General features: G+C 41.7%; 99 protein-coding genes, 3 tRNA genes and 4 pseudogenes (2 of these 106 only partly in view). 56 read left to right on the top strand and 50 right to left on the bottom strand.

The features are described from left to right. The 12 genes and pseudogenes from ACQY3F_RS06550 to ACQY3F_RS06495 form a co-directional block, all read left to right on the top strand. Window positions 1-309, top strand: partial view of an NUDIX domain-containing protein gene (locus ACQY3F_RS06550; protein ID WP_428357628.1) — the 3' portion only. 120 nt of this gene lie to the left of the window's left edge; the window shows 309 of its 429 coding nt (coding positions 121-429); the start codon falls outside the window, past its left edge; it ends in the stop codon at window positions 307-309. Next, a complete protein-coding gene (locus ACQY3F_RS06545) occupies window positions 306-1,946 on the top strand; it encodes a phosphotransferase (protein WP_428354096.1) in 1,641 nt (546 codons plus the stop codon). Before ACQY3F_RS06550 ends, ACQY3F_RS06545 begins: the two co-directional genes overlap by 4 nt. Next, window positions 1,939-2,865: a GAK system ATP-grasp enzyme gene (locus ACQY3F_RS06540; protein ID WP_428354095.1), complete on the top strand. Its 927-nt coding sequence runs from the start codon at window positions 1,939-1,941 to the stop codon at window positions 2,863-2,865. Before ACQY3F_RS06545 ends, ACQY3F_RS06540 begins: the two co-directional genes overlap by 8 nt. Window positions 2,866-2,878: 13 nt before the next feature. Further along, window positions 2,879-3,985 (top strand): HprK-related kinase B, encoded by a 1,107-nt coding sequence (locus tag ACQY3F_RS06535; protein WP_428354094.1) that lies wholly within the window; start codon window positions 2,879-2,881, stop codon window positions 3,983-3,985. Beyond that, window positions 3,982-4,956, top strand: coding sequence for a histidine phosphatase family protein (locus ACQY3F_RS06530; RefSeq protein WP_428354093.1), 975 nt, complete (start codon window positions 3,982-3,984; stop codon window positions 4,954-4,956). Before ACQY3F_RS06535 ends, ACQY3F_RS06530 begins: the two co-directional genes overlap by 4 nt. Continuing rightward, window positions 4,956-5,651, top strand: a complete 696-nt coding sequence (locus tag ACQY3F_RS06525; RefSeq protein ID WP_428354092.1) for a histidine phosphatase family protein — start codon at window positions 4,956-4,958, stop codon at window positions 5,649-5,651. The genes ACQY3F_RS06530 and ACQY3F_RS06525 overlap by 1 nt, the downstream gene beginning before the upstream one ends. 2 nt (window positions 5,652-5,653) lie before the next feature. Then, window positions 5,654-6,985, top strand: coding sequence for a metallophosphoesterase (locus ACQY3F_RS06520; RefSeq protein WP_428354091.1), 1,332 nt, complete (start codon window positions 5,654-5,656; stop codon window positions 6,983-6,985). Between the two features lie 4 nt (window positions 6,986-6,989). Next, window positions 6,990-7,259, top strand: coding sequence for an amphi-Trp domain-containing protein (locus ACQY3F_RS06515; RefSeq protein WP_428354090.1), 270 nt, complete (start codon window positions 6,990-6,992; stop codon window positions 7,257-7,259). 97 nt (window positions 7,260-7,356) lie between these two features. Continuing rightward, window positions 7,357-7,668 (top strand): heat shock protein HspQ, encoded by a 312-nt coding sequence (hspQ, locus tag ACQY3F_RS06510; protein WP_428354089.1) that lies wholly within the window; start codon window positions 7,357-7,359, stop codon window positions 7,666-7,668. 153 nt (window positions 7,669-7,821) lie between these two features. Continuing rightward, the gene (locus ACQY3F_RS06505) at window positions 7,822-9,072 is read left to right on the top strand and encodes an IS4/Tn5 family transposase DNA-binding protein (protein WP_428354088.1); all 1,251 of its coding nucleotides are present in this window, start codon (window positions 7,822-7,824) and stop codon (window positions 9,070-9,072) included. Window positions 9,073-9,154: 82 nt separating this feature from the next. Then, window positions 9,155-10,365 (top strand): annotated as a pseudogene (locus tag ACQY3F_RS06500) (ISAzo13 family transposase). Window positions 10,366-10,368: 3 nt separating this feature from the next. Beyond that, window positions 10,369-11,349: an IS4 family transposase gene (locus ACQY3F_RS06495; protein WP_428354087.1), complete on the top strand. Its 981-nt coding sequence runs from the start codon at window positions 10,369-10,371 to the stop codon at window positions 11,347-11,349. A gap of 309 nt (window positions 11,350-11,658) precedes the next feature. On the opposite strand, the pseudogene ACQY3F_RS06490 reads toward ACQY3F_RS06495, so the two are convergent. Beyond that, a pseudogene (locus tag ACQY3F_RS06490) lies at window positions 11,659-12,623 on the bottom strand (IS1595 family transposase). A 359-nt stretch (window positions 12,624-12,982) separates the two neighbouring features. On the opposite strand from ACQY3F_RS06490, the gene ACQY3F_RS06485 reads away from it, so the two are divergent. Beyond that, window positions 12,983-13,702, top strand: a complete 720-nt coding sequence (locus ACQY3F_RS06485) for a DUF2231 domain-containing protein (RefSeq protein WP_428354086.1) — start codon at window positions 12,983-12,985, stop codon at window positions 13,700-13,702. Here ACQY3F_RS06485 and ACQY3F_RS06480 read toward each other — a convergent pair whose 3' ends face one another. Next, the gene (locus ACQY3F_RS06480; RefSeq protein ID WP_428352931.1) at window positions 13,703-14,899 is read right to left on the bottom strand and encodes an ISAzo13 family transposase; all 1,197 of its coding nucleotides are present in this window, start codon (window positions 14,897-14,899) and stop codon (window positions 13,703-13,705) included. It lies immediately after the preceding gene. Between the two features lie 532 nt (window positions 14,900-15,431). Here ACQY3F_RS06480 and ACQY3F_RS06475 point away from each other — a divergent pair. The 8 genes from ACQY3F_RS06475 (at window position 15,432) to purF (ending at window position 22,888) form a co-directional block, all read left to right on the top strand. Further along, window positions 15,432-16,064: a phosphoribosylanthranilate isomerase gene (locus ACQY3F_RS06475; RefSeq protein ID WP_428354085.1), complete on the top strand. Its 633-nt coding sequence runs from the start codon at window positions 15,432-15,434 to the stop codon at window positions 16,062-16,064. A gap of 10 nt (window positions 16,065-16,074) precedes the next feature. Beyond that, window positions 16,075-17,259, top strand: a complete 1,185-nt coding sequence (gene trpB / locus ACQY3F_RS06470) for a tryptophan synthase subunit beta (RefSeq protein ID WP_428357626.1) — start codon at window positions 16,075-16,077, stop codon at window positions 17,257-17,259. Beyond that, window positions 17,256-18,065 (top strand): tryptophan synthase subunit alpha, encoded by an 810-nt coding sequence (trpA, locus tag ACQY3F_RS06465; protein ID WP_428354084.1) that lies wholly within the window; start codon window positions 17,256-17,258, stop codon window positions 18,063-18,065. Before trpB ends, trpA begins: the two co-directional genes overlap by 4 nt. A 14-nt stretch (window positions 18,066-18,079) precedes the next feature. Further along, the gene (accD, locus tag ACQY3F_RS06460) at window positions 18,080-18,946 is read left to right on the top strand and encodes an acetyl-CoA carboxylase, carboxyltransferase subunit beta (protein WP_428354083.1); all 867 of its coding nucleotides are present in this window, start codon (window positions 18,080-18,082) and stop codon (window positions 18,944-18,946) included. A gap of 107 nt (window positions 18,947-19,053) precedes the next feature. Next, on the top strand, window positions 19,054-20,355 hold the full coding sequence (gene folC / locus ACQY3F_RS06455; RefSeq protein ID WP_428354082.1) for a bifunctional tetrahydrofolate synthase/dihydrofolate synthase: 1,302 nt from the start codon (window positions 19,054-19,056) through the stop codon (window positions 20,353-20,355). A 1-nt stretch (window position 20,356) separates the two neighbouring features. Beyond that, window positions 20,357-20,857, top strand: coding sequence for an SPOR domain-containing protein (locus tag ACQY3F_RS06450; RefSeq protein WP_428354081.1), 501 nt, complete (start codon window positions 20,357-20,359; stop codon window positions 20,855-20,857). An 8-nt stretch (window positions 20,858-20,865) separates the two neighbouring features. Continuing rightward, entirely contained in the window at window positions 20,866-21,357 is a 492-nt protein-coding gene (locus ACQY3F_RS06445) for a CvpA family protein (protein WP_428354080.1), read from the top strand. 22 nt (window positions 21,358-21,379) lie between these two features. Beyond that, window positions 21,380-22,888: an amidophosphoribosyltransferase gene (gene purF / locus ACQY3F_RS06440; RefSeq protein ID WP_428354079.1), complete on the top strand. Its 1,509-nt coding sequence runs from the start codon at window positions 21,380-21,382 to the stop codon at window positions 22,886-22,888. Window positions 22,889-23,099: 211 nt separating this feature from the next. Here the strand turns inward: purF and tusD are convergent, their stop codons facing one another. Then, complete coding sequence (gene tusD / locus ACQY3F_RS06435; RefSeq protein ID WP_428354078.1) at window positions 23,100-23,489, bottom strand: sulfurtransferase complex subunit TusD; 390 nt, start codon at window positions 23,487-23,489, stop codon at window positions 23,100-23,102. A gap of 215 nt (window positions 23,490-23,704) precedes the next feature. Between tusD and ACQY3F_RS06430 the strand changes: the two genes are divergently transcribed. Further along, window positions 23,705-25,069 carry a M48 family metalloprotease gene (locus tag ACQY3F_RS06430; RefSeq protein WP_428354077.1) on the top strand — a complete coding sequence of 455 codons (1,365 nt, stop codon included), beginning with the start codon at window positions 23,705-23,707 and terminating at the stop codon, window positions 25,067-25,069. A gap of 299 nt (window positions 25,070-25,368) precedes the next feature. On the opposite strand, the gene ACQY3F_RS06425 is transcribed toward ACQY3F_RS06430, so the two are convergent. Next, window positions 25,369-26,091 (bottom strand): DUF445 family protein, encoded by a 723-nt coding sequence (locus ACQY3F_RS06425; protein WP_428354076.1) that lies wholly within the window; start codon window positions 26,089-26,091, stop codon window positions 25,369-25,371. Window positions 26,092-26,348: 257 nt separating this feature from the next. Here ACQY3F_RS06425 and ACQY3F_RS06420 point away from each other — a divergent pair, with 257 nt between their 5' ends. Continuing rightward, entirely contained in the window at window positions 26,349-26,585 is a 237-nt protein-coding gene (locus tag ACQY3F_RS06420; protein ID WP_428354075.1) for a carbonic anhydrase, read from the top strand. Between the two features lie 357 nt (window positions 26,586-26,942). Here the strand turns inward: ACQY3F_RS06420 and fusA are convergent. The 10 genes and pseudogenes from fusA to ACQY3F_RS06370 form a co-directional block, all read right to left on the bottom strand. After that, a pseudogene (gene fusA / locus ACQY3F_RS06415) lies at window positions 26,943-29,029 on the bottom strand (elongation factor G). Between the two features lie 180 nt (window positions 29,030-29,209). Then, window positions 29,210-30,193, bottom strand: coding sequence for a methenyltetrahydromethanopterin cyclohydrolase (gene mch / locus ACQY3F_RS06410; protein ID WP_428354074.1), 984 nt, complete (start codon window positions 30,191-30,193; stop codon window positions 29,210-29,212). 12 nt (window positions 30,194-30,205) lie between these two features. Then, window positions 30,206-31,300: an ATP-grasp domain-containing protein gene (locus ACQY3F_RS06405; protein WP_428354073.1), complete on the bottom strand. Its 1,095-nt coding sequence runs from the start codon at window positions 31,298-31,300 to the stop codon at window positions 30,206-30,208. A gap of 21 nt (window positions 31,301-31,321) precedes the next feature. After that, window positions 31,322-32,302, bottom strand: a complete 981-nt coding sequence (locus tag ACQY3F_RS06400) for a beta-ribofuranosylaminobenzene 5'-phosphate synthase family protein (protein WP_428354072.1) — start codon at window positions 32,300-32,302, stop codon at window positions 31,322-31,324. Window positions 32,303-32,363: 61 nt separating this feature from the next. Beyond that, a complete protein-coding gene (locus ACQY3F_RS06395) occupies window positions 32,364-33,032 on the bottom strand; it encodes an HAD family hydrolase (protein ID WP_428354071.1) in 669 nt (222 codons plus the stop codon). Then, window positions 33,029-33,958: a nucleotidyltransferase domain-containing protein gene (locus ACQY3F_RS06390; protein WP_428354070.1), complete on the bottom strand. Its 930-nt coding sequence runs from the start codon at window positions 33,956-33,958 to the stop codon at window positions 33,029-33,031. Before ACQY3F_RS06390 ends, ACQY3F_RS06395 begins: the two co-directional genes overlap by 4 nt. Before the next feature lie 102 nt (window positions 33,959-34,060). Next, entirely contained in the window at window positions 34,061-34,918 is an 858-nt protein-coding gene (gene ttcA, locus ACQY3F_RS06385) for a tRNA 2-thiocytidine(32) synthetase TtcA (protein WP_428354069.1), read from the bottom strand. Between the two features lie 167 nt (window positions 34,919-35,085). Further along, complete coding sequence (gene fabB, locus ACQY3F_RS06380; protein ID WP_428354068.1) at window positions 35,086-36,306, bottom strand: beta-ketoacyl-ACP synthase I; 1,221 nt, start codon at window positions 36,304-36,306, stop codon at window positions 35,086-35,088. Between the two features lie 10 nt (window positions 36,307-36,316). Next, a complete protein-coding gene (gene fabA / locus ACQY3F_RS06375; protein ID WP_428354067.1) occupies window positions 36,317-36,832 on the bottom strand; it encodes a 3-hydroxyacyl-[acyl-carrier-protein] dehydratase FabA in 516 nt (171 codons plus the stop codon). Window positions 36,833-36,979: 147 nt separating this feature from the next. Next, window positions 36,980-38,911 carry a transglycosylase SLT domain-containing protein gene (locus ACQY3F_RS06370; RefSeq protein WP_428354066.1) on the bottom strand — a complete coding sequence of 644 codons (1,932 nt, stop codon included), beginning with the start codon at window positions 38,909-38,911 and terminating at the stop codon, window positions 36,980-36,982. Window positions 38,912-39,174: 263 nt separating this feature from the next. On the opposite strand from ACQY3F_RS06370, the gene ACQY3F_RS06365 reads away from it, so the two are divergent. The 3 genes from ACQY3F_RS06365 (at window position 39,175) to ACQY3F_RS06355 (ending at window position 41,902) form a co-directional block, all read left to right on the top strand. Next, window positions 39,175-40,863: an ABC transporter ATP-binding protein gene (locus ACQY3F_RS06365; protein ID WP_428357625.1), complete on the top strand. Its 1,689-nt coding sequence runs from the start codon at window positions 39,175-39,177 to the stop codon at window positions 40,861-40,863. Next, window positions 40,860-41,699 carry a PHP domain-containing protein gene (locus ACQY3F_RS06360; RefSeq protein WP_428354065.1) on the top strand — a complete coding sequence of 280 codons (840 nt, stop codon included), beginning with the start codon at window positions 40,860-40,862 and terminating at the stop codon, window positions 41,697-41,699. Before ACQY3F_RS06365 ends, ACQY3F_RS06360 begins: the two co-directional genes overlap by 4 nt. 117 nt (window positions 41,700-41,816) lie before the next feature. Continuing rightward, window positions 41,817-41,902, top strand: a tRNA-Leu gene (locus ACQY3F_RS06355). A gap of 117 nt (window positions 41,903-42,019) precedes the next feature. Here the strand turns inward: ACQY3F_RS06355 and tnpA are convergent. The 5 genes and pseudogenes from tnpA to ACQY3F_RS06330 form a co-directional block, all read right to left on the bottom strand. Beyond that, window positions 42,020-42,421, bottom strand: a pseudogene (tnpA, locus tag ACQY3F_RS06350) (IS200/IS605 family transposase). A gap of 572 nt (window positions 42,422-42,993) precedes the next feature. Next, window positions 42,994-43,497 carry a Druantia anti-phage system protein DruA gene (locus ACQY3F_RS06345; protein WP_428354064.1) on the bottom strand — a complete coding sequence of 168 codons (504 nt, stop codon included), beginning with the start codon at window positions 43,495-43,497 and terminating at the stop codon, window positions 42,994-42,996. Continuing rightward, window positions 43,388-43,852, bottom strand: coding sequence for a hypothetical protein (locus tag ACQY3F_RS06340; RefSeq protein WP_428354063.1), 465 nt, complete (start codon window positions 43,850-43,852; stop codon window positions 43,388-43,390). The genes ACQY3F_RS06345 and ACQY3F_RS06340 overlap by 110 nt, the downstream gene beginning before the upstream one ends. After that, window positions 43,849-45,570, bottom strand: coding sequence for an IS66 family transposase (tnpC, locus tag ACQY3F_RS06335; protein ID WP_428354062.1), 1,722 nt, complete (start codon window positions 45,568-45,570; stop codon window positions 43,849-43,851). Before tnpC ends, ACQY3F_RS06340 begins: the two co-directional genes overlap by 4 nt. A gap of 261 nt (window positions 45,571-45,831) precedes the next feature. Next, the gene (locus ACQY3F_RS06330; RefSeq protein ID WP_428354061.1) at window positions 45,832-46,221 is read right to left on the bottom strand and encodes a DUF4156 domain-containing protein; all 390 of its coding nucleotides are present in this window, start codon (window positions 46,219-46,221) and stop codon (window positions 45,832-45,834) included. 831 nt (window positions 46,222-47,052) lie between these two features. Here ACQY3F_RS06330 and phoB point away from each other — a divergent pair. The 12 genes from phoB to ACQY3F_RS06270 all read left to right on the top strand — a co-directional run bounded on the left by phoB (window position 47,053) and on the right by ACQY3F_RS06270 (window position 62,617). Continuing rightward, a complete protein-coding gene (gene phoB / locus ACQY3F_RS06325; protein ID WP_428354060.1) occupies window positions 47,053-47,748 on the top strand; it encodes a phosphate regulon transcriptional regulator PhoB in 696 nt (231 codons plus the stop codon). Continuing rightward, window positions 47,748-49,022 carry a phosphate regulon sensor histidine kinase PhoR gene (gene phoR / locus ACQY3F_RS06320; RefSeq protein WP_428354059.1) on the top strand — a complete coding sequence of 425 codons (1,275 nt, stop codon included), beginning with the start codon at window positions 47,748-47,750 and terminating at the stop codon, window positions 49,020-49,022. The genes phoB and phoR overlap by 1 nt, the downstream gene beginning before the upstream one ends. A 606-nt stretch (window positions 49,023-49,628) precedes the next feature. Then, window positions 49,629-51,284, top strand: a complete 1,656-nt coding sequence (locus tag ACQY3F_RS06315) for a multicopper oxidase domain-containing protein (RefSeq protein WP_428354058.1) — start codon at window positions 49,629-49,631, stop codon at window positions 51,282-51,284. Continuing rightward, entirely contained in the window at window positions 51,281-51,946 is a 666-nt protein-coding gene (locus tag ACQY3F_RS06310; protein ID WP_428354057.1) for a multicopper oxidase domain-containing protein, read from the top strand. Before ACQY3F_RS06315 ends, ACQY3F_RS06310 begins: the two co-directional genes overlap by 4 nt. Window positions 51,947-52,253: 307 nt before the next feature. After that, entirely contained in the window at window positions 52,254-54,056 is a 1,803-nt protein-coding gene (locus ACQY3F_RS06305; RefSeq protein ID WP_428354056.1) for an IS1634 family transposase, read from the top strand. 211 nt (window positions 54,057-54,267) lie between these two features. Continuing rightward, window positions 54,268-55,977 (top strand): type IV-A pilus assembly ATPase PilB, encoded by a 1,710-nt coding sequence (pilB, locus tag ACQY3F_RS06300; protein WP_428354055.1) that lies wholly within the window; start codon window positions 54,268-54,270, stop codon window positions 55,975-55,977. A gap of 2 nt (window positions 55,978-55,979) precedes the next feature. Next, window positions 55,980-57,200, top strand: coding sequence for a type II secretion system F family protein (locus tag ACQY3F_RS06295; protein WP_428354054.1), 1,221 nt, complete (start codon window positions 55,980-55,982; stop codon window positions 57,198-57,200). A 308-nt stretch (window positions 57,201-57,508) separates the two neighbouring features. Next, window positions 57,509-58,381, top strand: coding sequence for a prepilin peptidase (locus ACQY3F_RS06290; RefSeq protein WP_428354053.1), 873 nt, complete (start codon window positions 57,509-57,511; stop codon window positions 58,379-58,381). Window positions 58,382-58,387: 6 nt separating this feature from the next. Then, window positions 58,388-58,981: a dephospho-CoA kinase gene (gene coaE, locus ACQY3F_RS06285; protein WP_428354052.1), complete on the top strand. Its 594-nt coding sequence runs from the start codon at window positions 58,388-58,390 to the stop codon at window positions 58,979-58,981. Then, the gene (zapD, locus tag ACQY3F_RS06280; protein ID WP_428354051.1) at window positions 58,978-59,751 is read left to right on the top strand and encodes a cell division protein ZapD; all 774 of its coding nucleotides are present in this window, start codon (window positions 58,978-58,980) and stop codon (window positions 59,749-59,751) included. The genes coaE and zapD overlap by 4 nt, the downstream gene beginning before the upstream one ends. Window positions 59,752-60,082: 331 nt before the next feature. Next, window positions 60,083-60,991, top strand: a complete 909-nt coding sequence (locus tag ACQY3F_RS06275; RefSeq protein WP_428354050.1) for a TIGR01777 family oxidoreductase — start codon at window positions 60,083-60,085, stop codon at window positions 60,989-60,991. A gap of 417 nt (window positions 60,992-61,408) precedes the next feature. Then, the gene (locus ACQY3F_RS06270; protein WP_428354049.1) at window positions 61,409-62,617 is read left to right on the top strand and encodes an HD-GYP domain-containing protein; all 1,209 of its coding nucleotides are present in this window, start codon (window positions 61,409-61,411) and stop codon (window positions 62,615-62,617) included. Here ACQY3F_RS06270 and ACQY3F_RS06265 read toward each other — a convergent pair. Then, complete coding sequence (locus ACQY3F_RS06265) at window positions 62,548-63,744, bottom strand: ISAzo13 family transposase (protein ID WP_428352931.1); 1,197 nt, start codon at window positions 63,742-63,744, stop codon at window positions 62,548-62,550. The genes ACQY3F_RS06270 and ACQY3F_RS06265 overlap by 70 nt on opposite strands. Before the next feature lie 125 nt (window positions 63,745-63,869). On the opposite strand from ACQY3F_RS06265, the gene ACQY3F_RS06260 reads away from it, so the two are divergent. Beyond that, window positions 63,870-64,055 carry a hypothetical protein gene (locus tag ACQY3F_RS06260; RefSeq protein WP_428354048.1) on the top strand — a complete coding sequence of 62 codons (186 nt, stop codon included), beginning with the start codon at window positions 63,870-63,872 and terminating at the stop codon, window positions 64,053-64,055. A 130-nt stretch (window positions 64,056-64,185) separates the two neighbouring features. Here ACQY3F_RS06260 and ACQY3F_RS06255 read toward each other — a convergent pair whose 3' ends face one another. From ACQY3F_RS06255 to ACQY3F_RS06245, 3 genes are all read right to left on the bottom strand, one after another. Continuing rightward, entirely contained in the window at window positions 64,186-64,863 is a 678-nt protein-coding gene (locus ACQY3F_RS06255) for a hypothetical protein (protein ID WP_428354047.1), read from the bottom strand. Between the two features lie 5 nt (window positions 64,864-64,868). Beyond that, window positions 64,869-65,915: a methyltransferase domain-containing protein gene (locus ACQY3F_RS06250; RefSeq protein WP_428354046.1), complete on the bottom strand. Its 1,047-nt coding sequence runs from the start codon at window positions 65,913-65,915 to the stop codon at window positions 64,869-64,871. A gap of 477 nt (window positions 65,916-66,392) precedes the next feature. Beyond that, window positions 66,393-68,624 carry an IS4 family transposase gene (locus ACQY3F_RS06245; protein WP_428354045.1) on the bottom strand — a complete coding sequence of 744 codons (2,232 nt, stop codon included), beginning with the start codon at window positions 68,622-68,624 and terminating at the stop codon, window positions 66,393-66,395. A gap of 1,123 nt (window positions 68,625-69,747) precedes the next feature. On the opposite strand from ACQY3F_RS06245, the gene ACQY3F_RS06240 reads away from it, so the two are divergent. From ACQY3F_RS06240 to ACQY3F_RS06215, 6 genes are all read left to right on the top strand, one after another. Continuing rightward, window positions 69,748-71,268 carry a cytochrome-c peroxidase gene (locus ACQY3F_RS06240; RefSeq protein WP_428354044.1) on the top strand — a complete coding sequence of 507 codons (1,521 nt, stop codon included), beginning with the start codon at window positions 69,748-69,750 and terminating at the stop codon, window positions 71,266-71,268. A 292-nt stretch (window positions 71,269-71,560) separates the two neighbouring features. Continuing rightward, window positions 71,561-72,244, top strand: coding sequence for a hypothetical protein (locus ACQY3F_RS06235; protein ID WP_428354043.1), 684 nt, complete (start codon window positions 71,561-71,563; stop codon window positions 72,242-72,244). Window positions 72,245-72,435: 191 nt separating this feature from the next. Beyond that, window positions 72,436-74,031 carry a peptide chain release factor 3 gene (locus ACQY3F_RS06230; RefSeq protein WP_428354042.1) on the top strand — a complete coding sequence of 532 codons (1,596 nt, stop codon included), beginning with the start codon at window positions 72,436-72,438 and terminating at the stop codon, window positions 74,029-74,031. 306 nt (window positions 74,032-74,337) lie between these two features. Further along, window positions 74,338-74,913 carry a hypothetical protein gene (locus ACQY3F_RS06225; RefSeq protein ID WP_428354041.1) on the top strand — a complete coding sequence of 192 codons (576 nt, stop codon included), beginning with the start codon at window positions 74,338-74,340 and terminating at the stop codon, window positions 74,911-74,913. Between the two features lie 84 nt (window positions 74,914-74,997). Then, entirely contained in the window at window positions 74,998-75,297 is a 300-nt protein-coding gene (locus ACQY3F_RS06220; RefSeq protein WP_428354040.1) for a SemiSWEET transporter, read from the top strand. Between the two features lie 141 nt (window positions 75,298-75,438). Then, a tRNA-Ser gene (locus ACQY3F_RS06215) sits at window positions 75,439-75,528 on the top strand. Window positions 75,529-75,819: 291 nt separating this feature from the next. On the opposite strand, the gene ACQY3F_RS06210 is transcribed toward ACQY3F_RS06215, so the two are convergent. From ACQY3F_RS06210 to ACQY3F_RS06150, 13 genes are all read right to left on the bottom strand, one after another. Next, window positions 75,820-76,083 (bottom strand): type II toxin-antitoxin system RelE family toxin, encoded by a 264-nt coding sequence (locus tag ACQY3F_RS06210; RefSeq protein ID WP_428354039.1) that lies wholly within the window; start codon window positions 76,081-76,083, stop codon window positions 75,820-75,822. Then, window positions 76,070-76,252 carry a hypothetical protein gene (locus tag ACQY3F_RS06205; RefSeq protein ID WP_428354038.1) on the bottom strand — a complete coding sequence of 61 codons (183 nt, stop codon included), beginning with the start codon at window positions 76,250-76,252 and terminating at the stop codon, window positions 76,070-76,072. The genes ACQY3F_RS06210 and ACQY3F_RS06205 overlap by 14 nt, the downstream gene beginning before the upstream one ends. A gap of 51 nt (window positions 76,253-76,303) precedes the next feature. After that, window positions 76,304-77,512 (bottom strand): tyrosine-type recombinase/integrase, encoded by a 1,209-nt coding sequence (locus tag ACQY3F_RS06200; RefSeq protein WP_428354037.1) that lies wholly within the window; start codon window positions 77,510-77,512, stop codon window positions 76,304-76,306. Window positions 77,513-77,833: 321 nt separating this feature from the next. After that, on the bottom strand, window positions 77,834-81,079 hold the full coding sequence (locus ACQY3F_RS06195) for a type I restriction endonuclease subunit R (RefSeq protein ID WP_428354036.1): 3,246 nt from the start codon (window positions 81,077-81,079) through the stop codon (window positions 77,834-77,836). Between the two features lie 120 nt (window positions 81,080-81,199). Then, window positions 81,200-81,718 (bottom strand): REP-associated tyrosine transposase, encoded by a 519-nt coding sequence (locus ACQY3F_RS06190; protein ID WP_428354035.1) that lies wholly within the window; start codon window positions 81,716-81,718, stop codon window positions 81,200-81,202. 104 nt (window positions 81,719-81,822) lie between these two features. Beyond that, window positions 81,823-82,245 carry a type VII toxin-antitoxin system HepT family RNase toxin gene (gene hepT / locus ACQY3F_RS06185; RefSeq protein ID WP_428354034.1) on the bottom strand — a complete coding sequence of 141 codons (423 nt, stop codon included), beginning with the start codon at window positions 82,243-82,245 and terminating at the stop codon, window positions 81,823-81,825. Further along, a complete protein-coding gene (gene mntA / locus ACQY3F_RS06180; protein ID WP_428354033.1) occupies window positions 82,226-82,609 on the bottom strand; it encodes a type VII toxin-antitoxin system MntA family adenylyltransferase antitoxin in 384 nt (127 codons plus the stop codon). Before mntA ends, hepT begins: the two co-directional genes overlap by 20 nt. A gap of 119 nt (window positions 82,610-82,728) precedes the next feature. Further along, window positions 82,729-84,114, bottom strand: coding sequence for a restriction endonuclease subunit S (locus tag ACQY3F_RS06175; protein WP_428354032.1), 1,386 nt, complete (start codon window positions 84,112-84,114; stop codon window positions 82,729-82,731). Continuing rightward, window positions 84,111-85,148 (bottom strand): PDDEXK nuclease domain-containing protein, encoded by a 1,038-nt coding sequence (locus ACQY3F_RS06170; RefSeq protein ID WP_428354031.1) that lies wholly within the window; start codon window positions 85,146-85,148, stop codon window positions 84,111-84,113. The genes ACQY3F_RS06175 and ACQY3F_RS06170 overlap by 4 nt, the downstream gene beginning before the upstream one ends. 118 nt (window positions 85,149-85,266) lie before the next feature. Beyond that, window positions 85,267-85,557: a GIY-YIG nuclease family protein gene (locus ACQY3F_RS06165; protein WP_428354030.1), complete on the bottom strand. Its 291-nt coding sequence runs from the start codon at window positions 85,555-85,557 to the stop codon at window positions 85,267-85,269. Window positions 85,558-85,710: 153 nt separating this feature from the next. Further along, window positions 85,711-88,020 carry a type I restriction-modification system subunit M gene (locus tag ACQY3F_RS06160; RefSeq protein WP_428354029.1) on the bottom strand — a complete coding sequence of 770 codons (2,310 nt, stop codon included), beginning with the start codon at window positions 88,018-88,020 and terminating at the stop codon, window positions 85,711-85,713. 426 nt (window positions 88,021-88,446) lie between these two features. Further along, window positions 88,447-89,643, bottom strand: a complete 1,197-nt coding sequence (locus tag ACQY3F_RS06155; protein WP_428352931.1) for an ISAzo13 family transposase — start codon at window positions 89,641-89,643, stop codon at window positions 88,447-88,449. A gap of 103 nt (window positions 89,644-89,746) precedes the next feature. Continuing rightward, complete coding sequence (locus ACQY3F_RS06150) at window positions 89,747-90,817, bottom strand: ISAzo13-like element transposase-related protein (protein WP_428354028.1); 1,071 nt, start codon at window positions 90,815-90,817, stop codon at window positions 89,747-89,749. 110 nt (window positions 90,818-90,927) lie between these two features. On the opposite strand from ACQY3F_RS06150, the gene ACQY3F_RS06145 reads away from it, so the two are divergent. The 5 genes from ACQY3F_RS06145 to ACQY3F_RS06125 all read left to right on the top strand — a co-directional run bounded on the left by ACQY3F_RS06145 (window position 90,928) and on the right by ACQY3F_RS06125 (window position 95,631). After that, entirely contained in the window at window positions 90,928-91,281 is a 354-nt protein-coding gene (locus tag ACQY3F_RS06145) for a hypothetical protein (RefSeq protein ID WP_428354027.1), read from the top strand. An 838-nt stretch (window positions 91,282-92,119) separates the two neighbouring features. Then, window positions 92,120-92,434: a hypothetical protein gene (locus ACQY3F_RS06140; protein WP_428354026.1), complete on the top strand. Its 315-nt coding sequence runs from the start codon at window positions 92,120-92,122 to the stop codon at window positions 92,432-92,434. Window positions 92,435-92,512: 78 nt separating this feature from the next. Continuing rightward, window positions 92,513-93,814 (top strand): nucleoside recognition domain-containing protein, encoded by a 1,302-nt coding sequence (locus ACQY3F_RS06135; RefSeq protein WP_428354025.1) that lies wholly within the window; start codon window positions 92,513-92,515, stop codon window positions 93,812-93,814. Window positions 93,815-93,870: 56 nt separating this feature from the next. Further along, window positions 93,871-94,782, top strand: coding sequence for a polysaccharide deacetylase family protein (locus ACQY3F_RS06130; protein WP_428354024.1), 912 nt, complete (start codon window positions 93,871-93,873; stop codon window positions 94,780-94,782). A 3-nt stretch (window positions 94,783-94,785) separates the two neighbouring features. Beyond that, window positions 94,786-95,631: a GNAT family N-acetyltransferase gene (locus ACQY3F_RS06125; RefSeq protein WP_428354023.1), complete on the top strand. Its 846-nt coding sequence runs from the start codon at window positions 94,786-94,788 to the stop codon at window positions 95,629-95,631. Between the two features lie 325 nt (window positions 95,632-95,956). Here the strand turns inward: ACQY3F_RS06125 and ruvB are convergent, their stop codons facing one another. The 5 genes from ruvB to glgC all read right to left on the bottom strand — a co-directional run bounded on the left by ruvB (window position 95,957) and on the right by glgC (window position 102,538). Beyond that, entirely contained in the window at window positions 95,957-96,994 is a 1,038-nt protein-coding gene (gene ruvB, locus ACQY3F_RS06120; RefSeq protein WP_428357623.1) for a Holliday junction branch migration DNA helicase RuvB, read from the bottom strand. 7 nt (window positions 96,995-97,001) lie between these two features. Continuing rightward, a complete protein-coding gene (cysM, locus tag ACQY3F_RS06115; protein ID WP_428354022.1) occupies window positions 97,002-97,892 on the bottom strand; it encodes a cysteine synthase CysM in 891 nt (296 codons plus the stop codon). A gap of 199 nt (window positions 97,893-98,091) precedes the next feature. Beyond that, a complete protein-coding gene (malQ, locus tag ACQY3F_RS06110) occupies window positions 98,092-99,576 on the bottom strand; it encodes a 4-alpha-glucanotransferase (protein WP_428354021.1) in 1,485 nt (494 codons plus the stop codon). 3 nt (window positions 99,577-99,579) lie between these two features. Continuing rightward, window positions 99,580-101,268, bottom strand: coding sequence for a glycoside hydrolase (locus ACQY3F_RS06105; RefSeq protein WP_428354020.1), 1,689 nt, complete (start codon window positions 101,266-101,268; stop codon window positions 99,580-99,582). Continuing rightward, window positions 101,258-102,538, bottom strand: coding sequence for a glucose-1-phosphate adenylyltransferase (glgC, locus tag ACQY3F_RS06100; protein WP_428354019.1), 1,281 nt, complete (start codon window positions 102,536-102,538; stop codon window positions 101,258-101,260). The genes ACQY3F_RS06105 and glgC overlap by 11 nt, the downstream gene beginning before the upstream one ends. A 95-nt stretch (window positions 102,539-102,633) precedes the next feature. Between glgC and glgB the strand changes: the two genes are divergently transcribed. Next, the gene (glgB, locus tag ACQY3F_RS06095) at window positions 102,634-104,811 is read left to right on the top strand and encodes a 1,4-alpha-glucan branching protein GlgB (RefSeq protein WP_428354018.1); all 2,178 of its coding nucleotides are present in this window, start codon (window positions 102,634-102,636) and stop codon (window positions 104,809-104,811) included. Between the two features lies 1 nt (window position 104,812). Next, window positions 104,813-106,246, top strand: a complete 1,434-nt coding sequence (gene glgA, locus ACQY3F_RS06090) for a glycogen synthase GlgA (RefSeq protein ID WP_428354017.1) — start codon at window positions 104,813-104,815, stop codon at window positions 106,244-106,246. Between the two features lie 224 nt (window positions 106,247-106,470). On the opposite strand, the gene ACQY3F_RS06085 is transcribed toward glgA, so the two are convergent. Then, window positions 106,471-106,698, bottom strand: coding sequence for a hypothetical protein (locus ACQY3F_RS06085; protein WP_428354016.1), 228 nt, complete (start codon window positions 106,696-106,698; stop codon window positions 106,471-106,473). 188 nt (window positions 106,699-106,886) lie between these two features. Between ACQY3F_RS06085 and thiD the strand changes: the two genes are divergently transcribed. Genes thiD through soxX form a run of 3 tightly spaced genes read left to right on the top strand, consistent with a single transcriptional unit; the run spans window position 106,887 to window position 108,678 of the window. After that, a complete protein-coding gene (gene thiD / locus ACQY3F_RS06080; RefSeq protein ID WP_428354015.1) occupies window positions 106,887-107,681 on the top strand; it encodes a bifunctional hydroxymethylpyrimidine kinase/phosphomethylpyrimidine kinase in 795 nt (264 codons plus the stop codon). 23 nt (window positions 107,682-107,704) lie between these two features. Continuing rightward, window positions 107,705-108,319: a thiamine phosphate synthase gene (gene thiE / locus ACQY3F_RS06075; protein ID WP_428354014.1), complete on the top strand. Its 615-nt coding sequence runs from the start codon at window positions 107,705-107,707 to the stop codon at window positions 108,317-108,319. Beyond that, window positions 108,316-108,678, top strand: coding sequence for a sulfur oxidation c-type cytochrome SoxX (gene soxX / locus ACQY3F_RS06070; RefSeq protein WP_428354013.1), 363 nt, complete (start codon window positions 108,316-108,318; stop codon window positions 108,676-108,678). Before thiE ends, soxX begins: the two co-directional genes overlap by 4 nt. Window positions 108,679-108,697: 19 nt before the next feature. On the opposite strand, the gene ACQY3F_RS06065 is transcribed toward soxX, so the two are convergent. The 7 genes from ACQY3F_RS06065 to ACQY3F_RS06035 form a co-directional block, all read right to left on the bottom strand. After that, a complete protein-coding gene (locus ACQY3F_RS06065; protein WP_428354012.1) occupies window positions 108,698-110,236 on the bottom strand; it encodes an SLC13 family permease in 1,539 nt (512 codons plus the stop codon). Between the two features lie 333 nt (window positions 110,237-110,569). Then, window positions 110,570-110,646 (bottom strand) — tRNA-Met (locus ACQY3F_RS06060). A 49-nt stretch (window positions 110,647-110,695) separates the two neighbouring features. Further along, window positions 110,696-111,190 (bottom strand): phosphatidylglycerophosphatase A family protein, encoded by a 495-nt coding sequence (locus tag ACQY3F_RS06055; protein ID WP_428354011.1) that lies wholly within the window; start codon window positions 111,188-111,190, stop codon window positions 110,696-110,698. 3 nt (window positions 111,191-111,193) lie between these two features. Beyond that, the gene (gene thiL, locus ACQY3F_RS06050; protein ID WP_428354010.1) at window positions 111,194-112,135 is read right to left on the bottom strand and encodes a thiamine-phosphate kinase; all 942 of its coding nucleotides are present in this window, start codon (window positions 112,133-112,135) and stop codon (window positions 111,194-111,196) included. Window positions 112,136-112,143: 8 nt separating this feature from the next. Next, window positions 112,144-112,596 carry a hypothetical protein gene (locus tag ACQY3F_RS06045; protein ID WP_428354009.1) on the bottom strand — a complete coding sequence of 151 codons (453 nt, stop codon included), beginning with the start codon at window positions 112,594-112,596 and terminating at the stop codon, window positions 112,144-112,146. A gap of 329 nt (window positions 112,597-112,925) precedes the next feature. Beyond that, window positions 112,926-113,462, bottom strand: a complete 537-nt coding sequence (locus ACQY3F_RS06040; RefSeq protein ID WP_428354008.1) for a transposase — start codon at window positions 113,460-113,462, stop codon at window positions 112,926-112,928. A gap of 27 nt (window positions 113,463-113,489) precedes the next feature. Beyond that, window positions 113,490-114,062, bottom strand: coding sequence for a transposase (locus tag ACQY3F_RS06035; RefSeq protein WP_428354007.1), 573 nt, complete (start codon window positions 114,060-114,062; stop codon window positions 113,490-113,492). A gap of 422 nt (window positions 114,063-114,484) precedes the next feature. Between ACQY3F_RS06035 and ACQY3F_RS06030 the strand changes: the two genes are divergently transcribed. Beyond that, the gene (locus tag ACQY3F_RS06030; protein ID WP_428354006.1) at window positions 114,485-114,670 is read left to right on the top strand and encodes a hypothetical protein; all 186 of its coding nucleotides are present in this window, start codon (window positions 114,485-114,487) and stop codon (window positions 114,668-114,670) included. Between the two features lie 306 nt (window positions 114,671-114,976). Here ACQY3F_RS06030 and ACQY3F_RS06025 read toward each other — a convergent pair whose 3' ends face one another. Further along, on the bottom strand, window positions 114,977-115,343 hold the 3' portion of the coding sequence (locus ACQY3F_RS06025; protein WP_428353111.1) for an IS630 family transposase. It continues 638 nt past the right edge of the window; 367 of the gene's 1,005 nt are visible here — the last part of the coding sequence; the start codon falls outside the window, past its right edge; its stop codon occupies window positions 114,977-114,979.

Below are 115,343 nucleotides of genomic sequence, written 5' to 3'. Positions count from 1 at the left end.
TGCCAGGAAGAGCTAGGTACAGAAGTCATTGCTGGAGAGATTATACGCTTAGCTAATTTTTATAAACCCAAATCACAACCTGCCCTCTATCAACAGCAGCACCAACTAGACGTTCTATTCCGTTGCCAGCTAGCTGAAGAAGCATATACCCCGGTAAACGGTCCACACTGGGATAAACACCCGGTTGCAATTGAATGGATTGCGATAGATAGGCTCAGCGAAATTCAGCTCTCCCTTAGCTTTTTACAACCAATGCTATTTAATATCCACGCACCTTATCAGCCCATTTACCTAGGGAAACATAATTGAGCACCCAGTTACCCGAAAATCAACTTAATAACCTCCGCTTTCTTATAGTTGAAGTCGGCACGCAGATATCCAATCTACAGGATTATATAGCCAGAGAAGGCAAAAGCTTTGCCACTGGAAGCTTTGATCGTAGCGGGTATATTCATAATCTGAAACTGCGCATCCATAACGATGGTTATCTGAAAATGCATGAAGCAGGCAATAATGAAAGCGATATTATTGCATTTCGCTCTATCGACAATATCGCCAACAACCTAGAACGCATTGCCGAATTATGCCTGGATTGCACACATCATATTGCCGATTTAAACAACAAAGACTACCTGTTTGGGGATGAATATGAGCAACTCTTGGACCGGGTTGTTCTAGGTATCAGCCTGATAGAACGCGCAAACCAGGACAGTAATTCACAGCAGGCACTTAAGATAGCCGAACTACAACAAAAACTATGCAAAAACTGCCAGAAACTGACCGATACTTATAGTAAGGAATTAAAGTCGCGAAAAAACACCGGTGATTTGATCGCTGCCCTGTTTGTGATAAAAAGCATTAAATCTATGGGCGATGCCCTGCTGAAGATATGTGATGCAACTTTGTCCAGAAACCTGGGACAGACGATTAATGTCGACCGCTATAACACTTTAACCCGTTGTGTTGATCATTTACAAAAAACAGCCGGCAGTAAAAAGCTGGTTTTAGATAGCATCGCAGAAACGCGTTCAGGTAGTGCCATTTCTGGGATCAGTGTAACCAATAAAGATGCTATTATCGCTATTTTTAAAGATGGAAAAAAACACAAGCTTAAAGAAGAACTCGAATGTGTTGAACGCTGGCATGAAATCTACCCAGGTATTGCGCCACAAATATTATCCTTTCAAAAGCAAGGCCAATCCGCTGCATTACTAATTGAGCATATAGAAGGCTCGACCTTTGAAAATATCTTGCTACAGGGCTCTGATAAACTCCAAAAGCGATCCTTAAAGCATCTGACTGCAACGCTGGATGATATATGGCATAAGACTTTACGTAAAAAATCTATCAATGCACAATATATGCAGCAGCTGCTCAAGCGCTTACCTGATGTATATAGCATACACCCGGAATTTGAACAGCAAAATGCACATATCGCCGGAATTAGCTTTCCTGCCTATACAAAATTGCTAAAGAAGGCTTACAATCTCGAACAATCCTTAGCTGCGCCTTTTTCCGTGTATATACATGGTGATTTTAATACCGATAATATCATGTATTCTTCGGCGCGAAAGAAAATCAATTTTATCGATCTGCACCGTTCCGGTTTTATGGACTATGTACAGGATATATCAGTATTTATGGTCTCTAATTACCGTTTACAGGCCATAGATCAACCCTTTAGACAAAGAGTATTACGCGTTAATATGACGATGTATGATTTTTCTGCTGAATTTGCCAGGCAACATAAAGACCCTACTTTTGAGCTACGCCTGGCGCTTAGTCTGGCACGCTCACTAGCGACATCTACTCGCTTTACCCTGGATAAAACGCTGGCCAAAGCCATGTTTTACCGTTCCCGTTTATTATTAGAACAAGTACTCGCCCTGAATACAAAACAGAGTGCAGATTATCGAGTGCCCGTTCAGGAGATTTTTGTTGCTTAACTTAAAAATTGCGGTAGTAGGCTTGCCTGGAAAATGGTCTACCGAAACATTAGCGGATGCTATAGAAAATAAAACCGGCTTTCGTATGATTGTTGATATGGATAAAGTCAACCTGAACCTCGAAAGTCGCACTCTGATGCACCAGGGAGACAATCTATGTGAGTTGGATGCCATTATCATTAAAAAGATAGGCAGCCAATATTCACCCAATAGCCTGGATCGACTAGAATTGCTTCGTGTTGCTGAAAGTTCAGGGGTTAAAATATTTAGCCGACCGGAAAATATCTTACGCTTAATTGATCGGCTAAGTTGTACCGTCACCTTGCGCAATGCCGACATACCTATGCCTGCAACTATTATCACCGAGGTAATAGACGAAGCCATTGCCGCTGTAGATAAGTTTGATGCAGCGATATTTAAACCTCATTATTCGACTAAAGCACGTGGCATGTGTGTGATTAGTAAAAAAGATGGCAGAAATAAAGTCCGCAAGGAAATTGAAGCCTTCAAGACTGAAAATCCGATGATGTATATTCAGCAAAAAGTGTCTTTAGGAGGTCGGGATATGGGGCTTATGTTTCTTGGAGGACATTATTTAGGCGCTTATGCCAGAGTGACTAAAAACAATGCCTGGAACACCACGATAAATAGTGGTGGAGCATACGCACCCGCCGCCCCTTCAGCTGACATTATAGCTATGGCAAACAAAGCTCAGGAGCTGTTTAAAATGTCCTATACCACGGTCGATGTCGCGGAAACAGATACCGGTGCCACTGTTTTTGAAGTCTCGGCCTTTGGTGGTTTTCGTGGCGGAAAAGAAGGCTTGAACCTGGATGTTGCCGAGCTATATGTTGATTATGTACTCAATCAACTTGCACAAAACAGCATTTCAAATAACCTAATTCAGCGCGTAATTTAACCTTACACAGACAATGACATCTAACACCCAAGTACACGATTTAAGCGCAGAATTAATGCAAGGCATCCCCTTACTAAAACAATGCTTGTTTTTACAATGTGGGAATTGTGTTATTAGTCTGCAAAGTAATTCTTCTCCTTTACTAGAGGAATTACAGCACTACTTTAAACACCTGGTGATAACACAAACCACCGCTGATATAAGCATTATAGCGATTGAATCTGCTCCGCTAAAGCTCTCTTATTCCTTTAAGGACTGGCCAAGAGAAGCTAGTAAAAACGGACGTAAAGATACTTATTATTCATTAGAGGGTGGCAGGCTTATTTATAAAGTGCGCACCGGCATGATATTTTTACAAAGTAAAAACAGTAGAATTGCTGCCGGGCCTTGTGAACAAAATCCCAATCAAGTCATTAATTTTATCAATAGTCAGCATATGAGTTGGCTACAGCAACGAGAATGGTTAATTTGCCATGCTGCTGCTGTAGCCTATAAAAACCGGGCCTATGCAATAGCCGGATTTTCTGGTGGAGGTAAATCCACCTTTATGCTGCATTTAATGGACAATGAGAAAATTGACTTTATCAGCAATGACCGCTTATTTATTCGCGCTAGCGATAAGCAAGTCAATGCCACGGGTATAGCCAAATTACCGCGAATAAACCCAGGTACAATTGTTAATAATCCGCGCTTACATGCATTAATCCCAGAACAACAAAGGTTGCAGTTACTCTCCTTACCTAAACAGCAATTATGGGATATAGAAGAAAAATACGATGTGGATATAGAAGTGCTATACGGTCAGGGGCGCATTATTGATGCTAACCCCTTGCAGGCCTTTATTGTCCTGAACTGGAAGCATGAAAGTGAGCAGGATTTTCAGGTTAACAAAGTCGATCTTACACAACGACGTGATTTATTAGCAGCGATCATGAAATCTCCGGGCCCCTTTTATCAGGATACACAGGGAAAGTTTTTAGATGAACATGCTGAGTTTAATGAACCCGCTTATTTAGCCATTCTAGATCAGCTTATTATTTATGAAGTCAGTGGTAAAATCGACTTCTCTGCGTTACAAGCCTATTTTATGCAAAACATTATTAACGAGACAGATTCATGAGTAGACAACTGCTGATATTGCGCCACGGAAAATCAGACTGGGGCATCGAAGTCAGTGACTTTGAGCGCCCCTTAAAAAAGCGTGGCAAAAGATCGGCTCAGCGTATGGGGGCATGGTTACAACAACAAAAGAAAATTCCCGATTATATTATTAGTTCTCCGGCTGAAAGAGCCAGAAACACCGCAGAAAAGTTAGCCAAAGCCATGGGTTTAAGAGCGCACCAGGTGCATTATGATTCTCGCCTCTATGCAGCAAGTTTAAGTCACCTACAAAGTGCGCTTGCAGACTGCCCGCGAGATGCCGAGCGTGTTTTGTTAATCGGGCATAACCCTGAGCTAGAATCCCTGATAGAGTTTCTCAGTAAGGAAACCGTGTCCATCCCTGAAGACGGTAAATTACTTCCCACGGCGACACTGGCAACTTTCGATATGCCTGATAACTGGATCGAGTTGAGCAAAGGCTGTGCTAAATTGCTCAGCATTACCCGTCCGACTGATCTTCCAGATAGTTTTCCCTTTAATGGCTTAACAGGTGTAGAACAGCGTGACCGCCCAGCTTATTACTATTCCCAATCAGCAGCGATTCCGTATCGTATAAAAAATGCTGAAATTCAGATATTATTGATTTCTTCCAGTGGTAACAATCATTGGGGTATACCTAAGGGTATTATCGAGCCCGGACTATCTGCATCTAAATCAGCGGCTACTGAAGCCTGGGAAGAAGCAGGTATTGAAGGCATCATCAGTGATCAAATGCTGGATTATTACCTACATGAAAAATGGGGAAGCACTTGTACTGTTCTGGTTTTTCCTATGCATGTCACTAAAATATTAAGTGATGATGAATGGCAGGAAAGCCATCGCCGCAGACAATGGCTACCGCTGAGAAAGGCCAGTTTGCTGATCAAGCATACTGCTTTACAAGCTATTTTTGCAAACTTAGCGACTAGCCTGGCAAATAAAGTAGGCTAATGGCCAGAGTCATTGCCGCTTTAATTCGGCACGGAGATTACCAGCAACTTAGCGATACGCCCAGCGCGCACCAGCCTTTTGCTCTAAACGCTAAAGGTCTAACCCAAGGAACAGAGCTAGCGGCAATCTTGAACTCATTCTGTAATGCGCAGCAATGTCAGATACAGCCTATGATTGCTACGTCAAAATTACTACGCGCATGGCAAACTGCACAGCAATTGCTTATCGATTTGAATCAGCCTCGCATGCAGATTCAGCAATATGCTGATCTGGCAGAACGTTGCGTAGGTAGTGTCGCCAACCTCACCGTGGCGCAAATACGTGAACTGATCAAACTTGATCCGCGACTGGATGATTTACCGAGTGACTGGAAATCCGATAGTCACTACTGCCTACCTTTTCAAGGAGCTGAATCTCTGCTTGATGCAGGACAACGTGTGGCTAAGCTTTTAACAGCTGAAATACAGATTCTGCAGCAACAAAGTAGCAGTGATCAATTAAAAATATTTGTCGGCCATGGTGCTGCCTTTCGTCATGCTGCCTATCATTTAGGTATCATTGACTATGAACAAATTGCATTACTGAGCATGTTCCACTGCCAGCCAGTCTATATAGAATGCCTACAAGATGGTAGCTGGCAACATATCGGCGGAGCATGGAAGATAAGAAGCGAACACAGCCAATATACGGATTAGTTATGTTATTTAATACCCTGAAATTACCCTCTTATAAAGGCCTGAAATGGCTAACCACCGACTTACCCAGCAAGCCCCAGAACTGGCCTCTAGGAAAAGTTCATTCTTCTGCAAAAGACCACAGCAGTCCTGCGGGCCTAGTTGAGCAATTGCAACAGACTTTACAGGAACATCCCTGGATATGGCCTAAAGTACCGATATTGTTTTTCTCCGATCTACATGCCGATGCCGATGCCGATGCCTTTATGGCCTCGCTGGTCGCATCGGGTGGCATCAAAAAAACCGGGCCGTTTGATCAACAATTTAAATTAACTCATACCGGGCGCAAAGCACGCTTTGTTATCGGCGGTGATTGTTTTGACAAAGGCCCGAGTAACCTACGGCTACTACGTTGCATTCGTCTGTTAATGGATAGTGGAGCCAAAGTACATATACTGGCGGGTAACCATGATATCCGCGTTAAGCTAGGCATACGCTCGGTCAATCTGGATAAATCACCTAAAAGTGAACATTTTTTTATTCGCATGGGTGCTAAAGCCATTCCCTTTCTCAAAGAAATAGAGCAGCACTATTTACAAGGCAAACATGCCCTCAAACATATCCCGGATGCAAAGGAATGTCGTAAGCGTTTGTATCCTTCGGAAAGCTGGTTTAAAACCTTTCCTGAAGCTGCTAAAGGTATCTTAAGCGAAAAAATCATTAACAAAGAATGCAAACACTTGCAGGAAAAAATCAATGACTTTGAAAATGACTTGCAAAAAGCTGGCATGGATATACGCATCGCCTACGCCGCTGCAATTAAATGGCAAGAACTGTTCTTAGAAAAAGACGGCGAGTTTTACTGGTACTTTAAAAAAATGCGTCTGGTTTTACATAAAGGCTCGTTTCTCTATGTACATGCCGGGGTAGATGACCGTATCGCACACATGATTAATGACAAAGGCGTTAACTATTTAAACCAGCAATTCAAACAGCATCTACAGGACGAAATGTTCGACTTTTATTATGGTCCGCTAGCCAATACTATCCGTACAAAATACCGCGATATAGATATGCCTATGACCAAAAAAGGCAATAGCCTGCTGCGTAAAAAAGGTATCTACGCCATCGTTCACGGGCATAAAAACCTGCGCTACGGTCAGCGCATCATGCTGCGTAAAGGCATGGTAAATTTTGAATGCGATGCCTCGGTAGACCGGCACACCCGTAAAAAAGAAAACATCGGCAACAAGCCAGGTTATGGTGCAGCCGTCACTATTTTTCAACCACAAGGTCGAGTATTAGGCATCAGTACTGATTATCCCTATATTAAACTTTTTCAAACTCCCGCCTAGACTTATGAAGCTAAATAAACAAAGTTTTAAACACGAATCCCTGCAAGATGCCAAAAGCATAGAAAAAATCCTTAAGTCTATCAGTGAAAATATTGGCAAGGGCAAACTTAAATTCAGCGATGAAGAAGACGAAATAGAGTTTCAACCAGAAGGCCTGATGAAATTAAAAATACGTGCCTCACAGGAAGCTAATCAACAAGGCTTTAATATCAAAGTCAGCTGGCAGCGTGAAAACGATGATTTAAAACATAAGACCTTAAAAATAAACCGCTAAAGCTTTAGCTTTACAATCCCCACAAGCGCAAAACATTCCCCGCTTCTCGGCTACTATGGTTATAATCCATAGTAACATTCAACTTTAGGAGTGAATCATGAGTGTCGCTAAATTTTCTATAGGGAAAATTATCCACCACAGCTTATTTAATTATCGGGGCGTAATTATAGATGTCGATTACAAATTTCTGGGTAGTGAACAGTGGTACCAAGAAGTCGCGCGTAGCCGCCCTCCTAAAGACCAACCCTGGTACCATGTACTAGTCGGAAACTCGGTTCATCAAACCTATGTAGCCGAACGTAACCTTGAAATCGGTGAAGATATTAGCGAGCTTAATCACCCTATGCTAGATGAATTCTTTTGCGGCATGGATAACGGCCACTATCAGCTTAAAGTGCGCAAAAACTAGTACAGCATTCCAGAAATCTAATAATGACGAAAGTTGTTAGTTTTAATTAATGGATGTTTTACTAACGAAGTCCAAAAGACAACACTCTAGCACTGCCTATTACCCATAAATTACAGCTGGACAATCAAGAATAATTATTGCATGCTATAAGGCATGAATAAACAAAACCAAATCAAACGAACACTCTCCTTATCAAGCAATATAGAATACATCAAACAATTACTGGAAGGCAAGGGAGTTGAACATAGAAGCGATTTAGCCAAACAAGTCTGTACACACTTTGAATTTCACGATGCACGCGGGAAAATGCAAACCAGTGGCTGCCTGAAAGCACTCCGTGCTCTAGAATCATCGGGGCATTTTGAGCTACCCAGGGTGCAACACAAAACGGGCACAAAATCACCCCGCCGTTTAACGGACTCCGTACCACATCCTGTTGATGTACCCGATGAAGTCAGGCACATTGCAGCGCTTGAATTGGTACTAGTACAAGAGGCAGATCAGATGCGAACCTGGAATGAACTGATGCTTACAGAACACTACCTGAAAGCAGCAATATTGGTGGGCAGGCAAATGCGCTACCTGATTCGTTCCGAGCATGGCTGGTTAGGAGGGATTGGGTATGCCGCGCCGGCTTTGCAATTATCCGCCCGCGATCAATGGATAGGCTGGAATCAAGAAGAGCATCAAGCACAGCTCCATATGATCGTCGGGATGAGTCGTTTTTTGATCCGTCCCAGTGTCAACTGCAAAAACCTGGCATCGAAAGTACTAGGCATGAGCATGGCAACGATAGCAAAAGATTTTAACCGGCAGTATGGATACTCACCCTTGCTCATTGAAAGCTTTGTTGATACCGAGCACTATTCGGGCACCTGCTATAAGGCTTCAAACTGGTTGGCCATCGGAAAAACCAAAGGGCGGGGACGCCAGGACCGGCATAATGACTCGACATTAAGTCAAAAAACGATTTATATGTACCCACTCGATACCTCTTTCAGGAAACAGCTGGGATTATCAGCCAATGCAGGTCTGGGCGCACTGACTATCAGTGAAGGACTGGATGCTGAGCAATGGGCCGAACATGAATTTGGCGGTGCGCCACTGGGCGATAAACGATTAAGTAAAAGGCTCGTCAACGTCGCTGATGCTAAAGCCCAGAATCCTGGCAGTGCCTTCTCAGGGACAGTTGAAGGTGACTGGCCCGCCACCAAGGCCTACTATCGCATGATTGACCAGCCAGAAGGCTCAGCCGTTAATCTGGAAAATATCTTGCAACCTCACCGCGAACGGACAGCGCGACGGATGATGGGGCAAAAAACGGTGCTATGCCTGCAAGATGGCAGTGAACTCAACTACACAAACCTGGATAAATGCAGTGGCTTAGGAACGCGCATGAAATAACTTGAGCAAGTTCATGCATAAATTTAATTATAAAATCATTGTAACGTTGGTTAAAAAAATAAGTTTTGTTTAAAATTAACGAATGATTATAGCTTATGCAAAAGAGATAGAAGAGCGGATGCAAGAATTTTACAGTCGTCTGCCAGAGAAAAATAGACGCTTATATGCAGGCATTGAAGCTTTAAAGCTTGCTTTTGGTGGGGTTACTTATATTGCTAAACTTTTTAATTGTTCACGCAATACTGTTCAATTTGGAATTGAAGCACTTCAGGTGGAAGAAACGATTGACCAAAATCGCAGTAGACGTAAGGGAGGCGGTCGAAAGGCAACCCTTGAAAAACAGCCTGATATTAATGAGGTTTTTCTACTTTTGCTGACAGAGCATACGGCAGGTAACCCAATGGATGAAACGCAAAAATGGACAAATTTAACGCGAGCTAATATTAGCGATTTATTAGCTAAAAAAGGTTTTAAAGCCAGTCGTAATATTGTTAGACAATTATTGAAAAAGAATGGGTATGTAAAACGGAAGCCTTTAAATATAAGGCTGGAGGAGGACATGTGGATCGTAATGCCCAATTTGAACGTATTACCGAATTAAAAGAAAAATATAGTGTTGCTGGGAATCCAGTGATTAGCGTAGACACTAAGAAAAAGGAACAAATAGGGAATTTATCTCGTGAAGGTAAGATTTATACCACTGAGACTGTTGAAGTTTTTGATCATGATTTCCCGTCATTGGCGGAGGGGGTTGCCGTACCGCATACCGTTTATGATCAAACACGCAATGAGGCATACGTCACTATAGGGACAAGTCGAGACACCAGTGAATTTGCTTGTGATTCGCTTCGCCATTGGTGGTACAACTATGGAATACATTACTACTCGCAGGCCACTTCTATTTTAATGTTGATGGATGGAGGTGGCAGTAATTCATCTCGACACTATATTTTTAAACAGGATTTACAAGTTTTGGCAGATGAAATTGGGATTAATATACGCGTTGCTCATTATCCTCCCTACACATCCAAATGGAATCCTGTTGAGCACAAAGCCTTTCCTCATATTACTCGGGCAATGCAAGGTGTTGTTTTAACAAGTCACCAGTTAACAAAAGAATTGATAGAAACGGCAACAACAAAGTCTGGTTTAAAAGTTTTTGCCTCAATTTTAAATAGAGTTTATGAAACGGGCAGAAAGGTTATGGCCGGGTTTAAAGATTCCATGAGAATTGTTTTTGATGAACATCTTAGGCTATGGAATTATGTTGCTGTTCCTGAAAAGCAATTTTAGAAGTTGCTCAAGTTATTTCGTGCACGTTCCTTAGGAGAGTTGAAAGCCAACCAGACCGGTGCAAAAACCAAAGGACTGAATTTACACTCAAGCTTCGCCATTGCGCCCAATGGCTTGCCATTGGGCGTCCTAAAAGCACAGTGTATTGCTCCGCACCCCCGATTGCCCGATGACAAACGTAAGCCATCAAAAATACCGATTGAAGAAAAAAAGACCTTTGTCTGGATAGAGCACCACCGTGACCTGGTTGAATTAGCGGCAACCATGCCGCAAACACAACTGATTAATGTCTGTGACCGGGAAGCTGATTTTTTTGAATTGTTTGATGAACAAAGAAAAAATCCCTGTGTTGAACTGCTTATTCGTGCTCAGCACGACCGTAATATTAATGAATCCCCCTTCAAGCTGTTCGCAGCCATTCGTGAAACCAGAGTACAAAGTCGAGTTAGCGTCAATGTTCCCCAGCAAAGTGCCCGGCCTAAAAAAAGCAAGCAAAAAGCCAAAGCAGCAAGACCAGGAAGGCGGGCAGAACTGGCATTGCGTCACTTAGCCATACAACTCCCTGCTCCCAGCTATTATCATGACAAAGAGCCGGTTGAAATACAGCTTATCCATGCGCTAGAAGAAAACCCGCCTCAAGGCACAAAGGCCGTCGAGTGGTTTTTACTGACAACGATTAAAATTGAATCCGCGAAGGACATTGAAAAGTGTTTGCGTTGGTATACGTTGCGCTGGCGAATTGAAGACTGGCATCGTGTGCTAAAATCAGGCTGTAAAATTGACGATCTTGCTCATGAAACGGCTGAGCGGTTGCGTCGGGCGATTGGTATCAATCTGGTTATCGCCTGGCGGATCATGCTCATGACGCTTCTGGGTAGAGAAACGCCTGAGCTTCCTGCTGAAATATTATTTTCTGATGTTGAATTGCGTACCCTGCACGCCTACGCAAAAAAAAAGATTAAAACCCCCTTTGTTACTAGGTGAAGCTGTACAATTGGTAGCAAGAATTGGAGGACATCTGGGGCGGAAAAAAGATCCCCCGCCCGGTCATCAAATCATGTGGCGAAGGTACGCAGCTTTGCAGCTTTTGTGTGCCGGGTTCTTGCTACTGGAAGGCGGGTGATATTGTGTGTCATGATTTATGGGTAATAGGCAGCTCTAGCCTGCTTATTCGTAATCTTGTTACGCAATTTAATATCTCTGTTCTCGCATTGATTAAATAAAGTAAACCTTTGCCAAGTAAAAGATAAATTTAATCACTGAATCTTGTTGTATTCAGTTGATCATTATTGGCTATGTCTGCATTAGCTGTTGGTAAACACCATTGGCACCGGTAACCTCAATCAGAAATTGCCGTGGATTCATTACTTTTGTATGAGAATCTAACCATCGTTGCCAACCAAGATAATGATCCAAATATTTAGTGGCCACTCCATGAAAACGAAGCATCCAGCCTTTCAGGCGACTATCATATGCATTTACATTTTGAACATGAAAGGCCTTATCGATAACACGATACCCCGCCGCTAGATTAACGGGCCGATGACTCATACCTGATTCTCTAGAGAAAGCTTGATAGCTAGGATGCCCATCAGAGCACAAAATTGCATCCGAATCCAATAAGGGTGTTAATACTTCTGCAAGCGTACCAGAGGTGACTCGGGGTAATATTGCTTCAGAGGTAACACCACTTCTATCACGAACAATAAGTACAGGAACCTGTTCAGCTGAGACACCGCGTTTTGGGGCCTTACCACCCCGTTTGCGTGGCGCCCGGTTTAAACCAGTTTCACCTTTATGTGATTCAAGAAAAAAGGGTTCATCCGCTTCAACTATTCCAGTTAAGTGCTCAGGCTTATGGAGGGTAGGATTCATTAGAAACCTGTGGCGCCAACGGAATGATGTGTTTTTATTAATACCCAGTTCGTTTGCCGCTTTTCGAATAGTAAAACTTTCAAGCATCATTTCTGAATAATGCGGCCAGAGGGACTTATGGCGTAATCTGGCTAAAGGTGTACCAGTCAAGACATTGAATGTTTTTAAACAGGCTTTACATCGATACCGAGGCAAGTCATTTGATTGACCCCAGTGAGTATATTCGGTAGAAGCCAGTGAGGGCAAAGGTTAACTTCACCCAGTTGTTCTTCGCTTAATTCCTGGTGAGCTTTATCTGATAACTCAGTAAATGCTCGTTTCTTTTGGTTAATTGTCAGGTCTGCTGACTGACCTAACCAATGTTGAAAATCTTCGTTTTGCATCATGGCCTCCACGATTTTTTTCCTTTATTATTCATAATAATAGTTCAAAACAACAGCTAATGCAGACATAGCCTAACTTTAACCTAGTTGTTACCATATAAGCCATATGGATAATATAATAACTCAGGCCATATCCCTTACTTTACAAAAAAATAAGGGATAAAACCCAACCCAAGATATTTCATATTAAATAAAAAACTCAAACTAACCGTATTAGGCTAGCGTTATTGATACCACTTTTTATAAAGTGGAAAAATTGAATCCACTTGGAATCACTAGGAAATAAGTAACCATAACCGTATAATACAAAGCATAAAACCCTTTCTCAAAAACTCTAGCCAATTAATTTAAACGAGAAAATGATAGATTTAATATTTGATGTATTACCCCAAATTCATGGTGGTGGAAATCATGGTGGATTGGGCGCAGTAAAAGGCCTAGAAGATTTTTTAACTTTCCTGGAATCACTCTCGACAAAAACACCTGGGGAAATTTTTGCGGCATTTATGCCCGGCATTAGTGCCATGGATAATATCCACCCATTACTAGTCCACTTTCCTATTGTCTTATTAACACTTTTTTTTATTACAGATACTTTAGGTGGTTTATTTGCAAAACCTGGCTGGCGACATTTTGCTACGCCGTTACTTTATATCGGCACACTATCTGCAATGTTCACGGTAGCAGCAGGGTTTCAGGCTGCCTATTCTGCAGCGCATAATGATGCGACACATGCCATTATGTTACGCCATCAAGCCTTTGGTATCAGCGTCACTGTAATAGCCTTATTGCTATCACTACGGCGTATTTTCGCATCTGACAATTTTATCTATACTAGAACCTATGGGCATTTTGCTTTATCTGCATTAATGGTTATTTTGCTTACTCTGGGTGCAGATTTAGGCGGCTTGATGGTGTATCAATACGGTGTCGCTGTTAGGCCTGTTATTCAACTGGAAATCACTGACCCGCAAATCCCCCAGCATGTGCATAGTCATGACTCCGCCGCGCATATACATACTTATGATGTCAATATTGCACCTGATGTGCAGGAAACTAAGGGAGATGGAAAGAAATAATCATCCAGAACAACCAGGAGAAATGGTCAAAAACCATTTCTCCAACGATGGCATTCGGTCAACAAACTGATAATACGTCTTCATTGCTTTTTTACCTACCTTTACTCCTGTTTCATATATTTTTTCTGTTAATTTAACAATAGGTGCTTTGCCATTGTAGGTCATACTTTTGGCAAATTTTAAAGTTGTTTCAACTGTATCCATTATGTCGCCACTAATATGATTTTCATAGGCTCCCCATACTCGTTCAATTGGGTTATATTTACTATGATAAGGAGGGTAGTAGGCCAGTTTTATCTTTATGTTGCTTTTTTCAGCAAACTCCACAAGCCTTTTTATAAACTGAGTTCTGGAGCTACTGTTCTCCATACCATTGTCAGCGTTAATTGTCAGAATATCTACTCCATATTTTTCTTGAATTTCTGGCCAAATTTCTTCCAATCGGTCAACGATGAAATCACTGCTGGCATAGCCTGCTGTAAAGAAAAGGAAAAAATCATCATGTTCAGGCAGATAAAAACCAAAAGGAGTTAACTTTTCCTTAACATCTAAATCATGATCCTCTGCTTTTGTTAAAACCCGATTTCGTCCTCCCCGTGAAAAATTTCCTATATTCATTCTTGCTTTGGCATCAATTGATATACGAATCTCTTTTGGGTTGATATCTGCCATTCCATTGACTGAATGAACTTGTTCAAAAATTGCATCCGTTTCCTTGATTTTCTTATGAGGCTTTGTTTTTTGTACCTTTTTTGGATGGTAACTCAGGTCATTTAATTTTGTATTGATAGTTTTTGAGCAAGGTAATGTTTTTTCATCGTAATAATCAATCTCCAGTAAACGTTTTCTAACTTCTTTAGCCGTTAGCCGGGTATATAATCGACAGGAATTAAAAGAGGGATCCGTTTGACACTCCGGTTCAGCAATTTTTTTTATGTCATCAAGTAGATGAGGAAAATGCTCTTCACTTTTATTACGCCCTCTCGCTGAAAAATTATCTTCTATGGGCTGAGTTTCAAGTTCATATTGTCCTTTTCGGATAGTGCCTCTATTCCATCCTAGTTTTTCTTCAGCAATACTTGCACCACCTGAGCCTAGTAGCTCCACCGTTTCAGCCATGAATATACGACGTACCGAGCCTTTTAAACGATGGGCTGTATTTATAATCCAACCTATAATGCTATCTGTTAATATCAACAAGCTTATCTGCCTAGTGTGAGAATAAATTCAGAATTCATTATTATAAATTATTGAGACACAAGCTTACTTCGTTTGGATGATTATTTCTTTCCATCTCCCTAATGTACATACTCACAGCCACGATGATGGACATTCACACAGTCACTAGATTTTTTTGCAATTTAATAAAACCAGGTAAAGGTAGTTTATACTTCGCGCGGTGACGGTTGCGAATTTTATAGCGAGTTGATTTTGGTCGAGAGCAAAGCCTGCCCCGTACTTGATACGGGGGCGCTGAAATAAGCGCATAGCTAGCTACGCAACTGTTTCAGCAACGCAGCTATCGGCAAAAATCGGCCGCCAGAAAACCGCAACCGTGGCCGTGCGAAGTATATTTAATACAAGCGCGCCAAAGCTATACCGCGCTACATGCAGAGCAATTGTCCCTGCTTCCAGTTGATGTACAAATCTAAGCTATTTCTTCTCTTCAAGAGAGCCCTTCAATATGGTATTCTAATCGGCTTTATTGCTGAATGATTTTGTGCTGAAAATGAAACGAACGCGGGTCAAAATTTGTGGCTTTACATCTGCTGAGCAGGCGGCTTTCGCGGCTTACGCAGGAGCTGATGCAATAGGCCTGGTATTTTATGCAGCAAGCCCAAGGAATGTCGGCATTGCGCAAGCACAGGAAATTGTTGCCGCATTACCAGCATTTACCACGGTGGTTGCTCTTTTTGTAGATGCCCCTGAGAAACAAATAAGAGCAGTGATCAACCAGGTTGCAATTGATGTATTGCAGTTTCATGGTGATGAACCCGCAACGGCGTGTCGCATCTATGCCAAGCCTTATATCAAAGCGATCAGAATGCACCTAGATATAGACATACAGGCCTTAGCAAGTGAATACCATGATGCCAGTGGTTTATTGCTCGATGCCTATCACGCCAAAGCCAAAGGCGGGACAGGTGAACAATTTGATTGGAATTTAATCCCGCCGCAATGTGACTTACCCCTTATCCTTGCAGGGGGATTAGAAGCAAACAATGCCAGCGAAGCAATTGCGCAGGTTAAGCCCTATGCTCTGGATGTAAGCAGCGGCGTAGAAGCGGCAAAAGGTATAAAAGATAATAATAAAATAGCAGCATTTTTAACTGAGGTTTACCTAAGTGACAGAAACAACTAATTCATATAATATGCCCGATGAACGAGGACATTTCGGTCCTTATGGTGGCATATTTATTGCGGAAACATTAATTCCAGCAGTCAAGGAGCTCGACGCAGCCTATAAGAAATATATGACCGACCCCGAGTTTATGGCTGAACTCGATAAAGACTTCCAACATTATGTTGGCCGCCCTTCTCCGCTGTATCATGCGGAACGCTGGAGCCGTGAATTAGGCGGAGCGCAGATTTATCTTAAACGCGAAGATTTAAATCATACTGGTGCGCATAAAATTAATAATACCATTGGCCAGATTTTACTCGCCAAACGCATGGGTAAGACACGCATTATTGCTGAAACCGGGGCAGGACAGCACGGTGTAGCTACAGCGACTGTATGTGCACGTTTAGGTTTAGAGTGTATCGTGTATATGGGTGCGGTTGATGTTGAGCGACAAAAGCTGAATGTGTACCGTATGCAATTACTCGGCGCAAAGGTTGTCGCGGTAAAATCAGGTTCTAAAACACTTAAAGACGCCTTAAACGAAGCGATTCGCGACTGGGTCACCAATGTAGATACTACTTTTTATATTATTGGTACGGTAGCGGGTCCTGCCCCTTACCCCGCCATGGTCAGAGATTTTCAATCCATTATTGGCCGGGAAGCTAAACAGCAATGTCTAACGCAAGCCGGAAAATTACCCGATGCATTAGTCGCTTGTATTGGTGGTGGTTCTAATGCGATAGGCTTATTCCATCCATTTATTGATGATGCCGCTGTTAAAATGATTGGCGTAGAAGCAGCCGGAGATGGTATTGAGACAGGTCGACATTCCGCACCTTTATGTGCAGGCCGCCCCGGAATTCTACATGGAAACCGCACCTATCTGATGGAAGATGATGACGGTGAAATTATTGAAACACATTCAATCTCTGCTGGTTTGGACTACCCAGGCGTTGGCCCTGAGCACTCCTGGTTAAAAGACATAGGTCGCGCCGAATATGTCAGTATTACCGATGATGAGGCGGTGCAGGGGTTTCATGCCTTGACTAAAATAGAAGGCATTATCCCTGCCCTGGAATCCAGCCATGCAATGGCTTATACCTTAAAATTAGCACCAAAGATGCAGCAAGATGAGATTATAATTGTGAATTTGTCCGGGCGCGGTGACAAAGATATGCACACGATGGCAAAACGTGAAGGAATTGAAATATGAGTCGCTTAGCTTTAAGATTTGCCGAATTTAAAACATCAGGACATAAAGCACTTATTCCTTTTATTACCGCAGGCGATCCAAACCCCGAATTTACCGTTCCCATGATGCATGCCATGGTAGAAGCCGGTGCAGATATTATTGAACTAGGTGTGCCATTTTCTGATCCTATGGCAGATGGACCGGTGATTCAACGTGCCAGTGAACGTGCTTTAGAACACAAAATGAGCTTACGTCACACCTTGACAATAGTCAGTGAATTCAGAAGCAAAAACCAAACCACCCCTGTGGTGTTAATGGGCTATGCAAACCCTGTGGAAGCCATGGGTTATGAAGCTTTTGCACTGGCTGCTAAAAATGCGGGAGTGGATGGTGTTTTGACCGTGGATCTACCGCCTGAAGAAGCACAGGAATGCGCTGATTTGCTAAATGCTCAAGATATAGACCAGATCTTTTTACTCGCTCCTAATAGTAGCCCCGACAGAATTAAAAAAATGGATTCCGTGGGTAGTGGCTTTCTATACTATGTTTCGGTAAAAGGCATCACCGGTGCTGGACATCTGGACACGGCAGATGTACAAAGAAAATTAATTGATATTCGGGCCAACACCGAGCTACCTATCGGTGTTGGCTTCGGAATTAAGGATGCCGAAACAGCTAAAATTATTGCCCAACTTAGCGATGCAGTCGTTGTTGGTAGTGCATTAATTAGTAAGATAGAAGCGAATTTATCTGCACCTGAGCTTGCTAAGCAACAAATCATCGAATTATTAAAATCCATGCGCCTAGCCATGGATAATCAAGATTAAAGAAGGAGCACGCAATGAGCTGGTTTGAAAAATTAGTCCCCTCTACTATTATAAAAAAACAGCCTGACAGCAAGAAAACACCAGTGCCTGAAGGTTTATGGAACAAATGTTCCTGTTGTAATGCCATTTTGTACAATAGCGAGCTAGAAAAAAACCTGAATGTTTGTCCTAAATGCGATCATCACATGCGCATAGGGGCAAGACGTCGTTTAGACTTGTTTCTAGATACTGAAGAACGCGAGGAAATTGCTGCCAACCTGAAACCTTTAGATCCCTTAAAGTTTAAGGACAGTAAAAAATACAAAGACCGTATCGTTGCTGCACAGAAAAAAACTAAAGAGAATGATGCGCTAGTGGTGATGACCGGAACCCTGCAAGGCCAGGCTGTTGTTGTCGCAGCATTCGATTTCGGTTTTATGGGCGGTTCCATGGGTTCTGTCGTCGGCGAGCGCTTCGTACGCGGGGTTAATAAAAGCCTGGAAACAGGAGCCCCCTTTATAGTCTTTACTGCCAGTGGTGGTGCGCGTATGCAGGAGTCATTATTTTCATTATTCCAAATGGCTAAAACCAGTGCAGCACTAACAAAATTATCTAAGGCCGGCATTCCCTATATCTCGTTTATGACTGACCCTACGATGGGGGGCGTATCTGCCAGTTTAGCCATGCTAGGTGATATCAATGTTGCCGAACCGGAAGCTTTAATCGGTTTTGCGGGCCCACGAGTAATTGAACAAACCGTACGCGAGAAGTTACCAGAAGGCTTTCAGCGCAGTGAATTTTTACAAGAACACGGTGCTATTGATATGATTATTGATCGTCGTGAAATGCGTCAGGAAATCAGCTCAATTTTAGCGATTCTGACTGCAAATACGCGAAACTAAATCATCCCTTACAGGCTATAATTAATCTTTTGCAGCTTGGACTTCAGTGCGAAGGTGCACTCAATAATTGCTGCATCTTAATGTGCAAGGCATAATACTTACTCTGCTTGATAATATCTCTTATTATGCATTTTGATACCCTGAAAGGCTGGCTGGATTGGCAAGAAAGCCTGCATCCCCGAAGCATTGATCTTGGACTGGACAGAGTCACGCAGGTTTATCATGCCTTAAAAGCTCCAGCGCCTAAAAAACTCGTCACTATCACTGTTGCGGGCACCAATGGCAAAGGTTCCAGCATTGCATTTCTGGAAGCGATTTATCTTGCTCAGGGCCTAAAAGTCGGTGCTTATACGTCTCCGCATATTATTAACTATAACGAACGTATTAAAATTAATGCGCAGCCTATTAGCGATGAACTTATCTGTGCGGCTTTTGCACGCATAGAAGCGGTAAGAAATAATATTTCATTAAGTTATTTTGAATTTGGCACACTGGCTGCTTTAGATATTTTTTCCCGCTCCGAGCTTGATATACAGCTTTTAGAAGTCGGACTAGGTGGAAGGCTTGATGCGGTCAATATTGTTGACCCCGATGCTGCAATTGTCACGAGCATTTCCATAGACCACACTGCCTGGCTGGGTGAAACCCGCGAAGCAATTGCTTATGAGAAATCAGGAGTCTTCCGGGCAAATACTCCGGCTATCACTGGCGAACTAGAGCCTCCCCAGCCCTTAATCGACAATGCTGAAAAAATTAACGCACGGCTATTACGCCTTGGGCATGAATTTTCATATCAAAAAAACGCAACAAGTTGGGATTGGCAGTGCGGAAAAAACCATCTAAACGATTTACCAGCACCGCAATTAAAAGGCGAACATCAATATAGAAATGCGGCTTCTGTGCTAACTGCCATTGATAATTTGCAGTCTAAAATTGCTGTTAGCGAACAGGCAATCAAACAAGGATTGAGCAACACTAAGTTAGCTGGGCGTTTTCAATATATTAAGTCCGCTCCACCCGTGTTATTAGATGTCAGCCATAATCCGCAAGCAGCACAGGCTTTAGTCGAACATTTGCAGGCTGAGTTTCAGCACACCCCGGTACATGCTATTTTTACCATGATGAATGATAAAGATTTAACCGGAGTGATAAGTCTTATGCAGCCATTTATTAAACACTGGTATATTGCACCTTTAGACCATTCCAGGGCCAGTACTGAAAGCGAACTAAAAAATGCTTTTCAGCACTGTGATATAATTCAAGTAAGCTTTGGTTTTGAAAATTTCCTGACCAGCTATTACGCAGCAAAAAACAAGGCACAAGCTGATCAAGGTGTTATTTTAATATTTGGATCTTTTTTTCTGGTATCCGAATATTTAACCCTCTTTAGCAACTCACAAGGACAATAGTATGAACGAAATATTAAAACAAAGAATTGTAGGAGCGATTGTTATTACTGCCCTCGCGGCTATTTTCGTACCCATGTTATTTGATGACCCCGTGCCAGGCGTGGAAAACTTAAGCAATGAACTATCTTTACCGCAGGAACCTGAAGAACACATGCAGCCGTTACTGGAAACGATCCCTAAAACATCAGCTCAAATCTTGTCAAAACCTGTCCCGGCACAAGTTGACCTACAAAGCGAAAATATTAAACAGGCCGTCAAAGAGACTAACCTGAAAAGCTGGGTCATTCAAATAGGGAGTTTTAGTCAGGAACAGAACGCGAATGAGTTTCGAGATAAATTACGTAAAAATAAATTTACCGCCTATGTGGATTCAGTGGCTACTAAACAAGGCACGTTATATAGACTACGCGTTGGCCCGGAACTGGATGAAAAAAGAGCACAGAAAACCCAGCAACAGCTCGAAGCACAATACAAAGTTAAAACGCTTCTGGTTGCGGAATAGACACTATAATGATCTGGATAGACTATGCCATTATAGGCTTAATCAGCATCTCACCTATCATCGGCCTTTTCAGAGGTTTGATACGTGAAGCCTTTGCTCTGGTGACCTGGGGCGCAGCTTCCTGGGTAGGCTTTAAATTTTGCTCCCCGTTTGCCACGTTTTTTGAAAGTTCGATAGACGATACCAATGTAAGGCTGGCGATAGCCTTTGTATTGCTCTTTATCTTAACTCTAATCGTGGGCGCGCTTATTAATAAATTACTCGGTGCGCTGATTAAAAATCAGCGCTTATCCGGCACTGACCGTTTGGCTGGTCTTGTTTTCGGTACTGGTAGAAGCGTGATAATCATAATTTTATTGGTTATGTTAGCAGGCCTAACCCCTATACCGGAAAGTTCGTGGTGGAAGGAATCACAGCTATTGCCCCATTTTCAAACCTTAGCAGTCTGGTTAAAAACACATATACCCGATGGTATTGCAGACTATTTAAATTTCCAATAACTTATTATAATCAGGAAAAGCCATGTGTGGTATTGCCGGAATTGTTTCCCATCAAGCTGTAAATCAAGAGCTGTATGATGCACTCACCGTGTTGCAGCACAGAGGGCAAGATGCAGCAGGTATTGTGACATGTGAAAACGGACGTTTACATTTACGTAAAGACAACGGACTGACCCGCGATGTTTTTTCCACCGAGCAAATGGTCAAACTCAAAGGCAATATGGGCATAGCACATGCACGCTACCCAACTGCTGGCTGCTCAAGTTCATCCGAGGCACAACCTTTTTACGTCAACTCGCCTTTCGGGGTGACACTGGCACATAACGGTAACCTGACTAATACCCAACAATTAAAAAAAGAACTGTTTATTGAAGACCAGCGCCATCTGAATACCAATTCTGATTCGGAAGTTTTGCTGAATATCTTTGCCCATGAATTACAGCAACTGGGTAAATTAGAACTAAATAAGGATGATATTTTCAAGGCTGTAGCAGGCGTACACCGCCGTTGCAAAGGCGCTTATGCAGTCGTACTCATGATTCCTAACATAGGAATTATAGGCTTCCGCGACCCGCATGGAATTCGCCCTATCGTGTTTGGCGAGCGCATAACAGAACAGGGTTCCGACTTTATGATTGCTTCGGAAAGTGTGGCTCTGGATGTTCTTGGCTTTAAGCTGACCCGTGATATAGAGCCCGGAGAAGCGGTGTTTATTGAAGAATCTGGCAAGCTACATACACAACTCTGCTCTGAAATTAACGACCATTGCCCGTGTATTTTTGAATATGTTTATTTTGCCCGCCCCGACTCAATTATTGATAATATCTCTGTGTACAAAGCACGTTTACGTATGGGCGATAAATTAGCCGAGAAAATTCTACGTGAATGGCCCGATAATGATATCGATGTGGTTATCCCTATTCCAGATACCAGTCGCACGTCTGCCCTGCAAATGGCACACTCCCTAGGCGTTAAATTCCGTGAAGGCTTTATTAAAAATCGCTATATAGGCCGGACTTTTATTATGCCGGGGCAACAAATGCGCAAAAAATCAGTACGCCAGAAACTTAATGCCATCGGTCTGGAATTTGAAGGTAAAAACGTTTTATTAGTCGATGACTCGATAGTACGCGGCACGACATCAGAGCAAATCATTCAAATGGCACGTGATGCCGGTGCGAAAAACGTCTATTTTGCTTCTGCCGCCCCAGCAGTACGCTATCCCAACGTATACGGCATCGATATGCCGGCAGCGCATGAGCTGATTGCTCACAATCGTACTGAAGAAGAAATCTGTACTGCTATTGGCGCTGATAAGATGATATATCAGGATCTGGAAGATCTAATTGAATCGGTACGCAAAGGGAATACCAAAATCAAACATTTTGATACCTCCTGTTTCGATCATAAATATATCACCGGCGATATTGATGATGATTACCTGAAAAATATCGAAGCATTACGCAATGATGCTGCCCAGACCGGTAGACAGATAGAAACTGCAACTATTGATATGCATAATTCGAATTAATTCTCAGCAAGTAGAGCGGACTGAAGTCCGCTCTACACTAGAGAATCCTAGAAAAATCAGTTGAGCGCGAATTTATAGTGCAAGATATTGGCTTCACAGTGCTTTCAAAAAATTTTAGCTTCACCCATAGGTTAAGCGGACATTTTTTGCAAGTGCGGTGGAATCAAGAGCTTGTGCTAGAAAACGTGAGCAACTGAGTTTTCTAGGATAGTTAACCAAACTCGATAAATCGATCAGCCTCCAGCATCGCTTCTACCCACAACCCCAGACCTGCAATACGAAAACCATCAGCCACATCATTATCTACTTTACCCTGCCGTCTTGCCTCATTAGTCTCTAGCAAACCACGGCGCTGTGCCGCAGAAATACAGACCACCAAATCTATATCATATTCCTTAGCCAAAGCACTCCACCGAGTAACAATCTGTACTTCATCATCCGGAGGTGTCGCGTATCGAAACGCATGATAAACCCCCTCTTGATAAAAAAACACACGTATAATTTCATGCCCCATTTCTATGGCACTTTTAATAAATTGATAAGCAGTTTCAGCACTATTAGACTGGTAAGGGCTAGAATTTATCTGGATGGAATATTTCATTAATAATGCTCAAGAAACGAGAAAGATAGACAAACATTCAGTACAATAACAAAGATTATGAAAATTGATTCAACGGATCAACTCTGCCTTTTATGGAATAAAACAAAGTATAACACTTGATGAAACTAAATAAGAATCCATTGTTTTTTACTCTGTTTATACTCAGCATCGTATGCTGTTATACCAGTAAGGCTGGTGAAATAAAGCTGCCTGATATGGGCGATTCTACAGGTACCCTGATTTCCCCTGCCCAGGAAAAAGCCTTGGGTAATTCCTTCTTTCGCAGTATCCGCGCACAATTAAAAATTAGTTACGACCCAGATGTGCAGCAATATATTCAATCCATTGGTCAAAAGCTAGTTGCTAATAGCGACAACCCGACGCAGGATTTTTATTTTTTTGTGGTTCTGTCAGATGATATTAACGCGTTCGCAGGTCCTGGCGGTTATATAGGCATCAATTCGGGGCTAATTTTAAATAGCGATTCAGAAAGTGAAATGGCATCCGTTATGGCTCACGAGATAGCTCATGTTACGCAACGTCATATATATCGCTCATATGAAGCCAGCAGTCGCATGTCTTTACCTGCAGCCGCAGCAATGCTGGCAGCAATTGTTGTCGCAACCCAGGCTCCGGAATTAGGCATAGGCGCATTATCAGCTATACAGGCAGGTAGCGTGCAAATGCAAATTGACTTCACGCGTGATAACGAGCAAGAAGCCGACAGAATTGGGATTAAAACACTGGAACGCTCAGGGTTTGACCCACTCAGTATGCCCATTTTTTTTGAAAAGCTACAACTTGCCAGCCGTTATTATGGTGAAGGAGCACCTGAATTTTTAAGAACTCACCCAGTTACCTCATCACGTATATCCGATACCCGTGGCCGGGCTGAACAATATCCTTATCGCCAGGTTCCAGACTCACAAGATTATCGTCTGATAAAAGCAAAATTACGTGCAGGCTCCGACAAAACCAAACTCAATGACCTCTTTGTATATTTTAAAAATAAAATTGACCAGGGCACGCCTGAACAACGCGCAGCCATGCAATATGGGCTAGGCCTGACATTTATAAAAAAACAACGATTCAGTGAGGCGAAAGAAATATTTCAAAGCCTGAACCATCGCTATCCGCAACAAAGAGAATATTTAACAGCTCTAGCCCAGGTAGCTGTTAACCAGCGAGATTTTGAGACCGCAAAATCGTACTATCTCCAACTACAACAGATGTACCCTGGCAATCCACAGTATCAATTTGAATATATTTCTATTTTATTAAAATCCAGCCAGCCCAAACTTGCTCTACAATATCTAAGACTAATTGATTATCGCTATCAACAACACCCTAGATATTACCTGTTACTAGCCAGAGCTTATGGTAACCTGGATGAAGATGTTAATTTACACCGCTATATGGCAGAATATTTTTATGCTCTAGGCCAGACAAATTCAGCCATCATGCAAATTGAACTAGCCCAAAAAGATAAAGGCTTGAATTTTTACCTATCGGCAATATTGGATGACCGTTTAAATTTCTTTCAGGCTGAAATACAGGCGCTTAAAGATTTACAGATGTAAAAGTTAGTTTCTGTGGGTATACTTCGTGCGGTCACTGATGCGGTTGTATAGTGAGCTTGCAACTAAAAGTCGGTACACAGAGCGGATAGCCCTGTCATTCAGGCTCACCAGACTCCTATTTTAAAACTGTCGCTACAAAAGTAATACGGGACAGCTTATAACTCGTAGGGTGGGCAATTTTTTCTGCCCACCATGGCGGCGCCACCTTTAAAGACATTGGTAAACCAGAGCCTTTAAAACATAGCATCGTGTACAAAATAACCGATGATAAGCTATTAATCGCCCAACTTAGAGCTCTCTTAAATAAAATAAAAAGCAGCGCCCATAATCCCGCCGAAAAACCCACCCCAGACGACTAACCAACCCAGGTGTTCGCGGATAATTTGCCGCACCATTTCTTTAACTATCTGTGGCGTTAATTCAGCCAGGCGTTTATCAATCACTGTTTCAATTTTACCAATAATGTCTTCGCCTATTTGGTGAGCATTTAAGCCCTGCTTTAATGCAGCTTTAAATTGATCTGATTCAACTATATCGGTTAAAGTCACTTGCATTTTTGCAGTAAAGGGTTCTTTTAATGGAATTAAGGCTTCCTCCCCACCCATCATTTGTACCATTGCTCCAAATGATGATTCCATAATCGAAGAGATTAAGCCCTCAAAAATCCGCTCATAATCTACTGCTGCCAGCAAAGGTTCCAGATTTAATACCTTCTCTCCCAATTGCTCTTCAGTCTCGATAAATTGCTCGACATTTTCTACCGTAAAAAACTGATGCATCATCAAATGCTTAATTGATACCTTAAACTCCTCAAAGCGATTGGGGATGATTCCCGATCCATATAATAAGGGTACTTTTTCGAATAACATATGAATCGCTATCCAGTTTGTTAGCGCGCCCGATAAAGCAAAAAAACCAATGGCTTTGATCAATTCAGCATAAACGGGTGAACAATATCCAGCAGCAATAATCATGACTGCTAGAAAATTTGTAATAAAGCTTTTATTTAATAATGTCTTCATTTATTGCTTGAATTCGCGTTGTTTAAAATTATAAAAATGAGTGGAAACTTCTGCACCTGACAGAAAGGTCCAATATGAATACCTTTTTAATATATTCCCACATAAAAATTTAACGTATTATACTTCGCACGGTCACGGATTCGGTTGTATAGTAAGCTGATTTTTGTCTATAGCGATAGCAAGGCATTGAAACTAGCACATAACGGTTTCAGCAACATAGTTATCGGCAAAAACTCAGCCGCTAGAAATACGCCGTCGTGACCGCGCGAAGTATAACTAAACAGCAATCCCCGGAATACCTATGGATAGGTTGTTCAGCCAGCCGGGTTTCTGTAAACCAGATAATTGATTTAGCTCCGGGCGCAGTATTTGTGCAGCGTAATATTGCGAACGTAATGGTGCATACTGACCTGAGCTGCCTGCTCGTGATTCAATCTGCTGTTGAAGCACTAAAAGTTTGCGGTGGAATCAAGGCTACTTTTAACATAGAATAATCAGTTGCCCACCGTTTCTATCACAAACTATTGATTCCACCGCACTTCCAAAAAATGTCCGCTTAACCTATGGGTGAAGCTAAATTTCTTGAAAATGTTATATTAATTCAACATCTTGCACTATAAATTCGCACTCAACTGATTTTTCTAGGTTTAAAAAAAAAGCCGCCGGCATGTATGCGGGCGGCTTCTTTTATCAAGCGGTTAAGCAACGAGAATTCAATATTACCCAAGTCTGACTTGTTCCTGCCTATGCAGGAATGACGTTTCTTTTGACTGTACAGCCAAAATCCTGCGTCATACTTTCGGGCATTATTAAATCCTCGTCCCTAAACGAACTATAAGCTCATTAGCAACTTATTTTTTCGCTTTCTCACGTTCCTGAACTTCTTTAATCACTTCTTCAGATATATTTTTAGGACAAGGTAGGTAATGTGAGAACTCCATAGAGAACTGTCCACGACCCGATGTCATCGTGCGTAAGTCACCGATATAACCAAACATTTCGCTTAGCGGAACTTCAGCCTTAATACGAACGCCTGCCACGCCTGCGTCTTGTCCCTGGATCATTCCACGACGACGGTTTAAATCCCCAATCACATCACCGACATGGTTATCGGGTGTAAATACATCAACTTTCATGATAGGCTCAATTAGCTGAGGACCTGCTTTAGGGATTGATTGACGGTAAGCTGATTTTGCTGCAATCTCAAAAGCCACTGCGGATGAATCCACTGCGTGGAAACCACCATCCAATAAGGTTACTTTAAAATCCAGACATGGGAAACCTGCCAATACACCCGTATCAATCATGCTTTTAAATCCCTTTTCAACGGCTGGCCAGAATTCTCTAGGCACGTTACCACCGGTTACTTTAGATTCAAAAACAAAACCTGAGCCTGGCTCACCTGGTTCAATCTTATAATCAATTTTACCAAATTGACCCGACCCACCTGATTGCTTTTTGTGCGTGTAGCTATCTTCAATCGATTTAGTAATCGTTTCACGATACGCGACTTGTGGTTTACCCACTTCTACATCAATACCATGCGTACGTTTTAAAATATCAACTTTAATATCTAAATGTAACTCACCCATTCCACGTAGAATTGTTTCACCCGAATCTTCGTCTGTTTCAACACGGAAAGAAGGATCTTCTGCAACCATTTTACCAATCGCAATACCCATTTTCTCAGAGCCGGCTTTATCTTTAGGCGAGACTGCAATTGAGATAACCGGATCAGGAAACACCATCGGCTCTAATGTAGCAGGATTTTTAGGATCACATAGCGTATGCCCAGTCTTTACATTTTTCATACCCACAATCGCGATAATATCACCCGCCTGTGCGCTGCTTAGCTCAATACGCTCATCCGCATGCATCTCGACCATACGACCGACACGCTCAGATTTACCTGTAAAGCTATTCATAATCGTGTCGCCTTTATTCAGTTTACCTGAGTAAATACGTACGAAAGTTAAAGCACCATAACGGTCATCCATAATTTTGAATGCTAAAGCCCGGAAAGGTTTATCCACATCAACAATGGCAAACTCGCCTGTTTCTTCACCTTCTTCATCCACTTCTGGCTGTGGTTTTACTTCAGTGGGTGATGGCAAATAATCAATCACTGCATCCAATATTAACTGGATACCTTTGTTTTTGAATGCAGAACCACAGTATGTTGGGAAGAAATCAAGATTAATCGTTCCTTTACGGATGCAGGCTTTAAGGGTTTCTATACTTGGCATTTCACCGTCCAGGTAAGCTCCCATTGCCTCATCATTTTGCTCTAATGCTGTTTCAATCAGTTTTTCACGATATTCTGCTACGTCATCAAGCATATCCGCAGGAACATCTTGAATTTCGTAGTTTACTGGATCACCTGAGTTATCCCATACCCATGCTTTTTCAGTGAGTAAATCAACCACACCAATAAAATCATCTTCTGTACCAATAGGGAGAACCATCACTAATGGATGCGCACCTAATACCTCTTTTACTTGTTTAATAACCCGGTAGAAATCTGCACCTAAACGGTCTAGTTTGTTGACTAAGATAATACGTGCAACTTCAGAATCATTCGCATAACGCCAGTTTGTTTCTGATTGAGGCTCCACACCACCAGAACCACAAAATACACCAATACCACCATCCAATACTTTTAAGAACGGTATACCTCAATAGTAAAGTCAACGTGTCCTGGAGTATCAATAATATTAAAGCGGTGATCTTTCCAGAAGCAGGAAGTCGCAGCAGACTGGATGGTAATACCACGCTCTTGCTCTTGTTCCATGAAATCTGTTGTCGCAGCTCCATCATGTACTTCACCTAGCTTATGAATTTTACCCGTCAGCTTCAGGATTCGTTCCGTTGTTGTCGTTTTTCCCGCATCCACGTGCGCGAAAATACCGATATTTCTATAAAGAGATAAATCTGTCATTGTTGTACTCTAAAAGGTTAGGTATAAAACCATTCTATAATTAATGTTTTAAATCAATTATTTGGAGCTAAAAACCAGTAATAAATCAGCTATACCTGATACTACTAAGCCCGCTGTTAAAAAACCGTTCATTTTACCCTAAATCAGCAGCAAAGAGATAGGGTAAAACGTAATTAAATTTTACGCGCCAAAAGATTGATTTAATAAATCATTATCTAATTTCCCTGCACGAAAGCTATTACCCGACTCTACCGCTGTCACTATCACACTTGCAGGGCTGAATAACATACCGTCAATTTTGAAAAAATCATATTTCGCTTCTTTAAACACTTGCGCAAAAGGTTTGCCATAATCTTTTGAAGTTGAGCTAGGGAGTGCTGTCGCTAATTTTTCAGCTTCTTCATCACTACCCTTAACAAATAAGTGCACTTGGCCTGCAAATAAGATCGCATCATTGGTACGCCCCATTGCCTGAACAAAATCAGGGTGCGGCGGACACATAGGCGCACTACCCATGCCATCAATAATATTTTCTAACGGAAAATGCAACTCATGTGCTTTATGCATCGCCACTTCTAAAACACGCCCTACCACTTGTACGCTACCTGCGAGACTGCTAGTGGGTGTAACAATGATAGTTAATTTATCAAACGCAACGCCACAGGCTTTAGCTATTTTTTCTACAATTTCTACAGGAGGTACAGCATCGTTTTCTATCACCAAGGTTGCTGTAGCTGCTTCATCTGTATAATCTAATTCAGTGTAAAGCTCTTCAACGGGCAGTACTTTACCATCCTTTTCTTTAGTCGCCATGGCTCTTGCTGGCCCGGAACCTAAAGCAAAGTATTTCTCATGTGCCAAGCTCCAGCCTGCATATTGGCTTCCCAAACAAGCTAAAACAGGATTACTAGTATGCACATTAATGGTCATAGGCCAATTATCCGTATAAGTGCTATGAGCGATAGAAACGGTTCCCAATCCCCCCATACAAATCTCAGTAATAATGCGCCCCGCTTCCAGGCCGCCAGGCACATTGATACCTGCATCAATGATAGTGCAGCCGTTTTCCAGCTTTTGCACATCCAGTCTTAATTTATCTGCATTCTCAATTAATTCTTGTACTAAAGGCTCAGTCAGCTTATTTACGCTCGCTGTGTATTGCATGATGATAATTACCTATTTAAAAAAAATGTTTTCAATATATATTTGTCTAGCCATTAACTGCGCTAATGTATGTTCAGCCGTTTTTTCCTGCGCCACAATACTACAAAGTGGCTCACCTGCTTGTATTTTACTATTAGCTTTTGGTCGATCGAAGCTCCATTCGGGCCATTCCACCCCTGCCTGTATTTGGCAGCTTTGCGTTGCATACACTATTTGTAAAGCACGCATGCTGTTATCAGCAGTAGCCGTTAAACGTCCGCTTATATGCGCGCTTATCAAGTCTAATTCAGGGTAGAGCGCCATGCTCGCTGGGGGGCGTGGATTAATTTCTAAAAAACAACAGCCTTCGTCATGGTAAATATAATCCAGGCTAGCGAGACCTTTTAAGTGATAAAAACTGACTAGCTTACGCAGCCAGTTGCGTATTGTTTTCTTATGTTCAACAGGTAAGCAGGCTGCCTTTATAATACCGGCAAAGGTAAAATCATCCTCAGCTACCGTCCACTGCCGGTGAAAGCCTATTAAGTCAAATTGCTCACCATCGGCACAAAACAAAACCGAGCCAACTTCACCCTCAAAATACCTTTGATAATATTCATGCTCTTTAGCCTGTCTATCACAGCAACGGATACCCAGGCCGCCCAAATGATTCACAGGCTTTATTAACCAGCCTGAATTTTCACCAGGAGAATCAAACTGTACTTCAGGATAGCTTATACCCAGGATATCAAGCTGTTTAAAAAATGCCTTCTTAGCATGCATCTGCTTAATGATGAAATAATCATTCCCCAGCACATTATATCTACCAGCCAGATATTCAAGCGTTTCAGGATGATTTTCCAGCCCACTGCCATAAATCACCCACTGAACCTTATCACTGAGTAACAACCGCTCAATGACTGGACGCACCGCCGCAAAAGATAAATCCTCCACTTGCCAAACTTGCTCTGCAATTGTTTCAGTATCCTGGTCAGCAAACAGATCAATCACTAAAGGGGCATAACCTGCAGATCGCACTAGACTTGCTAACATGCGACCTGAATTAGCGATAACCAGAACCTTGTGTGTGGCGGACTTTAGTCCGCTATTATCTGGAAACTGCGACATTACTATATATTAGTTGCGGACTTAAGTCCGCTCTACCGCTTGTTCCACTATTACTTCTCCACCACTATTGCGCACGCTGGCCACGAGTACCGAAAGATTTTCACAATGCGAAAAGTTCTGCCCGACTTGCTGCTTTAATTGCTCAGCCAGCTCAACGCCCTGAACAGCACAAAACCCAGTAGGCCCCCAGGATGTCTGCCCTATTGCAACAGCCCCTTGAGCTTGCAGAAACTTCATGGCGACAGCAACCTCATCACTGGTAAACACACCCCCTTGCGCACTGGCAAAATGCTCGCCAACGGAGTGTTGTAATTGCGTAATGACATCACCAAATAAGCTGATATTATTCTCAGCTAAAGCGGGTAAGCCCTGCATCATTAATAAATAGCATAAACGCGCCGCTTCCTGATGTGGAAAGGGGGGCAACTCTTTAAAAGCCTGTATTTCCGCTTCACCGTGTAAGCCCTGCCCGCGCTTATCAAACACCAGAATAAACCGCCAATCATCGGGTACATTCATGCGCGAAATCACCGGCGGTGTCAATGTATGCTCACCACGCCCGCCATCAACTACCAGCCCACCTTGCTCAAAAATAGCAATGCCAATGCCAGAGCGTGCACCGCGTAAAGTTAATTGAGCTATATCGCGAGCATTCAGCCCTAGCCCATAATAAGCACTTAAAGCTAACCCCACGGCAATAGACATTTGCGTTCCTGACCCTAAACCTACATGCTCAGGGATACAACAGCTAATTTCAAACTGCAGCTGGTCTGAGACATTTAAAGCAGCACACAATTGTTTGATGCTTTTTAAGGCTCTGTCAGAAGCAATTCCACTCAGCGTTAATTGCTCAGCATAGCTGACAGTTATACGAGTATTGATTTCATTCAATGCAACACCGATACTACCGAAATTCCGCCCTAATGAACCACTTAAATCAATAAAGCCCATATGCAAGCGCGCAGGGGCAATCACTGTTATTTTATTATCAGGGGCTCTCAAAGGGTTATCAGCTGTACGGGGAAATAAATAAACAAAGGATTATACAGGATTGTGAATCGAATTATCTGCCAGCTTGCAAAAGTACTGAGAGTTCGTGTAAATCATTCACAACCAGCCCCGCTAAAGCTTGCATTTCCCCATCCGGATCGGGTATAGAGGGAACCAATACCGAAAATGCCTGAGCATTTTTCGCAGCCATCAAGCCCGTAAATGAATCTTCTACAACCAGACAGGAGTGTATCGGTTGTTGTATTAATTCCGCTGCACGCAAAAAGATATCTGCTGCGGGCTTGGGTTGCGCAACATGATCACGGCACACCATCAGGCTAAATAAATCTTCTATGCCGGCATAGCGCAAACACTCTCGCGCATTAAATTCAGGACTGTTTGTTGCCAGGCAAAATGGAATTTGAGTCTGTTCAAGCAATTGCAATAACTCATAAGCTCCTTTTTTAACAGCAATCCCTTCTGTCTCGGCAATCACACGCCAAAGATCACCACTTAAAGCGTAAAACTTGTTAAGCGGAAATTTATCACCAAGATACTCGGCAAACTTCTTTTCTACCAGCGAAAAGGCGAGACCCGACATACGGGTGCAAAATTCCCTATCTATGGAATATCCTAACTCCTTAGCGGCTTGTTGCCAAGCATGTATATAGGTGGTTTCGGTGTCTAGTATCAGGCCATCCATATCAAAAATGATGGCATTATAATCAGGAATCTGGCTCATAGATGTGAGATCACCTTAATATATTCGCCCTGTGCTTCACGACTAGAACCCACAAGCATACGCATTTGCCCCGTGCTTGAAATTTCCAATTGACCTGAGACCTCAATAGATTCACCCTGCTCGGCTTGCCCGGTATAAGTTGCCGTATAACAAACGACTTCGTTGATAGTCGGGTGATCAATGATAAATTTTGCAGGGTAATCATAGGCATATTGCGCATCAGTCACCTTCGCCTGAATAACAACCTCTCCCTGCTTTTGATAAGTAATTTCTATCTGCGGAGCTGCTACTTCAATCAAATTCAAATCAAACTTTCGTTGCTTAATCAGCGCTTTATTGTATTTTCGCTGTTCATGCCAGACATATTCCGCGTAGCTCAGATCACACATTCTGCGTTGGTATGACTCTTGCCAAGCAGTATCATCCAGCTGCTGTAAACGACCCTCAGCCGTCAATTCCCTAATATAGTCGCGATGCTGATGAAATTGCTTTCTGCCATAAACAACTAAATCAATATCCGACTTTGCGTTTTGCGCGCCAATCAACAAGGAACCCGTAACACCTAGGTTAGTAATTTGTGAGCCTTGCTGGACCAATAATTGGCATAAGGCAATCAGATCTCGTTCAATGGCATCCGGATTTTGTTTAGTTAGAATGAGTTGTAATTGTCGTCTGGGTTGATGATGAATGTAAATATCAGCCGTAGACACCGCATGTAAACGCGCTGATTTTACTGCTGAAAAATATAAGTATTGCGGGTAGTCTTCTTGAAGTAACTGATTGGCCTGATCTGTAGCAACCTTAACCCAGCTAATACCCTGCTTTATATAGCGCAAAAAACAAAGCACTTTGCCATTTTCCAGGCCTTGTTCAACAACGGCAAAGACCAGGTCTTCTTTAGTTTGAATAAAATCTTTAGCTAGCAAGGAAAGTCACTCCGGGGTTTATCTATATGGTACTGTAGAGCGGACTTCAGTCCGCCAATCTTGCAACCCTAGCGGACTGAAGTCCGCTCTACAGGGATACAATTACCGTAATATATCCAGTCCAGCAGTATCACTTGCAAATACAGGCGGCATTTCATTCCCCTGCCTATCCAGTTGCAAACCCATAAAATCAAATAACTCAGTGTCTGCTAATTGTGAAGGCGCAATATTCTGCAAACTGGAGAAGATACTTTCCAATCGCCCGGGAAACAGCTTGTCCCAACCTTCCAGCATTTGCTTCATCGCCTGACGCTGCAGATTTTCCTGAGAGCCACACAAGTTACACGGAATGATTGGAAATTGCATAAAATCACTATATTTCACAATTTCTTGTTCTTTGCAGTAGGCTAGCGGCCTGATCACCATGTTATTACCATCATCACTGCGTAGCTTGGGTGGCATGGCTTTTAATTTTCCTGCATAAAATATATTCAAGAAAAACGTTTCGAGAATATCATCTCTATGATGACCCAAGGCAATTTTGGTCACGCCCTGCTCTTCTGCATAGCCATATAATGAGCCGCGACGTAAACGTGAGCACAGACTACAGGTGGTTTGTCCTTCAGGGATCACACGTTTGACGATACTATAAGTATCATTTTCGATTATATGATAATCAACACCCAGCTTCTCCAGGTACTCAGGCAGTACATGTTCAGGAAATCCCGGCTGCTTCTGATCCAGATTAACTGCCAGAATATCAAACTGGATCGGTGCAGTTCTCTGTAAATGCATCAGGATATCCAACATAGTATATGAATCTTTGCCGCCCGATAAACAGACCATCACTTTATCGCCGGCTTCGATCATATTAAAATCAGCAATTGCACTACCTACATTTCTACGCAAGCGTTTATGTAGTTTATTAAATTCGGTACGATCTTTTCTAGGATTAGGCATGAACAAAAATTCTTATTTATAACGACAAAAGGCGAGAGAGCGCTATTTAGATAAGCACTTTCTCGCCTTTTGTTTCTTGATTTAGACTAACATATAACTGTAGGGCGTGGCTTTAGCCCGCCTTTACTCTAAAAAGCGGGCTAAAGCCACGCCCTACATTATTTGATTTAGCCGTTGTAGCGCTGAAAAATCAACGAGGCATTGGTACCGCCAAAGCCAAAACTATTGGACATCAGGGTATCCAGAGTCACCTTATCTTTGCGCTCGGCAACGATAGGCATGCCCTCTGCCACAGGATCCAGCTCAGTAATATTGGCCGAAGCGCTGATAAAATTATTCTGCATCATCAGGATAGAATAAATCGCTTCATTCACACCCGCCGCACCTAATGCATGCCCTGTTAAAGACTTGGTTGAGGTAATATAAGGCATGTTTTCAGGCGTAAATACTTCACGTAATGCGCCTATTTCACGCTCATCACCTACAGGCGTACTGGTTCCGTGAGCATTTACATAATCAACCTTACCCTCAGTCGTCGCCATTGCCTGTTGCATACAACGAACCGCTCCTTCGCCTGAAGGTTGCACCATATCATAGCCATCAGATGTCGCACCATAACCGGTAATTTCGGCATATATTTTCGCACCACGAGCTTTGGCATGCTCCAGATCTTCAAGCACTAACACACCGCCACCGCCAGAAATAACAAAACCATCCCGAGTTAAATCATAAGCTCTTGAGGCTGTTGTCGGGCTATCATTATATTTAGATGACATGGCACCCATGGCATCGAACAGCACCGACATAGTCCAGTGCACTTCTTCGCCACCGCCAGCAAAAACAATGTCCTGCTTGCCCATCTGAATCTGCTCCATGGCATTACCAATACAATGCGCACTGGTTGCACAGGCTGAAGTAATCGAGTAATTGATACCTTTTATTTTAAATGGCGTCGCCAGACAGGCAATATTGGTACTGGACATAGTACGTGGCACCATATAAGGTCCAACGCGCTTCAGTCCCTTTTCGCGCAGTATATCCGCAGCGGCCACTAAATTTGATGTCGAAGGACCACCCGAGCCCATAATCAAGCCAGTCCGCACATTGGAAACTTCATTCTCTTCCAGGCCCGCGTCGGTAATCGCCTGTTGCATGGCAATATAATTGAAGGCAGCACCATCGCCCATAAAGCGCTTAACTTTACGGTCAATAAAATCATCCAGATTAATATCTATCGCGCCGCGCACATGGCTACGAAAGCCTAATTCTTTATAATCTTCAGCAAAACTAATGCCTGACTTTCCGTCCTTTAAAGATGCAAGAACCTCGTCACTGTTATTTCCAATACTAGAAACAACACCTAGCCCTGTGATAACTATTCTCTTCATATCCCGTCTCTTAAAAATCTGTTGTATTGGTAAATAAACCTACACGTAGGTCTTTGGCTGTATATATTACTTTGCCATCTACTTCCATTGTCGCATCAGCAATGCCCATCACTAATTTACGCATAATGACACGCTTTAATTGTACTCGATAGGTTACTTTTTTCGCAGTGGGTAGCACTTGACCAGTAAATTTAACTTCACCCACACCTAAAGCTCGCCCTCTTCCTGGCCCACCTTTCCAGCCCAGATAAAATCCAACCAGCTGCCACATCGCATCCAGCCCCAGACACCCCGGCATAACAGGATCACCTTCAAAATGACAAGCAAAAAACCACAAATCAGGATTAATGTCTAATTCAGCAACCATTTCGCCTTTATCAAATTCACCACCTTCTTCGGTGATAAGAGTAATTCGATCCATCATCAACATATTAGGCAGTGGCAATTTAGCATTACCAGGGCCAAAAAGACCATTATGGCCCGATTCTAATAAGTCTGCGTGATCATAACTATTCTGCTTTTGCATTCCCAGTCCTGTTTCTTATTATTGTAATTATATTTTCTAATTTGTATATTATACCTTGTAATCAGTAAAGGTAGAATTATTTATCAAGCGTTTTTGCACCTAATACAGAGAAGCAATAGACAGTTCTGGCAAACTATTTTCTGCTAACTAAAGAGCCGCTAAGCCATTACTGGCCCTGATATCACGCATAAAATCACGCATGCGCACATCACCACTTTGTATGCGATTTTGGTAAATCAATGCATAAGTAAGAACAGCAGCAACATAAGCTCTTGTTTCTTTATAAGGAATAGTTTCTATCCAGATATCAGCCGCATAGTCCCGGTCAATTCTCAACCATTTAGTCACATTGTGCGGCCCTGCATTATAGGCCGCTGCAGCCAGAGCAAAATGCCCATCAAATTTATCTAACATTTGCTTATAATAATAGGCGCCAAATTTAAGGTTTAACGATGGCTGCAATAACACCATTTTAGATCGCCACGGGTAGTTCATTTCTTTGGCTATCTGTTTGCCTGTACCCGGCATAATTTGCATCAACCCCATTGCACCAACGGGTGAACCCGCCTTTGGGTCAAACATACTTTCTCTGCGTATTAGAGCATAAATAATGGAAGTATCTAACTGGTGTATCTGTGCGTTTTGCTGAATCTTTTCCGCGTAATCAATAGGAAAGCGTAATTCTACATCGTCCCAATGTTTTGCCCGAGCCACTGTTAATATCGCCAACCTGTGCCAATGCCACTGCTGGGCTATTTTTGCAGCATTTAATAATTCATCACCCTGTAAATTACGCACAGCTTCCCACCAGAATTGTTGCGCTTCTTTTTGCATTTCTAATTCACGGAACTCGCGGACAATACTAAATTTTTCTTTAGCTAATAAACGCGATTGTAGCTGTGCATTAATTTTTATAGGCTTATTAACTAAAGCATACTCCTGCTGCAGATAGTCAGCGGCCAAAAAACCATAATAACTTCGTTCTTCAGCAAGCTGTTTAAAAATAGCCAGGCCTTTATCACGCTGATTAGTCTCTAATAAAGCTTTCGCCTGCCAGTAGCGCCAGCGTTCCTGGCGTTTCTCACTGACTGATAAGTTTTGCAAAGCCTGATTCACATGCTCCCAGTTATGTTCAATCAATGCAGCCCTGACCGCCCACAAGCGCGTCGTTCCATCCAGACTGGTTAATAGATTAAAGCGGGAGTACGCTTTAGCAGATTTATTAAAGGCAAGTTGCAAAGCAATAGCGCGTTCAATATTATGTGTTTGGGCTGCCGATAACACATACGATTCCCCTTGAGTGTCCCAAAATTGCACGGCATTATCGACATCAGCAGAGACCATTTTTTTCATGGCATAAGTAAACATATCTGCCTGCTGCGTTTTTGCCAGCCCTTGTAAAAATCCAGCTTGCTCAATAAGCTTTGGATTTTTTACCAGCTTCAGCCATTTATCCGCCTTACTACGCGCACTAGCACTCTCTAATTTTTTACTAAGATAGGTCGCCAACTTATACTGCCTGGCTTTAGCCGCCAGCAGAAATCGTTGCCAAATTAGCGTTTGGGTTAAAAATTCTGATTGCGTAAATTTTTTCAATAACAGATCACAATCTTTGGGTAAAGAAGAGCCGGTTAACCAGATTTTTTGAGTCGCCGTTAAGGCCTGAGTCTTATGGTTTCGCTGATATTCAGCCCAATTATATCGACACTGCATAGACTTCCTTTTAGAAGACTTATAATGTGCTACAAAAGTATCCCACCTTCCCCGCTTATAAAGGTACGCCAGCCATTTGCGGCGTAACTTACGTGTGTATAGCGACTGTTTACCATTATTCAAAAAATTCAGTATTTTCTGATCCTGGCTCAAATGCTTGCTTAGCCATTGATATTGTAAATAAAAATACAAGGGGTAAGATTCCAGGCCTGCGCTTATTGCTGCATAGCCACGCTCATCACCCGTCGCAATCATATGCTCAGCCTGCACGAAATCAATTCGCTGCTGCTCAAGCACCCCTGCAAAACTTGGGAATGATCCCACGAGCAAAAGTAAAACTAATAATTGATAAACTCTGTTTCTCACATTACCCTCTTCATAGCTGTTAATACAGCATTTTTAAACACAAGAACAAGCCAAAAAAAGCTATAATCCATCTTAATTATCATTCAACCTAGAAAAATCAGTTGCTCACGTTTTCTAGATTCAACCACACAACTTAAATCAATACCGTGCTACATCAAGACACGCCCAAAACACCTATTTACACATGGTCTTATATATTAGGCATCGCCAGACAACATAAAAAAGAACTCATTAGCGCGCAGTTACTTGCCATTCTGGCAACCATGGCAACCGTACCCGTGCCACTTTTAATGCCCTTAATGGCAGATGAGGTGTTGCTTAACAACCCTGGATTTATCACCCATACAATCAATCAGTTTGCGCCCGTCGCGTGGCATACGCCCTTACTTTATATCAGTGTAATACTAATCACCAGCCTTGTTTTAAGAACACTGGGAATTATTTTTAATATTATCCAGTCGCGTCAATTTTGTCGCATTTCTAAAGACATTATTTTTCGTATCCGTAAGCAACAGATCAACCACCTTAAGCATATATCCATGACCGAATACGAGAGCTTAGGCAGCGGCACGGTAATCACTCATTTAGTCACCGACCTGGACACCATTGACACTTTTATCGGTAGCACCTCCAGCAAACTACTGGTTGCCTGCTTGACTGTTATAGGTACAGGTGTGATTCTGCTATGGATGCATTGGCAACTTGGATTATTTATCTTATTACTGAATCCTATCGTCATCTTCTTTACTCGCAGCCTAGGTAAAAGAGTCAAAACACTCAAAGCAAAAGAAAACTCCGCCTATGGCATATTCCAGCAAGCCTTATCTGAAACTCTGGAAGCCATTCAGCAAATCCGCGTGAGTAATCGGGAAAATCATTATTATAAAAAACTCATCGCTTCTGCCGCAGGAGTGAAAGACCACTCTATTTCCTTTGCCTGGAAAAGCGATGCTGCAACCCGCTTCAGTTTCTTAATTTTCTTATTCGGTTTTGATATTTTCCGAGCCGCAGCCATGCTAATGGTGCTTTATTCAGACTTAAGTATCGGCGAAATGCTCGCGGTATTTGGTTATTTATGGTTTATGATGGCGCCCGTACAGGAAGTACTAGGAATACAGTATTCTTTTTTTGGTGCCAAAGCCGCCCTAGAACGTATAAACCGCCTGCAAGCCCTACAACAAGAACCGGTTTACCCCGCACTAAAAGATCCATTTAAAAATAAACACACCGTCAGTTTACGCATTGAAGATTTACATTTTAGCTATGCGAATGAAACAGATGAAATCCTCACCGGCATTAACTTAACGATTAATGCCGGTGATAAAATTGCTCTGGTTGGTGCCAGCGGCGGTGGAAAGTCTACCCTTATTCAGACCCTGATAGGCTTATACCCAGCCAAAAAAGGAATGATTTATTATGACGAAGTACCCATTACCCAGATAGGCTTTGACCTAGTTCGTGAACATGTCGTAACCGTACTGCAACACCCGGTATTATTCAATGATAGCATTCGTGAAAACCTGTCTCTAGGCAAATCCGTTTCCGATGCAGAATTATGGCATGCACTTGAAATAGCACAATTAAAAGCAACCGTTAAACAACTAACAAACGGCCTGGATACCATTATTGGCCGTCAGGGTATGCGCTTATCCGGGGGGCAAAGACAGCGTATGGCGATTGCGCGCATGGTCATTGCAAAACCCAGCATTGTGGTTCTGGATGAAGCCACCTCTGCCCTGGATACAGAAACCGAACGCAAACTACATCTGGCGCTGGCAGAATTCTTAAAAAACCGCACCACCATCATAATTGCCCACCGACTCAGCGCCATAAAACAAGCCGATCACGTGTATGTTTTTGAAGAAGGTAAAATCTGCGAACAAGGTAACCACGATAAATTAATCAATCAAAATGGACTTTATGCAAAACTGTATGGAGAATACCAGCAATGACAGACCCAAAATATGATTTGCATTGCCACTCCAACTATTCCGATGGCTCACTTTCCCCGACAGAGCTTGTATTACGTGCCAAAGAACAAGGCGTAAGCACGCTTGCCCTGACAGATCATGATACTGTTCAGGGTCTTTTTGAAGCACAGCAAGCAGCTGAACAGCAAGCAATCAACTTTATCCCTGGCATAGAACTCTCCTGCCTATGGAATAAGAAAACATTCCACGTATTAGGCCTGAATATAGATGCCAATAACGCCGAACTTCTGGCGGGCACAGATCAATTACAAATTATTCGTCTGGAGCGGGCAAAAAAAATTGCCACCAAATTAGAAAAAAACAAAATCCCGGGTGCATTCGAGGCTGTTCAAAATGCAGCAGGTGCAGGCATGATCACCCGCCCCCACTTTGCTAACTTTCTAATTAACCAAGGCCATGTCAGCACCATGCAATCAGCCTTTGACCACTATCTCGGTCAAGGCAAACCTGCGTTTGTAAATACTCAGTGGGTAGAACTAGAAGATGCTGTACATTGGATTAAAGCAGCAGGAGGCATTGCAGTCCTAGCCCACCCAATGCGCTACAAACTGACTGCCAGCTGGATGCGCCGCTTCTTAACCGCTTTTAAAGAACTCGGGGGACTGGGCATAGAAGTTATCACAGCACGCAGTAATCCTGATGAAATAAGGCGCACAATTCATTTTGCCAGACAATTCGAGCTTTTTGGATCGATTGGTTCAGATTTTCATAGCCCCAAAAACCAATGGGTAGAATTGGGGCGCTTAGCACCCATGCCAACAAATATACGACCTGTATGGGAATTATTTACTAATTAAGAAATTAATTCCTTCCTACAAACAATACATTAGAAAGCAGCCCGCTAATATAATAAAAATTTACTAGTCAAACCCAAAAAAAACATTATAATAGTCTGCTCTCTATCAGAGATTGATGCCTCGGTGGCGAAATTGGTAGACGCAAGGGACTTAAAATCCCTCGCCTTCTGGGCGTGCCGGTTCGATTCCGGCCCGAGGCACCAAAATTAACTACCACGCTTATAAAACGTGGTTTATGTTCGACCTAAAAGGCCGTCCTCAGCAAAACCCTTCTGGGGCCTTGCTGAAATAAGATCAAGTTGTTCCCAATATTTCAGTGGTTATTTATTATCCTGGAACTTTACATACTTTCTTATCATTTCTGCATCCATACCTACGGTATCAACACAGTAACCAGCCGACCAAAAATGATTTCCTCAGTATTTCTTTTTACGCAAACTGGGAAATTTCTGGAAAGCTTGAATTGCAGTCTTTCCTTTTACTCTCCCAACCAAATCTGATATTGAAATCTTTGGGGGAACTTTCACAAGCAAATGGACATGATCAGGCTGTACATTTAATTCGATAACTTCACACCCTGCTCTCTCAGTATGAGCATAAATACTCTGGTAAACATACTTCCCAAGATCTCCTTTTAAAATTTGATAACGGTACTTTGGCACAAAAACAATAGGGTACTGGCAAAACCAGACGACATGTGATAATTTTTGAAATCTGCTCATTTGTTTCTCCTAGTTAAATTGCGGGAACAACTTAACTATTTGATACTCTTGAGCAGACCTTTACGCAAAGCTTTTTTTACCCCCGCCCACAGGGCGCGGTTATCTAAGTTGTAATATAAATAAGGGCTACAGCCATCTGGCTACTGCCCTTTTTTTATGCCTAAAATCCCCCCTGTCAAAGTCCGCTGCCAATCACTTTAGTTACCACCAAAGTCGGGTTTGGTAAACGGGTTTAAAGAATCTCTACACAAGCCTTATCTTCATGAAGTAAAGCATTCTGTATAGTGCTTTGACTTTTTAATAAAACTTTAATCGTAACTACTCAGCGTATCTGAGAGTTACTAAAATAGATTGTATACTTCCAGCCAGGCACAGGTATTTGATAAAAAATATCATGATAGAACAAGCGTTTTGTAGTTTTCGTTGATGGGCATGGATGAAGCCCTTTGCCCATCTACAGTGTTTATTTTTCTGTAACTACTCAGCTTGTCTGAGTAGTTACAAATATGTTAAATATCAATAAGATATGCCTTTGTATGGGTAAATATTCGACCAACACATACTACCTAGAATCAGCGAGTTAGGTGGCTTCTAAACTGACGACACAGCGGATAAAGCCATAAGTCTTTGATGGGTACGCTTTGTTTACCAGCAGGTCCCAACTTGCCGCGCCCTTTGGTTTTACCTACGTAGATCCAGTTGGCGGCTTTGTAACAAGTCCCTGCAAATCGCTCGGTATCAACAAAAGTTTCCAGTAACACCGGACGGATGCCATAACGCTCTTCCCATTGTGTAGGAAGGCGACGAGCTATCATGGATAAAATAGTGGAAGCAAGATTTTTGGATTTCACCCAGGGCATAATCAGAAAACGGGCATTGTTCACGACTAACGGCAGGTTTTTTTGCCGCTGTTCGTGGCTCCAGCCAATAAACTGATCACGTGGTGCCGTTTGCCAGGCGGCCGCACTAAAACCGAGCGCTGCAATAATTTGCTCGTCGAGGATGACGAAGTAGCGAAGCTGTGCGCCGGGTAGCGGCTTGTGCCCCAGGTAGTTGGTAGCGATGTATGTACTCATTCCATAGTCGTGAATGATCACGGGTGATGACTGGACAAAGCTGGATGGCCGCAAGTTCATGAACAGGCCGGAGGATCGCTGGTTGCGGGTCCGTCTGTTCAGTAAAGTTGAGTTTCTGTCGCGGGGGTGGTTTGCGCCGTGGTGGCGGCAGAGCGATAAGTCCATCTTCTGCCATGCGCAGCATGGCAACACGGCATGACATATCCTTGAGCCCCCCATCAGGCTTGTACCAATCAAGCATCCTGCAGGTCAGGCGCGAAAGTTCGGCACGCGTGCGCCCAGCATCCTCGGCAATCAATTTCCGCATCTGTTCCAGTTCCTGCTCGCTAAAGTTTCGTCCACAATACCGTGTCATGGTGATTGGGGCTGTTCTGACTCGAGTGGAGTCGCAGTCAGTTCAGGCAAGGGTTTGCTCAACTGCTGTTTGCGCGACTCGCTCATCATCCAGGGAATAAACGGGCGGATGTCTGAGGGAGGCTGCCCACCATTATTCGCACAGGCATCTAGATAGTCGTGAAGCCAGTGATGTGGGTTCAATCCCCATAACAGGATTGTCTGAAACAGTGAAAACATCATGGCTGCCAGTCTGGCACTCCATTGACTCCCTGAACCATAATAGTTTTTACGCCCCATACCGGGATTACGCATACGCCGCTCGGCGATATTGTTGTCCATGGGCACCTGGGGATTAGCCACAAATACCATCAATCCTTTCCAGTGGTTATTCAGGCTGTTTAGGATCTTGCATTGAATGCGCTCTAGGTTTTTGTTCTCTTTCTCCGCTTCCAGTAAATGCGCGTAGCGCTCTTTCATCTTTTGGCTTGCCTGTGCAAGGGCTTGATGGTGTTGCTTGAAGTCTTGATTCTGGGTTTCCAGGCTTTTTGTTTCGTCCCACTCTTTCAGGCGTTGCTTGTTAAGATGATAGAGTTCGGCAATGAGTTCGACCCAATCAAGCATCCATGCTTCAAGTTTCGGATAGCTTCTGGCGGCATCCAGAAAGTCACGGCGGACATGTGCCCAGCAGAAAGCCAGTATGATCTGTGGAATTTCCCGTGCCAGCCGAATGTAACCTTTATAACGATCACAGACCACAATGACCTGTTCCAGGTGTTTATCCAGTCCGGAAAAATACTTGATGGGTATATCACCACTACGGCTAGGTGCCAGTATGTAATAGACTACCGAACGGGACTGAGTGACCCACAACCACCAGCGGTAGCCCGTTTTTCCCTCTATGATTTCAAACACTTTCCAGCCGGTTTCATCATTATGGAATAGATCTTCGGTGAGTTGTTTTTTAACCAGTTCATTGACGAGCGGTTCGAATAGCGGAGCTATCTTCTGTAATCCACCCGTGAGTGTGCCAGGGGCAATGCATAGACCTCGATGTGTGTAATCTGTACACAAATTATTGAGTGCTCGTGAGAACAGAAACTTGTTAAGCAGAACTTCTCTCCATACCGAGATGCCAATACCACTTTTGGGGATAAGACGTGGTGCAGGAGGAGCTGTAATCAATCCGGTGACTCCCTCGCATTGACAGCCCTGAACAGTCACCTTTCGTTTGACACGACGAATATAGCTGTTAACCTTTATTTCAACAATATTTGAATCCTCTGTCTGTGACAGAAGCTTGTAGGGTTTTGTACAAACTAGGCACAACGTGTTTTCAGCAGCAATGTCATGCTCTTCTTCAATAATCGGCAAATCAGGACGGGGAGTGCGCCCGTGTCCCTTGCTACCTTTTTGCTGGCCACGAGGCCGAGGTGTATCAGTATGATTATGTCTTCCAGAACTATTTCTCTTGGCAACGCCTTTTTCAGTTTTTTTGCCAAATAGGCGTTGTTTCAAGTCTCGAATGCGTGCCTGTGCAGATTCAAGCTCTAGCTTAAGATCTTCATTTTTCTGTTTGACCTGGTGATACTGTCCTTTCCAATAGTTTGCATCCCATTTAAGCTGTATATACTCTGCTTGTGTCAGTTCAATGACAATTTGAGCAAAGGGAGACTTTGTGATTTCTCCTGTCTCTATGCGTTGCGGACACGCTGCTGAATGTTGGGAGGCACTTTCCATGAACACCTTTATACAGGGTTTTGGATGATGTGTCCCGTACTCTTTTTATTTATTGCTGTATAGATGGGTTAGTCGAATATTTACTTGTATGGCACTGCAAATTTTTTTAATTTCAAACTTCTCTTCATCTAAGATATAATTACACCATGTAAACACTTGAATTTATTAAAATAACTATGAGAAAAATGAAAATACGTAGTGCCATAAAAAATTTTAAGTAATTGTTTTGTATAGGTTTGAATAATAATGTCGAAAGATAGGCTAAAGTCTTTCACCGTGGATTTCTTCGTTTGAATACCTTGGCACCTGGCATTGATAAACAAAACCAATCATCGTTTGATTGGTCAAGGTTTTGGTTAATGTTGCGTTTTTATTAAATTGTTGCTGTATATAAACCACATTCCCTCCCATATCATAGGCTTTGTTCTTCATTAAATTAGCAGTGCTTCTGTATATCTTGGCATCTGTCATAAAATCCCCCGATACCATGCCGCCATCTGATGCAGAAGTCTGACCTATAAATCGACAGCTATCATCATTAGGCTTAATATAAATCAATTCAACAATTTCCGCCCCTTCCTGCAGGGAAATCGCACAGCTGATGACAGTAACAAGCATTAGCGTAATAGGTAATACAGGTTTTATAATCATGGAAATAATAAACTTATTTTATTGATCATCAGCCTTAATCTGGCTATTTTTCTGCTCTTGTTGGTCATGATGATTCTTGTTATGCCGATATTGCCCTGGAACATCATCACACCCACTTATCATTACCAAAGCCACGAATAACAGGATCTTATTAGTCATATTATCTACTCCCACAACAGTTATACTTCGCGCGGTCACGGATGCGGATGTATAGTGATCGCGCGAAGTATATAACGAATGATAAAAAATACCTCAGTAACTTTTCATACCCTATATGACATTTGGCGAGCGAAGTTTGTAAGGCGGATTTAACTTTGAAATGTAATTCTAGTAATCATGCACCAGAGCTCCCAGAAAGGCAAAACCTTTAGACCCAATTAAATAAAATTTGTTGCTAAATTAGACAGCTATTCAGCTAAAAAAACGACTAGACATCAACGCTTTTAATTAACTATGTCCAAAACTACAAGGGGTTTCCCCCAGTCAATGCTGTTGACTTAAGCCCTCTCTTGCTGGGTTGGGTGAGGAGTATAAAATCATGCATTGATAATCCCCTCATCCCAACCTTCTCCCTCTGGAGAAGGAGCTTATTCTTAAGTCAACAGCATTGTTCCCCCCTCTGCCTTTAAGCTAGCTAATTACACCCTTGCTTGCCCTTTAAGACTCGACACCGACACTTTTGTCAGGTGTGTTCTTATTGAATTAAAATCCCTAAACAATTAAAACGGAGCATACAAGCGGCTGACACAGCCATAAGACAAGTTGATTGTCATAAAACCGTCACACTAAAAGGTATACAATAGTTCAGCTTAACAGGATGCTAAATATAATATGAGTCAATTTACAATATTAGTCGTTGAAGATGAGAAAGATATTCGCAGCATGCTGGTTTTGGTATTACAGCAATACGACTTTAATGTACTAGAAGCAGCTGATGTAAACCAGGCCCAGGAAATACTGAATGACAACATTCCTGACCTAATTTTATTAGACTGGATGTTGCCAGGTATAACGGGAGACGAATGGACTCGACGTTTAAAGTCTAATGAAAATTATCGTGACCTACCGATTATCCTGGTTACGGCTAAAGGCGAAGAAGCAGATAAAATTCGCGGCCTGGATTTTGGCGCTGATGATTACGTAACCAAACCCTTCTCACCAAAAGAACTGGTTTCAAGAATCAAAGCAGTTTTGCGCAGAAGTGGTAAAATTCACGATTTAACGCAAATTAAATTTCAGGATATCGTATTGGATACCGAGCAACATCGTGTCAGCATTTCTGATAAAGAAGTTGATGTCAGTCCAACCGAGTTTAGGTTACTCAGCTTTTTCCTGACCCACCCGGATAAAGTCTATAATCGCACACAGCTATTGGATCAAGTCTGGGGGCGCAGTGTATACATAGAAGAAAGAACAGTCGACGTACATATTCGTCGTCTCAGAAAAATACTAGCTCAATATCAACGTGAAGACTGGTTACAGACAGTGCGAGGATTTGGTTACCGATTTTCCGTAAAAAATAACTAATGGCTTATTGGAATAAAGACTTATTACGCCTTTCAATCACGATTTTATTAGCTGCGATAGCGAGTATTTTTATCGGGAACTTCTTAAACCTATTACTTATTATCTGCATCGCATTTATTCTGCGTCAGGCATTTTTACTCAATCAATTAGAAGGCTGGTTAAGATCTGGAGCTAAAGCAGAATACCCCTCTAGCAGCGGACTTTGGGATGAAATTTATTATCATATTTTTCGCCTGAAAAAAGCGGATAAAAAACGCAAAAAAAAGCTCAGTCGTATTATTGAAGAATTCCGTAAATCTACTTCAGCTTTACCTGATGCCATTGTAGTCATCGGAGAAAACGATGAAATTTCATGGTTTAATGACTCTGCAAAAAAAGCTCTAGGCTTTAAAAAAAAGGATAAGGGCCAGCGCATTCCTAATTTAATCCGCTCTCCGGCCTTTGTTGAGTTTTTAAGTAAAAAAGACCCTGATACTGTATTAAGTATTAAATCACCCGTGAATGAGCAGCTTACCTTACAACTCAAGATTGTAAGCTATGCCCAGAATGCTCATTTATTAGTCGCGCATGATGTCACTTTTTTAAAAAACATCGAGCGCATGCGTAAAAATTTTGTTGATAATATCTCGCATGAGTTACGCACTCCGCTCACTGTTTTAAAGGGCTACCTGGAAACGTTAGAAGATTTGGGTGATGACCAGTCACCGCTATTAATTCATTCTATACAACAAATGCTCAATCAAACACTACGTATGCAACATCTAGTGGATGATCTGCTGTTATTGGCAAACCTGGAAACCAGAAAATCGCAAAATAAATGTGTGGAGATCAAACCCCTTTTAAAGCAAATTTGCCAGGAAAGTAGCGCTCTGGAACGTCTAAATAGTCGTATCGAGCTGTTTATCGAAACAGATATCAACCTAGTTGGCGATGATCAGGAGTTGCGTAGTGCTTTTTCTAATCTTGTCGTCAATGCGCTGAAATATTCTGCCGAAGAATCCATTGTTACCGTGCAATGGTACGAATCAGCTAATTACGTCATTCTGGATATAACAGATCAAGGCGAAGGCATCCCGGAGATCGAGGTGCCAAAAATCACCGAACGTTTTTATCGCGTTGATGCTCAACGAGAAAATGAAAAACAGGGTACCGGACTGGGTCTGTCTATTGTCAAACACGCCCTCGCAAAGCACAATGCACAGCTTAAAATCAGCAGTACAGTGGGTAAAGGGAGCTGTTTTAGCTGTGTATTTCCCAAGCAGCGCTTTTGCTAAGGATTTCCCCCTTATACTCAAAAATTTCTTAGCAATTCTTTGCTTATACTTCGCTGCCAATTCTCCCTATCAGCACTCCCGATCCTGGAGATTATAATCTGATAGCATAAATTTAAATGAGTCAATTGTAGGCAACGGTGAATCATTATTTATTCTAAGATTTCGTATAGGATGGGTAGCGTGTCTTTTTACGACTCGTGAGAGCACGAGTGAAACCCATCATTGTTCGCATGATGAGCCGCAATAACACCGCTCTCTAAGAAAAGAATTTATGCATTGACCTCTCCGTATTACCCAAGCTTCATAAGGGCTACAGAGACTCCTGAATATCATACTTTACGCGCTCACGACTGCGGATTTCTAGCGGCTGAGTTTTTGCCGATAGCTAGGTTGCTGAAACCGTTACGTAGCCAGCTATGCGCCAGTTTCAGAGCCTTGCTATCGACAAAAATCAGCTCACTATATTTCCGCATTCATGACCGCGCGAAGTATACCACCAAGCATAGAACCGTGCTATTATAAGAGATTGATTATACTGTTTCAGATAACCAATCAATGGCATGGATGCTTTGAGTATGCTTATTATCGACCCAACTCCTGCCTTCTATGCACAACAAATCTTTTTTTTATCGCCTTGTACCTATTGTTTTCGCGCTGATTGCCCTATGCGTGTGGCTACAACCTGAATTTTTTCAACGTGCGGCAGGCATCAATTTACCCACAGGACAGCACCCGCAACTTAGCCAGGCGCAAAAAATCGATAAACCCTGCTTGAATCTGCACCCGGAATGGCGGGCAGCCCAAGTTATAGACGATGTTGAAATTTCTGAATCCTTACTTTGCGACCCCGACAATCCCTATAATATCGCTGCTTTTGTGCGCGGCATGAACAATGTTTCCATGCGCACCATTATGAATACTCATATAGCCGAAGACTCGTTAACTAAAAGCGATGACCTGGATGGCGATGGCGACCCGGATATTATTCGTATCAAACTGGAAGTGCTGGAACTTAATGGCGCCACTCCCGATAGCTCCGGCTTTTTTCCTACTTATGATATAGCCCCGGGAATACAACCAGGTATGTGGGCATTTTCCCCTAAATTACGCGGCATGAGCGTGAAAAATTTTCGCTCTATTAAAGCCAATGCGATCTTACGCGCGCCCTCCCCGGTCATTCGTGTGGAACAAGGCGACAAAGTCTATATTACCCTGGAAAACACACATTATTTCCCGCATACCCTGCATTTTCACGGGGTTGACCATGCGTTTAAAACACCTTCCGGGGGTGATAATGATGGTGTCCCTATCACCGGTGAAAAGCCGGTAATGCCCGGTGCTACCCGTACTTATGAACTCAAGCCACGCCATGCTGGCACCATGCTTTACCACTGCCATGTACAAACCGATAAACATTTAATGATGGGCTTAAACGGTATGTTTGTGGTGGAAGAAAACAGACCTAATAACTGGGTGCAGACCTTTAACGTAGGAGCTGGGCATGTACGTCATTCTTCGGTGGCGATTAAGGAAAAGTATGATCGCGAATATGATTTACATTATCAATCGATAGATAAAAACCTGGCTAAAACCATACAGCAATCCAATGATATACGGGTGATCTCCAAACAAATGCACCGTGTCTACAATATGAGTGAATCGAATGAAAATTATTTTATGCTCAACGGCCATTCATTTCCTTACACCTTGCGTGATGCGCTGATAATCGCTAAGCCAAATGAAGACATTAAACTGCGTATAGCCAACACCCAGCATAGCAATATAGCTATACACATACACGGACATAAAGCCACAATTACCGACTATGATGGCGTAAGCCAGAATCCAGCCGCACAAATCACTCGTGACGTGTATGGATTATCCGCTGCGCAACGCATCGATTTACATCTGCAAACCGTTAATGATGGCCTACACAGCTATGGCGAAGGTGTGTGGTTATTTCATGATCATGTAGAAATGGGGGTTGCCAATGACGGCATGAGCCCAGGTGGAAATATTGCCCTACTCGTATATGAAAGCCTGCTCAACGAACAAGGCATGCCATCCGAATTACGTGACGACGCATTAGATGAAGTACTTACTAATAGTTATTATGCAAAAGAGCGACCACTTTGGGGGAAACTTGAAGCAGGCGAGCTCCCGCCTGATTACCTGCGCATACTATTATTTGGTTTATTAGTGGGCCTGACTATCGGGTTAATTGTATTTATTATTCGTGGTTTGAAAAGGCTCGACTCATGAAGCAAGTCATACTACTGCTACTCACCTTTATAGCAAACACACCCGCTTTTGCAGCAATGAATCATGGCGGCATGATGATGGATGATAAAGGCATGATCATGAACAATAACCCCGATAAATTGCCTAGGGACTGCAAGGAAATCTCAGAAGATATAAATATTACCATTCACGGCGGCAAAAAATTTGCTAAGGACTTTGCCGGTAAAATGTTTACCTATGATAAACGAGACTGGCAAGTCCCTCCCTGCGCACGGGTCAATGTGACCTTTATTAATGAAGATGATATCCGCCATCAATTCATGATTCATGGCTTGCCGGGCTATCTGTACCCAAAAGGCATGTTCACCATAGAACTCTATGGCAAAGGCCAGAAAACCGGCTCATTCATCGTACCCAGCCGTGATTATACCTATTACATCCACTGCGAAGTCTCGCAACACACTGAAAAAGGCATGAAAGCTCAGCTAAAAGTAGGTAAAGGTAACGGAGATTTAGATAGTATTCTAGGCCTAACCCCTCCCTTGTTTCCCGATCTATATCCCATTAAAAATACAGACTACACCTGGCTGGCTTTGTTTTTTAGTATGGTTATCGGTGCGCTGCTAGTACGACTGTTCAGCAATATTTTAGCTGCAAGAACAGAGCAAGAGCCTAAACCCTAAAACCAGTTCTCACGCCCCGCCGCGGCAATGCTGTTGACATTAGCCCTCTCTTGCTGGAGAGGGTTGGGTGAGGAGGATAAAATCAAGCATTTATAATCCCCTCATCCCAACCGTCTCCCTCTGGAGAAGGAGTTATTCTTAACCCATGTTCAGTCGTTTTTCGCTCAAAAACCACTAACAGGTCTATTTTAATAGGATAAAAAATAAAAACCTAATCATTACAAACATTTGCATTTCCAAGCAAAGCGTAGTGCCATACATAACAAAAATAGTTGCATTCACTTGATTTTTATGGAAAAATTCAAGTATGTATACCCGATGCACAACGACCCGAACCAAGGCAACTGGCGAGACCTACAAAACGTTTCGGCTAGTTGAGTCCGAGCGAATTGATGGCAAGGTCAAGCAACGTACCCTGCTTAATCTGGGTCGTTTCTTCGATGTGCCCAAGTCCCAGTGGAAGTCATTATCAAGTCGTATTGATCAATTACTGACAGCACAGACTGACTGGCTCACTATTGACCGAGAGGAATCACTCGAAACACGGGCACAATATTACGCCACTCAAATCATCACATCCCGAAGTACAACCCTTGACGATAGCGTTCACTTTGAGACCGTTGATATCGGCAGTTTAGAGCTTGTACGACCGCGCCGTGTGGGAGTCGAGCAAATAGCGTTGCACGCTGTAAGGCAGTTAACCCTGGATGATAAATTGAAATCTCTGGGGTTTAACCAGCACCAGCTTGCCGCCTCCCTCGGTACTATCATTGCTCGCATGGCCTGTCCTGCAAGTGAATTAGCCACACACGGCTGGCTGCAGACAACCAGCGGCCTCGGTGAGTTAATCGACTATGACTTCGAAGACATGGGGCTGGATCGTCTGTATCAGGTATCCGACCAATTATGGAAACACCGGGAAGCCATTGAAACTCATTTATACCAGCAGGCGCGGGACCTATTCAGCTTCAATGAAACCATCACGCTTTATGATCTGACAAATACATTCTTTGAAGGCGAAGCCAAAACAAACCCAAAAGCAAAAAGAGGCCGCTCCAAGGAAAAGCGCAGTGACTGTCCCCTGGTTACATTAGGGCTGGTGCTTGATGGCAGTGGCTTTCCACGTAAAAGCCAGATCTTCCCAGGTAATGCAAGTGAACCACAAACCCTGCAAACCATACTTGAAGGACTGGAAGGGCGAACAGGATCCACTGTGATACTTGATGCAGGCATTGCCAGTGAAGAAAACATCCAGTATCTCATTGAGCATGGCTTTCACTATATTGTTGTCTCACGCAAACGCAAGCGGGATTTCGATGAAGAAAAGGCAACTCTGATCAAAGATATTCCGGGGCAACGCGTAAAAGTTCAAAAAGTGACTGTAGAAGAGACCGGAGAAATTGAACTGTACTGTCACTCGCAACTCAGGGAAAAGAAAGAACAAGCCATGCAGGATAGTTTTTCAGAAAAATATGAAACCGCACTCAACAGCCTGCATGCTGGATTGAGCAAAAAAGGAACCACAAAAAATTATACAAAAGTGTTAGAACGGCTGGGACGCATAAAGGAAAAATACGCGCGTGCAGCACAGCACTATGAAGTAACGGTCGTACCTGATGATGAAGGAGACAAGGCCAACTCAATCAGCTGGAAGCGTATGGAAAAAGCCAACTCGCAGGCAACCCACCCTGGAGTCTATTGCTTACGCACCAACCTGACCGACTGGAATGAAGAAACGCTCTGGCGCACCTACACCATGCTAACCGATCTAGAAAGTGTTTTTCGCAGTTTAAAAAGTGAACTCGTGCTACGCCCTATCTACCATCGAAAAGAAGAACGGGTTAATGGGCATATCTTTATCACTCTCATTGCCTATCATCTCGTCCAGACCCTTCGTTATCAACTCAAGGCTGAACATATTAATGATAGCTGGCAAACAATTCGACGGACCATGGAAAACCAGCAGCGCATTACTGTTATTTTACGGCGAGAAGACGGGAAGACGATTCATTTAAGGAAAGCAACGAATGCAGAGCCGCGACAATCCGTTATTTATAAAGCACTGGAAATTTCAGCGCTGCCAGGAGGTGTTAAAAAAACATTGATTTAGCTTTAATTCAAAATAAAAAAATCTGTAGTGCCAACACCAAGGCCGGATTGTGCGTATCTAATTGTTTTTAAATGAGTTGTTGTCACTGAAATCGAAAGATGGGCTAGGTAGTATGTGTTGGTCGAATATTTACGAATATTAAGGAATTACTTGGCTAATAACTAAGTTTCATCTATATTTGTAGGTTACATATAATAATAATATCCAATTTATGGTAGCAAATTCATCTGAGTTACAGTTTAGTGGTGTCCTAAAATGTATCTTAAAAGAAGGCTTATTAACTGAAGCTGAAGCTGAAGCCCATACTAAAAAGGCTCAGCAAAGCGAAATACCGCTTATCAGCTATTTAGTTAACAACAAGCTACTCGATGCAAAAGTAGCTGCCAGTCACATCTCTACTGAATTTGGCGTGCCTTTTTTTGACCTGTCTGCGATAGATAAAACTATTCTTCCGTATAACCTGGTTAGCGAAAAACTTATACGTCAACATCATGTCCTACCTCTTTTCCAGAGAGGCAATCGCTTATTTCTTGCAGTATCTGACCCTGCCAATATTCAAGCGCTGGATGATATTAAATTTCATACCCGCTTAAACACTGAAATCATTCTGGTTGAAGAGGACAAACTAAGCACAAGTATCGAGGCTTTTATTGAAGCCGCTGATACAACAATGAGTGATTTGCTGGATGCCGATCTTGAGAATATTATTCTGACAGATGGTAACAATCAAGTTATAGAAGAAGATACCAGTGATATCGATGACGCCCCTATTGTTCGCTTTGTTAATAAGGTTTTATTAGATGCCATAAAAAAAGGCGCATCAGATATCCATTTGGAACCCTATGAGCGTAGCTTCCGTATTCGTTTTAGAAATGATGGTATGCTTTATGAAATTGCTAGCCCTCCCCCTATCATTGCCAATCGCATCATTTCGCGAATTAAAGTAATGGCCAAAATGGACATCGCTGAACGCCGGGTACCTCAAGATGGGCGTATCAAAATGCGTATCTCACGTAATAGAGCAATCGATTTTCGTGTAAGTACCTGCCCAACCCTATTCGGAGAGAAGGTAGTTTTACGGATCTTAGACCCAACTAGCTCCGAAATGGGTATAGAGGAACTGGGTTTTGAACCTGAACAAAAAGCACTATTTCTTGCCGCCATACAAAAACCCTATGGCATGATTCTGGTTACGGGTCCTACAGGTAGTGGTAAAACCGTCTCTATGTACACCGGTTTACATATTCTTAATACTCTGGAACGGAATATTTCAACAGCAGAAGACCCTGTTGAAATTACTGTCGATGGAATTAATCAGGTTAATATGAATATCAAAGCAGGCCTGACTTTCCCCATCGCTCTAAGAGCCTTCTTGCGTCAAGATCCCGATGTCATTATGGTCGGGGAGATTCGTGACCTGGAAACAGCAGATATTGCTATAAAAGCAGCACAAACAGGCCACATGGTACTCTCTACCTTACATACAAACGATGCGCCTCAAACCTTGAATCGGCTATTGCAAATGGGAGTCCCAGCTTACAATATCGTTTCTTCAATATTACTGATCATGGCACAGAGGCTTGCTCGGCGCTTGTGTGAGCGGTGTAAAACAGATGCAAAGTATCCAGATAAAATTTTACTGGATGCTGGCTTTAGTCAACAAGAGATAGGTACTTTTAAAGCCTATACAGCAGTTGGCTGTGATCATTGTAATGGTGGTTATAAAGGCCGTGTGGGTATTTATCAAGTTATGCCCATCAGTGACGAGATGCGCACCCATATTTTAGCCGGTGATAATGCCATCAAGCTTGCAGAGCAAGCAGCTACAGAAGGCTTCAATGATCTACGCCGGTCTGGTTTAGTAAAAGTCATGCACGGCATAACCTCAATTGAAGAAATAGACCGAGTAACCAGAGAATAATTATGGCAGATAACCTAACTCAAATAGATTTTGTCTGGAAAGGAAAAAACAAACAAGGCAAAGTTATAAAAGGGGAACTCTCAGCACTCAGTGAAACGGTTGCCCGTGCAGAACTACGCCGCCAGGGTACCCGTATTATTGCACTCAAGAAAAAACCAAAACCGTTATTTTCTAAAGCAAGATCATCAATTTCCAGCAAAGATATTGCAGTATTTTCCAGGCAACTTGCAACAATGCTAGAATCAGGGATTCCACTGGTACAAGCATTTGATATTATAGCCAAAGGAAATGAAAACCCTGCTATGGCTGAAATGTTATTTGCTATCAAGAACGATATTGAGGAAGGAGATACTTTAGCTCAGGCGCTTAAGAAACGTCCCATCTATTTTGATGAATTATATTGTAATTTAATCGAAGCAGGAGAACATGCCGGAATACTTGAAAGCTTACTGGATAAAATAGCGACCTATAAAGAAAAAACCGAAACAATCAAGGCCAAAATCAGAAAAGCGTTAACCTATCCGATTGCTGTTATTGTTGTTGCCTTTATTGTAACCGCTATTATGCTGATATTTGTTATCCCGGTTTTTAAGGACCTATTTGACAGTTTTGGTGCAGACCTACCTAGTTTTACTTTATGGGTAATGGGTATTTCTGACTGGATGGTTAACTATTGGTATTATCTAGTCGGTTTTATTGTAGCGGCCGTCTATGTTTTCATGTATTTCAAAAAACGCTCGAAATCCTTTAATTATTTTATTGACCGCGTCCTGCTGAAGCTCCCTATTATTGGCATGATCCTGCATAAATCAGCTATTGCTCGTTTCGCTCGCACCTTATCAACCATGTCTGCTGCTGGTGTCCCCTTAGTAGATGCTTTAGAATCCGTAGCCGGCGCAACAGGTAATATCGTATATTACAAGGCTGTTATGCAAATGCGTGAAAATGTTGCTACCGGCGAAAGCTTGCAATATGCCATGACACAAACTCATTTATTCCCGCATATGGTGGTACAAATGTTGGCCATCGGTGAAGAGTCAGGGGCTATTGATAAAATGCTACATAAAGTCGCAGATTTTTATGAAGAAGAAGTCGATAATCTAGTGGATAACCTGAGCAGCCTAATGGAACCTTTTATCATGGTTATTCTAGGTATTTTAGTAGGTGGATTAATTGTTGCTATGTACTTACCAATCTTCAAACTTGGCGCGGCTATAGGCTAAGCCTGAGGGGAAACCACACAGGTTTAATACCCAACTTATTCAAAATGGATATTACCAGCCTTTTTGAATTCGCTGTGATGGTCGCCGGATTTATACTTCGTGCGGTCACGGATGCGGTTGTATACTGAGCTGGTTTTTGTCGATAGCAAAGCCTGCCCCGTACTTGATACGGGGACGCTGAAACTGGCGCATAGATTGCTACGTAAAAGTTTCAGCAACGTAGTTATCGGCAAAACTCAGGCGCTAGAAATGCGCATCCGTGACAGTGCGAAGTATACCCACTTTATATTTATTTTCTCAAAAGCTATATGTCACCCTATTCTATTGTTCTAAATTCACCCGAGTTACTATGCCCCATCGTTGGCATTATAGGCCTAATGATTGGCAGCTTTCTTAATGTCGTTATATACCGGCTACCCATAATATTACAGCGCGGCTGGAAGCAGGAATGTCAGGAATTTCTTGAGCTTCCCGTAGAAAAGTCTGCTGAAATATTTAACCTTGCCCTCCCTGGCTCTCATTGCCCGGCATGTAATGCAGAAATAACCGCCTTGCAAAATATTCCAGTATTCAGCTATCTGTTTTTAAAAGGTAAATGTGCCCATTGTAAAACTAGTATTTCTCTACGCTACCCATTTATCGAAGCACTTACCGGGCTATTGTCTGTTATTGTTGCCTACCAGCTCGGCGGCCAAACGGAAACTCTGTTCGCTCTGATCTTAACCTGGACATTAATCGCTCTAAGCGGTATTGATTTTGACCACCAATTATTACCCGATAACATTGTGTTACCAATGCTCTGGCTAGGCTTATTTTTAAGCCTGTTCAATATTTTCACCGATCCAGTATCGAGTATTATGGGTGCCATTGCAGGATACTTATTCCTATGGACTATTTATCAGTTATTTAAACTGCTTACCGGTAAAGAAGGCATGGGGTATGGTGATTTTAAATTACTCGCCTTATTTGGCGCGTGGCTAGGTTGGCAATATCTGCCATTAATCATACTGTTCTCCTCTTTAGTCGGAGCCATTATCGGTACATCAATGATTATTTTCGTCAACCGAGATAAAAATATTCCTATTCCTTTTGGGCCTTATCTCGCCATAGCCGGCTGGATCGCTTTATTATGGGGCGAGCAACTGAACAGGCTGTATTTAACTCAGACCGGCTTATTATAAATAAACATGTACAAAGTAGGACTTACCGGCGGCATTGGCTGTGGCAAATCAACTGTTTCCGATCTATTTAAGCATTACACCATTCCTGTTATTGATGCCGATGAAATTGCTTATGCATTAGTTGTCCCAGGCCAGCCAGCTTTAAAAAAAATTCAGACTGTTTTTGGAGCCGCCTGTATCAATGCGAATGGCAGTTTAAATAGAGGCCTGTTACGTGAAAGTATTTTCCAGGATACTGAAAAAAAACAGCAACTGGAAAATATTATGCATCCTCTCGTTTACGCAGAAATAGACAGACAGCTCAACCAACTGACTAGCGCGTATGTTATTATTTCGGTTCCTCTACTACTAGAAACCCGAATGCAGCCGCTGGTTGATCATATTTTAGTCATAGACTGCCCTATGGAAATGCAGGTTAATAGAGTAAAATTAAGAGATAATCTCAGTGAAGAGCAAATTACTGCGATCATCAACAGCCAGGTAGGCCGTACAGAGCGCTTAATTCATGCTGATAGTGTTATTCACAATACTCTCGATATGAGTTACCTTAGCGAACAAGTAAACACCTTACACGACCAATTTCTTAAGCAAGCACAGTGACTACTGAATATATCAGCTACGAATTCCCTCTTAATGAACGCATGCGCGTGTTTATACGCCTTGAACAACTTTTTTTACAACTAGATCATTTCCTCGCTGGTTCTGGCATATGGGATAAACGCGCGACGGTTAGTACGCTGGTGGATATTTTACAAGTTTTTAGCCGCCATGACTTAAAAGCAGAAACGCTTAAAGAACTAGAGCGCCATTCCAATAGACTGAATCAATTATCAAACCACGAGGGCATTGATACTAAAAGGCTACGTAAAATTCTGGATGATTTAAACTCAACCAGCAAAATACTTTATGCAACGAATGGCAAAATAGACCTTTCCAGTATGAAAAGTGACTTGTTCCAGACCATTAGTCAGCGTAGTAGCATTCCCGGTGGAACCTGTTCATTTGATCTTCCTTCTTATCACTTTTGGCTAGAACAAGAGAAACAATGGCAAGATGAAGACCTGAATATGTGGATAAATCTGTTTTCACCTATTCGTGTAGCAATTGATTTAATTCTAAACTTTATTCGCTTGAGTGGTGCCGCTACGAATGAAACAGCACACATGGGGTTTTATCAAGCGACACTGGACCAGACACAACCCTACCAGATACTCATTATCAAGTTGTTACGAAGCACTCCCTATTTTGTCGAAATTAGTGGCGGAAAACACCGTTTTACTGCTCGCTTCATGCGTTCATCTTCAGGAAATATCAGACCTAAACAGGCAGAAACAGACGTGGAGTTTCTAGCTAGCTATTGTATTTTTTAGCACATTTTATAATCCTAGAAAAATCAGTTGGGCGCGGAATTATAGTGCAAGACATTGAATTAATATAATACTTTCAAAAAATCTTAGATTCACCCGTAGGTTAATCGGGTATTTTTTGGAAGTGCTGTGGAATCAATAGCTTGTGCTAGAAGCCGTGAGCAACTGATTTTTCTAGGATAATGACTTAAATACAAAATCACGTTGCGTTAACAGTTCCTATTTGTGCATAGAAAATGAATAGCACTTGTTAGTTAAATCTAAGTGATGCTTGGCATCGTTTATACCCAAAAGTTGTCTCTTTTCCGAAAAAGTTACTAATCTAAGGCATACTATGAATATTCTCATCACTGGCGGCACAGGTTTTATCGGCAAGGCACTCACTGAAAAGCTGCTCTCTCAAGATAATCAAATTTACATTCTTAGTCGCTCAGAGAAAAAAGTCAGCCAATTATTTGGCAATAAAGTGCAGACCTTAAACAATTTAAGTGAAATCACTGCACAGAGTCATTTCGATATCATTATCAACCTTGCTGGCGCGCCTATTATATATAAACGCTGGAGCGCTAAACGTAAACAAGAAATAATAAAGAGCCGTGTAGGCCTAACTAACCAATTGGTTAGTGCTATCGATATTATGCAACACAAACCTGACTTGCTAATTAGTGGATCAGCCACGGGTTATTATGGCAATCAGGGGGATACTGCTTTACATGAATCTTCCCCTGCACTAGATGATTTTGCACATCAATTATGTCTCGACTGGGAGCAAGCAGCACTAACAGCCGAAACATACGGCGTTAGAGTCTGCTTAATGCGTACTGGTCTGGTATTAGCAGCAGAAGGCGGCATGTTACAACGTATGCTAGGCCCATTTAAACTGGGTTTAGGTGGGCGGATAGGAAATGGACAACAATGGATGTCCTGGATAGACCGTGATGACTGGATAAATATCGCCTTAGCTATGATAAACACTCCCGAAATGCACGGAGCTTACAATGCTACAGCCCCGGACCCTGTGCGCAATAAAATTTTCACTAGTCGCCTGGCTAAACATTTGCATAGGCCTGCAATGCTCCCCATTCCCGCAATACTTCTCAAGTTAGCAATGGGCGAAATGTCCGAACTGCTTTTAGGGAGTCAAAATGTACTCCCCTTTAAATTATTAGAACAGGGGTTTAAGTTTAACTACCCTGATCTGGATAGTTCACTCAAACATTGCCTGATAGAGGAACAGCCGTAACAAGGACTTGCCTAATTAACTTGCAGATCTAAGTTTATTGGTTTTTTTGAAAATCATGCCTAATATTGTGCCAGCAATGCGATGTATTACATCAGATCATTCTAATATTACTCAACCTATGAATTTACACCTAATCCCAGGTTAACTGTATAAACCTTGAAAAATCAGTGGCTCACGGTTTCTAGCACAAGCTCTTGATTCCACCCCACTTCCAAAAAATGTCCGCTTAACCTATGGGTGAAGCTAAATTTTTTGAAAGTATTACATTAATTCAATATCTTGCACTATAAATTCGCGCTCAACTGATTTTTCTAGGATAAAGAGGCCATTCGATATAATCATAGTAATTTGAAAAAACTTAAACAACATCTATACTAATAGATGTGTAAATCACTTGGTAAATTTTAGTCAGAAAATATGTGGCAAAAAATCTGGTTCTGGTTGATCGGGAAAAAGAAGACAATACCCGTCAGCAACGATAACGTTAATTCTAGCGAAATTATTGCTATGCCTGTAGAACAGCTCAAGTATGGTATGTATATTTCTAAACTTGATATACCCTGGCTAGAGTCTCCCTTTAAATTTCAAGGCTTTACTATTGAAACAGACGATGATTTACATACACTACGAGAATTTTGTCAAATAGTTTACATTGATGTTAATAAACAAAAAAAGTGGATAAGCAATAAGAAAAGAAATGCTATTAAAGACCCAGCTAATGAATTTTTTTCTATCAATAACCCTCCCGAACATTTAGGTACCTTTGCCAAGGAAATTTCCCGGGCTGAACATAATTATAAAGAAGCGGGTATTCTGGTTGCTAAATTTATGGACAATGTCGCTGAAGGCGGTAGCATTGATGGGACTCAAGCTAAGCATGCAGTTTCGGCATGTGTTAATAGTGTTTTACATTCTCCAGATGCATTTTTATGGTTAACACAATTAAAAAATAAGGATCAATATACTGCGCAACATAGTCTGAATGTTTGTGTCTTATCTATTTTGCTTGGGCGTCATATTGGCCTTTCTGAATTACAACTAAATCATGTGGGTTTGTGTGGCATGATGCACGATATGGGGAAAATGTTAATTCCGCTCGACATATTAAACAAACCTGCGGAATTAGATAGCGGCGAATTAGAGGTAATGCGCACTCACACAACATTGGGCTATGAGCTTCTAAAATCTAGTTCGGATATGTACTCTGGTGCAATTAACACTGCTTTGACTCACCATGAACATATCGATGGCAAAGGATACCCTAGACGTATCAAAGCAAATCGTTTATCTCATTATTCAAATGTCGTTGCCATAGCAGATATGTATGATGCAATAACGAGTGATAGAGTATACAAGAAAGGTCAAACTCATCACCAGGCAACAAAGGTGATGCTTGACAGGTCAGGAAGTCATCTAGACCCTAAACTAACAATTAAATTTATTGAAAGCCTTGGTGTTTATCCGGCAGGTTGTTTTGTCGAACTCAGTAACGGTTCAATCGCTCAGGTAATTGAAGGTCAAAGCCTACTCAAACTAAGGGAGATGGAAAGAAATAATCATCCAGAACAACCAGGAGAAATGGTCAAAAACCATTTCTCCAACGATGGCATTCGGTCAACAAACTGATAATACGTCTTCATTGCTTTTTTACCTACCTTTACTCCTGTTTCATATATTTTTTCTGTTAATTTAACAATAGGTGCTTTGCCATTGTAGGTCATACTTTTGGCAAATTTTAAAGTTGTTTCAACTGTATCCATTATGTCGCCACTAATATGATTTTCATAGGCTCCCCATACTCGTTCAATTGGGTTATATTTACTATGATAAGGAGGGTAGTAGGCCAGTTTTATCTTTATGTTGCTTTTTTCAGCAAACTCCACAAGCCTTTTTATAAACTGAGTTCTGGAGCTACTGTTCTCCATACCATTGTCAGCGTTAATTGTCAGAATATCTACTCCATATTTTTCTTGAATTTCTGGCCAAATTTCTTCCAATCGGTCAACGATGAAATCACTGCTGGCATAGCCTGCTGTAAAGAAAAGGAAAAAATCATCATGTTCAGGCAGATAAAAACCAAAAGGAGTTAACTTTTCCTTAACATCTAAATCATGATCCTCTGCTTTTGTTAAAACCCGATTTCGTCCTCCCCGTGAAAAATTTCCTATATTCATTCTTGCTTTGGCATCAATTGATATACGAATCTCTTTTGGGTTGATATCTGCCATTCCATTGACTGAATGAACTTGTTCAAAAATTGCATCCGTTTCCTTGATTTTCTTATGAGGCTTTGTTTTTTGTACCTTTTTTGGATGGTAACTCAGGTCATTTAATTTTGTATTGATAGTTTTTGAGCAAGGTAATGTTTTTTCATCGTAATAATCAATCTCCAGTAAACGTTTTCTAACTTCTTTAGCCGTTAGCCGGGTATATAATCGACAGGAATTAAAAGAGGGATCCGTTTGACACTCCGGTTCAGCAATTTTTTTTATGTCATCAAGTAGATGAGGAAAATGCTCTTCACTTTTATTACGCCCTCTCGCTGAAAAATTATCTTCTATGGGCTGAGTTTCAAGTTCATATTGTCCTTTTCGGATAGTGCCTCTATTCCATCCTAGTTTTTCTTCAGCAATACTTGCACCACCTGAGCCTAGTAGCTCCACCGTTTCAGCCATGAATATACGACGTACCGAGCCTTTTAAACGATGGGCTGTATTTATAATCCAACCTATAATGCTATCTGTTAATATCAACAAGCTTATCTGCCTAGTGTGAGAATAAATTCAGAATTCATTATTATAAATTATTGAGACACAAGCTTACTTCGTTTGGATGATTATTTCTTTCCATCTCCCTAAGACCGAAAATATTATTAATTTTGGATCAAGATAAAAACTTTGTTGATAATAAAATTATTGATCTTGCAAATAGTCAATACAGTGCTGAAAACAAATTGCTTACTATTCGCGCTATAGTTCACCCAGAAGATTATCAAATTAACAGTAAAGAATATTATCAGCGTGAGAAGATTCCCGAGATAATCGAAAACTATGAATCAAAGTAGTTAAAGTGGATACCTCGTAGCAAAGACACCCACAAAGACAAGCATCACTTCCTGCCTATAAATAAGGCCTCTAAGTTTTACCCTTCTAACAGTCGTGTCAAGGCGATTGACGGGATAGCCAGACCCCTTTTCAAGATAATGTCAATCTATGCTTTGCCTGACGTGTAAGAGTCCAGGTTAAGTATATATGGCGACTTGTTGTCAGCAGCCAGCCATTTTGTTTATAACGTCTTGCACTAGTCATCAATTCAGCTGGCAATTCTATTAATGAAAAATCATTCGCTCGCACACGCACGGCGAAGTCTAGATCCTCGCCTATTTTAAGGCTTTCATCAAAGCCGTGCATATGTTCAAACAAAGACTTGCGCATAATAAACCCCTGATCACCAAAAGGAAGACCAAATAAACGTGAACGCACATTTGCAGCCCAGGCATTTAAACGTATCTGTTGCGGGCCATCCTTTGCAAATTTTAGTCTGAAATACCCCATGCCTTGCTTGTCTTTTGCAATATAGTTGTGTAATGCATCAATAACACCTACCGTGAAACGAGTATCTGCATGTAAGAACCATATCACCGGCCTGGAAGCCTGGGTAGCTCCCACGTTAAGCTGTCTTGCACGCCCTTGTGTCGTATGCATCCAGATTATATTATCTGGCAGGTTAAAATCTTTAGGAAGTGCCTGGCAAGCAGATAATATAATTTCAATATCTTCACCTAATACAGTTAATTCTTTAAGTAGATATTGCCAGGTATTGTCATCAGGACCTACAGGAATAATAATACTGAGCTTACTAACAACGTTCATCGTCTTTAACAACAAGCAGCGCCTGATTCCAGGGATATGCTGGTATTTGGCGGCGCACAATCAAACAAACCAAAGTGAGTGGTTTTATCGCCCAAAAAATCGAAGTGTTCTGCATAGCGACTGGATGCCAACATATCGTAAGTATTCCCACACACACGTAATGGCTTACCTTTTTCAAAATGGTGGTGATCATCTAAATCGAAAGCATGCAGATATTCGGCAATAGTTCCTTTATAAATAGCCAGTTGCCCAAAGTCCTCGCAACGATCTTCTAGTGGTATTTTAAAGGCTCGAATGGTGACTGAACGAAACTTGACCATACCGATTTTAGCTTCTACTTCCGGGTCTTCTAGTGCTATCGGACTTTCTTTAACTATACGAACATCTGGACAACCTAAATCTTGCATAATACGGCGAAAATCTTCCCAATATAAAGCCCCTCCCAAACACTCACCTAATAATACGGGTTCAATTTTTAGAGCTTCGGGTATACGTCGGTCCGCATAAACATCAGAAAAATAAATTTCACCACCTGGCCTCAAAACCCTAAATATTTCCGCAAGCACCTTTTCCTTATCCGGTGATAAATTAATTACACAGTTCGATACCACAAGATCAATAGAATTATCTGCAATACCCGCTGTGGCTAAGTCTTCCATATAGCCTTGCTTAAATTCTACATTTGAACTGACATACCCATATCGCTCGGCATGCCAGTCACAATGCTCTTTAGCTACAGCCAGCTGTTCTTCGGTCATATCAATACCTATCACATGGCCTGACTCACCTACTAAGCGGGAAAGTAAATAACAATCACGCCCGGTACCACAACCAAGATCCAGAACCGTAGCACCCATCAATGCAGGTGGTAAGGGCGTACCACAACCGTAATAGCGGGCAACAACTTCAGGATGTAAGTCTGATAATAAAGGTCGTAAATGCACCGGGACAGAGTCTAAAGTACAACAAGCGCTGGTTTTTAAATCTTCACTGGACTGTAGCACTTGGCCATAATAATTTTGTACTGATTCGCTGATCGTTGAGTTGGTCATGTAAGCTCCAAATAATAATGCTGAATTCTTGTTATTATAATAAAATTTGTTTAAATAAGTCGTAAAGAAAGTGAATTCCTTACTGTAAATATACAAATATTTACAGTACTTATTCAGCTATACAGTGTTTTTTTGCCCTCCTTCGACAAGTATAAATCCATTTTAAACACAATACTTCTCGTGGTTAAGGATGCGGAGAATATAGTGAGCTGTTTTTGTTGATAGCAAAGCCTGCCCTGTACTTGACACGGGGGCGCTGAAACTGGCGGTCGGGGTAGAAATACGGCGCGCGCAGGCTTAGGCCAATAGTTTATCCATGGTATCCTCTGTTTCCAGATTAGTAGCAAATAGCTATTGACCATACATCACGTTTCCGCAAGCCCCCCTACGATCCCAATGTCATTCGTTTAAGAAACACTCCTATTCGGTTAAGAATCAGATAAACTTCAACCCAACCCACATTCTTATGTTAAAAAATCAAGCGCTATTTCTCCGCGTATTCCATTGCTGTGCTGACTGTTTCGATTCTCTTGCGTAATGACGCCCCTTCCTTTTCTTGTGATAGTAACGTGAAATTGAACAAACCAACTCAGTCATCACCTGATTGATGTAAATACTGGGTGCATACAAAATCTCCTCAAGATGTCGGGCTACGGTCGTTAATGTATTTTTAAAGTTCACCTGAATGGTTTGCTCTGCCTCTGATTCTTCATCGACAGGAAGATTCAGCAAACTCGCCAGTAAATGCTCAGAGGCCCTCGCGCAGAGTCGACTCATGGTGATCAACACAAAGTGAGCGTACAGTTCTTGTTTGACCGTGCGCTCACTGCGTCCATGAAAATCATCAACCTCAACTAGCTTTTTGCTCACTTTATAAAGCTCCTCAATGCCCCAGCGATCATGATAGACCGATTTCAACGAATCAATGGTGTATTGCTTATCCATCAGCGTGGTGCCAATGCAATAACTCGTGCCATCAATGACATATTTGATGAGACGTATCTTTAACGGTACAAAGATCATCTGAGGAAATTCTTTTTTGATCTCTCTCTGACGCGCTTTTGTTGGCATCAGAGTGATGATTTCATCTATTTTATCACTGTCGATAAATGCATCAATCGCTTTCCCTGCTTGTCTTTTCATTCTAAAAACAGGGTGTACGCCCGCTTGAATGTGCTGGGATAAAGAGGCGTAAGAAAAATAACCGCGATCATAGACGCAAACGTCATTTGGCTCTAGTGTTTGTAAATGCGCCAAAGCACACTTGCGTTCATTGCCATGACTGACCAGATCAAAATCATAGGGGATTTTTGATTTAAGTTGATAGCAGCAACTGAGCAGGCCTTGTGGGTAATGGCTGTTTTGTTGTGGTGTGGCATAACCTGCTTTGATTAATTCTCGGGGCAGATTGATCTTGCTACCATCCACTCCAAACAGGCGATGTCCCAACCAGCGTTCTGATGTTTTCTCAGGACAGGCCTGGATAATGCGCTGGTTCAACTCGATAAAAATGGATTCATTCAGTTTTTTACGTGCCTCGGTAAAGGATGAGGCTGAAATGGCTTGTTTTTGGGGCAAGGGAAACTTCATCCGATGGCAATTGTGCCAGAATTCGGTAATGGTGGTGCCATAGCTCTGTGTGTTTTTTGAAAAAACCAGGCGAAAAATAAGAAAAACCAGTAATAATGAGTCTATCACCCGTTTGCGTTTTTGCCAGGTGGCATCGTAGGCAAGAGCCACCTCAGAGATGATATTGACAACCTTGCCCCATAAGTTTAAAAAGTCGTCATCAATGATCGATTTTTTTTGGCTGACAGGTTCATTTTTCAATACGGCTCTAAAGTGTGGATTAAGCGGAAAAACAAACAACTTCTTAATGGTGCCCTCTTTATTATCCGTCGCTTTTTGCCAGTCTTTGCCACTGGTTTCACCGATATGTGACCAATTAGCAGCGAGATAACAGGTGCCGTGGTATTGCGTGGTGTCCACAAAGGTTTCAATCAAGACGGGACGGTAAGCGTGCGTTTTATCCCAATCATCTGCAATTTGACGAGTCACGATAGACAAGGCGTGACTGGCTAAATTTTTGACTTTGACCCAGGGTAAAATCAAAAAACGGGTGTTATTAATGATCAGGTTTAAGCGTTGCTCCCTATCTTTCGTTTGCCAGCCAATCCAGTGATCACGGTCAGCCAGGTGCCAGACAGAGGCTGAAAACTGCAGGCAACCCAGGATTTGTCGTGTCGGTGTATTGGAGATGATAAAGTATTTTAAGGCCGCACCGATAGGATGACGATAACCCAGGTAATGATGCCGATCAACGAGCTCATTCCAAAGCGCGACATCCGCCTTATCTGTGACAACCTCTAATTCTATAGGCCCCAAGGAACTGAGCTCACATTCAATAGGTACACCAGGAACCGATTGTGATGTCCAGATGATCGGTTTTGATTCGCGTTTCTTTTGAACGCGTTTTACCGGTAAGCTGATATAGCCCAATTTTTCCAGCTTAGCTAAGGCGCTTAGGCAGGCATTAATTTTATTGCGTTTTTTTGCCGTGACCCAGTGCAAATGTTCGCATAGCGTTTCGGCAAGTTCGGTCAGGCTTAAGTTGGGGAACGTGTTAACGGTTTGCTGAACGTAGGCGAGTTCTTTTTTAGAAAAATAACGAGCAGAAAGTGTAAGGGGTTGGGTAATAGCTGTTGTCATTATGTTGCCTGCCTGCAAAAATTAAATTATCCATGCTTATGTTGGCAGATTAGATGGATATAGTCAAGGCAAAAAGTAACTGAGGAAAGTGTTGCTTAAGCTTATGAGTTTTAATCACTTTATTTTTTTTTGTTATTTTTGTATTTAAGTGAATGACATTGCCTACGATCCCGGACGGTCGGTTTTCCCGAGTCCGGTTCTGACCTTGATTAATACCTTCAGTCGCCTTCCCAAAGAGCATGAAGCTTAAGTGTTGACTCACATACACCCCTCTGCTCCTTAATTTACTTCCAAGGTTACCTCTAATATGTTCCTCGACCTTACATTGTCCGAGTACTCAAGAGGCTATCAAGCGCCCAGAGTCCCTTTGCATGTTCAAGGCGTTACCTTTCACACCGAGGCATCCAGCACCCCGTCAGCAGGAGTTACCCTGCCTTCATCGCTCATACGAACTCATGCGACAATCCTAAATCCTCCTTATGCCTACGGAATTAACCTTGAACATAAGGTCTTTGCAGGTTGCTGTCAACCCCTGCTGGAAGTAGGATCTTCCCGACGTTATCTCTACAAACCTTTCTCTGCGTGCAAGGCCCCCTACCCCGGCTGCTCTCATGGTGCATTTACCCGTTTCTTCCCACAAGACAACGGCCTTCCCAGCGCTATGAACTGGTCGGCGCTTGGCAATAACCCACACTGCAACTTCTGTGTGGCGTAGTTTTCGAGGCTGCAGTCATTCTCTAATGTTCCAGCCCGCAGATTTGCTCGCCCCCCAAATTGCTCCTACCGCAGAATTTCTCAACTCCAGGCAGTCAGGGCTTTTACTTCCCCGCATATTTCAGTCTGTTACCTCGCTGAACAGGGGATATACTAACCGTCCGTTATCGGGCAACTGACGGTGAAAGGACTTTCACCCTCCAAGATTTGCAGCCTTGTCGGCCGCTCCCATAGCTAACTACGTAACGGTTTCAGCAACGTAGTTACCGGCAAAAACTCAGCCGCTAGAAATCCGCATCCGTAACCGCGCGAAGTATAATATACACTGCTATTCTAAAAACCATGAAACGATGAATTTAGGATACATAGCTTAAATTGCTAAATAATTAATCAACTGACCCTGTGAAAAATGGCAAAATTAAATTACAATTATTACATATCTAATTGGGAAGCATTATCATTTGCTTTTATATTATTAAAAAGGAACCCAATGCTTAATAAACGATTTGTAATTATTCTTTCGGCATATCTAGCAAGCAATAGTTTAAACATCCTGGCAGAAACAACACAGTTGAGCTTATTAGCAGCAAAAAAGCTAACTCTGGAGCAGCAGTTAGGAAAAGAAATATTCTTTGATACAAACCTCTCAACACCAACTGGGCAGTCATGTGCCAGTTGTCATGATATTAAAACATCATTGACTGAACCAGAATCTAACTTCCCTGTTTCATTGGGTGCAGTAGCAGGTCGTACAGGTAGCAGAAATACTCCCTCCGCTGGTTATTCTGCATTTGCGCCAAATTTTCACTTCGATGCCGAAGAAGGACTGTATATTGGCGGTCAATTTTTAGATGGCCGAGCAGCCAATTTAAAGGAACAGGCCAAAGGGCCTTTTTTAAATCCTGATGAAATGAATAACCCCAACGAGCAATCTGTGATCGATAAAATCAAAGTATCCAGGTATGCCAATCAATTTATACAGGTTTACGGTGAAGATATTTTTGATAATACGATGCTAGCTTACGATAAAATGGCGCAAGCGATAGTAGCCTTTGAAAATACTTCAAGCTTTAATGGTTTTAGTTCCAAATATGATTACTTTTTAGCAGGACGGGTTAAATTATCAGCTCAGGAACAGAAAGGTTTAGCGCTATTTAAAGATGAAAATAAAGCCAACTGTGCTGCCTGCCATATCAGCACCACCGAGGACGGTTTAGCACCATTATTTACGGATTTTACTTATGATAATCTAGGAACTCCCTCCAACCCCGAAATTCTGTCAGTGAAAGGGGATGATTTTATTGATGTGGGCTTGGGACAAACAGTGGGTAGTGCTGAAAATGGTAAATTTAAAGTACCTTCCTTACGAAATGTTGCTAAAACAGCGCCTTATATGCACAACGGCGTTTTTTCTGATTTGAAACAGGTCGTTGAATTTTATAATACGCGAGATGTAGATGATACCTGGCCATCTCCAGAGGTTGCCGAAAATGTCAATACAGAAGAGTTAGGTGACTTAGGCTTAACTAATGAAGAGGTTGATGCGCTTGTTGCGTTTATGCAGACACTCACTGACGGCTATCAATTTTATACAAAACCCTCTGTTTCAGCGGCAAAAGATTTGCTAGATTTACCCTATATACGCGTAGAAGGAGCTAATCAGCCGGATAGTTTTTACGCTGCTAGCCTACAAGAAATTAATGACAATATTTACCAGCTTAGTCAAATAGAAGAAATATCGATCACTGATTATTCCACACTTGAGGCTATGCCCTACTATTCTTTAGCGACAGGGCTGCTTGAGTTACCAATATTATCAAGTAACGAAAATACTACTCAACCAGAGTCTTATACTGCACAGTTGAAATATATTCCTGCAACTACCGGTGCAATGACTTTTAAGCTACAGTATATTAAGAAATTGCAGTAATTTGAGTGAATTTTCTATGCATGATTATTTGCTGTACTTCGCACGGTGACGGTTGCGGATTTTTATCGAGTCGATTTTTTTGTCGATAGCAAAGCCTGCCCGCACTTGATACGGGCGCTGAAACCTTTACATAGCTTGCTACGTAAAGGTTTCAGCAAAGTAGCTATCGGCAAAAACTCAGCCGCTAGAAATCTGCATCCGTGACCGCGCGAAGTATATATCTCAGTCGAATATGGCAAAATCCTCCAATTACTTGTGACTCCATTCTGTATCTATCTTTAAAGGAATTTGTGTGAAATTCATTAAAATATCTCTTCCCGTTGCAGGTTTTTTATCTATCTTTTTAGCCTCATGTACACAATTTAAAGAATCTATAGATTATATGCATTTAGGGCTTGTTGAACCTATAGCAGCGAAAACCTATGTCTTTGAGTGTTCGGATAAATTTACTTTTACAGCGAGTATAGGTGATAATCAGGCGCGCATACTTTATCCTGAACAGAGCATCACCCTAGCTCATGCGTTCACCCTATTTGGTCAAAAATTTAACGCTAAACAAACGACACTTTGGTTAGAAAAAGGGATCGCTAAACTAGAAATCAGTTCTGTTATACATGAAAACTGCCATAACAATAAGGCCAAAGCAACATGGGAAGATGCTAAATTGAATGGTGTAGATTTTAGGGCCGTAGGCACTCAATCCAGTTGGATATTAGAAATAGTAAAGGGTAAGAATATTATATTTGCTGATTTTTTTGGCAAAATCAATAAGTACTTATTTAGCATTTCTGAGCCCGTTATAGATGAAGCTTCGCGTAGCACTGTGTATAAAACAAGCAATGACGAACATACATTATTAGTAAAGATATTAGGCACTTCCTGTCAGGATATTATCAGTGGTGAAACTTTCGAATTTACTGTGACAGTTAAGCTAGATGGTAAGTTATTTAAAGGTTGTGGCAGGTCGCTGCTTTAAACCTAGAAAAATTAGGTGCGCTAAAGCTTTAGCCCTATTCATTACGCACTGGAAAAAAACCAAGTGCTTATACTGGGTCTTGTAAAAAATCAGTAGATTTTTGAATTCATATACTCTCTTATACGCCACTGTTTAAATTCAGTTAAAATTAGCTAATATTAGAAAACACATTTGAGCACCATAGTTAACGAATGAATCAAGAATTAGAATCCTTAAACGCAAAAGAAATCAAACGACGTAGAACCTTTGCCATTATCTCCCACCCCGATGCGGGTAAAACGACCTTAACCGAAAAGCTACTCTTATTTGGTGGTGCTATACAGCAAGCAGGCTCTGTAAAAGGACGCAAAGCAGACCGCCACGCAACTTCTGACTGGATGGAAATGGAAAAACAACGGGGTATTTCGGTTACTACCTCGGTGATGCAGTTTGAGCACAACAACTCCATCATGAACTTACTGGATACTCCCGGGCATGAAGACTTCTCTGAAGATACCTACCGCACATTAACCGCCGTAGATTCTGCTTTAATGGTCATTGACGTGGCGAAAGGGGTAGAAAATCGTACCATTAAATTGATGGAAGTCTGTCGCCTGCGTACCACTCCCATTTTAACCTTTATCAATAAGCTGGATCGGGAAGGTAAAGAGCCGATTGAGTTGCTGGATGAAGTTGAATCGGTATTAAAAATAGAGTGTGCACCGATGACCTGGCCTATAGGTATGGGTAAGCGTTTTAAAGGTGTTTATCATTTATATGAAGACACGGTTCACATCTTTAGTGCAACGCATGGCGGAAAAATCATGCAAGGTGAAACCATCAAAGGTCTGGACAACCCTGCACTGGATGCGCTGGTCGGTGACCAGGCAGAAGAATTACGCGAAGAAATCGAATTAGTCAAAGGTGCCAGCCATGAATTCAACCTGGATGCTTATTTAGCAGGCAAACAAACTCCCGTTTTCTTTGGCTCTGCAATCAATAATTTTGGTATTTTGGAGTTGCTTGATGCTTTTGCCGAGTTTGCACCTGAACCTAAAGGTCGCCAAGCGGATCAACGTTTCGTTAGTGCGCAGGAAGAAAAATTTACTGGCTTTGTTTTTAAAGTACAGGCTAATATGGATCCATCACACCGAGATAGAATTGCATTTCTGCGCGTCTGTTCAGGTAAATTTGATAAAGGCATGAAAATAAATCATGTGCGTATCGGAAAAAAAATACAGGTTGGAAATGCGATTACCTTTAAAGCTGCCAGTCGGAAAAATATAGAAGAAGCCTATTCAGGCGATATCATTGGCCTGCATAATCACGGAACCATTCAGGTAGGTGATACTTTTTCCGAAGGCGAGGTGCTGAAATACTCGGGGATCCCTTACTTTGCTCCAGAGCTTTTTCGACGCGTGGTGCTAAAAGACCCTTTGCGTGGCAAAGCTTTGCAGAAAGGCTTGGTACAGTTAACCGAAGAAGGCGCTACCCAGCTATTCAAGCCCTTAAAAAACAATGACTTAATATTAGGTGCGGTCGGGGTACTACAGTTTGATGTGACTGCTTTTCGCTTAAAAGGCGAATACAATGTGGAATGTATTTATGATAATGTGGCTATCAATACAGCTCGTTGGGTAAGTTCTGATAATGCTGCGAAATTTGAAGAATTCAAGAAAAAAGCCTTCGATAATTTAGCTAAAGATGGTGGAGGTTATTTAGTTTATCTGGCCAGCAGTCGTGTTAATTTGCAACTAACACAAGAGCGCTGGCCGGATATTACCTTCAGTTCAACACGTGAGCTGTAACAGAAGGCGCATAATCCTAGACAAATAGTTGAGCGCGAATTTATAGTGCAAGATATTGAATTTATATAATACTTTCAAAAAATCGTAGCTTCACCCATAGGTTAAGCGGGCATTTTTTGCAAGTGCAGTGGGATCAATAGCTTGTGCTAGAAACCGTGAGCAACTGATTTTTCTAGGATAATACATGTATGAAATTTCTCGTTACCTTAGTGTAAGTGTACAGCATCGTCAAAAGTTATATAACAGAGGTATTTTTCTATGACTGAACAAAACCAGAATAAAACAAAGTGGAATATGCATGCGGGATTGCAGCATATTTATATTAATGAAATAATTTTTATCACTTTAATATCCTTATGTTTTTTTGGTGAGGTACTTATCGAGGTTTCAGATAGAGCGGGTGTTTTCTACTGGCTATTAATGTCCCCGGTTTTCTTTTATGCATCAATATTAAGTGAAAAGACAAAAACTCTGGCGACGGGTCATAAAACAGAGCATTTAATAAAGTATCAGATACTTTTTTGGGGTAGTGCCTTTTTTGCAATAATACTGGTTTTTTTAACGTGGCATGCAGAAATGATGAAAGCACAGGCTGCTGCTATTACCATCCACATTCTCTTGGCTCATACCATGTTTCTCAGTGGCATTATTCTAGGATTTCGTTTTTACCTGATTGGCGTACTGCTATTTTGTACGGCAGGCTTAACCATCTTGATGGAAGCGCATTTTGCTATTGATTTACTCATCACACTACCCTTTATCTGGCTGGGACTGTATGTTGAAAAAAATCATATATTTCCAACATTAGCTGCAGATAATGAGTTAGTTAAGGAAATAGTTGAAGATCAGGATCATAACCGCAGGGCTGGTGACCCAAAATAAGGAAGATGCAGGCTAATAGTTGTAACAGAGTACGACTGAATGACAAATACTTCCCGTGGGAAGATTGCTAAAATAAAAAGATAAATGACTAATATAACCCCTGAAATGATAGGCTATGTGGCAGGAATACTAACCACTACTTCATTCTTACCACAAGCTATTATGACGCTAAAAACAAGAGATACAGAATCGCTCTCTTTAGGTATGTACAGTATTTTTACGAGCGGCGTTTTTTTGTGGCTTATTTACGGCCTTTATCTGGATGATGTTGCCATTATATATGCAAATGCAATTACATTGATTCTTGCATCTTCAATTTTGAGCATCAAGGTTTATAACACATTAACCCATAAGACGGGACATCCATCAGCCAAGGAAAAATAGAGACTGGCAGTAAATGACTAGCAATAAAGCTAATTCAATTTGTTAAATACTTGAATTATTACACAAACATTTTTTATGTACTAATATATACATAAAAGACTTTGCATTAGCGTGAAAGTTGAGTATTATAGCATCACTTAAGGAGAGGTGGCTGAGTGGCCGAAAGCGGCGGTCTTGAAAACCGTTGAGGGTTTATCCCCTCCCAGGGTTCGAATCCCTGCCTCTCCGCCATTTATATTTTTAAGCTGTTGTTTGTAAACGATTTAAAATTATCAAAAAAATATAGTCTACATTTCAGCCTACAAGATTGCAAAAGCTTGGAAATTCAGGCCTGAATTCTTAACCTAAAACAACCAGACATAAATAATCTAGTTTATCGTTCTGGCTAAGGCATCCCCATGCTCAGAAAAACTATATTGTTCTGCACCGCCAATAATAAAATACTATGGGATAAGCAGTCAAGCGGGTAACGAATCCGCTGTTCGGCTTGCATGGCCTAGACTGGTTAAATTGGATTATAGCTTAGTTCTTGTAAATCTCTTTCCGGTGTCCGATCTTAATAACATCAACCACCAGAACATCATCAAAAATAGAATAAACAACGCGATAATCACTGGTTCTAATTCGATAGGTATTGCTTGAGCCTGTTAATTTTTTACAGCCTTTTGGTCGTGGCTCTTTTTTGAGTTTGGTTAATAAATCAATAACTTTTTTAATGACTGGCTTGGGTAGTTTAAACAGGGATTTTTCGGCTGATTTCTTTAACTCAACCTTATAGTAAGTCATTCGCTTCAAGTTTTTTGATTACACTATCAAGCGAAACTGTTGGCTCGTTTTTTAGTTCGGCTACGCTAGCCAGATCTTTTATATCTGCTAATAATTCCTCATACTCATGTATGGGTAAAATGACTGAAATTTTCTGACCTGATTTATTGGTGATGAATTGCTCTTGCATTTTCTTCTCCTGATGAATTATTGTGATACTGCGTTTCTAAGTTGAACAACGTTACCTGTTGGGGCTGGGTAACTCAGTGTATTTAAGCCAGTCCTGCATTAGTTTACGCCGTTTTTCGATCATATCGCCACGCCTGTACGCTGCTTCGGTTTTGTCTTTTATTGCATGTGCTAATGCCATTTCGCATAAATCGCGCGGGTAGTTGGTGCGTTCTGCTGCCCAACCCCTGAAAGTGGAGCGGAAGCCCTGAACGGTTACATCATATTTCATGGTTACCTGTAATAACTTATCCATAGCTGCATTGCTCAAGCCGCCTGAACGTGATCGCCCAGTAAAGATAAAATCTGATACTCGTACGGCTGCCATTTCATTGATGATTTCAATTACACGGCTTGATAATGGTACGCGGTGTTCTCTGGAGGCCTTCACTTTTGCAGTGGAAATTATCCAGACCTTATTTTTTAGGTCGATTTCATCCCAGGTTGCATTGATAACTTCGTTTGTTCGGGCGGCGGTTAAAATAAGAAATTCTAGCGCATTAGCAGAAACAGAATCATGATTTCTGAGTGACTGCATAAACGTATACATTTCAGAATACGGTAAGGCTTTATGATGTTTAACCTTTTTAACTTTGCTCGGTTTTGCAAGTAAGTTTTCCAGGTGGCCTTTCCACCTTGCCGGGTTTTCTGCTGACCTGTAACCCTGAGTTGCTGCCCATGCAATAATATTTTCAATCCTTCCCCTTAACCTGCCTGCTGTCTCATTCTTGCTTAGCCATATAGGTTCAAGTATTCGCATAATTAAAGCGGTGTCTATTTCCTTAACCAATAAGCCGCCAATCACTGGATAAGCATAAGTAGCAAGTGTATTAGTCCACTGCTGGGTATGTTTGGCATTTTTCCAACTCGCTTTGTGTGAGTTTATATAACTGGTTGCGCAAAATTGAAAGGTGATAACGTCATCAATCAATTTCCTTCGTTCTTCATCCAGTGCTTTTTTAAAAGTAAAAGGGTCTTTGCCTTCGGTTAAGAGTTGTCTGTATTTAAATATTTCTTCTCGTGCCTTGGTTACTGGTACTAAGCGAGCCGAACCCAAGCCAATTGATCTGCTTTTTTTATCTCTGGTGTATCTGAATATCCAACTCTGAGAACCGGAGTCGGTAACTTTTAACCAAAGTCCATCACCATCACCATAAAGACCTTTTGTCCTAAGTGACTGTATGGTTTTAGGAGCTAATTTTTTAGTAATACGACGCGCCATAAAATCACCTCAATATTAGTGCTTACTTATCAGAATGATAATATAGCCTACATTTCAGGCTTAGATTGTACCGAATTTACTCGGATGTTGTAAAACACTAATTTTATAAGTAGCTCTTTTATTACAATATTTTAAGGACGATTTCGGATCGGGTCGGATGTAAGTTAGGCGGAATGACTATCCGCCATAACAATTAAATAAGCCCTTGATCTAATCGGCTTTTTTTATGCCTTAAGGAAAGTAAGACCGTCAAGAAGACCGACATTTCTTATCACTGCTAAATAACATGACGCGCCTGCTCCGACAAAAAGAACAAGTTCGCTATTTACTCTGACTCAACAAATCAAATACCACCCTAGCAAACCCCGCAGCTTTGGCCGGATCAGACAGTAACTGCATCATCTGGTTTTGATGCGCTTCATTGCTATCCATGACCGCATCATCAATGGCTTTAGGGAAATCACCTAACATCGCTTGTTCAGGTGTGTTGTTTGCAATCTGGCTCATGACCAGTGCATTCTCACTTAACTTATCTCTGACGGTATAAGCATAATTGACTAAATCCTTATCAGTCAGCTCATCCGTTACAAATAATTCATTCAAGCGGCTAATAATGTATGAGAGAAATTCCTCTTTCTTATCTTTAGGTTTTGCCGACCCTACTCCATCTCCCGGATTGAGGTAAATCCCAGCCTCATCTTTTAGATTGATATCCTGCTGACGTATTTTTGATAAACGATAATGGCTTAATACCACGCTATTCAAATCAATATCATCTTCATCAAGCAATGTTTCGCGTAACATCGGGCGTAAGTTTCTAGCATATAAACTTAACTTTTCTAAATCCTTATTATCGTAATCAACAATCTGAGACATAAATTCATAGAAACGTACAAACGAACCTAAATCCTTTTTAAAGATTTCTAGGGCATCTTTTTCCTGCTTACATTCCTTAAAGCTATTTTCTGCATTGGCTATTAATACCGCATCTGCTGTTTTTTTGGTGCGATCAAACATATCTTTGGCTTGTTTATAAGCCTCAACAGCTGACTTATAGCGTTTTTGCCAGCGTTCAACGGCGGGTTTGCATATATTCGCTATAGCGGCATTGCTTTTGCTTTTTTGTAAGAAGGCATTGCAAAACTGCTCGACCTCTTGCCATTGAAAAATATTTGCCGCCCTTAACTTATCGAATAAATCAAAGATCAAATCAGGGTCTGATACATCATCTAATTCAGCGGTTTGATAATACGGTTGAAAAGCCTCAAGAATCTCATCAGGATCATTAAAGAAATCCAGTATAAAGGTACCTGTTTCTGCTTTGCCTGGGTAAGTCCGATTTAAGCGTGATAAGGTTTGCACACATTCCACACCACCTAGTTTTTTATCCACATACATGGCGCACAACTTAGGTTGATCAAAGCCAAAGCCTGTTTGAAACTTATTCGCCACCAACATCACTTGGTAATCATCCGAATCAAAGGCCTTACGTAGTTCACGGCCCTTAAGATTGGGGTTCATATTATGTTCGGTAAATTTCTCACCGATTAACCCATCTGCATTCGGATCTTTTTCGTTAAACTCAACTTCACCTGAGAACGCCACCATGGCATGAATTCTTTGATAGCCTTTTTCAGTAATGTATTTATCAAAACACAACTTATAACGCACAGCCTCTTTACGCGAACTAGTGACCACCATTGCTTTGGCTTGGCCACCTAATAAGCCCATAACGCATTCTTTAAAGTGCTCAACAATGACCTGTACTTTTTGCGAGATATTGTAATCATGTAAACGCACCCATTGATTTAGTTTAACCTTGGCTTTTTTACTCTCTACTTCTTGGTCAGAATCTTGAATCTTCATCGCCAGGTTATAGGCAACTTTGTAATTGGTATAATTTTTTAGCACATCGAGAATAAAGCCTTCTTCTATCGCCTGGCGCATACTGTAGACATGATAAGCTTCAGGCTTATTGGTTTTAGACGATGCTTCATTCGGATTAGGTAAGCGACCAAACAGCTCTAAAGTTTTGGTTTTAGGTGTGGCGGTAAAGGCTAAATAACTGAGATTAGATGAAGCCCGACGCGAAGCCACCGCCGCATCTATTATATCTTCAGTGCTTAACTCTTCATCGGTGCTATCCACCATCAACACTTCTTTTAACTGCCGTGCGGTCGAGCCTGTTTGTGATGAATGCGCTTCATCAGCAATCACCACATAATTACGTTCTTTTAGGCTCACACTGTTTTCTATGGCTTTTAAGACATAAGGAAAGGTTTGAATGGTGACGATGATAATCGGCTGAGAATTTTCTAATGCACTGGCGAGTTTTTCAGATTTAGAACCATCACCCTCTTGATTATTAATCCGCCCGACTACCCCCTCAACACTGGTAAATTGGGAAATGGTCTCTTGTAACTGAGCATCCAATACATTTCTGTCGGTAACAATAATAATCGAATCAAACTGCTTATTGCCGCTAGCATTATGTAAAGACGATAACTGATGCGCGACCCAAGCAATTGAATTAGATTTACCCGACCCCGCACTGTGTTGAATCAGATATTTATGCCCTGGCCCTTCCGTTCTAGCTGCCTCAACTAATTTACTCACCACATCCCATTGATGATAACGCGGGAATATTAAGGTTTCTTTTTTATACTTGCGACCTTCCCAATCTTCTTTTTCCTCAATCTGTAAATGCACAAAGCGGGCAAGGATTTTTAATAGATTATCAGGCTGTAACACCTCATTCCATAAATAATCGGTGGCATATTGATTAATGTCTTCAGGTACATCATTACCCGCACCACCATCAGCTGTGCCTTTGTTAAACGGTAAAAAGTAAGTGTCTTCACCTTCTAATCGAGTCGCCATATAGACTTCATACTGGCTGACCGCAAAATGCACCAAGGCTCCGCGTTTAAAGCTTAATAAAGGTTCTGATTTTTTAGTGGCAGGATCAATCGCAAAACGCGTAGTTTTATATTGTTTAATGGCATTCTGCACCGCTTGTTTAAATTCAGACTTTAATTCTAACGTCGCTATGGGTAAGCCATTCACAAACAGCACCAAATCAATACGCCAGGCTTTGGCTTTAGTGCCTGTTTGCGCTAAATGTTCCTCAGTAGCCCAAGGACTATAAACCAGTTCAGGTACAACGCGACAACGATTTTTCTGATAACGCGCCAAGGTATCGGGGTTTAAATCATGCTCTGGCTTAAACTGACATAAACTAAAACGTGTACCCCGGTCACGCAATTCATGCCTTAATACACCCAATGTACCAAAAGTACGCATTTCTTTATTGGCGGCATTAGGATCCGCTTTATTCAGTTGAGTCGCTACGCGTTCTAAAAACTTTTGCTCAGGGTTATTGGGGTAAAGTGCGCAGAATTTTTGCCATTGCTCGTCTTGGGTTTCTTTAATAAAGCCTAAGACATCTTCTTCATATAACGCCAGTTTACGGTTGTAATGTACGGGTTGTCCTAACAGCCAGCCATTAGCGACTAACTGATTGATAATATCGTTTTGAAATGCACTTTCGTTTGCTTTGTTATCCATTTTTTTTCAATCCGTAGGATGGGCAAAGGTCTTTTTCGTGCCCATCATTTTTTGGTGTCATTGAAGATGGGCACGGGATAAAGCCCCTTTGCCCATCCTACATTAAACCGCTGGCCATTATTATTCACGACCAATACCATCAAAATCATCTGTTATTAACACACCTGGCTCATACCAGCCTTGATCAACCGCTTGCTGAAATGAGCTGTATTGCCAATCGCTAGGTTTACCCGCATAACCATGCTTAACCGGATTAAAATGAATATAATCCACATGCCGCCGCCAATCATCCTCACTCCGAATACAATGCTCCCAAAATCGGCGTTGCCAAATACCTTTTTCGCGCTTTTTAAGCTTTGATTGACTAACGGTTGCTTGAGGCAACCCTGAAGAAAATTGTCGCTTAATCACCATCCATCGTTTAGAAAAATCAGCATCGCCTTCAGGTAATCTCCATATTGTATGTAAATGATCTGGCAATACCACAATTGCCTCAAGCTCAAATGGAAAACGTGTTATACATTTTTTAAAAGCCACCCGTAATCGATCAATATTATCAATTAATATCGGTTTACGATTTGCTGTCACCACAGTAAAAAAATACCGCGCTCCTGGTTGATAATATCGTCGATAATCCATAACTATCTCTCACGTAGGATGGACAAAGTAGGTACGACGTGCCCATCATTTTGGTATTGTTAAAGATTGGCACGGGATAAAGCCCCTTTGCCCATCCTACCAATTCAGTCCATCGACTCCAACGCCTGCCGCCATTCTATAAACAAATGTTCAATAACCGCGTAATGTCGTTTGGTAATCACTGCTTGCACAATGCCATCGTTCAACTCCAAATAATCATGCACCAACACATTCCGAAAACCGACAATTTTTAACAGTTCACCATGTTGCTGAGTTGTTAAATCGCCACGACTTTTCAGCTCGTCCAATGCTTCACGCGATTGACTGACCGATAACGTATATTTTTGCTGCACGAAATAACGCGCCATCCCAATAAACGATTCAATATAAACCTGCAACGCCCGTTGAATGGCTAAAAAATCACGTTCTGTCCAATTTGCTGTGTCTTCGCTGTGGTATTCATCTAAAATTCGCAGCATTTTTCGTTGATGCCGAATCAACGCTTGTTCATACGCAATATCTCTCATAATCCTTTTCCCATTTTGACAAAATGCCTTGCTCAACGCGTTTGACGTGCGGCACATTGCGGTCAAACCATTTTACCGCTGACATTAAAATACTGTATTGCAGGTAAACAGGCGCAGTTTCTAAATCAACCACGCTGATTTGATTATACAATTTTAATTCCCGCTCCAGTGTCGCTTCTAGCGTTTGTGGACGTAATAACCGATGCATCAAATCCGTTTCGTAATCGGTGAAAATAACCGCAATATCCCAATCGCTGTTTTCATGCGCGGTTTGTTTAGCGCGTGAACCATAAAGGTAAATCGCATCAACGGGCGCATGGGTTTGAATGAGCGCAATTAGTTTCTCTCTATTTAATATATTCATCAATCACAATACTATATAAAAACCGTAGGATGGGCAAAGGAGGTACGACGTGCCCATCATTTTGGTATTGTTAAAGATGGGCACGGGATAAAGCCCCTTTGCCCATCCTACATGCTGACTCATGCAGTAGCTTCCTGCTGAGTTTCTTTGTTGCGGTGCGAAGGTTCTGGAGCTTGCCAGTTTCTTACGTCTATTTTTCCTGTGACGGCGGCTGAGATTAGGGCGGTGCGGCGTTCTTGAAGTAAACTAATTCCACGAATAGCACGAATCTCCACATCTTGAAAAATATCCATTTGTAATTTTATTGATTCATTTATTTCAATTTGCTCTTCAATTGGCGGCACTGGGAATATGCTGTTTGATAAATATTCTTGTTCAATACTTTCAACTGTTGCCCCTTCTTTAGACCATTCGAGTAATAATGACCCTACGTTTCCAAGAATGTAATTTGCTGCATACTCAACATTCAACCGTGAATTGAATTTTAATGCTTTCATATCTTGATTAAGCGTTACTCTAACTGTATTAATTGCAATGGGTATTGTTCTTTGTAATATTCCTGAACGTACAACCATTAATAAAGCCCCACAATCAACAAAATTTGTTGATGATTCTTTTACGGCTGTATCCGTTAATTTATCTTGAGTATCTGATACCCAAAAAGACTTCATGTCTTTGGGCGATACCCATGGAATGTCACCCCCCGTCCAATAACTAAGATTATCTTTACTTGGCGTGCCACCACCACTAAAATTGCATAAATATTTCAACGGAACAGCTTCCCAATGCTCAGGCACTTCACCCAACCACTCAACACCTGAGTCGCGCATGGAGGCATTAGGATTTAAACCTTTGGTCACAGCATGGCTAATAACTGCCTGACGTTTTTCTTTTAGCAGTTTAATCAGCTGTTGTTGTTTTTCGATCAGGGTATCGATTTTGGCGGTTTCGTGGTCGAGGAAGCTGGCTATTTTGGTTTGTTCATTTTCACGGGGAAAGGCTGACTGATAACCTACCATTCCAGAATCACTAATATTTGGTTGAGCTCCTCCGAAAGCCGTTATCTTAATATATTCTTGATAGCCTGAACTGTTTAGCACATACCAGAAAAACTTATAGTTTAAATAGATCCTATTACATTTGAATGACCCTACTCTTTGATTTAGCAGTGCAGGCTCATTTTCTTTGAACCACCCAGCCTTGCCAATTGTAGCCCCAGTCATTGCCATCAGAAGGTCACCATTATTTACTTGATATTGACTGTATTGATCTGCATTCTCGATTTTTATATATTTACAAGATTCTAGAGACACACTTCCATCTTGTTTAATATCACCAATGCGAATAACAGCTTTACCAGCATCAATAAAACTATCACTACTAAATGCGTAGCCTCCCTGAACAACTGAATATCTTTTTAACTCGGTAGACATCCAATGGTTAGGGATTTCTCCTAACCAATCAACCCCAGAATCCTTATATTCCTTATAAGCCAAATATTTCATAATTCGCCACCCAATTCATTTTCTATATCTTCAATACTCGGCAGCTTAGATTGCAAATCTTTAGGCAGTGATTGCGTTAACTGATATTCCGAGACACCAATCGGCTTTTGTATACCACTCAAGGCATATTCAGCGACCAAGCTATCTTTATTTTTACACAGTAAAATACCAATCGTCGGCTGATCTGCTTCTCTGCGTAATTGCTCATCAATGGCTTTAATATAGAAATTCAACTTGCCTGCGTGTTCGGGTTCAAAGTCGCCTATTTTGAGTTCGATCACCACATAGCAATGTAATTGGGCATGGTAAAACAGCAAGTCGATAAAGAAGTCTCGCTCTCCGACTTGTATCGGGTATTGTTTGCCCATATAAGCAAAGCCAGCGCCTAGCTCTAATAAGAAGTGGGTAATATGTTCTATCAATCCTTGTTCTAATTCACGTTCGCTGTGTTGTTTACTCAGGGTCAGAAAATCAAACACATAAGGATCTTTTAAGGCTTGTTGAGCAAGGTCAGATTGTGGTTCGGGTAAGGTTTCATAAAAATTATTAATGGCTTTGCCTTCACGCTGCCATAAACCGCTTTCTATTTGATGGGTTAATACGCTACGGCTCCAGCCATTATCGAGGGTGTTTTGTACATAATAGACCGCCTCTTCAACGCTTTGGCATTGGGCTATAATTTTTAGATTATGTCCCCAGGGGATTTGCCACAATTGCGAAACAGGCTGTTGCGCAATTTCAGTAGCAGATGACCAATATAAATACCACTTACGAATCTGTTCTAAATTTCGTTTAGAAAACCCTTTCATCTCAGGAAATTCAGCCATTAGGTCTTGGCTCAGTTGTTTTAAAAAACCATCGCCCCAGCGCGCTTGTTTTTGCCTAAAGACAATCTCTTCGCCTAATTCCCAGTAGAATTGTAACAACGTGCTATTGACCTTAACCACGGCTTTAAGCTGTGACTGTAATACCTTTTGCTTGAGGTCTTTTAACCAGTGCTTGTATTCGGTGTTTTGAAATAGAGTGGAGTTCATAGATACTGAACTCCACTAAACTCGTCATCCCCGCATGCTTTTAGCGGGGATCCATTGTTGGCGTATAGATTCCTGCTAAAAGCATGCAGGAATGACGGGGTAGTCATATAATTGAATTTTATTGTATTTTCAACCATAAGTCCTCCCATTGCGGATTGTCTTTTTCTATCAGTTTTATTTTCCAGTCTCGCTTCCATTTTTTCATTTGTTTTTCACGGGTGATGGCTGTTTCCATCATTTCATGTTGCTCATAATAAACCAGTGTATGTACATTGTATTTTTTGGTGAAGCCTTCTACTAGGTTGTTTTTGTGTTGCCAAATTCGCTGAATTAAATTACTGGTTACTCCTATGTACAGCGTGCCATTCTTTTTGTTGGCAAGTATATAAACGTATGGTTGTTTTGTCATATTACACGACCGTCTTCCCGGTCACGTCATTCCCGCATGCTCCTAGCGGGAATCTATTGCTGGGGAGTAGATTCCTGCTAAAAGACTGCAGGAATGACGGTGGTGGAGAAGTATGTAGGAATGATGATGATTTAGTATCTTGTCCCATCATTATCACGAATGCACCTCGCGCAATAGCTCCATAATTTCAGCGCTGACTTTATCTAAATCGGCATCAATATCGACCAAATCACGCGGTGGTTGATATTGGTAGAAGTGGCGGTTAAAAGGGATTTCATAACCGACTATGCCGATTTCTTGATCTTTGGCATCTTTTTTATTGGCATCAATCCAGGCATCAGGTACATGCGGTTGCACTTCTTTTTTAAAGTAGGCTTCGTTAATCTCGTTGACGTTTTGGCTAGGATCGAGAGCGATATTTTCATTATCGCGTAAATCACCATCGGGCTTATACTCTATGGTTTGCCCGTTAACCTCAAATAAACCATAAATTGGATTGGCTTTAGTCTTATGTGTTTTTTTTATGACTTTTTCAGCGTCTGGATTTTTCCAACTCACCGCATTGGTTATTTGCTTTTTCTGTTTGCTATCAAGCTTAATCCCTGTGGTTTTTAAAGCTGCATCATAGCCATTCATATCATCATGCTGTGCTGAGCCAATTTTTTGTTGCAGTAGTTTGGCTTTAAGCAGAATGTGTTTTTGGCTTGCCCAGGTTTTATTATTCAGTAAGTCTTTAATCTGTTTTTCTTTTAGCTCGCTAACGTGGCTTTTGATGTGTTTACGAATGCTTTCTTCATGTTCACTTAACACACCATAGTTTTCACAGGATTCATCATCAAACCAGCTTAAGCCATATTCAGCATGCGCCCACTTCATTACGGCATTTAAAGGTTTAGGTGCAAAGCGTAAATCTGCTATGCGGTCATCACTAAATTGGTAAGACTCTCTAAGGGGGCGTTCTACTGTTATGCGGCGATAACCAAATTCATGCGTGTTAAAAATTTTGCTGGAAAAGGTTTTTGGGGCTTCTATTTTGGGGTTAGCTGATTGACGACCACGGTTGCTTTTCTGTTCCGTAGGTTTATCTAGCTCACGTGCATCGACTACTTCAAATGCACCAAAGCTACGGGTAATGGTGGCTATGTCATTTTCATCCATGACATTACGTTTAGATCCCAGTGATTTACGCATTTTACCGCAAAGGTTCACGCCATTAATCAGTTGCACTTTTCCTTTACGCTGTGCGGCTTTCTTATTGGATAACACCCAGACATAGGTAGCGATGCCTGTGTTGTAGAACATATCCGTCGGCAAGGCGACGATGGTTTCTAATAAGTCTGCTTCGAGTATATAACGACGAATCTCTGATTCACCTGATCCTGCTCCACCGGTAAATAATGGTGAGCCGTTAAGGATAATGCCGATTCTTGCACCGCCTTTTTCTGCTCCACGGAGTTTACTAATCAGGTGTAACAGGAATAATAGGGAGCCGTCTGAGACTCGGGGTAAGCCTGGGCCAAATCGACCATCAAAACTTTTTTGGGTGTTTTCATCTTTAATAGCTTGCTCAATCTTTTTCCAGTCAACACCAAAGGGCGGATTGGAGAGCATGTAATCAAATTTATCGGCGTAGAGTTGATCATTGGATAAGGTGTTGCCGAGTTTGATATTGCTAACGTCCTGGCCTTTAATCAGCATATCGGCTTTACAAATGGCATAGCTTTCTGGGTTAAGTTCTTGGCCAAACGCTCGCATTACCGCTTGTGGATTTAATTCATGCACGTATTCCATACCTGAAGATAAAAAGCCGCCTGTACCTGCTGTGGGGTCGTATATGGTGCGAATAATACCGGCTTTGGTTAAGGCATCATCGTCTTCCATAAATACTAATGCCGTTGTCAGGCGAATAATGTCTCTGGGCGTGAAGTGCTCACCGGCGGTTTCATTTGAGCCCTCTGCAAAACGGCGGATTAGCTCTTCAAACACTAAGCCCATGTCATGATTAGATATTGCTTTGGGGCTTAAGTCCGTTTGCCTGACCTTTTGTACTATTTTGTATAACAGGTCAGCATCATTAAGCTGGCCGATAAAATCTGCAAAGTTAAAGTATTCAAAAATCTCTCTGGCATCTTTTGAAAAGCCTTGGATATAAGATTCCAGGTTATCTTTAATACCTGCTTCACCTAGCTTGGATAGGTCCATTTTTGAAGTGTTAAAAAAAGATAGCCCATTAGTCGCCCGTAACAGCATTTTTTCTTGTGCTTCTTCTGGTAAACCCATAGCCTGGACTTTGTCGTATTCTGCCAAGACGTTTTCTTTACTGTCCTCTAATACGCCTTCGAGGCGGCGTAATAAGGTAAATGGTAAAATTACTCGGCCATATTGGCCTTGTTTGAAATCACCACGTAGTAAGTCGGCTAAGGACCAGATGAAGGCTGCAAGATTGTTAGGGGTTTGGGGCATTGATTTGTTTATCTTTTACGTGACCGTTATTATTAAAGTGGCAATTGAAAGTAACTAATTAAGGATTAGGGGAGATCGTCATAATCCATACGTGTTCAGTCCATTAAGCAATTTTCGTACTATGATTATAGTGGTTAATTCACTTTCTGTATGCCATATAAGTTTTGCAATGCGTCAATAACTTAGCCGTAGCCCATAGCTTTCATCGGCATACGATTCAGCCAGTGAATTATTTTTTTAAATAAGGAGTCGTTACCCTTTATTTAAAAAAACCGGATCCCTAACAATACCGGTTTAATCGCACTTAAATGCACCACCAGTTTGTGTAGCAGGTATATAATCGGACTACATTCAACGCCGCAAAAAAATTACTTAACCCCTGTTCCTGGTCACTTTGTCCAAAGTTAGGGAGATGGAAAGAAATAATCATCCAGAACAACCAGGAGAAATGGTCAAAAACCATTTCTCCAACGATGGCATTCGGTCAACAAACTGATAATACGTCTTCATTGCTTTTTTACCTACCTTTACTCCTGTTTCATATATTTTTTCTGTTAATTTAACAATAGGTGCTTTGCCATTGTAGGTCATACTTTTGGCAAATTTTAAAGTTGTTTCAACTGTATCCATTATGTCGCCACTAATATGATTTTCATAGGCTCCCCATACTCGTTCAATTGGGTTATATTTACTATGATAAGGAGGGTAGTAGGCCAGTTTTATCTTTATGTTGCTTTTTTCAGCAAACTCCACAAGCCTTTTTATAAACTGAGTTCTGGAGCTACTGTTCTCCATACCATTGTCAGCGTTAATTGTCAGAATATCTACTCCATATTTTTCTTGAATTTCTGGCCAAATTTCTTCCAATCGGTCAACGATGAAATCACTGCTGGCATAGCCTGCTGTAAAGAAAAGGAAAAAATCATCATGTTCAGGCAGATAAAAACCAAAAGGAGTTAACTTTTCCTTAACATCTAAATCATGATCCTCTGCTTTTGTTAAAACCCGATTTCGTCCTCCCCGTGAAAAATTTCCTATATTCATTCTTGCTTTGGCATCAATTGATATACGAATCTCTTTTGGGTTGATATCTGCCATTCCATTGACTGAATGAACTTGTTCAAAAATTGCATCCGTTTCCTTGATTTTCTTATGAGGCTTTGTTTTTTGTACCTTTTTTGGATGGTAACTCAGGTCATTTAATTTTGTATTGATAGTTTTTGAGCAAGGTAATGTTTTTTCATCGTAATAATCAATCTCCAGTAAACGTTTTCTAACTTCTTTAGCCGTTAGCCGGGTATATAATCGACAGGAATTAAAAGAGGGATCCGTTTGACACTCCGGTTCAGCAATTTTTTTTATGTCATCAAGTAGATGAGGAAAATGCTCTTCACTTTTATTACGCCCTCTCGCTGAAAAATTATCTTCTATGGGCTGAGTTTCAAGTTCATATTGTCCTTTTCGGATAGTGCCTCTATTCCATCCTAGTTTTTCTTCAGCAATACTTGCACCACCTGAGCCTAGTAGCTCCACCGTTTCAGCCATGAATATACGACGTACCGAGCCTTTTAAACGATGGGCTGTATTTATAATCCAACCTATAATGCTATCTGTTAATATCAACAAGCTTATCTGCCTAGTGTGAGAATAAATTCAGAATTCATTATTATAAATTATTGAGACACAAGCTTAGGCAACTCGCAATAAATAACCCCCTAATCCCTTCTCAGGCATGCGGCCTGATAATCACATGGTATTTTGGCAAAAATATGTCTCGATCTATCCTATTGGAAAGTGCGTTAAATTCTTTTTTTGTCAATCGCACACCTTTTTGGTAAGCCGTTTTCACTAATTGAATAAACTTACTATGATAAGGAGGGTAGTAGGCCAGTTTTATCTTTATGTTGCTTTTTTCAGCAAACTCCACAAGCCTTTTTATAAACTGAGTTCTGGAGCTACTGTTCTCCATACCATTGTCAGCGTTAATTGTCAGAATATCTACTCCATATTTTTCTTGAATTTCTGGCCAAATTTCTTCCAATCGGTCAACGATGAAATCACTGCTGGCATAGCCTGCTGTAAAGAAAAGGAAAAAATCATCATGTTCAGGCAGATAAAAACCAAAAGGAGTTAACTTTTCCTTAACATCTAAATCATGATCCTCTGCTTTTGTTAAAACCCGATTTCGTCCTCCCCGTGAAAAATTTCCTATATTCATTCTTGCTTTGGCATCAATTGATATACGAATCTCTTTTGGGTTGATATCTGCCATTCCATTGACTGAATGAACTTGTTCAAAAATTGCATCCGTTTCCTTGATTTTCTTATGAGGCTTTGTTTTTTGTACCTTTTTTGGATGGTAACTCAGGTCATTTAATTTTGTATTGATAGTTTTTGAGCAAGGTAATGTTTTTTCATCGTAATAATCAATCTCCAGTAAACGTTTTCTAACTTCTTTAGCCGTTAGCCGGGTATATAATCGACAGGAATTAAAAGAGGGATCCGTTTGACACTCCGGTTCAGCAATTTTTTTTATGTCATCAAGTAGATGAGGAAAATGCTCTTCACTTTTATTACGCCCTCTCGCTGAAAAATTATCTTCTATGGGCTGAGTTTCAAGTTCATATTGTCCTTTTCGGATAGTGCCTCTATTCCATCCTAGTTTTTCTTCAGCAATACTTGCACCACCTGAGCCTAGTAGCTCCACCGTTTCAGCCATGAATATACGACGTACCGAGCCTTTTAAACGATGGGCTGTATTTATAATCCAACCTATAATGCTATCTGTTAATATCAACAAGCTTATCTGCCTAGTGTGAGAATAAATTCAGAATTCATTATTATAAATTATTGAGACACAAGCTTACTTCGTTTGGATGATTATTTCTTTCCATCTCCCTTAGTTTAATGATTGTGCTTATTATTATGCTTAGCACCTGGGGCTTGTTACGTGATTCTCTACGTCTCGCCTTAGGTGCTGTGCCCAATGGAATAGATGTTATTGAAGTGGAAAACTACCTACGCCAATGCCCTGGGGTTGTAGGTGTTCATGATTTGCATATCTGGGGCATAAGCACTAGTGAAGGCGCTTTAAGTGCTCATCTGGTAATTCCGGAAGGCTATCCGGGTGATATTTTTATGGATGAGATTATATGCACTCTAAAAACGCGCTATGCAATTCAGCACAGTACCTTACAAATGGAGCAAGGAACCACTGATCATACCTGTACCCTGCATCCCGATGCTACGCATAAACACTGAGCTTTGTCCGCTGCCTGGTAAACAACATCTAACTTTCAGCTAATTATTATAATTTTACCTGATTACGTACAACTCTCAGCCATAAGAGAATAAAACATTAAAAACAGTATATTAAAAAACTCGTCATTCCCGAAGTCTACCCAGTCAAGCGTGGGCACAAGCTTTATCGGGAATCTATGCTTAACCTACGAGATCCCTGCTAAAAGCATGCAGGAATCAGGGCTACGCACTTAAGGCGGGATACCGTAGGCTGGGTTAGATTTTTTTAACGAAGTAAAAAAACGTAACCCAGCAAAGCCCCGTATACGTAAAGTGCTGGGTTACGTTATCTGCGCTTCGCTAGATAAGCTAACCCAGCGTCCCGTTTTAAAATGGTAGCTGGAATGACGGTGTCTAGCTGAGAGTTATGGGTAATCAAGTAATTTTATGTAGCCCGTTATGCAGCCAGCGGAATACTAGATATTCGTGGCAGATAATTCCCGCATTGCGTAACAACATGCGAGCTACACTGGCTATACAAACAATATAAAAACCGACAGGATTATGCAGAGGGTAAATCTATCAACAATTGGGAAGTGGAGACTTTTTGCCCTGCTGATATAATACGATGCTAAAGACTTTACTTCCTTCTGTGCAAATTATTTCGTGCACATGCCTTAGGCACCTGGAAACACACATCATCCAACTTTGCTGGTCTTTTTATCCGTCATTAGCACTGTAGCAATAGTTACGTAGCTAGTTATGTGCCTACTGCTACAGCACTAACATACCATTTCACAGGAGCGCATACCTTATGTCCCAGGCAGGAAAATCCAGTTTATTCTCCAAAATCTTAATCATGAGTGCACTTATCGCGGTACTTTTGTATGTTTTTCATCCAGGCGTTGGGCAGTTTGGTCTGGTGATTAATGGTGAGCCGGTCGCCGATCCCCTAATCCATTTTGCAGCTCTGCCAACTATACTCATTGCGATGATATTTGGCGTCATACTGATGGTTCTCGCTTTTATAGGCGTGGGTATGTTTATGTTTATCGGTGCTCTAAGCTTTATCATGCTGGGCGTATTTTTCTTAGCGCCTTATTTCTGGCCGGTATTGTTAATCATTTTTCTAGTCATATTAATTATGTCACTTGGCGACTCTAAACAGCAGTGATACTTTTTACAATGGAATATACCTTAATATGAATAATGTTTTTTTGATTATTTGTGCAAGCTTGAGTATGCTTAAGCTATGAATGTTATTTTTCTAGCCATTATTCTGATAGCTTTTTTTACTAGCGCCTATCATCAATTAACCTGGATACCTTCAGTAAGCGATGATATCGCACCAATGCAAGCCTTAACCACCGCCTTAATCGAAGCCAGTAAAAGTTCGGTAGAACTGGCAATAGGTTTAGTCGGGGTAATGGCTTTTTTCCTCGGTTTGATGAAAGTTGCCGAAGCTGGGGGTTTGCTACAAATAATTGCGCGTTTATTACGCCCTTTGATGGTCCGTTTATTTCCGGAAGTGCCAGAAGATCACCCCGCCATGGGCGCGATGATTATGAATATGTCTGCTAATGCGCTGGGCCTAGGCAATGCAGCTACACCGTTTGGTATACGCGCCATGCAGGAACTGGATAAACTCAACCCGGTAAAAGGGACTGCCAGTAATGCTATGGTTTTATTTCTCGCCATTAATACGTCTAGCGTCACCTTATTACCTACCGGTATTATTGCATTACGTGCTTCTGCAGGCTCTGCTGATCCTGCCGGCATTATCCCCACCACCCTGTTTGCTACCTTATGCTCTACTACGGCAGCAATATTAGCCGCAAAATTTTATCAACGTTTTTTTAAAATTGATGCGCAGAACGCAAGCGATATAAACCCACAAGATCAGGATGGCACCCACCATGAAGTAGCAGAGGCATTACCCGAAGCTGCATCAGTGGCTTATCCCGCGTGGGCTTCATATCTGTCTTTACTGTGTATTGTTGGCTTTGTACCGCTGGCTATTATCTATGGACGCAGTATCGGGCCGTGGATTATTCCCGTGTTTGTCGTCTCTTTACTAAGCTTTGGTGCTTATCAGGGCGTACGGATTTATGAAGTTTTTGTCGAAGGTGCAAAAGATGGTTTTAATGTTGCCATTAAAATCATTCCCTATTTAATCGCTATTCTAGTCGCCATCGCCATGTTCAGAGAAAGTGGCGCCATGCAAATAATGATTACGGCTGTGGGCAGCGCAACATCACTTGTGGGTTTTCCAGCAGAAGCTTTACCTATGGCTTTATTGCGCCCATTATCAGGTTCAGGTGCTTATGGGGTTGTCGCTGCAACTTTGCAAGACCCAGCGATAGGACCCGATAGCTATGTCGGCTATCTGGTCAGTACTTTACAGGGTTCGACTGAAACCACCTTTTATGTGCTTGCAGTTTATTTTGGAGCGGTACAGATACGCAATGTGCGCCATGCTTTAGCTGCGGGTTTAACAGCTGATCTGGTAGGCATTATCGCAGCGACGGCAGCTTGTTATTATTTATATGCGTAATATCCAACACATTCCGTATTGGTACGTACAATCCACCCTACTTAGCGGTTCGCATAATGTCTGATAACAAACGTGATCTAATAGGCTATGGAAAAACACCGCCGCATCCTGAATGGCCCAATAATGCACGTTTAGCCATTAACTTTGTTATTAATATTGAAGAAGGAGCAGAGCGCAATATATTAACTGGCGATAGTAGCTCGGAAAACTATTTAACCGAAATCGCCATGCGTGAAGCAATGCCAAGGCAACGTGACTTATTTTCTGAATCTATTTTTGAATACGGTTCGCGTTGCGGCATCTGGCGCTTGCTAGACTTATTTGAGCAACGGAAAATTAACATTACTACCTGGGCCTGTGGCATGGCTTTAGAAAAAAATCCTCAGCTTGCCAGGCATCTTGTAGAGCAAGGCCATGAAATTGGCGGACACGGATATCGCTGGATTGACTATAGCAAGGTGGATCCGGCGCTGGAACGCGAGCATATTATTAAAACCCTGGACATTATAAAGCACTACAGCGGGAAAATGCCCTGGGGCTGGTATACCGGACGTAAAAGCTTACAAACCCGCAATTTATTACAGGCTGCAGGTCTGCGTTATGATTCTGAAAGTTATGCTGATGACCTGCCCTTTTGGCAAATCGTCAATGCTCAAGAGCATTTAATTATTCCCTATAGTATTGATGTCAATGATGCAAAATATTACTTAACACCCGGCTGGATGTCCGGCGATGATTTTTTGAATTACTTAATCAATACCGTGCTCTGCTTATATCGTGAAGGCGAAAAAAGCCCTAAAATGATGACTATTGCTTTACATGCTAGAATTAGTGGACATCCTGGAAGAGCGGAAATAATCCACCGCTTTCTGGATTTTCTCGCTGATTATGCTGATATCTGGATATGTACCCGGCAACAAATTGCCCAGCACTGGTATCAACATCACCCTTATCAAACAGGAGATTGATAAATGAAGAATATATATCATATACGTCGCATGCACGCGGATGAAGTGCAAGTTGCCATAGACTGGGCACAGCAAGAAGGCTGGAATCCGGGATTGCACGATGCAGAAATATTTTATCAATCCGATCCAAATGGTTTTTTTGTGGGTGAACTGAATGACCAGATAATTGCCGTCGGTAGCGCTGTGTGCTATGACCCCTACTTTGCTTTTTGTGGTCTGTATATCGTTCACCCTGATTTTCGCGGTCAGGGCTATGGACTACAATTAACTCAGGAACGATTACATTATGTTGACTCGCGCAATGCCGGGATAGATGGGGTAGTCGAAAATATTAGCATTTACGAGCGTATCGGCTATCATCTAGCTTATCAAAATATGCGCTATCAAGGTATTGCTCATCAGGCTAAGTCAGATAACAGTGCAATAGTTGCATTATCTGAGCTAAATTTTAAAGACCTGGCAGTATACGATCGCCTGTGTTTTCCCGCACCGCGTGATGTATTTCTAAAGGCATGGATTAAACAACCAGACTCGCGAGCTATTGCCTACGTCAAACAAGGTCAGTTAATGGGCTATGCTGTGCGCCGAAAATGCATTGAAGGGCATAAAATCGGGCCACTATTTGCGGATGATTTTAACGTTGCAAATAGTTTGTTAATTGCGCTAGAGCAAGATATCGTCGGTGATAGCATATTTCTGGATATCACCGATATAAACCCGGCAGCCATGCGTCTAGTTGAGAGACACAAAATGCAGCAAGTTTTCAGCACTGGCCGTATGTATTTAAAAGGTCAGCCTAAGTTGGCAGATGAGAAAATTTTTGCCATAACAACTTTTGAGTTAGGCTAAACTATTGTCACAATCTCAGTTAAACAGCCGGTTCTTCATCCCGTTTACATAGAGTAATATCCGAAAAAATACCGATATAGTGCATGACACAGCCATATTGGTCTTGAACACTTGTGATACTCAGCCACCGCGCTTGTTGTTGAACCTAGAAAAATCAGTTGCTCACGGTTACTAGTACACGCTCTTGATTTCACAGCACTTCCAAAAAATGTCCGATTAACCTACGGGTGAATCTAAAGTTTTTTGCAAGTGTTATATTAATTCAATATTTTGCACTATAACTCCGCCCACAACTGATTATTCCAGGTTGAATCAAATACGCTGGTTAGTCTGCCAGTAAATCCTGATTTTCCAGAGCAACAGGCTGTGGCGCTTTTAGGCCAAAGTGCTGATAGGTTTTCCCTGTAACTACACGGCCTCTTGGCGTACGCATAATAAAGCCCTGTTGAATCATATACGGCTCTAACACATCTTCAATCGTTCCACGTTCTTCACTGATTGCAGCCGCCAGGGTATCCAGCCCTACTGGTCCGCCGTCAAAATTATCAATGATGATTTTCAATAAGCGTCTATCCAGCTGGTCAAAACCACAATGATCGACTTTTAACATGCTTAAAGCCTGTTGCGAAGTACCTTGATGGATGGTGCCATCGCCCTTTACTTCTGCATAATCTCGCACTCGTCTTAATAAACGATTGGCTATTCGGGGGGTTCCGCGCGAGCGTTTTGCAATTTCGTGTGCGCCACTCTGGTCAATTTGTATCCCCAGGACTTTTGCAGAACGCGTTACGATATAAGTCAATTCATCTACACTGTAAAACTCAAGTCTTTGAATAATACCGAATCTATCGCGTAAGGGAGACGTCAATAAGCCGGCTCTAGTTGTGGCACCCACTAAGGTAAAGGGAGGCAAGTCAAGTTTGATGGATCTTGCTGCTGGCCCTTCTCCGATCATAATATCGATTTGATAATCTTCCATTGCCGGATAGAGGATTTCTTCGACTACCGGGCTTAGACGATGTATTTCATCTATAAACAGTACATCATGTGCTTCAAGATTAGTTAATAAAGCAGCAAGGTCACCCGCCTTATCCAGCACCGGACCGGATGTTTGGCGTAAATTTACATTCATTTCATTGGCTATGATATGTGCCAGTGTAGTCTTCCCCAGACCTGGCGGGCCAAAAATTAACACATGATCCAGTGCTTCTTTGCGTGCTACTGACGCCTGAATAAACAATTCCATTTGATCACATAGGGCTTCCTGACCTATATAGTCTTTAAGTGTTTTCGGCCTGATAGCACGATCTTGACGTTCTTCGTCTATTTGGCCATTGGCACTTATGATCCGGTCATTTTCAATCATTTAGTTAACCAGGATAAACACCGGTAGATAAATATCTATCTCCCCGATCACAGATAATGCTAACGATGGTTGCATTTTCTACTTCTTGTGCCAGTCTTAATGCTGCAGCGACAGCTCCACCCGAGGAGACCCCTGCAAAAATCCCTTCTTTACGGGCTAAATCACGCATGGTTTGTTCTGCTGTATGCTGATCCATATTCATCACCCTATCCACCCGTGACGGCTGATAAATTTTAGGCAGATATTCTTGCGGCCAGCGACGGATACCAGGGATTTTGGCACCATCTTCAGGCTGCACACCGACAATTTGAATATCAGAATTCTGCTCTTTCAAATACTTGGAAGTCCCCATGATAGTGCCCGTCGTACCCATTGCACTGACAAAATGGGTTATTTCTCCTTGTGTATCCCGCCATATTTCCGGACCTGTTCCTTCATAATGCGCAAGTGGATTATCAGGGTTAGCAAATTGATCTAATATTCGCCCTTTACCTTCAGCTTCCATTTTTCTGGCTAAATCTATCGCCGCCTCCATACTCCCTGCTGCAGGCGTAGAAATAATTTCAGCACCATAGGCTTTCATTGAAGCTAGTCGCTCGATACTCATATTATCCGGCATGATCAAGGTTAAATGATAGCCTTTAATTGCTGCAGCCATTGCTAAGGCAATCCCGGTATTGCCACTCGTGGCTTCAATTAAATGATCGCCCGGTTTTATCTCCCCTCGCGCTTCAGCATGTTGGATCATACTAATCGCAGGACGATCCTTTACTGAACCAGCAGGGTTATTTCCTTCCAGTTTCACTAAGACAGTATTCGTGTCAGATGTGATCAATCGTTGCAATTTAACTAGGGGGGTGTTGCCAACAAAGGCTTCAATCGTTGAGTAATTCATTTATTAATCATTGTTGTACGGACTTCAGTCCACTTTGGTCGGTGCAGATTTATATTTACCATGAAGAGCATGAAGGACTTGAAGAATATACCTTATTGCCTGCATTCTTTATCCTGCATGTCCTGCATGGTAAAAACGGGTTTTACATCGCCCATTTTTGTAGCGGACTGAAGTCCGATCTACCATCTGTAATCTAACTCTAACGGGAAAACATTTTAACCAGATTTGATATTCTAGCCACTTGTGTTTCCGACAATTGATGCCATGAAAATTGCCATTTCCAATTTCCATTGACAGTTCCCGGAGTATTCATCCGATGTTCGCCACCTAATTCTAATATGTCCTGCATTGGTACAATCGCCAGATTGGCTACTGAGGAAAAAGCGGTCCCTATGAATAAATAAGGCATTGAAGCCTGAGGGTTGCCAAGATATTGGTAGACACGATGTCTATCATGATCATTGATTGAATTAAACCAGCCTACGGTCGTATCATTATCATGTGTTCCGGTATAAACAACACAATTTTGGTCATAATTATGCGGTAAGTAGGGGTTATTATCCGTATCGCCAAAAGCAAACTGCAAAATCTTCATCCCAGGAAGATTAAAGCTTGTTCTCAGTTCATCAACTTCAGGGGTAATAATTCCTAAATCTTCAGCAACTAACGGGATATTTCCAAATTCTTTTTGCAATGAAGATAATAATTCTTTTCCAGGTGCTTCAACCCATTTACCGTTAATTGCAGTGTCTTCACTAGCAGGAATTTCCCATGCCGCTTCAAAGCCTCTAAAATGATCAATACGCAAGATATCAAACATTTCTAGCTGGCTACGCAAACGTTGCTTCCACCAGGAAAATTTAGTTCTTTTTAAGTATGTCCAGTCATAATGAGGATTCCCCCAGCGTTGTCCGGTTTCTGAGAAATAATCTGGAGGCACGCCAGCAACAACAGACATTTCCCCTGATTTATCCAGTTTAAAAACAGCACGATTGGCCCAGACATCAGCGCTGTCATAAGAGACAAAAATAGGAATATCACCAAACAATAAAACATTTTTGTTATTAGCGTATTCTTTTAGCGCCATCCATTGTCTATAAAACAGGAATTGCTCAAACCTGATTATTTCAATAACCGATGCCAGTCTTTTACGCGCTGCCTTTAGAGCAGCAGGTTTGCGTTCTTTTAAGGGCGTTGGCCATTGGTTCCAGCACTGTTGAGAAAACTCATTATGCAGGGCGACGTATAAGACATAATCATCTAACCAGCTAGCTTTATCGCTACAAAAATCCACGTATGCCTGTTTTTCTTCGGCACTGGCAAGGTTTTCAAATCCTGTATATGCTTTGGCAACAAGACAGTGTTGATTATAATCCCCACCCGCCTGACAAGAATCGCATTGCTCTGCTTCCTGTAACCAGCCATTCTGCTTTAGTTCTTCCAGGCAAATAAGCCCAGGGTTTCCCGCGTGAGCAGACAGGCATTGATAAGGAGATCCGTCTCCATGGGGTACTCCCAGGGGTAAAGTTTGCCATACTTTAATGCCAGTATTGTGCAGAAAATCGACAAAATTATAGGCTTCCCGGCCCAGATTCCCAGCGCCATGTTCATTCGGTAATGAAGTAATGTGTAATAATACACCGGCGCGTCGTTGTGCTAATAAATTATCTTCCTGCTGTGCCATTCTTTAGTCTGAACCTTTACGCATTGTGCCGCCCATAGCTGGGTCGCCAGAACCTTGTGTGAAGGACAAGGATAAATATGCTGGAGCATGTTCGCCTAGCAAGTGATACAAATTACTTAAATTCAGGCGAAATTGTTTTTCAAAACTACTAACTGCCTGATCAGGGTTATAATCACCAAACCACCAGAACCAGTCTGAACCTTCACAGACTGCTAGCTGAAATTCAGCTTCTACTAGCTGTTCTTTGGATAGTCTATTCGTTGCTACCACTTTATCAAAGCACTTTTTCACATCCCCTAACATATCCCAACCACGATTCTTATCGATATCGCCAATCCAGGTAGAAAATGTTCCATATACCCAACTACCCGCCATCATTTTTTCTAACGGCTTGACTGTCACTTTTTCTGCTAAACATTCTGAAAATGTTGTGAGTTCTATATCGGGATGCTCGGCCAAACGCTTATACAAAGTGCTTAAAAAATGGTATCCATTTTCTGGAAAATACTCCCAGGCATTCTCGCCATCCATTATGATGGATACAACGCGACCTTCTGGCCCATGCTCGGCTATATTTTCCAGGTGGTGAATCATATCCCCCACAGCATCATCAGCATGCCACTTGGAATATTTAAAGCCAATTAAGTCAGACAGTCCATCATCACGGAAAAAACACGGAATTTCAGTATCTTTCAGCTGAAAAGGGTGATGTATACTTTGTTCTGTATCAGCTCCGGCAATATGCAGGCTATTATGTAATACCTGGCCACCCGTTGCAGCCCATTCATAACCTGCCTCGCCTAGTATTTTCAACGTTGCATCACTGACCGCACCTTCGGAAGGCCAGCAACCTTTAGGAAGTGATCCAAAAAAACGCTTAAATGTTGCGTTACCTTGTTGAATATGCCACTTAACCCTTTCTTCGCCACCAGGGTAGGCATCTAACTCAGGTAGTGGCGCATCAGGCATGGCCTCTTTTGCGGATTGTATATCCAGCATCAAAGGAACAATCGGGTGCGCATAAGGCGTTACGGAAAGCTCTATGCGCCCTTTTCTTGCCAGTGCGTTATAACGATAAATAACGCCAGATAATAATTCACCAATAATTTCAATAATCTCAACGCGGTCATGCAAGGTAAAGTTACCCGCCTTGCTGATTAAGCGTTGTACTCTTTCATCGGATAATTTAACGGTTTCGCCCATCCAGGCAAGATGATACCAGACTAGCAAATCCACAATAAATTGCGCATTGATATATTTAGCTGTATCGCCGTGCGCATGCAACCAATCAACCATTTTTGCTAAATTACTATAGGCAGGATAGCGGTCAATTTGTCGCTCTCTATTGGCACGCATGCAGTGATTAATCAGCTCAAACCTTTCTTCCACGTCTTCTGGAATTGTCGGCATAGCCAAGGCTGCCAATATAGGATCTTTCATCTCTACATGATCGTGCAGATAGCAATTGACCTGTTTTGCATAATCTTCTATCTGCTCAAGCAAAATAGGCGCAAAATTAACCACAGCTTTAGCGTCAGGCTGCGCTTCAAGATGGGCGACCATATCTACATAGTCTTTTATGACATGTAAATAGGTCCACGGTAATTGAAACTCGCCTGTTTGCCGATCTCTGTATTCTGGTTGATGCATATGCCAGCATAAAACCAGTTTAATCTTTTTATTACCTGACATAGTGTCTTTTTTGTCCCAACATATCCGGCGTTACTAAAACTACACCACCTGTACTGACTTGAAAACGCTTTTCATCTTCTTCGCGGTTTTCGCCTATCACTGTTCCTTCCGGAATTTGACAGCCTTTTTCGATAATAGCTTTATTAATCCGGCAATGTCTGGCTATGTTTACTTCAGGTAAAAGTAAGGAGTCAGTCACCGTGCTATAGGAATTTACGCGTACATTTGAAAATATGAGTGAGTGCCTGATGGTAGACCCGGATATAACACAACCACCTGAAACCATCGAGTCAATTGCTTCACCTCTTCTATCATCATCATCAAAGACAAATTTAGCCGGTGGCGTTTGTGCCTGGTGAGTCCAGATGGGCCAGGTGTTATCATAAAGATTCAAGTCAGGTTCTACGCCAATTAATTCCATATTAGCCGACCAGTAAGCATCAATAGTACCCACGTCGCGCCAGTAACTTTGTACGCCGCTTTGTAAATCCAGAAATGGATAAGCATTGACGTTATGACTAGCGATAACCGAAGGAATAATATCATGACCGAAATCATGAGTAGACCCTTCTGTATCCCCATCTTTTGATAATTGCTCAAAAAGAAAGTCGGCATTAAAAATATAAATACCCATCGATGCCAAAGCACGATCATCTTTGCCTGGCATAGTGGGTGGATTTTCTGGCTTTTCCACAAACGCTTTCACGCGTCTGTTTTCATCAACATGCATCACACCAAATTCTTTCGCCTCCTCTAAAGAGACCTCCAGACAGCCTATGGTTAAATCGGCATTTTGCTCTACATGATCGGCCAACATAGCGCCATAGTCCATTTTGTAGATATGATCTCCCGCAAGAACAAGTATATGATCAGGGCTTCGACTGCGTAAAATATCTACATTCTGGTATATCGCATCGGCTGTGCCCTTGTACCATGAGTCATTACCATGTCTTTGCTGCGCAGGCATAATATCAACATACTCATCAAATTCACCGCGCATAAACCCCCAGCCCTGCTGTAGGTGCCGAATCAGAGAATCCGCCTTATACTGGGTTAAAACTCCTATTTTGCGTATGCCCGAGTTAATACAGTTTGACAGAGGAAAATCAATAATACGAAACTTGCCACCAAAGGGAACCGCAGGCTTCGCACGCCAATCGGTCATGTTTTTTAAGCGTGACCCTCGACCACCCGCCAGAATTAAAGCAATGGTGTTCCGAGTTAAATGGCTAACAAAACGATCATGGTGGCGTTCTTCTGAATTTGACATACTCATCCTCTTTAATTTAAATAGGCTTTTACTTTATAGTCTTTTATTTGTTACTATTCTAGCAAATTGTATTCTAACACCTGAGGCACTGCAAAATGAATAAGCCCACAAAAAAAAATCAGCTTGATGCTGATTTAATAAAAATAAGTGAAGCCAAACACCACGACCCCTTTTCGGTATTAGGACGCCATACCAAGGATTCTGTTACTACCATCACGGCTTATTTGCCCAATGCCGACACGGTTAGTATCGCCGGCCACAAAGTTGCCATGCAGCGCATTCCCGGTACAGATTTTTTCCAAACCAGCGATGTGCCAAAAACGCTGGAGCGCTATTATCAGTTTGAAATCACTGATAAATCAGGGCATTATTTTGAACAATATGATCCCTACGCTTTTGGCTCCCAGTTACCTGAATTTGATCAGCATTTATTTGGCGAAGGACGGCACTGGCATATTTATAAAAAATTAGGTGCACATTTACTCAACGTTGAAGGAGTAGACGGGGTTTTATTTAGCGTCTGGGCACCTAACGCAGATCGCGTCAGTTTAGTGACAGAATTTAATAACTGGGATGGTCGTTGTCAGCCAATGCGCATATTAGGTGGTAGCGGTATCTGGGAAATATTTATCCCCGGCTTAAGCGAAGGCTGTCTATATAAGTATGAAATTCTTAACCGTGATAGCCAGCAAATCAGCGTTAAAACAGATCCTTATGGTCAACAGTTTGAATTTCGCCCACAAACTGCTTCACGTGTTGTCGATGAATCAAGCTATGAATGGAAAGACAAACAGTGGATCGATAAACGCCTAAAACACGACTGGCTGAGTGAAGCCATGTCGATCTATGAAGTACACCTAGGGTCCTGGAAGCGAGATGAACAAGGTAACTTTCTAAGCTATCGCGACCTGGCACATCAATTAGTTGAATATGTAGAATACCTTGGCTTCACGCATATAGAATTATTACCCATAACCGAACACCCTCTGGATGCATCCTGGGGTTATCAAACAACAGGCTATTTTGCACCTACTAGCCGTCATGGTGATGCTGATGAATTTCGCTACTTTATAGATCATTGTCACAAGCATAATATTGGTGTCATTCTAGACTGGGTACCGGCGCATTTCCCCAAAGATGATTTTGCACTCGCCCGCTTTGACGGCAGTTCGTTGTATGAACATGAGGATCCACGCAAGGGTGAACACCGTGACTGGGGAACCCTAATCTATAATTACAGCCGTAACGAAGTGAAAAACTTTCTCTTATCCAGTGCGTATTTCTGGATAGAAGAGTTTCATATAGATGGCTTACGTGTGGATGCTGTTGCCTCTATGCTGTATCTGGATTATTCGCGGGAAGAGAATGACTGGCTGCCTAATATGTATGGTGGCAATGAAAACCTGGAAGCGATCGACTTTTTACGTGAACTGAATACAGTCACTCATGAACAACATCCAGGCACCGTTGTTATTGCTGAAGAATCCACTTCATGGCCGCAAGTGACTCGCCCAACCTGGACGGGTGGTTTAGGCTTTTCCATGAAATGGAATATGGGCTGGATGCACGATATGCTATCGTATATGCAACAAGACCCCGTACATCGCCGTCATCATCATGACCAGCTCACTTTCGGTATGCTATATGCCTTTACCGAAAACTTTGTACTTCCTTTCTCACATGATGAAGTAGTACATGGCAAAGGCTCCATGTTGACTAAAATGCCAGGGGATGAATGGCAAAAATTTGCTAATTTACGCTTGCTCTATACCTTTATGTTTACCTACCCGGGTAAGAAATTACTCTTTATGGGCTGTGAATTTGCCCAGGGTACTGAGTGGAATTTTAATCAGGCGCTGGACTGGTATGTACTGGATCATTCATTCCACAAAGGCATGCTTACCTTGGTTAAAGATTTGAATAAAATGTATGTTAAGCACCCTGCTCTTTTTCAACATGATTTCGATAATCAGGGTTTTGAGTGGATTGACTGTCATGATATGGAGCAATCCATTATCAGCTACGCTCGTAAAACTGATAATGAAACCTTAATTGTTATCTTGAATTTCACTCCTGTTCCACGTGAAAATTATCGTATCGGGGTGCCTGATCCAGGTTCTTATATAGAAATTTTTAATTCTGATTCAGAATTTTATGCAGGCACTAATATCGGTAATGGTCAGGTATTTAGTGAAGAAACTCCGTGGATGAATCAGGATCAATCAATAAATATCACGATACCTCCCTTAGCTGGCATAGTATTAAAACGATAACATGAAGAACATACTTTTTGTTAGTAGTGAAGTACACCCCCTCATTAAAACAGGGGGCCTTGCTGATGTCGCTGGCAGCCTGCCTATTGCCCTGGCTGATCTAGATCAAGACGTACGCATAATCATACCTAAATATCAAGCACTTAAACTTGAAGAAGAGGTAGAGTACCGTTGTTATCTGCGCCTTAATAATCATGATGTTAATATTCTAGAAACGCGTTTACCGGGTACGGATGTTATCGTCTGGTTAGTTGATTGCCCCGAGTTTTTTGATGTACCGGGAAACCCTTATTCCGATGAATTTGGTAATGCCTGGACTAATAGTGCTGCACGGTTCTCATTGTTTTGCCGTGTTGCAGTCGAGGTGTCTCAAAACCGTGCACATCTAGACTGGAAAGCGGATATTGTGCATTGTAATGACTGGCAAAGTGGCCTGGTTCCTGCACTGTTGACCTTGGAACCACACCGCCCTTCAACAGTGTTTACGATACACAATATGGCTTATCAAGGCATGTTTTCCAAGGCAGAATATTTAGAGCTGAATTTACCTGGCCAATTGTGGAACCCTGGTGCATTAGAGTTCCATGATTTGCTATCCTTTATCAAGGGAGGTATAGCCTGTGCAGATCATATTACAACGGTTAGTCCAAATTATGCTTTAGAAATTCAGACGGCTGACTACGGCTACGGTTTAGAGGGGCTATTACACCACCGCCATCATGAACTCAATGGCATTATCAATGGGATAGATACCAACGTATGGAACCCGGAAACAGACCCCCGTATTGCGCAGAATTATAATATTGCTACCCTAGCAAAAAAAGCGGTCAACAAAACCGCCTTGCAAAAGCACTATAATCTACCCGTAGACCCCACTATTCCACTAATTGGCCTTATTGGACGACTGGTAGACCAAAAAGGGATTGACCTAGTTATTGACAGTTTAGATGAGTTGATTAACTACCCGATTCAGTTTGTACTCCTAGGTTCTGGAGAAAAAGGTTTTGAACACCGGCTTAAAAATTTAAGTTACTTATACCCTGATAAAATCTCCGTATCTATCGGCTATAACGAAGATCTGGCACATTTAATTGAAGCCGGAGCTGATATGTTCTTGATGCCATCTCGTTTCGAACCTTGTGGACTTAATCAATTGTACAGCCAGCGTTATGGTACGCTACCAATCGTTAGAAAAACAGGTGGTTTAGCAGATACGGTTGTTGATGCTATGCCAGATACCCTAGCAGATAAAACAGCATCAGGATTTGTTTTTCAAGAGCCTACTGTCGGTGCTATGCTGGAAACGATTAAACGTGCAATATTACTTTATGCAAATAAGCGAAGCTGGCAGCAGTTGCAAAAAAATGCCATGCGTAAAGATTTTTCCTGGCGTCAAAGTGCCCAGAAATATCTGGATTTATATAATACCTTGTAACGACAAAACTGCAGCTAAGGAAAAAGTGAACCCTCGCCCCTATCTGCTGGGTCAATGCTGTTGACCTAAGAATAATCTCCTTCTCCAGAGGGAGAAGGTTGGGATGAGGGGATTATCAATGCATGATTTAATTCTCCTCACCCTGCTCTCCAGCAAGAGAGGGCTTAAGTCAACAGCGTCGCCTTTCTGGGTTAGGATTCACAGCAAGAATAGCCACGGCTGCTTCATTTATACGCCCCCGTTCTGACGAGTTCTTCTAATTTACTGGTAGCCGCTTCACACGGGTCTAGGGAGTTTAATACACGTTGCTGTGCGGCTAAGTCATCACCCACCTTGTCCCGCACGCGGATAGCATAAGCGTTAAGATCAACACAGGCATCCTGCATTTCCTGCTCTGCTGTAGACAAAGTACTATAGTCTTCATCCATCGTGATAATCATTACTTCACTCATAACAACATTTTGTCGCCTGAATATTGCTTCAGCATCAACCCTGATTTGAGTTATTTTATAGAGGCCGAGAGGATCTTTTACCCCTGCACAACCAAAAAACAACATAATGTATATAATTAATGCGAACTTGGTTATAACTTTCTGGTTAAATAGCGGCATCTTTTCTCTATCATCAATCTCATTTCATTATGACTCACACAACTAAACCCGTTGTACTTTGTTTTTCAGGCCATGACCCTAGTGGCGGTGCTGGTATTCAAGCAGATATTGAAACAATAATTAGCCATCAATCTCATGCTACCAGCGTTATCACGACCATAACCGAGCAAGACACACACAATGTCAAAAAGATGCTACCACAGTCGGCCGAAGCAATTATTTCTCAGGCCAGAACCATTCTAGAAGATTTACCGGTAAAGGCCATTAAAATTGGTTTGATGGGTCGTGTAGAAACAGTTGAAGCCATACACACCATTTTAAGCGAATATTCTACCATACCTGTTATATTAGACCCTGTATTAGCTGCCGGCGGAGGGTCCAGCTTATCCAGTGATGCTCTAATTGACTCGATTATCGAGTTATTACTCCCGCGCACAACAATTCTAACGCCCAATAGTGTCGAGGCACGTCAGATTGCCAAGACAGATGACCTGGAATTATCTGGCACGCGATTATTAGAGTTAGGTTGTAAATACGTGTTGATTACGGGAGCCCATGAACAAACAGACGCCGTTAGTAATAAGCTTTACCATCAAGGTGAATGTATAGAAACTTATAGCTGGGATAGATTACCACAAAGTTATCATGGTTCTGGTTGTACTTTAGCATCCAGTATCGCCTCATTATTGGCGCACGGACTGGAAATAAAAACCTGCATGATGGAAGCTCAAGAATATACATGGAATTGCTTGAATGCAGGCTATCAACTAAGTTCAGGACAATTTTTACCTAATCGTCTATTCTGGATGCATGATCATAACTAAGCTATGCGTAAAGCGATTGTAAAATGAATTTTCCTTCATCAGGGCTGTACGCCATTACCAAAACTGAGCATAAGACGAGCGCACAAATCATTGCTGATGTTAGTGGCGCAATAAAGGGTGGTATAAAAATTTTACAATACAGGGACAAACAACCTGTCAATGCAGTCTACCTGGCAGGTGCATTAAAAGAGCTCTGTCATGCGAACAATATTCCTTTGATTATCAATGACGATATCACCCTGGCTAAACAGATAGGTGCAGACGGCGTACACATTGGCAAAGAAGATGGGCTGCTCAGTTTTGCACGTGAAACTTTAGGGCAGTCAGCAATCATCGGCGTTTCCTGTTACGACAGTGTAGAATTGGCCATTCAAGCACAACAGAGTTCAGCTGATTATGTTGCTTTTGGTCGATTCTTCCCTTCCAGCAGCAAACCATTAGCGGCGGCAGCACAGATATTAAGCCTACAGCAAGCTAAAAACCGTTTGCATGTACCTATCGTGGCTATAGGCGGCATATTACCAGAAAATGGTGCAGAATTACTTAATGCAGGAGCTGATCTATTAGCCGTTATCGGAGGGATTTTTACCGCAAGCCCTTATCAATCAGCGCAAGCTTACCAGGTATTATTCAAATGAAAGCATTATTAACTGTATTCTTAAGCTTAACGCTAAGCGCCTGCAACTACCCAGGCATGCAACAGCGTTTGGCACAAGGCAAAGTTTTAAGTTTTGAGCGCAGCAAAGGCAATTGTCTTGCCTGTCATATTATTGAAGATGGCGAAGATCCTGGAAATATAGGTCCGGCCTTAGTCAATATCCAAGAAAAATATCAATCAAAAGATCAACTGCAAGCCATTATCTGGGATGCCACACAATTCAATGCAAATACCAGTATGCCTCCCTTCGGTAAAAATAAAATTCTTACGCCTGAAGAACTGGAATTAGTAACGGATTATATCTGGTCGGTTAATAGTCTAACTAGTGCGAATAAGTAAGCTGCTAAAAAGGTTATTTTCACCCTTTAGTACGGGCCCACTCAGGAAAAACATCTGGATCTATTGAAAAGGCAACCGTGCCAATAAAATAAAACAATAGGGAGATGACAAAAATCCCGACAATATTGATAAAAATCCCAGCCCGAACCATATCTGACATTTTTACTCGACCACTCGCAAATATAATTGCATTAGGTGGCGTGGCAACTGGAAACATAAAAGCACAAGAAGCTGAAAGCGTCGCGGGAATCATTAATAATAATGGATTGGTTTGCATCGCTACTGCAACCGATGCGAGTACAGGCAATATCATTTCCGTCGTCGCGGTATTTGATGTCAGTTCGGTTAAAAATATAATACCCGAACAGATTGCGATAATCATTAGCAAAGGGGGTGTTCCTGCAAGACCACTAAATTGATTGCCAATAAAGGCAGAAAGCCCCGTCACCTGAAAACCTTTTGCCAGGGCAAACCCGCCACCGAAAAGTAAAACGATATCCCAGGGAAGTTTTTTTACCACCTCAGCCCCCATTAGAGTACTTCCGTTACCCCCTTGGCTTCGAGCTGGAATTATAAACATCAACATGGCCATTGTCATGGCGACGGTCGCATCATCAATCAAAGCTGGATATGGCAATAATGCCGACCAGCCTGGTATCGTAACAAAACCAAGATCCAGGTTTTCCCTAAACACCCATAACAGTGCAGTTAGAGAAAAAATCAGCAACACTGCTTTTTCTTCATAGCTCATAGAACCTAATGCAGTATATTCCTGATTAATAAGCTTTTGATCGATGCGTAATTTTGTTGAAATACGAAACAAAACCTTACACAGCAATAGCCAAACCGATATCAGCATAACAGCTGAAATGGGCAAAGCCACCAACATCCAGCGACCAAACGCAATAGGTTCTGCCTGTGGGAAAGTTATATGAAAAATCTGCACAAAAGAAAGATTAGGCGGCGTCCCTACTAGAGTAGCAACACCACCAATAGAGCACCCATAAGCAATGCCTAGCATTAAACAAGTCGTAAATTGAACCGTTTCACTCACACTAAAATCGTCTTCCAACTGCAAGACGATGGCCAAACCAATCGGCACCATCATAATTGCAGTTGCGGTATTGGATATCCACATAGATAAGAATGCAGAGGCGATCATAAACCCCAAAATAATTTTCTGCGGCCCTCCTCCAATTAATTTAATAATAAACAGGGCAATGCGTTTATGCAGATTCCATTTTTCCATGGTCAGGGCAATCATAAAGCCTCCCAGAAACAGAAAAATAGTACTATTAAAATAAATAGACGCGGTAGCAGAACTTTTTAAAATCCCTAATAAGGGATAAAAAATCATCGGTAAAAGTGCCGTAGCAAATAGCGGAATAGCTTCCGTAATCCACCAGGAAACCATGAGTAGGGTTATGGCAAGCATACAGGTTAAAGCAGGAGCTTCAGGAGATAATTCAACATAGTATAGGGTAAATAGAAACAAACTCGGCCCTAAAAATAAGCCAAATTTTTTTATAGTATCTATGCCTATTTTTCGTACAAACAAACGGCTCATATTGGGATGTATTTACACTTTATCTACACTATTGATTGAATGTAGCCTCAGGTAAACTTTGAAATTAGATTTGACAATAAAACCAGCGACCCTTCTGATATGAGTCGAATTTGGAAATATTCAGAAAATTAAAATTAACAAAAACAGCGACACACTCAAATTAATTTGTTAATATAAAAAAATAAAGAATTTTTAAAATATTGCGCACGCAATAAAGTTAAAAATCTTTATTTGATTCTGAAGAGATTGCTATTGAAAATAAATCCAGGAATAAATCTATTTAATTCATACTACCCATTGATTGCCAATGATAATACAGATCAATGGTAGCGGGGGCAGGATTTGAACCTACGACCTTCGGGTTATGAGCCCGACGAGCTACCAAACTGCTCCACCCCGCGATTGATTTGTTCAATTATACTTGATATCCCTATTCTTGCAAGCAATAATTTAAATTAAGTTAATTGAAACTAAAACAAGACCAGCAATTAAACCTGCAATAACATCATCAAGCATAATACCGAAACCTCCCGATATTTTTTGATCTATCCATTTTATTGGCCAAGGTTTAATAATATCGAATATCCTGAATAGCACAAACCCCAATAATAGATTTTGCCAACTAAAAGCAACGAACCACATGGTAATTAAGTAGCCCGCAATTTCATCCCAGACTATTCCACCAAAATCATGCTCACCTAATTTATTCGCCGCGATTCCACAAATCCAGACTCCTGCAACTGAAACCAATACAGTGGCAAGGCTATAGAGCCAGATATTTGTCTGTACTAAAGCAATATAAATAGGGACTGCTGCTAAAGTACCAAAGGTCCCGGGTGCCTTTTTAGCTAAGCCTGAGCCAAAGCCAAATGCCAGACATAAAACAGGGCTTGTTAGTATTTCTTTAGCGCTTAACTGGGTCTTTCCTACTGTTTGTAAAAACATTATTTATCTATCATCATTAAAGTGTTCAAAACCACTTTCATTAAAAAATGAGGTTTTACCTTGATGTGTAATTCTCAGCCCTCGTTCTTGTTCAATAATACCAATACAACTGCAAGCGATATCTAGTTTACCTACATTTTCGGCACCTATAGTAAAACATAGCTCATAATCATCTCCAGCTACCAGGGGCATTTGCCAATCACCTGTTTGCTTTATGTAGTCCTCTACTGCATCAGAAAGAGGAATTTGTGCATAATCAAGCCTTGCACCGACAGAACTTTTATGCAGAATATGCCCCAGATCCGCAGCCAGCCCATCGGAAATATCAATACAGGCATTTGCTAAAGGTCGAATTGCCAGGCCTTCACCAATGCGCGGATTAGGCTTATGCAAACGTTGCAATGCAAGCTTATCGCCCAGTCCCGAGTAACCTTGTTTAACTCTTAAGCCCAAACCAGCATCCCCAATACTTCCAGTCACATAAATCAGATCCCCAACTTTTGCAGACGAACGCTTTAAAGCCTGATTTTCAGGCACCAGCCCCATTGCTTGAATACTCAAAGTTAAAGGGCCTGAAGTGGTATCACCACCGATTAAATCCAGTTTGTATTTATCAGCTAAAGCAAATAAAGCTTGCGCAAACCCCTGCAACCAAAGCGAATCAACTCTAGGCATCGTTAACGCTAAGGTAATAGCAATAGGCTCAGCACCCATACTAGCCAGATCACTTAGATTCACAGCCAGTAATTTATGCCCTAATTGCTCCGCCGTAACGTCAGGAAAAAAATGTACATTCTCAACCATCGTATCGACAGTAATTGCAAGCTCATAACCTTCTGGCACAGAAAGCAAAGCACAGTCGTCACCAATAGATAAATGGATATTTTTACCTTCGGCTGGACGGGTAAAAAATTGATCGATTAAATTAAATTCTGCGATTGCCATTTTTATGACTATTCTATCTGCTGTAATTTTTTATTATGCTCGTCAAGTTTTCGGTCCATAGCCTCCAGCTTGGGATTAACATACTCAAACGCCCTAGGCACATTAACATGAATAGGCGAGCTCTCAATATCCTGTGCATCTAGAATTTCTGCCTGAGTATGAGTCGATTCCTCAGCCTCTAGAGCGGTTGCTTTCAGCTCAACCGTTGAAACCTTTTTATCCGGTGTATTTATTTGCTTAAAAGCCTGCTCAGACTTTATCTTTCCTTGTTGTTGATATTCCTTAAGTTGTTGCTCAGTAATATATTTGCCATTTACCCAATATTTAGTCACTGCATGCTCAGGGCACCCTCCTTCTTTATAGATAACCTTACCCTTTAGTTCACACTTGGTAATTGCTAAAACGGGGTTCATTAAAACGGAAAGTATCAAGAAAACAAAAACATGCATACTAAACTCCATATCCAAAACATCCTCTACAGTAAAGATAAATTATTAATCCTTCACTTTAAGGCCAAAACAAAACAGCTTGACCGGAATGTAAACTGACTGTGAATGAAAGCATTATTTATATAATTTTAACACTATCACAGCTACTCCCGCTAAAACCTTGTACCCGAAAAAAAAGTAAAAATTTGCATTCAGGGAGATATTGAGAATCCTCAAGGGGCAGAATCTCTTACTGGCCATGGCCAGCACTGTATTCTGTCAGCCTGGTTTCCCTGAAAAACCTCACTTCAAATCATTCGGTCACAGCGCGTTATTTAAGAATTGAAGTTCCTAGAAATTCATCAAGCGACCATGCGTAGTAAAACGGTTACCATCGAATTTACAGGGGAGCTGCTGTATTTGGGGCAAACCCTTTCAAAATCCGGATCCAAAGCAACTTCGGCAATGATGCGTCGAACATCTGAAAAGGCAAAGCTGGTTCGCCCCTTCACTTTGTGCCGACGTTCCGGATCGGTTTTTAAACGATCCGCATAAATCCACGTTAACGTTGTTGCCATCATACATAAGTTCAAGTGGTTGGTCACTGCCTGCGCATTACGACACTGGCTTTTCTGGCTCCCTATGTCCTGCTTAAGCTCTTTGAACCCTGACTCGATTTTCCACCTTGCCCCGTAATACTCAATAATTTGTGCGACTGATAAATCTAAATCAGTCGTAAACAAAGCAATCCATTGTGTGCGACGGAAAACCCAAGCAACCTGAACGGGGCGTTTCAATGCTTTCAGCATAACAACACGATTATAAGCTCTGACTTCACGCTGTTTCCCATAGAGATTTACAGTGTAAGATCGGGCTTCTTTTTGTACTGTTTTGGCCATGTCTGTGGCTGATCCCAGGCGTTGACCCTACTTTTTATTGCGTCCTCGCTGCTTTGGTTTTCTTTTTTCTGGAAGGTCGTATAGAACATTATTGCACCTTAGCCGAGAGAGAATATTAAATCGATTTCCAATCGCTTCATAAACAGGCTTCCATAGGCCGTTATTGCCAAACCAGCTATCAGTGACTGCCAATATTGGAACGATGGAAAAATGTTCTGCAATCTCAATCAGCATTTGACCCGCCTGAGTCATCTTGGTCTGGAAAGAAACAACTTCACCTTTAATCGTGGCTGTCTTCTTTTTTGCTTGAATTGTTTTTAAAGGCAGATAAAATCGGAAATCTAAAAATAAGCAAGCCCTGCGCCCTTTGACTTGTTTCAACAGTCCCACCGATACAATATTTTGTGCCCATGGATATTTGCTTTGATTAGATTTGGCAGCGTGGTCAAAAATCTTTTCACAGCCGAAGATTTTCTTGCCTACTCTAGTGATAATGGAGTCATCCAGTACAACCAAAATGTGCCCACCTGTTTCAGGAGATGGAATCAGCCCCCAGATAGTTTTCCACAAGCCTGTCCACGGTAAAGATGAAGAAGCCATGAAAGTGTAAAAGCACTTATTCTTGATCTCAAACCCAAACAACGTATCAAGGCAGCGCTAAAGATTAGATGTCATCGATGACGTAAAGGGAACGATAATGGACAGGATCGTGTAAACGAACTGAGAGGCTCGTTCACGGCTGTCGAAAGATAGCGTTCAAATTATAAATATTCATAACATTCAATGTCTTGAAAAATATATTCTGATTAAAAGGCGGCATATAGTCCCGATTCAGCCCTCTAATTTCCCCCATTTAACAAATAATCAATCACTTATAAATATTTAGAAAGATTAACCTTGCAATAATTTAGTCATATTTTCCTTTGTTATTATCATCTTATGGATTATAGTTAATCCAACTTGAAATCATTTTTAGCGGGTAAAAGAAACCCCGAAAACAGAGAACGGAAAGACTCAAATCCATGGTTCAACTATCAAAAATATTACACAGCCGTGATAACTGGAAACGCACAACCATCGAATGCCGCTATGAAATTCGAGAATTTAAAAAAACCAAACAGCGTCACCTGAAAAAAATAGCAGAGCTTAAGCAAGAGAATCATGAGTTAAGGCAGCAGGCACTTGAGGTAAAAAAAACTCGATTGTAATTTAAAGAGTAACGTAAAGAGGGCTAAATCTACCGCTCTTGCCGAGGTGGGAAATAGTTCGCAACTCATTGATATAAAGGATGCAGATCAAACGCGTGTTCTTTGTGTTTTACTGATATTGAATGCCGTTGTTTCTTATCGTAGCGTTCCACGCATTCTCGAGTTATTTAAGTCAAAAACAAACACTACAGTTGGCTGGGTTCCTCATTTCACCTCCGTGATCAACTGGAGTTTGCGCTTAGGATTAGGACTTCTGACCCAAGTACAGGCTGTCACTAAGTACCCATGCAAAATTAATTTAACCTTTTATGCAAACTCTACTTTGTAATTCTTTCCAATATTAGACAGCACCTTAAATAATTCTTCCTGAAGAGAGGCATAGGATTCATAAGCTGAAAAAGGAAGCCATTCGTATTTTATTTTACGCCATATAATCTCGATAATATTTAACTCGGGTGAGTATGGCGGTATACGGTAAATGGATAGGTTTTTTTCTTTCCACCTTTCAAGGTTTTCATTAAATTCATTACTCGTATGAGTCGATGCATTATCAATAATAAGAGTTGTTGGTTTTTTAATCTGTTTAGCAAATTCATCAATACAAGCCACAACAACCGAAGTGTTTACACTCCCTTCAAAAACAAAAGAATCAAACCTGCAATCTCTGTTAACA

The sequence above is a fragment of the Methyloprofundus sp. genome (genome assembly GCF_965251085.1).
Lineage (GTDB): Bacteria > Pseudomonadota > Gammaproteobacteria > Methylococcales > Methylomonadaceae > Methyloprofundus.
The sequence above is the reverse complement of the archived record's forward strand: the minus strand, read 5'-3'. Positions and strand labels throughout refer to the sequence as shown.

What these genes read in the sequence shown, in the direction of transcription:
- ACQY3F_RS06535 (WP_428354094.1), top strand. Translation starts at nt 2,879, where the DNA reads ATGACATCTAACACCCAAGTACACGATTTAAGCGCAGAATTAATGCAA.
- ACQY3F_RS06530 (WP_428354093.1), top strand. Translation starts at nt 3,982, where the DNA reads ATGAGTAGACAACTGCTGATATTGCGCCACGGAAAATCAGACTGGGGC.
- ACQY3F_RS06525 (WP_428354092.1), top strand. Translation starts at nt 4,956, where the DNA reads ATGGCCAGAGTCATTGCCGCTTTAATTCGGCACGGAGATTACCAGCAA.
- ACQY3F_RS06520 (WP_428354091.1), top strand. Translation starts at nt 5,654, where the DNA reads ATGTTATTTAATACCCTGAAATTACCCTCTTATAAAGGCCTGAAATGG.
- ACQY3F_RS06515 (WP_428354090.1), top strand. Translation starts at nt 6,990, where the DNA reads ATGAAGCTAAATAAACAAAGTTTTAAACACGAATCCCTGCAAGATGCC.
- hspQ (WP_428354089.1), top strand. Translation starts at nt 7,357, where the DNA reads ATGAGTGTCGCTAAATTTTCTATAGGGAAAATTATCCACCACAGCTTA.
- ACQY3F_RS06505 (WP_428354088.1), top strand. Translation starts at nt 7,822, where the DNA reads ATGAATAAACAAAACCAAATCAAACGAACACTCTCCTTATCAAGCAAT.
- ACQY3F_RS06485 (WP_428354086.1), top strand. Translation starts at nt 12,983, where the DNA reads ATGATAGATTTAATATTTGATGTATTACCCCAAATTCATGGTGGTGGA.
- ACQY3F_RS06475 (WP_428354085.1), top strand. Translation starts at nt 15,432, where the DNA reads ATGAAACGAACGCGGGTCAAAATTTGTGGCTTTACATCTGCTGAGCAG.
- trpB (WP_428357626.1), top strand. Translation starts at nt 16,075, where the DNA reads ATGCCCGATGAACGAGGACATTTCGGTCCTTATGGTGGCATATTTATT.
- trpA (WP_428354084.1), top strand. Translation starts at nt 17,256, where the DNA reads ATGAGTCGCTTAGCTTTAAGATTTGCCGAATTTAAAACATCAGGACAT.
- accD (WP_428354083.1), top strand. Translation starts at nt 18,080, where the DNA reads ATGAGCTGGTTTGAAAAATTAGTCCCCTCTACTATTATAAAAAAACAG.
- ACQY3F_RS06450 (WP_428354081.1), top strand. Translation starts at nt 20,357, where the DNA reads ATGAACGAAATATTAAAACAAAGAATTGTAGGAGCGATTGTTATTACT.
- ACQY3F_RS06445 (WP_428354080.1), top strand. Translation starts at nt 20,866, where the DNA reads ATGATCTGGATAGACTATGCCATTATAGGCTTAATCAGCATCTCACCT.
- purF (WP_428354079.1), top strand. Translation starts at nt 21,380, where the DNA reads ATGTGTGGTATTGCCGGAATTGTTTCCCATCAAGCTGTAAATCAAGAG.
- tusD (WP_428354078.1), bottom strand. Translation starts at nt 23,489, where the DNA reads ATGAAATATTCCATCCAGATAAATTCTAGCCCTTACCAGTCTAATAGT.
- ACQY3F_RS06430 (WP_428354077.1), top strand. Translation starts at nt 23,705, where the DNA reads ATGGGCGATTCTACAGGTACCCTGATTTCCCCTGCCCAGGAAAAAGCC.
- ACQY3F_RS06425 (WP_428354076.1), bottom strand. Translation starts at nt 26,091, where the DNA reads ATGAAGACATTATTAAATAAAAGCTTTATTACAAATTTTCTAGCAGTC.
- mch (WP_428354074.1), bottom strand. Translation starts at nt 30,193, where the DNA reads ATGCAATACACAGCGAGCGTAAATAAGCTGACTGAGCCTTTAGTACAA.
- ACQY3F_RS06405 (WP_428354073.1), bottom strand. Translation starts at nt 31,300, where the DNA reads ATGTCGCAGTTTCCAGATAATAGCGGACTAAAGTCCGCCACACACAAG.
- ACQY3F_RS06395 (WP_428354071.1), bottom strand. Translation starts at nt 33,032, where the DNA reads ATGAGCCAGATTCCTGATTATAATGCCATCATTTTTGATATGGATGGC.
- ttcA (WP_428354069.1), bottom strand. Translation starts at nt 34,918, where the DNA reads ATGCCTAATCCTAGAAAAGATCGTACCGAATTTAATAAACTACATAAA.
- fabB (WP_428354068.1), bottom strand. Translation starts at nt 36,306, where the DNA reads ATGAAGAGAATAGTTATCACAGGGCTAGGTGTTGTTTCTAGTATTGGA.
- fabA (WP_428354067.1), bottom strand. Translation starts at nt 36,832, where the DNA reads ATGCAAAAGCAGAATAGTTATGATCACGCAGACTTATTAGAATCGGGC.
- ACQY3F_RS06365 (WP_428357625.1), top strand. Translation starts at nt 39,175, where the DNA reads ATGGCAACCGTACCCGTGCCACTTTTAATGCCCTTAATGGCAGATGAG.
- ACQY3F_RS06360 (WP_428354065.1), top strand. Translation starts at nt 40,860, where the DNA reads ATGACAGACCCAAAATATGATTTGCATTGCCACTCCAACTATTCCGAT.
- ACQY3F_RS06345 (WP_428354064.1), bottom strand. Translation starts at nt 43,497, where the DNA reads ATGAGTACATACATCGCTACCAACTACCTGGGGCACAAGCCGCTACCC.
- ACQY3F_RS06340 (WP_428354063.1), bottom strand. Translation starts at nt 43,852, where the DNA reads ATGACACGGTATTGTGGACGAAACTTTAGCGAGCAGGAACTGGAACAG.
- tnpC (WP_428354062.1), bottom strand. Translation starts at nt 45,570, where the DNA reads ATGGAAAGTGCCTCCCAACATTCAGCAGCGTGTCCGCAACGCATAGAG.
- ACQY3F_RS06330 (WP_428354061.1), bottom strand. Translation starts at nt 46,221, where the DNA reads ATGATTATAAAACCTGTATTACCTATTACGCTAATGCTTGTTACTGTC.
- phoB (WP_428354060.1), top strand. Translation starts at nt 47,053, where the DNA reads ATGAGTCAATTTACAATATTAGTCGTTGAAGATGAGAAAGATATTCGC.
- phoR (WP_428354059.1), top strand. Translation starts at nt 47,748, where the DNA reads ATGGCTTATTGGAATAAAGACTTATTACGCCTTTCAATCACGATTTTA.
- ACQY3F_RS06315 (WP_428354058.1), top strand. Translation starts at nt 49,629, where the DNA reads ATGCACAACAAATCTTTTTTTTATCGCCTTGTACCTATTGTTTTCGCG.
- ACQY3F_RS06310 (WP_428354057.1), top strand. Translation starts at nt 51,281, where the DNA reads ATGAAGCAAGTCATACTACTGCTACTCACCTTTATAGCAAACACACCC.
- ACQY3F_RS06305 (WP_428354056.1), top strand. Translation starts at nt 52,254, where the DNA reads ATGTATACCCGATGCACAACGACCCGAACCAAGGCAACTGGCGAGACC.
- pilB (WP_428354055.1), top strand. Translation starts at nt 54,268, where the DNA reads ATGGTAGCAAATTCATCTGAGTTACAGTTTAGTGGTGTCCTAAAATGT.
- ACQY3F_RS06295 (WP_428354054.1), top strand. Translation starts at nt 55,980, where the DNA reads ATGGCAGATAACCTAACTCAAATAGATTTTGTCTGGAAAGGAAAAAAC.
- ACQY3F_RS06290 (WP_428354053.1), top strand. Translation starts at nt 57,509, where the DNA reads ATGTCACCCTATTCTATTGTTCTAAATTCACCCGAGTTACTATGCCCC.
- coaE (WP_428354052.1), top strand. Translation starts at nt 58,388, where the DNA reads ATGTACAAAGTAGGACTTACCGGCGGCATTGGCTGTGGCAAATCAACT.
- ACQY3F_RS06275 (WP_428354050.1), top strand. Translation starts at nt 60,083, where the DNA reads ATGAATATTCTCATCACTGGCGGCACAGGTTTTATCGGCAAGGCACTC.
- ACQY3F_RS06270 (WP_428354049.1), top strand. Translation starts at nt 61,409, where the DNA reads ATGTGGCAAAAAATCTGGTTCTGGTTGATCGGGAAAAAGAAGACAATA.
- ACQY3F_RS06255 (WP_428354047.1), bottom strand. Translation starts at nt 64,863, where the DNA reads ATGAACGTTGTTAGTAAGCTCAGTATTATTATTCCTGTAGGTCCTGAT.
- ACQY3F_RS06250 (WP_428354046.1), bottom strand. Translation starts at nt 65,915, where the DNA reads ATGACCAACTCAACGATCAGCGAATCAGTACAAAATTATTATGGCCAA.
- ACQY3F_RS06245 (WP_428354045.1), bottom strand. Translation starts at nt 68,624, where the DNA reads ATGACAACAGCTATTACCCAACCCCTTACACTTTCTGCTCGTTATTTT.
- ACQY3F_RS06240 (WP_428354044.1), top strand. Translation starts at nt 69,748, where the DNA reads ATGGCAAAATTAAATTACAATTATTACATATCTAATTGGGAAGCATTA.
- ACQY3F_RS06230 (WP_428354042.1), top strand. Translation starts at nt 72,436, where the DNA reads ATGAATCAAGAATTAGAATCCTTAAACGCAAAAGAAATCAAACGACGT.
- ACQY3F_RS06220 (WP_428354040.1), top strand. Translation starts at nt 74,998, where the DNA reads ATGACTAATATAACCCCTGAAATGATAGGCTATGTGGCAGGAATACTA.
- ACQY3F_RS06210 (WP_428354039.1), bottom strand. Translation starts at nt 76,083, where the DNA reads ATGACTTACTATAAGGTTGAGTTAAAGAAATCAGCCGAAAAATCCCTG.
- ACQY3F_RS06205 (WP_428354038.1), bottom strand. Translation starts at nt 76,252, where the DNA reads ATGCAAGAGCAATTCATCACCAATAAATCAGGTCAGAAAATTTCAGTC.
- ACQY3F_RS06200 (WP_428354037.1), bottom strand. Translation starts at nt 77,512, where the DNA reads ATGGCGCGTCGTATTACTAAAAAATTAGCTCCTAAAACCATACAGTCA.
- ACQY3F_RS06195 (WP_428354036.1), bottom strand. Translation starts at nt 81,079, where the DNA reads ATGGATAACAAAGCAAACGAAAGTGCATTTCAAAACGATATTATCAAT.
- ACQY3F_RS06190 (WP_428354035.1), bottom strand. Translation starts at nt 81,718, where the DNA reads ATGGATTATCGACGATATTATCAACCAGGAGCGCGGTATTTTTTTACT.
- hepT (WP_428354034.1), bottom strand. Translation starts at nt 82,245, where the DNA reads ATGAGAGATATTGCGTATGAACAAGCGTTGATTCGGCATCAACGAAAA.
- mntA (WP_428354033.1), bottom strand. Translation starts at nt 82,609, where the DNA reads ATGAATATATTAAATAGAGAGAAACTAATTGCGCTCATTCAAACCCAT.
- ACQY3F_RS06175 (WP_428354032.1), bottom strand. Translation starts at nt 84,114, where the DNA reads ATGAAATATTTGGCTTATAAGGAATATAAGGATTCTGGGGTTGATTGG.
- ACQY3F_RS06170 (WP_428354031.1), bottom strand. Translation starts at nt 85,148, where the DNA reads ATGAACTCCACTCTATTTCAAAACACCGAATACAAGCACTGGTTAAAA.
- ACQY3F_RS06165 (WP_428354030.1), bottom strand. Translation starts at nt 85,557, where the DNA reads ATGACAAAACAACCATACGTTTATATACTTGCCAACAAAAAGAATGGC.
- ACQY3F_RS06160 (WP_428354029.1), bottom strand. Translation starts at nt 88,020, where the DNA reads ATGCCCCAAACCCCTAACAATCTTGCAGCCTTCATCTGGTCCTTAGCC.
- ACQY3F_RS06145 (WP_428354027.1), top strand. Translation starts at nt 90,928, where the DNA reads ATGATTGTGCTTATTATTATGCTTAGCACCTGGGGCTTGTTACGTGAT.
- ACQY3F_RS06140 (WP_428354026.1), top strand. Translation starts at nt 92,120, where the DNA reads ATGAGTGCACTTATCGCGGTACTTTTGTATGTTTTTCATCCAGGCGTT.
- ACQY3F_RS06135 (WP_428354025.1), top strand. Translation starts at nt 92,513, where the DNA reads ATGAATGTTATTTTTCTAGCCATTATTCTGATAGCTTTTTTTACTAGC.
- ACQY3F_RS06130 (WP_428354024.1), top strand. Translation starts at nt 93,871, where the DNA reads ATGTCTGATAACAAACGTGATCTAATAGGCTATGGAAAAACACCGCCG.
- ACQY3F_RS06125 (WP_428354023.1), top strand. Translation starts at nt 94,786, where the DNA reads ATGAAGAATATATATCATATACGTCGCATGCACGCGGATGAAGTGCAA.
- cysM (WP_428354022.1), bottom strand. Translation starts at nt 97,892, where the DNA reads ATGAATTACTCAACGATTGAAGCCTTTGTTGGCAACACCCCCCTAGTT.
- malQ (WP_428354021.1), bottom strand. Translation starts at nt 99,576, where the DNA reads ATGGCACAGCAGGAAGATAATTTATTAGCACAACGACGCGCCGGTGTA.
- ACQY3F_RS06105 (WP_428354020.1), bottom strand. Translation starts at nt 101,268, where the DNA reads ATGTCAGGTAATAAAAAGATTAAACTGGTTTTATGCTGGCATATGCAT.
- glgC (WP_428354019.1), bottom strand. Translation starts at nt 102,538, where the DNA reads ATGTCAAATTCAGAAGAACGCCACCATGATCGTTTTGTTAGCCATTTA.
- glgB (WP_428354018.1), top strand. Translation starts at nt 102,634, where the DNA reads ATGAATAAGCCCACAAAAAAAAATCAGCTTGATGCTGATTTAATAAAA.
- glgA (WP_428354017.1), top strand. Translation starts at nt 104,813, where the DNA reads ATGAAGAACATACTTTTTGTTAGTAGTGAAGTACACCCCCTCATTAAA.
- ACQY3F_RS06085 (WP_428354016.1), bottom strand. Translation starts at nt 106,698, where the DNA reads ATGAGTGAAGTAATGATTATCACGATGGATGAAGACTATAGTACTTTG.
- thiD (WP_428354015.1), top strand. Translation starts at nt 106,887, where the DNA reads ATGACTCACACAACTAAACCCGTTGTACTTTGTTTTTCAGGCCATGAC.
- thiE (WP_428354014.1), top strand. Translation starts at nt 107,705, where the DNA reads ATGAATTTTCCTTCATCAGGGCTGTACGCCATTACCAAAACTGAGCAT.
- soxX (WP_428354013.1), top strand. Translation starts at nt 108,316, where the DNA reads ATGAAAGCATTATTAACTGTATTCTTAAGCTTAACGCTAAGCGCCTGC.
- ACQY3F_RS06055 (WP_428354011.1), bottom strand. Translation starts at nt 111,190, where the DNA reads ATGTTTTTACAAACAGTAGGAAAGACCCAGTTAAGCGCTAAAGAAATA.
- thiL (WP_428354010.1), bottom strand. Translation starts at nt 112,135, where the DNA reads ATGGCAATCGCAGAATTTAATTTAATCGATCAATTTTTTACCCGTCCA.
- ACQY3F_RS06045 (WP_428354009.1), bottom strand. Translation starts at nt 112,596, where the DNA reads ATGGAGTTTAGTATGCATGTTTTTGTTTTCTTGATACTTTCCGTTTTA.
- ACQY3F_RS06040 (WP_428354008.1), bottom strand. Translation starts at nt 113,462, where the DNA reads ATGGCCAAAACAGTACAAAAAGAAGCCCGATCTTACACTGTAAATCTC.
- ACQY3F_RS06035 (WP_428354007.1), bottom strand. Translation starts at nt 114,062, where the DNA reads ATGGCTTCTTCATCTTTACCGTGGACAGGCTTGTGGAAAACTATCTGG.
- ACQY3F_RS06030 (WP_428354006.1), top strand. Translation starts at nt 114,485, where the DNA reads ATGGTTCAACTATCAAAAATATTACACAGCCGTGATAACTGGAAACGC.